Origin of the sequence: Larkinella fluvii, assembly GCF_051857545.1 — a bacterium.
Classification (GTDB): Bacteria; Bacteroidota; Bacteroidia; order Cytophagales; family Spirosomataceae; genus Larkinella.
The window spans coordinates 115,344-230,686 of record NZ_JBPZHB010000007.1 but is presented as its reverse complement, the minus strand read 5'-3'; the positions used below and the strand labels follow the sequence as shown (position 1 = coordinate 230,686).

Sequence of the window (115,343 nt, the reverse complement as noted above, 5' to 3'; positions counted from 1 at the left end):
AACCAGTAACATAATCCAGTGTTGCAGGACGGCGTCAGGCAACTGATGGGGATTCATTTCAAACATAGTGGTAATGCGTTTTTGGTAGCGGAGGACATTAGGGTTTCACAACGATCGAGGCCCGGCGGTTGGCCCGGCGACCGTCTTCAGTTTCATTGGTGCCGACGGGCTGGATTTCGCCTTTGCCCTGAACTTCCACCTGACGGGCTGGAATACCCTCGTTCACCAATTGCATTTTCACGGCGGTGGCCCGCTTCTTGGACAGGGCCAGATTGAGCGCATCGGGACCAACATTATCGGTATGGCCGGTAATGACCAGTTTTTGATCCGGATGTTCTTTCAGGTAGGTCCGGGTTTTTTCCAGAAATTCACGGGTACCGTCGGTTTTGATGTAGTCGATTTTGCCGGTGTTGAAGTACAAGTCCATCGGCTCGAAAATGGATGCAAATTTTTGACTGTCAGCTAATTTTTCCTCGGTCAGTTTGGGTGCTTTGACCAGTACTTCTTCCAGAAACGCAAAGCGAATACCGCCATAGAGCGAATCGCCGGCCGGCGTGAAAGCCAGATCGGCAGTTGATTCGCCTTGTATCGTGAAGAGCGTATCCGCTACACCCAGCGTTTTCAGATAAGCGCGGACGCTGTTGGCGCGGGCCAGCCCCAGATTGGCGTCAGTCGATGGATTTTGCTCATTCGGATCATAGAAACCCGTCAGTTGCACGCGTTTGCCGGGGTTTGCTTTCAGATAGAGTGCCAGGGAATCCAGCAAAGTCTGAACGCCCGCCGGGTTGACTTCGGCCCCGGATTTGGCAAACGCCAGATGACCCGCCGACTGGAAGGATGCGGTGGTTCCATCCGCAAACTGCAAACCGGGAACCGTAAAGGCAGGAGCTGTTTTTGAATCCGCAGAAAGGGATGGCCGGGGAGTATCGTCGTCGGCGCACAATTGTTTGATGTGGCAGACATGCCAATAGGTTGAACCGCCCATCCAGACAAGGAGCAGCACAACCCAGGGAGTTTTATTGGTGAACATGAAATAACGACGGGTTTGAAGTTTATATTCCTTCATTGAGACTCGAAAAGGGCCGTGAAGTCATGCAAACCCGAAATTATTTTTTGAGAAACGCCTTCTGTGGCAGTGCCTTTCTCAAATGCGATGGGATTGTCTGGTAACTAAAAAACCGTGTCGCGGACCTTTCGGGCTGCAACACGGTTTTAGTGTATAAAAAAGACGAGGGGAAGATGAATGTTAGCGGTTCATCGACACCAGAAATTCCTCGTTGTTGCGGGTTCCGCGCATGCGGTCGAGCAGGAAGTCCATCGACTCCATCGCGTTCATATCGGCCATGTGCTTGCGAAGAATCCAGATGCGTTGCAGGGTTTCTTTGTCAAGCAGCAAGTCTTCCCGACGCGTACCGGACGAGAGAACGTCAACCGCCGGATAAACGCGCTTGTTGGACAGTTTCCGGTCGAGCTGGAGTTCCATGTTACCGGTCCCTTTGAATTCCTCGAAGATTACTTCGTCCATTTTCGAACCCGTATCGATCAGCGCTGTGGCAATGATCGTTAACGAGCCGCCAAATTCAACGTTTCGGGCGGCCCCAAAAAAGCGTTTTGGCTTGTGGAGGGCGTTGGCATCGACACCACCCGACAGAATCTTCCCGGACGAAGGCACCACGGTGTTATAGGCCCGCGCCAGACGCGTGATCGAATCGAGCAGAATAACCACATCATGACCGCACTCGACCATCCGTTTCGCTTTTTCCAACACCATCGAGGCTACTTTAACGTGCCGCTCGGCTTGTTCGTCAAACGTGGACGAAATGACTTCGGCGTTCACACTCCGGGCCATGTCCGTCACCTCTTCCGGGCGTTCGTCGATCAGCAGAATGATGAGGTAAACTTCCGGGTGATTTTTGGTGATGGCGTTGGCGATGTCTTTCAGCAACACGGTTTTACCGGTTTTGGGCTGGGCCACGATCATCCCCCGCTGGCCTTTCCCAATCGGTGCGAAAAGGTCCACAATCCGGGTCGAATATTGATCGGAACGGTAGCTTAGGTTCAGTTTTTCTTCCGGGAAAAGCGGAGTCAGGTATTCGAACGGAATCCGGTCGCGGATTTCCTCAGTCGTTTTGCCATTGACCGATGAAACTCGAAGCAGGGCGAAATATTTTTCACCTTCTTTGGGTGGACGGATTTGACCGCGTACGGTGTCCCCGGTTTTCAGACCAAAGAGCTTGATTTGTGACGGTGATACATATATGTCGTCGGGGCTGGCCAGATAATTATAATCGGCCGATCGCAGGAAGCCGTAGCCACCATCGGACATGATTTCCAGAACACCTTCGTTTTCGATAATCCCGTCGAATTCCCGAACGTGCTGGTTATACTGTCGGCGAATGCGGTTGGTATACTCATCCGGGCGCACCACGTCACGCTGCTGGCGTTCGGGTTGTTGTGTCGGGGTTTGACTGGTTGCTTCAGGCTGATCAGCTTGAATCGGGGTTTCCGGCGTGGCGGGGCTAACAACGGTTCCCTCTGATGGCTCGCCATCGGTTTCGGTGGGCGCGGTGTAAAAGTCGTCGGTTTCGGTTTCAATCGACAGATCCAAAGCGGGTTGTTCCAGTTCTCCTTTGCGGTTGCGGAGTTGTTCCGGGCGCTGGGGCTGGTTGGGAAGTCCCTTTTTTTCAATGGATTTCTCCGCAGAAGGCGCTGCTGGAATAATATCTTCGCCAACCTCCTCGTCTTTGCGGATCCGTTGACGCACCCGCCGGGGATCGTGGGAATCGGAATTTTCGTTTCGGGTGGGGCGAATGGAGCCGGTTTGTTCCGGACCACGCCGGTTTTGCGGGCGGGTGCCTGCTGCATCGGCGGGTCGGCCGTTTCGGGCCGTATTGTCACGATTGGGCCGTACGACCGGTATGCGTGGTTCTTCAGTTCGGGCTTCCGGAGTGGGGGTTACCATTTCGGGCTGAACGGGTTCGGGAGCCGAAGCCGGCGTTTCCAGGGCAGCAGGAGCAGGTTGTGCAACGGGAGCCGTCTCGGCTACCGGTGTTGGTTCCGGTCGTGGACGGCGTCCACGGCGCGGGGCTTCGGCGACCACCACGGGGGTGGCTTCCGCGCTTTTGCCGTTTTCAGTGGGAGCCGGAACGGGGTCGGGGAGTAAGGATTGCTGGTCTAAAATTTTGTAAACCAGTTCCTTTTTGTTGAATTTACTGATGTCACGAATACTGAATGATTCAGCAATCGCTTTCAATTCTGATAAGAGTTTCAGATCGAGTTCTTCCTTATTGTACATAAAAAGCCAGAGTAAGCAAAGGGGGCTTTACTTGAAAATGTGTGAGATAATTGTCGCTACGGCAAGCCGTGGATAAATGAATCCAAATGAGGAAAAGTAGTGCTTTAATGGTACGATTGATTACAAGTCAGATATTTGCTTGACCTATGCACTTGCAGCAACTGTTTCAGTGTAATAACACAACTACGCTGGTGCGTGGTGGGGTTCAACAGGGACAGTTTGTTCAGGTGGATTTGGCTTGCGGCCTCAGATTACATGGATAGAGGCAGAACACCTGGGATAGCGGGTCAGAACCTATATGACCACAATGTTAATAGTTAAATCCCGCTTTGTCAACAAGAACGACCAAAAGATGCAAATGTTTTAAAAAGTATTCAAAAGTAGCCAGGAATTATTTTTGATTTTCGAGCGGGAACTCAGCTTCTGACCGAAGATAAACGATTCTTGATGGAAATGCAAACTGTCCGCTATGTTTTTTAACAATGGCTATCAACTGATAGTTCACTTCTTCTTTTATGGCGTTAAACTCCCGGTAGTCGCTGGTCGCCACGTAATACTGAATCAGAATATCGAGCGAGCTTTCGCCAAAGGTATCAAACTGGATAAGGGGAGGAGATTGGTTGGTTTTTGGTTGGTTTTCAAGCCATTGGCGGGTATCGTCAACAACGCCCCGGAGCGTCTCGACCGGCGTATCGAGGGCAAGCCGGAGGTAGAACTTGGCCCGGCGCTGGCTCCGCTGCGTCAGGTTATCGAGGGATTGAGAAATCATCAGACGGTTGGGAACGGCGATGCGGCTGCCGTCATCGGTGCGGAGACGCGTGCTACGGAAACCGATTTTTTCCACGGTGCCGGTAACCTGATTGGGGCCGGTTCCGGCGGTCACGGTATCGCCGGTTACAAACGGACGATCGAGCAGAATGGCAAACGAGGCAAATAAATTTTCGAGTGTTTCGCGGGCCGCCAGCGCAATGGCCAGACCGCCGATGCCCAGACTGGTGACGAGCGCAATGACGTTGACATCGAAAACGACACTCAGAATCGAAAAAAAAGCAATTGCGGAGACGGTAAGAATCATCAGATCGCGAACAAACGGCACCAGTTGGTCATCTAGCTTGGTTTCCGTTTGTTCGGCCCGTTTCTGAAAAATCAGGCCCACGAACTTCACAAACCGGATGGCAATCCAGGCCAGCGTAATCATCAGCGTCGTCTGGTACATCCGGATTACCACCAGGCGGTAGCCGAACTCGGTGCGGGGAACAAATCCCCATTGATCGGGAATAGCCAGTCGGTCGAAGGCCAGGAAAAGCATGATCAGCAAAATAAGGAATTCAATCGGTTGGCGCATCAACCGAAGAAAATCGCTGATCGGAATGGCATTGGATTCGGGCTTGACGAGCCGGTAGAAAAACCGGCTCAGCAGCATCGATAGAATGCGTTTCAGCCACAAACCCAACAGAATAAGGAGAGCGAACAGGACCAGATTGCCGACGGAATTGCCCATCAACTGCTGCTCAAACCACGTTTTTACCGATTCCATGCCGCATTTTAAGCATTTTTAACACATAAGAGTGAGGAATCTGGTCTCTATTTGCAATTTTTGCAGCAATGAACATCGCCATCGACTGGGGGAACAGTGCCATCAAAGCCGGAATTTTCGAGCATGGAAAGTCCATGGAAGTCTATTCGCAGTTATCGGTCGAGAACCTGCAAACCCTGATTCAGAATGCTCCGCCCGATGCGGTCGTCGTTTCGTCGACCAACCGCCCGGCCGACCAATTGCGGGACCAGCTTCCGTTAAAACCGGGAACGTTCTGGCTGGCGGTCGATGGCTATACGCCGGTGCCGATGGAAAAGCGGTATGACACGCCCAACACGCTGGGTACCGACCGAATTGCGTCGGCTGTTGGGGCCAAAGTCCGGTTTCCGGACGATGCCTGTCTGGTGATCGACATGGGGACCTGCGTCACGTATGACTACGTCGATGCGGCTTCGGTCTTTCACGGCGGAATGATTTCTCCCGGCTTCCGTATGCGATTCCGGGCGATGCATTCGTTTACAGAAAGGCTACCTATGGTCGAGCCGGACGAGTTACTGCCCACGCTATTAGGGAAAAATACCCGGCAGGCCATGCAGGCCGGGGTGGTCAATGGATTGCTGGCCGAATTGAACGGTATTATCGACGCGCATCGCCGGGAACACCCCGATGTGAAGGTACTAATCTGTGGGGGAGACGCTCCGTTTTTTGAAAGTAGCCTGAAACCACCCATCTTTGCAGTACCGGAACTGGTACTGATCGGATTGAATCGTATTTTACAACATAATGTCGACCTCTCGTAACGGATGGTATTCCGTCTTATTTACCGGCCTTTTCCTGTTTGGAACGGCTCAATTGACCGCTCAGGCACAAGGTTTAGGCAATTCTCCTTATTCTTCGCTGGGTATTGGTGAAATCTACGGCAACAGCAACGTCACCAACCTGGGCATGGGCGGCATGGGAACCGCGTATGCCAACGGTTTTTTTCTGAATAGTGTCAACCCCGCTTTGCTGGTTCGGAACCGCTACACCCTGTTTGAAGTGGGTTTACTGGGGCAAAGCAAAGGACTTACCGATGGCCGTGGACAAAAACAACAGGATTTTGGGGCCAACCTCAGCTACCTGACGTTTACCTTTCCTGTCACCCGCTATTGGTCGACTGGCATTGGCTTACGGCCTTACAGCTACGTGGACTACCAAACCACGCAATACCAGAAAGTGCCGGGCACCATTTACGAATCCGAGTACATTTACCGGGGACGGGGTGGGCTCAACAAGGCAACGTTTACCAACGGATTTAGCCTGACCAAGAGCCTGTTCTTCGGCTTTGAAGCGGCTTTTCTCTTTGGGAATACCACCAAGGATTCCGATTCCCGCTTGTTGATTGGCGGGGATGATATTACCGTAAAACGTTCGACACAAACGAGTTACAGCGATATTGTCTGGCGACTCGGAGCGGCCTGGCGACCGAAACTGAAAAATGACTGGTTCCTGAACATCGGTGCCACCATCGATCCGATGACAAAATTAGGCGGCAATTCAATCGATACCTATCAGCAAATCGATGCCAGTGGCACACAGATTTCAAACCCGGATACGGTTAGTACCCGAAGTGGCGGTTCGGTTACGCTGCCTACTCAATTTCGGGGCGGTATTGTGCTGGAGAAATCGCAAAAACTAGCCGTTGGGGTTGAATTTGGGTACCAGCCCTGGTCGAAATTTTCGGATCTGGAGGGCAATTCGGGGAGTTTACAAGACAGTTATTCGATTGGCGCCGGGCTGGAATACACCCCCAAAACCCGGTCGACGCGCTACCTGGACCTCATTCCCTACCGGATAGGGTTCAATTATTCCAAGCTGCCATATTCGGTAGGCGGAAAACAACCCAACGACGTGAACGTCAGTTTAGGCGTTTCCCTGCCCGTGGGTCAATATGTAAACTCAGTTTCGATCTCGTTGATCGGTGGTCAGCGGGGGACGGTTACGAACGGTCAGATTCAGGAACGATATTTCAAAATTGGCCTGGGACTGTCGCTCAATCAGCCCTGGTTCCAGCGGCAGAAAATCGATTGACCGATGGTTTCACTGCGTAGCCTTGCCGTTTAGTCAAAGCTGCGAACCAGGGCGCTCAGACTTTCGTTCTAGGGATTGGAATGATTCACACTGAAACCATGATGAGTAAGTATATTTTTCGGGCCATCTTTTTGGGCCTGTTTGGAAGTGCCTTGATGAGTTGTACGGAAGAACCGGCTGCGAAAAAATCAAAACCGTATACCGGCCCGCTGGAAGAAATCAACGACGTCCAGATTCTGTACAGCGAAATGGGGTTGTTGAAGGTCAAGATGAAAACGCCCTTGCAGTACAAGTATCAATCCAACGACCGCGTTTACCCCAAAACCGTCAACATTGAGTTCTACGGCCCTGACCAACAGGTCGAGACCACCTTGCGGGCGGATTCGGGCCGCTACGTGCAAGCCCAGAATTATTACCGTGTTATGGGAAACGTGGTGGTGGTCAACAAGAAAAAGAATCAGGAACTCTACACGCCGGAACTCAACTGGAACCCGACCACCAAGAAGGTTTACACCGAAAAAAAGGTCAAAATTCTGAGCAAAAACTCAAACGAACGACTGGAAGGGGTGGGGTTGGACACGGATCAAACGTTCTCGCACTATTTTATTCGAAAAACATCGGGGGTCTTCCGGATGTCGGGCAGCGGGAATTAAGTCTGAATTACCCGCTTAGCGTTAACGCTGCACCCGACACGTATCCAGCACTTTGCTGGTTTCTTTTACGTCCGTAATCACGGTTTCTCCGCCCCACTTGTTGTAAATGTAGGTCGTGATTTCCGCCACGTCGATGTCGGTTAATTGCGGATTGGCGGGCATCGGCCGGTTGAATCGCCGACCGTTTACGACAATCGGTTCGTTCTGCCCGTACCGAATCAGGCAGATGACTTTTTCCTTGTTTTTCAGGTAATCAGACCCGTTGATGGGCGGATACAGTGCTTCAAGACCCTTGCCGTCGGTTTGGTGGCAATTGGCACAATGTTCGGTGTAAAGCTGGTAGCCCTCCACAAAATATTTCTCCTGCTTTAACTCCTCCTGGCTCTGGCAAGCGGTTTGAAAGAAAAGCGGTACGAGCAACCATTCCAGCGTTCGTCTTCTCATTTCGTTTTATATTCGGCGAGTAAGCGGTCGATGTCTACCATCAGTTTATCTGCACCTTCTTCCGTGGTGCCGTCATACATCCCCCGAACGTGTTTTTCCTTGTCTACCAGCACAAAATGACCACTGTGGAGAAGACCGCCCGGCGCTCCAGCGTCTTCCTGAGCCACCACCATATAACTCTTGCCGGTTTTAAAAATCTCTTCTTTCGGGCCGGTGGCAAATTGCCACTGCGACCCGGTAATTCCCAGACTGGTCGCAAACTCTTTCAGCACCGCCGGGGTGTCGTGTTTCGGATCAATGGTATACGACAGCAACATCACGTCCGGATTGTTCTTAAATTGGTCGTAAACCCGTTTCATCTGGGTTTTCATCTTCGGACATATCGTCGGGCAGGTGATGAAAAAGAAGTCGGCGACATAGATCTTTCCATCAAAGGTTTTATCCGTTACCGGCAGGCTGTCCTGGTTGGTAAACTGGAAACCCGGTATCTGATAATAGGCCGTATCTGTAACGGTTTTACCGTCGACTTCTTTCGTGATGACATCCCGTTCGCCCATAATGGGTAAGCGGGATTCGGTGGATGAGCAAGCCGCTAAAAAAAGGAAGACGGCCAGCGAAATACTGCTTTTTAGCACTGAATACATTCTGAAATTTAGTTTAATGGCAAAAACCCAGACAGCGAAAGGGCATACTCAATCAACAGCCTGCGTCCGGAATTAGTTACCCAGGAATTTCTTCGCCTGTGCAATTCCGCTGTTTATTTTTGCTTTCACCTCACTGATTTTCTTCAATTCCAGATCCAGGTACGCCTTTGCCTGTGTTTCATCCATGCCTTTGACAGTATCGGCGTTGTAATGATTCATCCAGGCAAACATCAGGCTGTCGGTTTCGGTCAGGCTTTTATTGATGGTCAGGCCCTCTTCCTGACGGGCCTTGACGCTGGCTGAAGCGGGTGTGATTTTGGAAAGACTATCAATCTGGTGACTTATCTTTTCCTTCAAATCCATCAGGTCATCGGTGCGGGGCATGATCTCGTCATGAACAACCATAACCTGATCCTGCATTTGTTCAATGCTTTTTTTGTCGTTGGATGACTGACAACCCGCCAGTGCAACAAGGCAAATCACTAGTTTTTTCATGGTATGATGGAGGATATTAAATCGGTGGGTTTTCATTCAGGACGACGCTTTCTGCGATAGCAGTTCTTTTGCATTTTTCAAAACGCTGGCCGACGGATGATTTCCGCCAATCATCTGGGCGATTTCCTGAACCCGTTCGTTAAAACTAAGTTTTTTTACCCGGCTCACGGTGCGATTGCCGGAATTGTCTTTATACACAAAGTAATGGGCTTTGCCCTGCGCGGCAATCTGGTGCAGGTGTGTAATGGCGATGATCTGGTGACTGTTCGCCATGTCGCGCATCATGTTTCCCATTTTGATCGCAATTTCGCCGGAGACGCCCGTATCAATTTCGTCAAAGATAATCGTCGGCAGCGAACGTTTGCTGGCCAGAATGTATTTAATCGCCATCATTAACCGGGAAAATTCTCCTCCCGAAGCAACATTTTTCAATTGCTGGGTCTTGACGCCTTTGTTGGCACTGAACAAAAACGAAACCGTATCGACACCCGTGTCGGTCGGCTTGCCGGCTTCCAGGCTGATTTTCAACGAAGCATTCGGCATGCCCAGGTCGGCCAGCAAGCTGCCCACCCGCTCCTCAATTTCGGGGTTTGCTTCCCGGCGTGACGCAGAAAGGGCATCGGCACTCGTCATGAGTTGCTCAAAAGCCGCTTCGTTTTCGGCTTTGGCCAAGGCCAGTTCGGCATCGGAATTTAGAATTTTACTGACTTTTTTCTCCAGATCTGCCTGAATAACCAGCAGTTCGGCAATGGTTTTTACCGCGTGTTTGGTTTGCAACTGATAAATCAGATTCAGGCGCTCCCGAATCACCTCGACCCGCGCATCATTGGTCTCGATGTTATCTTCTTCGGTATTTATTTCATTGGCGAGGTCACGCAGTTCGATCAGGGCGCTTTGCGCCCGATCCCGAAGCTGGCTGAACCGATCCGTCAGGCGGGTGACGTAGTTCAGATTGTTAACCACATTTTTGAGGTAAACAACGACCGATTGCTCCGCATTATCGAGGTAATCAGACGAGAGCTGAAGCCGCTCTTTGATGTCTTCGGCGTTTTCCAGAATCGTCAGTTCCTGTTCCAGCAACTCCTGTTCGTCGGTTTGCAACTCCAATTTATGAAGTTCTTCGTACAGAAAACTGTTGTAATCGAACTCCTTTTTCATCGTCGCCGTTTCGGATAGCAGGCGCTCGTAGGCTTCCTGTTTGAGTCGAAACATACGGTAATCGATGCGGTATTGGCGCAACAGGGCGTCGTTTTGGGCGTAGGTATCGACAATTTCCAGTTGGTATTCATTCGACCCCAGCAGAATGGAATCATGCTGCGAATGAATATCCATCAAATGGCTCGTCACCCGCCGGAGAATATCGAGCGTTACCGGTGTGTCGTTCACAAAAGCGCGGGACTTTCCACTCGGGCTGATCTCCCGCCGAACCACGCAGGTTGTGTCGTAATCGAGGTCAGCCTCTTCGAACAAATTCTCGATGAGGTAGCCTGATACCTTGAAAAAGCCCTCGATCACGCATTTTTCGTCCGGATTGTAAAGTGCCTTGGTATCGGCCCGATTGCCCATCAGTAAACCAATCGCACCCAGCATGATGGATTTTCCCGCCCCCGTTTCACCCGTAATGGTGTTTAGCGCGGAATCCGGATCCATTTCCAGGTGTTCAATCAGGGCGTAGTTTTTTATCAGTAAATGCGAAAGCATGGTAAAAGTCTAAAAAGGAGCTTTTTCATCCAGGATGACTTCATCAACGGTTTGGATCAGAACCGTATGATTGTGACCAATGTTGTCACGAATCGATAATTCCGACCCACGGATGTCGACCAGCCGACCGTGTAAGGTACGTCCGTCCAGGAAAACCACATTGAGTTCGGCATTTACGAGTCCGGTGGCCGATTCGGATGTCCATTGGTTGAGAAGCTCCGATGCCCGAATGCGAATTAAACGTTTACCCATGAATTATCTGAGTAACTTCCGGTAAACTTCTGTTTTTGCCGGGTCGAGGGTGGATAGAAGCGTGAAAGCTTTTTGCCGTTCATCGCGCGGAGCCTCGTTCATGATGTTAAAGAGTTCTTCGCCCTTGGCGTCAAAAAACGTATTGATTACCACAGAATTGAGTCGCTGCTGACTAACCTGCTGGAGAGTCGACAAAACGCCTAAAACCTGCTGACGCGCCCCCGCAGGGTTGGTGGTGAACGTATCCAGTGCCTGGCGGTGGTAGGTATACAAGGCTTCGTGGTAGGGGATAAACTGCTGACTTTGCAGGTTTTCGATCAGCCAGTACCGGTTGCGGATGTCGCCCTTGGCAGCCCACGCCCCGCCAGCGTCGGCCCGTTGATTCGCCAGGGTCATCACGTTATAGGCCCGTTGAAAAAACGGTTTCCCGCCCTGCTTGCTAAAAGTATTGTAATCGACACCCAACATGATCAGCGCGTGAAAAGCAAGCAAAGACGTTAATTCACTGGAATTGGTATTTTCGTTAAAAAACATTGCATCATTCGGGCGGTAGGGGAAATCAAACGAATTGTCGATGTAACGCAGCGTAACGGTCTCATAATTAGTGCCATACACGGGGCGGGTAACAATGATCTGGGCACGGCCCTGGTAGACATTCTGAGCGGGAACTTTCAGAATGTCAATAATCAGTTTGCAGTTGATGCGTTCTTCCGGATTGAACGCATCGGTCGTCCACCGGCGGGTATTGATAAAATCCGTAATGAAACTCTGAAGCTGGGGGAAAACCTGACGGTCGGTGATCTGCGTCGACTGGGCCTGGTTGAAATTTACCGTTACCTGGCAATTGAGTTCCTGGGCCAGACCGGTTTGGGTCGACAAAACGATGAATACCGCAACACTTCGCAATAAGGATTGAAATTTCATACCATCGATAGCTGTTCCTGAACGAGATTGAGCAAATCTTCGGCCACTTTGTCCTTCGATTTCAGATCAAATTCATACATCCGCTCGTCTTTGTCAATAACGGTAATTTTGTTGGTATCGTGCCCAAAACCGGCACCCGGATCGCGCAAAGAATTCAGAACGATCAGATCGAAATTTTTGGCCCGGAGTTTTCCCAATGCATTGGCTAGTTCATCATTGGTTTCCAGGGCAAAACCGACTGTAATTTGGTCCGGGCGTTTCTGCTGCCCCAGGGTGGCGGCAATATCGACGGTTTTGGTCATTTCCAACCCAAAAACCGTTTCCTTTTTCTTTATTTTCTGGTCGGCGGGTTGCAATGGGGTGTAATCGGCCACGGCGGCCGCCAACACAACCACGTGCGCTTTCGGAAACTCTTCCGCCGTTGCTTCAAACATTTCCCGGGCCGAGCGCACCGCTATGCGCCGGATGGCCGGATCGGGGAGGGGTTGCACCGTGGGGCCGCTGACGAGCGTAACGTCGGCTCCGGCCTGAGCAAAAGCGCGGGCAATGGCATAGCCCATTTTGCCGCTCGAGTGGTTGCTGATAAAGCGAACCGGATCGATGGCCTCCTGCGTGGGGCCAGCGGTAATCAGTATTCGTTTGTGCCTGAAAACCGGGCGGTGGGCAAAATGCCGTTCCAGTTCATTCACAATGTGTTCCGGCTCTGCCAGCCGTCCTTCGCCCACCAGTCCGCTTGCCAGTTCGCCGTGTTCGGCCTGAATGAGGTGATTACCGAAATATTCCAGACGCCGGAGGTTTTCCAGGGTCGTGGGGTGGCGATACATGTCCAGATCCATGGCGGGTGCCAGAAAAACCGGGCATTTCGCTGATAAATAAACCGCCGACAACAAATCGTCACAAAATCCGTGGGCTAATTTCGCCAGCGTGTGTGCCGACACCGGCGCAATAACCAGCAAATCGGCCCAAAGAGCCAGCTCGACGTGGTTGTTCCACTGCCCTTCGCCCTGCCCGCCAGACTGAATGAACTCCGAAAAAACGGGGCGTTTCGACAGCGTAGCCAGCGTCAGGGGCGTGATGAAATCTTTGGCCGCTGGTGTCATGATCACCTGCACTTCGGCTCCCGACTTGATCAAAAGCCGGATCAGCAGGGCTGATTTATACGCAGCGATGCTACCCGTTACGCCCAGCAGAATCTTTTTTCCGGTGAATTTGGACATGATAAGCAGGATAAACACACAAAACGAACCGAAGAAGCACAAAGGACACAGAGAGAGGTCGCCGGTGCGATTTTCTCCGTGGTCTCTGTGCTTCTTCGGTTCGTTTTGTATCTAACGTAAAGATAAAGAATTACAGCGAGCTGCTCGTGTCTTCTTCAACCGTGCGCCATTGCAGTTTGCCTTCCAGGAACTCGTCCGTTGCCACCGTGGTCGGTTTAGGAAGACGCTCGTAGTATTTTGAAATTTCAATCTGCTCCCGGTTTTCGAACACTTCTTCCAGGTTGTCGACGGCCGACGCAAATTCTGAAAGTTTGTTGCTCAGTTCTTCTTTCATTTTGCTCGAAATCTGCCGCGCCCGTTTTGAAATGATCGATACTGATTCGTACAGATTACCCGTTGCTGCCGCAATTTTATCAGTATCGCGGGTGATGATCGAAGGATTATTTGCCATAGTTTTTTGGTTTTCTCTTCTCGGTTTTCGGCCGCCGAACGCTGGTGAATTCGGGCAACCGTTTATTAATTAATTGGCTGTTGTCGCCGTGACTTTGGCCGGTTTTTGTTGCTGATTCAATTTCTCTTTTTCCTGATTGGCGATGGTTTCCAGTTCCTTACGGCTGTCTTCATACATCCGCTCGGCTTTTTTAAGGTCCGGGCTTTTCGGGAATTTGTCTACCAGTGCCAGGTAATAGGTCACCACTTCCTGGTGCCGCTCTTTCAGTTTGTCGGCAAAACTGTTTTTGGCCAGGTTATACTGCGCATCCACGCGCAGGTAGGCCAGTTCTTCATTGTATTTCGAATCCGGGTATTCGCGGAGGAAATTAGTAATGGAAACCACCGAAGACCGGTAATTGGCAATGTTGGCGGCACTGGTCTTGTAGTATTGTTTGGCTTTATCGTAGGCCTTCAGTTCCAGCTTGTCGCGCAGAACGGCGATATACTGGGTACATTCCTGCCGAAAAGGGCTCTGCGGGTGGGCATTGATAAAGTCCTGCAAAGCGGCCATGGCTGTCAGCGTATTGGATTGATCCAAATTGTAGTTCGGCGAATCTTTGTACAGCGAAAGAGCGTAGAAATACATCGCTTCGTGGGCGTAATCGCTTCGGGCAAAGGTTTCGTAAAACTGCTTGAAGTGAAACGACGACAACTGGTAATTCTGCTGTTGATATTCGCAGTGAGCCCGGTAGAACTGGGCCATTTCCGATTCCGTGCTTCCTTTCAAAATGGGAATCAACTCTTCAAACAACAGACCCGCCCGGTAAAATTCCCCCTTTTTAAAATACGTGACGGCCGCCTGATACTTTTGATCATCCGTACCCGTTTTCTGTAATTTCTGAAATGGGCTGCATGATGTAATCATTACCAACAACACAACCGCCAATGTACCTGCTTTCAAACAATGCTGCATAAGGATGCAAAATTAATAAAAATCTCTGTAAGACTAACGATCATTCCCCGTAAATAGTGCTGACGTTGAGGGCGCTGGTAGGCAAAAAAATAAGCAGTAAACAGAAATACTGCCTACTGCCTATCAAACTTCATATCGACAGTCATTGATGACTGACCATTAACTTTTTGGTTGCAATTTTTTGCCCTTCCAGAGACAGTTGATAAAAATACATACCGGAATTCATTTCGCTGGTTGCAATCCGAATTTTTCGCTCGTTCCGATCCAGAACATACTCTTTCACCGGAGCACCTAACACATTGTAAAAGATGAGTTTAGCGTCTTTTACACCACCAAATATCTGGTAATCAATTTCGGCTCTTTCATTGGCTGGATTCGGGTAAATATTAGAAACCGTGATCCGTTCGTTGGCATACATCCAATCCTCAACCTTTCGTGTTTCTTCCGCCGAAACGCGGGCTTCAGGCGTGGGCAGATTGCCGGTATCCGAGCTGGCCGCGCGAATCGGGGTTTTACCCGCCGAGGTTTGCAGAAGCTGATTGCGGTAAAATTGGTTAATGGCGGCATTTTTCTGAGCAGTAACACCACGATCCAGACTGGAAACGCTGGGGTGCTTCAGGAAGGGGAAGTTGCGGGAGTGAATCACACGACTCGTCGGTGCGGGTTTTTGCCCCAACTCCAACCGGCTTTTGGGCTTGCCGCTATCGCTCTGAGCCATCAGGCTCTGCGATACCAGAAGTGCCAATCCGGTTAACCAGGCATATAAACGTACAGGTTGTTTCATATAATTTCATTCAATAATTGGGTGGATATATTACCCCATCACAAACATATTTAAAAAAACGAGAAAGTCAACGACCACTTCCTCAAAAAATTGCAATTCAAATCCTTTTTTGTCAGTTAGAACCGGACATTACCCCAAAGGTTTAAAACAAATTCAAAAATTTATTTACAAACCACTGGACTCCCAATCAGTTACCGGTTTTGCGAACCGGTTTTTTATTGAGTTCCTTTTCCAGATCGCTCTCTTCCACCGGTGTTGGCGTAGTGCGAAGCGCCGGTTTCGTAGTGGTATTTTTCGAGGTTTCCGTCCTCAAACTGTCCACCGGTTGAATTTTTTTCTCCGTAACGGTAGCCGGTTTCACTTTTTCAATATCCTTTTTCGGTTCAACTGTCGGAACGGGTGCCGGTTTGTTCACCGAAATAGCTTCTTTGACGGGCGCGGTTTCGACGGTGTTTCCTGTCGTTTTCCGGATCAACCCTTTCATCTTTGATTCGTTTAACGGAACCTCCCGTTTGGTCGTCGCCGATGCTTCGGGCAAAACGGCTGCTGCCGCTTTTTTGACGGTTTTTGCACTTAAAACCGTTGCCGATGCGGGCGTCGTTGGTTCCGGTAATCCCAGGATTCGGGCTTTGGTTGGCTTTTCGGCCATCCGCCAGTTAAAACCGTCCAGTTGTTTGTCCGCATCCTTTAATTCCTGGGGAGGAACCAGTTTGGAATCCGGCTGGCCGTAAAAGCTAATTTTGTTAACCTTTCGGTCCGCAAACCGGATTGTCATTTTACTGCACAAAACCCGGTTCATACCCACCATTTTGTTATTGTCATCGACGGCGAAATACAGACTCTCCCCATTGCCTTCAACCACCACATGATCGATGTCGGAGCGTTCACTTTTCTTGTCATACGCAAAATAACTGGTCAGCGTCCGGCCTTTTACCTGGTTAAAATTGAGCAGTGTATCTTGTGATATGACGAAAGAATGGCCCCGAAGTAACATTTTATGGATGCGATTATTTTTCATCAATGCCGTTATCGAGTCACCTTCCATCTGATAATTCGTGCTCCAGACAATGGGATCCTTGAAAAAGTAGATGGTCGAGTCTGCGGTTTCATACACGATCGAATCACATTTACTCTGCAAATCATTTTTGAAAACCAGTACATTCCGCTGCCCGATCAACCGCCGGTATGTCGAATCCGTGTTGGTCTTCCCCTTTTTGTATTTCGGATTGGGTAGTTCAAACGACCAGAGGGTATCGGCCCGCATGAACAAGGTATCCGAACTCGAAATGCTTTTGACCAGGGCATGCCCAATCATGCGGGCTACACCGGCTTTTCGGTTGTATCGACCGAAATCGCCCGTCAAAATTGTTTGATCTCCCTTCGCAAAAAGGACGACGTTGCCACGGGCGGTGTAATAATCGTTGGCGTTGTTCCCAAACAACGTATCGCCCGTCAGCGTATATTTCTCCGTTTCAATGGTGGCCCGGCGCTGGAAGTTCGACAGGCGCGAGACGGTATTGTAATCTCCGTCTTTGGCAAGCAGCGTTCCTTCCTTGCTCACAATTTTGGTTGGCCCCTGAAACGTGGCAATTTTGCTCAACGAGTTGTAAAGCAACGAATCAGCGGTCAGCGTATACTGCGGATTGACCAGTTTAACGTTCTCATGAAACGTAAACAGTTTCGTCCGCGTGTTGTAATAGCCTTCCCGGCTCGTCAGAATATTCTCCCGGTCAACAATCCGGCCTTTTACCGGATAATGGGCAATTCCGTTGGCCATGTCGTAATCCAGCCGCCGGGTAGTCAAGGTCATTTTCCGGTCTTTCAACACCACCGTCCGACCCGTTACATTGGCTTGCCGACTGGCCCCATAATAGAATAAGGTATCCCCTTTGACACTCAGCGTATCGCCCTGGATCATCCGTACATTGCCGTAAGCTTCAATGACGTTGGTGGTCAGATTTTGAACCGCCCGGTCGCAAAACATCAGCGTATTTTTGTGCAGAAGCTCGACGTTACCGGTCAGTTTTTTAATCTCTTCGGTTCCCGATTGCAGGCCTTCCAGTTGGTCGGCCCGTTTCAGAATCACAATATCGGTTGCGCCACCCGCTGCCGGATTGCCAGGCTGGGCGTTTGCTGAACCGGCCAGCAAAACCAGAAGCATGACCAGGAGCTTGTGAATCATTCTATTGCTATAGACGCTCGTTTTATTCAAAGGGTTGCGATGCATGGAAAAAAAATCTTCTGAATCATCTGAACTGGGATTACGCGGATTAAATGATTAACTAGGAATCTTTTCTCCTTAACCGACGTAAAGGCATTTCAGACTATTTCGGATACAAAATTATGGCTTTAGCGCGAAACCGGGCGATAGAACACCAGTTTTTAAGCTTTATTAACAGAGAACAACTTTTTGGCCAAACTGATTGCATTCTCCTGACGGTTAGTGGCGGGCTGGATTCGGTGGTGATGGCGGAGTTGTTTCGAATGGCAGGGTTTCAGTACGGGATCGCTCACGTCAATTTTCAGTTGCGCGGAGCTGAGTCCGATGAGGATGAAGCCTTTGTGAGAGCCCTGGCGGAGCAGCATGGCGTACGGTTTCATACCACCCGTTTATCGGCAAAACAGCAGGCCGAAGAGCAGGGGATTTCGACGCAGATGGCGGCCCGGCACCTGCGGTATGCGTGGTTTGAGCAACTGGCGGAGGTGAACGGCTATGCCAGTATTGCGACGGCTCACCACCAGGATGATGTTTTGGAAACCATCCTGATCAACCTGGTTCGGGGTACGGGCCTGACCGGATTGCGGGGCATTCCCATCCGGCAGGGACGCATCATCCGGCCGCTGTGGTTTGCCGATCGTGAAACCATTGGCGACTATGCGCGCGAAAAGGAATTGGTTTGGCGCGAAGACAGTTCCAATACGTCCGGTAAATACCGCCGAAACCGCCTTCGCCAGCAGGTGATTCCTATTTTGAAAGAGATGAATCCCAGCCTGTTGCAAACCCTCCAAACCACCGTTGCGCGCTTGCAATCAGCGGATGAACTGCTTGATGAGGAGATGCGCCGGTCATGGGAAGAGGTGGCCGAAAACCGTCCGGAAGGCGTCTTTCTTTCGATTCAACAACTTCTCAACCAGCGGGAGTGGGCGTTTCGGTTGTCCGAATGGCTGAAACCATACGGTTTTCAGTATGTTCAGATAGACCCGCTTGCTGAAGCTGTTCGGGGAGACGGTTTTGGGCAAAAATTCCAGTCGGCGACCCACCAGGTGCTTCGCGATCGTGACTATTTGGTACTTTCATCATTACAAGCAGTTGACAATCAGGAGATTCGATTGGTTGAGTTGCCGTCTGGCGATCTGTCGGTTTCTGACCACTTTTCTTTGCGGTTCGAAATCATTGAGTCTTTAAACGGTTTTCAGATCCCGTCAAATCACGAGATTGCCTGTCTGGACGCCGACCGGATTCATTGGCCGCTGACCATCCGGCGCTGGCAAACCGGAGATCGCTTCCAGCCGCTCGGCATGAAAGGCAAGCAGTCGATAGGCAATTTTTTGACCAACCAGAAAGTCTCCCTGACCGACCGGCGTTCTGCCTGGGTCTTAGTGGCGGGTGAGGCAATCGCCTGGCTCATCGGATACCGGCCTGACGACCGGTTTCGGGTCACCGATCATACTCGAAAAATTCTGAAAATTGAGCGTCGGCTTGTCGGTCAATAACCCTTTTATTCTTCAAAAATAGTCACCCTTTTAGGTTACCGATTGCCGGGGTACGAGATTTTAGTATCTTTGAATGTGATGTACATGCAAATTTTGGCATTCGTTTTGATGCTTTAAAGGAGTAACCCTTTCAATTCACTATGAAATACGTACGATTGTCCCTGCTGAGTGCCATCCTGAGTGTCGTGGCGTTGGCCGTTCAGGCGCAAAGTGCGCGACTGAAGGCGGCTAACAAACAGTTTGAGAATCTGGCCTACGTAAATGCGGCCCGGGCGTATGAGGATTTTTTGCGGCTCGATAAAAAGAAAGACCCCGCCGAAGTGCAGGAGGCTTACACCAAACTGGGCTATAGTTACCGCGCGTTGCAGGATACTAAAAATGCCGAACGAATCTACGCCGATTTGATCCGGGAATTTCCCGAAACCGACTCCAAAAATTACCTCTACTACGCCCAGGCACTGGCCGCCAATGGCAAATACCGCGATTCGCAAAAACTGTACAGCAAATACGGAGAAAAACAGAATGAAGACTTGCGGGGCCGGAAATTTACGGTTTCCTACATGGACATGAACCGGTTTTTTCAGGATTCCTCTTCCTATAAAGTGGAATTTCTGCCGGTCAACTCCCGTCAGGCCGATTTTAGCCCCATGTATTATCAGAACGGCCTGGCTTTTGTGTCAGCGCGCGACGAAACGGGACCGGTCAAACGGGTTTTTGGCTGGAATCAAACCCCGTTTCTGGACTTGTATTTTTATCCCGATACGGCTGAACTGCAAAATAATGCAGAACTCGCGGCCCGGGCGGCTTCGCTGGGTGGAAGTAATGCGACGGCTGACGCGGTTGAGGTAGCCCCTGTGGAAGAAAAGTCGCTTTCCAAAACCGAATTGTTCAGCCGGACGCTCAACACGAAATATCACGAGGGGCCGATGACTTTTTTCAAAGACCAGAGCCGGATCATTTTCACCCGTAACAACACGGCCAAAGGAAAAGGCGGAAAAAGTAACGATGGCATCCGAAAACTAAAATTATACATCGCTGAGAATGCCAAAGGAAGTTGGCAGAAGGTCGAGGAACTTCCGTTTTGCAGCAATGATTATTCGGTCGGACATCCGGCTTTATCACCGGATGATACCAAACTGTATTTTGTGTCGGATATGCCGGGCGGTTTTGGCGGAACCGATATTTATGTGGTCGAGTTCAAGGACGGGCAGTGGTCGTCGCCGGTGAACATGGGCAAGGAAATCAATACGGAAGGTAACGAGATGTTTCCGTTTGTTGACGAAAACAGTAATCTCTACTTCTCCTCGGACGGCCACGAAGGGTTGGGCGGTCTCGACCTGTTTTATGCTGAACTGCGGGAAGGAATCGCTTTTAAAGGTGTTCAGAATATGGGTTATCCGATTAATTCGGAAAAGGATGATTTTGGCCTGATTACCACCAAAAACCGGACGTCCGGTTATTTCAGCAGCAATCGGAAACGGGGTGTCAGTGACGACAATATTTACAGTTTCCGGCGGACCTGCAAGCAACTGAACATTTTTGTTTACGATGCCAAAACCAGCGAGCCCATCGCCGTGGCCGATGTTCGGGTGATCAAAGCCGGGGTGAATCAGGATTTACGCTTTACCGGGGTCGATGGCAAAACCGGTTTTTGTCTCGATGCCAACGTCGACTATGAATTTAAAGCGATCAAAGAGGGGTATGCAACGAACAGCATCCGGTTTTCAACCATGACGCAATCGGAAAGGCCGGTAATGACGGTGTCGATTTATCTGGAAAAAAGTGAAAATACGCTGGTGAAAGGAACGGTAAAAACCGAAGTAAACCAGCAACCCGCACCGGGCGTGACGGTGACCTTGCGGAATGACAAAGACAAATCGGAACAGCAGGTTGTGACCGGAACGGATGGGAAATATGAATTTGAGATGAAACCGGGGGCGCCCTACACGCTGACAACCCAGAAAAACCGCTATACGGCCAACAGCGAACAAATTCCGAAAATGAAGGCCGGAAAAAACCCAAAACTGATTGAAAAACAGCAGGGAATCTACGGTGAGGGCGATGTATTTGAGCTGAAGAACATCTATTACGACTACAACAAGTTTTTTATCCGCCCGGATGCCGCCCGGGAACTGGATCATTTAGCCGGGCTTCTGAAAAAATACCCGGAAATGAAAATTGAACTTCGGTCGCACACCGACAGCCGCGCCAACGATGCCTACAACCTGCAATTGTCGACCTACCGGGCCAGAGCCACGGTCGATTATCTGGTTAACCATGGGATAGACCCTTCAAGGCTGGATGCTCAGGGGTATGGTGAAACCGAAATCCTGAATGGCTGTACGGATGATGTAGCCTGTCCCGAAAGTAAGCACCAGAAAAACCGGAGAACGGAGTTTAAAATTGTGTCGGTTCAGGGCAATCGTCCTGAAACCGCCGGAAAGTAAAGGTTAATGGTGTAATGCCTGTTTTCGGATATTCGGAGGGGGAACCCGATCGTTCTTCAAATCAACGTTCCGCCATCCGCGTGGAACAGACTGCCTGTACAATACGCCGATGCGTTGGATGCGAGAAATAGGGCCAGTGGGCTGATTTCGTCGGTGGTTCCCATGCGGGCGATGGGCAAACGGTGGGTGAAATGGGCCAGAATCGCTTCGTCCTGCCAGAGCGCCTGACTGAATTTGGTTTTGATCAAACCGGGGCAAATGGCATTGACGCGGATGTGGTCGGCTCCCCATTCTTTTGCCAGGACTTTGGTCAGCATGTTCAAACCCGCTTTGCTAACGCTGTACATGCCCAAACCGGGGTCGGGCGTTTCGCCGGCAATACTACTCATCATAATGATGCTCCCACCGCCCCGGGCTTTCATAATGGGGTAAACCATTTTACTCAACTCAAAAGGAGCCTTGACATTCACTTGCATGATTTTATCGAAAGCGGCCAGATCGCAGTCAATCGTCGGCCCGAAAATGGGATTGGTAGCCGCGTTGTTGACCAGAATGTCGATGCCGCCGTATATCTCCACGGTTTTGTCGACGAGGTGCCGAAGCTGGTCGTGGTCGCCGGCATGGGCGGCAATGCCGTTGGCTTCTCCACCTACTTTCCGGATTTCGGCAACAACGCCGTCGAGACTGCTTTGCCGACGGCTGCTGATGACGACTTTGGCTCCAAACCGGGCAAAGATGCGGGCAATGTCCTCGCCAATTCCTTTACTGGCTCCCGTAATCAGGGCCACTTTGCCGTCCAAACCAAAAACAGATTTCTCTACGTCTTTTCCGGGTAGTTTTGCCATATTTGACCGTATCTTGTGGGGTGATCGAGGAAAGTCTGTCTGCAAACTATCTTTAAAATTGAATAATTCAAAAATAAGGTAGGATAGTTTTAATGATTGGATAGATAAGTTGTATACGAGAGATTTGCCTATTTTCGTTGCCATAAAGAAGAAAGAACCAACCACCGTTCTACAATGACCCAAAACTCTACGGATTTACCTCCCTTCGTGCGTTCCTGGCGCCAGTTATACAGCATTGTCATTGGCAGTTTGCTGCTCGAAATAATCTTGTTTTACGGGTTTATGCGGTATTTTTCATGAGCAGTCTCGATTGGCTCATCCTGGCCGGCACACTGGCAATTATCATTGTTTATGGGGTGGTTCGTAGCCGGGGTAATCGCAACATGGGAGATTACCTGCTGGCCAACCAATCATTGCCGTGGTACCACGTTTGCCTGTCGGTGATGGCCACCCAGGCCAGTGCCATTACTTTTCTCTCCACACCGGGGCAGGCCTTTACGGACGGGATGCGGTTTGTTCAGTTTTATTTTGGACTTCCGCTGGCGATGGTTGTATTGGCTGTTACGTTCGTTCCCATTTTCCACCGGCTGAAAGTTTTCACCGCTTACGAATACCTGGAATCCCGGTTCGATGCACGGGTTCGCGTTTTTACGGCTTTGCTTTTCCTGCTGCAACGCGGGTTATCGACGGGTCTTTCCATCTACGCGCCATCCATCATTCTGTCGACCATTCTGGGGTGGAACATCTTCTGGACCAACATCATCATGGGCGGTATTGTGCTGGTGTATACCGTGACGGGTGGAGCCAAAGCTATTTCCTACACCCACCTCCAGCAAATGCTGATTGTGACGGTGGCCATGTTTATTGCCGGCTGGATGACGGTTCATCTGCTTCCGGCGGATGTCGGTTTTATGGATGCACTGGAAGTAGCCGGAAAAGCCGGTCGGCTCAATACCATTGATCTCAAATTTGACCCCGATAGCCGCTACAACCTCTGGTCGGGACTGATTGGCGGTTTTTTCCTGCAACTATCTTATTTTGGTACCGATCAGTCGCAGGTGGGACGCTATTTAACCGGGCAATCGATTGGCCAAAGCCGACTGGGCCTGCTGGCCAACGGGATGTTGAAGGTTCCGATGCAGTTCTTGATCCTTCTGGTGGGCGTATTGGTATTTGTATTCTACCAGTTCAACCCCTCGCCGGTATTTTTCAATAAAGTAGAAACGGATCAACTGCTGAAAAGTCAATATGCGGATCAATACCGGCAGTTGGAAACGGAACACCAAACCATTGCAGCCCGTCGCCAAAAGGCGGTTTTGACCTTAAATAAGGCACTTTCTGACGGGAACGACGCATCCGTTGAGCAAACCAAGGCGGTGATTCTGAAAACCGATGAGGAAGCCAAAGCGGTGAAAGGGCAGGTGGTCGATCTAATTAAAAAGAACAATCCGGTGGGCGATACGAGTGATGTCAATTATGTTTTTCTCCGTTTCGTTCTCGACTTTCTGCCCCACGGATTGATCGGGTTGCTGATTGCCGTTATTTTCAGTGCGTCGATGGGGTCGATTGCCGCTGCCTACAGTTCGCTCGCTTCCACCACGGTGGTCGATATTTACAAACGGCTTTTTTGCAAAGACTATTCCGATGGGCACTATTTGAAGGCATCCAGGGTGGCGACCATCATTTGGGGCGTATTCTGCATCATTGTGGCCCAATTTGCCAGCAAACTGGGGAGCATGATTGAAGCCGTCAACATCCTGGGGTCACTTTTCTACGGCGTTATTCTGGGGATATTTCTGGTTGCTTTTTACGTCAAATCCATTGGAGGGAAGGCCACCTTCTGGGCCGCCGTGATTACGGAGGGGCTCGTCGTCTGGTGCTGGCTGGCTGAACTGACCGCATTTCTGTGGTTGAATGTGATCGGTTGCGTCCTGTTAATCGGCATTGCCTGGTTACTGGAACAGGTGATGCCTTCGAAGAAAACGGCGACTCCCGCTTGATTTTTAGGGCTAGAGACGCTCCCGAAGATACGCAAGGAGCATGTCGAGTGTCAGTTGCATACGACCTTGTCCGACTTTTAAACTAGCCACATCGGTTTTCAATCCGGCCACATCGGTTTTTATTTCGGCGACATCGGTTTTCAGAACAGCGACGTCGGTTTTCAGAACAGCGACATCGGTTTTCAGAACAGCGACATCGGTTTTCAGTTCTGCCACATCGGTTTTTAAAACAGCGACATCGGTTTTCAGTTCGGCGACGTCACCTTCTATTCTATTGAGCCGGTTGTTTACTTGGGTGAATTCCTGCTTGACCGTGACGGTCAGATTGGCTAAACCCCGGGCCACACTCTCGATGGCTTGTCCCTGCTCAGTGGCGAGATGTTCTAGTTGTTGAATACGGACGCGTTCAGTTGGCATGTCCAAATATACTGAAAACTATTTTTGGGGTGTATAGTTGTATGTAAAAATAAAAAACGCTTTCAATTCCAATGATTGAAAGCGTTTTTATGAGTATTGATTGTCAAAATCTTATGCTTTTTTCTTCTTGCCTTTCAGGACTTTAGTGTCCACCGGAATCAAAGCCTGGTAATCGGAAACTCCTTTTTGGATACCCTCTTTGTAGAATCGGAAAACCGGATCATTGGACGCTTCACCGACCACAAGTGCCTTTTGAGCCAGGGGTAATGCCTCGGCTACCTTGCCCATTTTTGACAAAATCTGAGCCTTAATCCACAGGTTCGAATAGGTTTCTTTCAGCCCGATCGACTTATCGGCCCACGCCAGTGCCTGGTCCAGGTTGCGGTTTTTAGAGAGATTCCAGTTGGCAGCCGCTTGCAGAATACCGGCATCTTCGGGTTTGTCGGCAACGGCTTTTTCGACGTTAGCCTGGGCGTTGGCCATCACATCGACTTTGAGGTTGGCGATAGCCCGGGTATCCGCCCAGTAGAAGTTTAAATTGGCGGTGCTATCGGTCAGGTCGCTGATGTCGATGGTGAATGTTTCGCGGGGGCGGGATACTTTTTCTGCTTTTATTTGCACCCGAACGGCATCTTCTTCTTTTTTGTACCCGTTCGGAATGCCTTCTTCCGCACTGGCGGTCGGGTTTTTATTGAAGATCAGGGTCCATTCGCTCTGGTTCGGGATGGTGAATACTGAGTAGCTTCCGGCGGGCAATTTCTGGCCCTGCACCATCACGTCCGTTGTCGTTTTAAAATTGGTAGCGCCATTGGCACCGGTCCGCCAGAGCTGGCCAAATGGTGCCAGCGGTGTTTGCGCACCCAGGGCAGCCCGTCCTTTTAAACTGGGTCGCGAATACGTTATCGTAAAATCAGTGGTGCCAACCGTCTGGATTACTGTCGCACCCGGACTGGCTTGCGGCAATTTAATCTGGGCGATGGCAAGCTGTGCAACCAGCGTCAGTGTGGCCAGAATGGAAATTTTTTTCATGGTTTCAGTTAATTGTATGTCGTAGTAAAATCGGGACGAAATTGCAGTTTTTTCTCTTCATTGCCAACTTGATTATCAAATATGCACCGCCAACCTTTGTTAACACTGTTACAGTGTCACCAGCCTTTCGATGAAGATGAAAGCACAATGCTGGAGCAAACTATTCAGTTTGTCAGGAACCATCCCGACTGCTTCGAGCGGCATCTGACCATCGGCCATGTAACCGGTTCGGCCTGGATCGTCAGCCCCGACCGCCGACAGGTGGTTCTTCTCCATCATGCCAAACTAGACCGCTGGTTTCAACCCGGCGGACACGCCGACGGTGATCCGGATCTACTCGGGGTGGCACTGCGGGAAGCCGAGGAGGAAACCGGTCTTCAGAATATAAAAGTGGTCAGCCCGGCCATTTTTGATATCGACATCCATACGATCCCGGCAAGAGTATCGGAGCCTGAACATCTTCACTATGACATCCGGTTTTTACTGGAGGCCACAACAGACCAGCCATTTGTGCAGACAGTAGAAACGAAGGGAGTTCGATGGGTAAATGTAGCTGAAGTTGAGAAATTGACGACTGAAAAATCGATTATTCGCATGAATGCAAAGAAAAAATAGAATAACGAAAAGTATAGTTATTGTTTGTGGTGTTATATTGGCAACGAAAACAACTTTATTGTTTTCCCGGTACAACAAAACCACAGCTCCTATGAAGACGATACGAATGACCTGTCTGGGTCTGCTGGCGATAGCTTTGGCTATTCCGGCAACTTCGCAGGATAAAGTGAAGCGAGACCACACGTATTCAACGGCAAATTACAAGCATCCGAATAAAGTTAAAGCTGCCCGCGAGTGGGAACCCGAGTCGGGGATCACTTTCCGGATTCGGAAACGCCAGCCGCAGAATATCGCCAGTTACCGCGAGCAGCAACGCCGGGGCGGCATCGGAGACCCGGCCATTGCGATTCCGGCGAAACCTTCAATGGCCAACCGAAATTATAAGCAGCAGAATTTGATGGTTAGCCCCCCACCGGCCAACAAACCGGAAGTTGCCAACCGGGCTGAAGCCGACGAAAGCGTTGGGAATTAGAATGAACCTTCCAATCCCAGGCCACCTCCGAAACGGGGTGGCTTTTTCTTTAAACCCTGAGCCTGCTCAAGCGGTTATGCTTTGTGACAAGAGAAATCAATGTAGACGTTGTCTCATTTCTCTTGTCTATTCTCTCATTTCTCCCTTTTATGGACGTTCACTCTCAGGAACCTTTCTGGCTGTTGAAAAACGGCTTGTTACACACGTATCCATCTCTACGCCAACCCATTTCCTGCGATGTACTCATTGTGGGGGGCGGCATCACGGGTTCGCTCATGGCCCATTCCCTCGTTCAGGCGGGTTTCGATACCGTCGTGATCGACAAACGAGATGTCGCAACGGGCAGCACATCGGCCAGCACGGCCATGCTGCAGTATGAAATCGACACGGCTTTGCACGAATTGATTCCGATGATTGGCGAGGAGGGAGCCCTCCGGGCCTACGAATCGTGCCGGGATGCCATCGGTAAAATTGACCAATTGGTGAAGAAACTCAAAAGTCGCTCCGGTTTCAAACCGAAGAAAAGTATCTACCTCGCAGCCATCCCGGACGACGAAGAATTTCTGCGGAAAGAATATGAATCCCGCCGGAAACACGGTTTCAAGGTGGAATGGCTCAACCGGGCCAGCCTGCGGAAACGGTTCGGACTGGCGGCTGTAGCGGCCATTTGTTCGTCGGATGCGGCCGAGATCGACGCCTACCATTTTGCCCATGATCTGCTGCGGGCTTCTGTCGCCAAAGGCTTACGGGTTTTTGATCACGTTGAAATCAAGGCCACGGATTATGAACCCAACGGCGTTCGGGTGTTGACCACCGACCTGGCTCTGATCGAAACCCGAAAAGTGGTGTATTGCACCGGATACGAAGCGCAGGAAATGCTGCCGGAAAAAGTGGTCAAATTGAAAAGCACTTTCGCCGTCGTCAGCGAACCACTGGCTGAACTGCCCCCGGAATTGCGGTCGGTCTTGCTCTGGGATACGCAAAGTCCCTACCTCTATTTGCGGACTACCGACGACAACCGGGTATTGGTCGGCGGGGGAGACGAGCCGTTCAAAAATGCATTATTACGCGATAAACTGATTGACAAAAAACGCGAAATGCTGACCGAAAAAGTGCGGCAATTATACCCGGATCTGCCGTTTATTCCGGATCTGGCGTGGGCGGGCACCTTCGGTGAAACCAAAGATGGGTTGCCTTACATTGGCGAACACCCGGCTTTTCCGCACAGTTATTTTGCGCTCGGTTTTGGCGGCAACGGCATCACGTTCAGTGTGACGGCAGCAGAACTGATCCGGGATGTGTTACAGGGCAAAAAAGCCGACGAATTGCAGTGGTACCGGTTTGGACGTTAACCGTTCAGTGCGCTAATTTTTGCTGATAAAGCCGGAAATTGTCGTCATCGAAGCAAACAAACTGAATTTCCCGGATCGACGTTTCCCGTTGCGCAAGAAAATCCCGTACGGTTTTGATGGCAATCGTGCTGGCCAGCTCTTTCGGGAAACCGTAGATTCCGGTGCTGATGTTGGGAAAAGCGATGGAATGCAAACCGTGTTCCGTCGCAATTTCCAGTGATCGGCGGTAACAACTGGCCAGCAACTCCGGTTCGCGGTTATTGCCACCCTGCCAAACCGGACCTACCGTGTGAATGACGTAGCGGGCTGGCAATCGGTAACCTTTCGTCAGTTTCGCATCGCCGGTTTGGCAACCCTTCAGCGTGCGGCATTCGGCCAGAAGTTCCGGCCCTGCCGCCCGGTGAATGGCCCCATCGACACCTCCCCCGCCCAGCAGGCTCGAGTTGGCGGCATTGACGATGGCATCGACGTTACATTTTGTAATATCACCCTGAATAACTTCCATACCTCAGTACTTCATCAACTTCACGGTTCGTTTGGCACTTTCGCTCGAAAGAGTCAGAAAATACAGGCCGGGGGATAGGCTCAGCGACTGCAAGGAAAAGTTTGCCATCCGGTCGGACGAATACGTATGTTGCCACACCACCTGACCCGCCGAATTGGTTACCATCGCATCAATGGTCTGGTTCAGCGGAATTTCATTCCACTGCACTGTCAGCCGGTCGGCGTTAGTGAACGGATTGGGGTAAATCAGCAGTGAATATTCATTGGCAGCAATAGCCGAAGCCCTTTCAAAGTTGGGAATACCGTACCCTAATTCACTATTGGGTTGGCTAAACTGACTGCCCGACTGGCGCAGGCAGGCAATCACCTGTTGGGCAGTCAACCGTGGATTGGCTTGCCAGAAACCGGTCGCCAAAGCTGCCACGAGCGGAGCGGAGTAGGACGTTCCGCTTCCCGTGGATACAACACCGACTGACGAGCCCAAAACCGTGCCGGATCCCAGGGCGACCAAATCCGGCTTGACGCGACCATCGGCGGAGGGACCAAACGAACTGAACGGTGATTTGACGCCATTCCGGTCGACGGAGCCAATGGCCAGAACCGTTGACACATCGGCGGGGGCGCCGATGTAGCGCCAGGTGTCATTGCCCTCGTTGCCGGCCGAATTAACCACCAGCATACCGGTTTCGGCGGCCCATCGTGCGGCCCGGCTGACGAGCGTCGTTTGGCCGTTTAGATCATTGTAGGTATGACTTTGCGTCGGATCGTCGAAGGTGGTGTAGCCCAGGGAGGAGTTGATGACATCGACCCCGGTACTGTCGGCATACTCGGCCCCGAACAGCCAGTTGGCTTCTTCAACCGGCGTTTCGCTGGCAGCATCCTCGGTTCGGAGCAGGAGGTAGGATGCCTGATAGGCCGGGCCTACCAACTGATTGGCCTGATACCCGGCCATGATCGATAACACATTCAGGCCGTGGGAGTCATCCTCGTAAACGCTGGTTTCTTTCCGGACAAAATCGTAGGTGCCGACGATGCGGTTTTCCCGAAAAAGCGGACTCAGAAATGGCACCTGATTCGCATTCCGAAAACCGGCATCGAGAATGGCGACCAACATGCCTTCGCCGTGGTAGCCCTGCGCGTGCATTTTATCGACGCCAATCTGGATCAATTGTTCGCTCGAAATACCGTAGACGCTCGGATCAGCCTGTTCGAGTTTGTTTTTCTGGGGATTTGACGTTAACTGGGCATACCCAACCCGGGCATTGCCGATGGAACGGTTGCTCTCGACGCCCTGCACAAAGGCCAGCGCCCGAATCGTGGCCAGATTGGCCTCGGTCGTTTCGACCAAAACGGCATTGGCCCAGCGCGAACTGAACCAGATTTTAGCCCCGGTTTGCTGAAGGGCGGAGACGTAAGCCGGATTGACGGGCAAATCTTTTTCCTGGACCGAAATGCCCTGTTTGCTCCGTCGCTGAATCGCTCGTTGAGAAAGGAATTGCTCCGGTCGGCTAATCGAGTAAGGCGTGTTGGCTTTATCCTTCAGCAGGATTAGGTATTTGCGGGTTTGGGCCTGAGCCGACAGTCCGCCGGTGATCAGAATAAGCAGGAAAAGTACGGTTTTTTTCATACGTCTAATCAGGATATAATTTCCATCCCGCCTTTTTTCAGGAAGGACAAGCTGCCACTTACTTTAATTCAATAGAGCCCTCGTACGTTTTGGGTTGCGAATACAGGGAGATTCCCAGCAATTTCCACTGTAAAATCGATACTACCGTATACGCGTATTCCTGGCCCGTTGTTGCATGAACCGAAATTGATACTGGTTTCCAATGGTAGCCAGTAATTGAACCCCACCAGACCGAATTGGCTTCAACAGGTACGGGTTGGTTTGACGATTTTTCAACCCCGTACGAAACCGTCAATTCAATTCGGGAAATCCAGGTTTTAGCAATCGTGGCGTGTGCGAATTTTGAACCGTCTGACACCACACTGTCTTTCGGGACGAAGGTCCACTTTTTTACATCCGGATTTTCACGGATACCCACACTTTTTTTGCCTGAATTAGTGGCAAAAGATAAAAGCCCAAACGTGAAAATAACGGCAGCGTACAGTCCAATTCGTTCTTTTAGTAAGCGAGCGGCCTGAAAACACAGGATAATGAAATAAACGCCTAACGCAATATTCAGTAAAGTCCAAATCAGGTACAACATAGGCTGGGTGGATCACGGCAACAGCTTTTCGGCTATCGACATGTTTGGTTTGACGTACAAAGTTGCACGGTTTTTTAATCTCATCCACGCTCAACTGATTTTTCCTCTTTCTTCTGATTAACCAGACTGAATCCATTTTGTTGAAAAAGTACGGACAATCGGACAACCGCCTGATTCAGAACGGCAAAAGAGATCCTGGTATTGCAAGATATAAATGGTTTCAAGGAAAACAAATCAGCCGAAAACAGGAGGGGAGTTTCCGATTTACCAGCACCATAACCGTTAAATAATCCTTTCTGAACGTATATAGGAACGGTATGCTTTCTTGCGGGTATCCTGAAAATCTAAATCCTGCTTCGTACATGAACGTACTGTTCTGTGGCTTGCTTTTATGCAGCCTCCTCGGTTTTGCCAGAAAACCTGAAATTGCCCCCAAAGCACCCTTCACGGGAATGACGACCATCACCTGGATCGGTTTTGATAAGCAAACCAGCACCTCCCCGGTTCCCGTTGGCGTTACCAACCTTGCGATGCCGTCTCTGGTATATCCGAAGAAAATAGAAGGCCAAAATATTTTCTATCAGGAAGTTGTGCTGGTCAACCCAACGTTCAAGCCTGCCAATCCGATTACCAAACCACCCACGCAGGGAAACTGGTTTGTCCGGCGACAGGTTCTCCGGGTCCAAGACGGAAAAACTGACGTGTTGCAAACGACAAACCTGGCGATCAACAAAAATGCTGCCGCCACCAGTCTGGCTGATTTGCCGATTTCGATCAATGCAACCCACGTCGAATACCGGATCGGGCGAACCGAAAAGGTGATTGGCAAGCTCAAACCCGGCGAAAAAACGCCAAAAATAAGCACGACCGAAGTGTATCCACACGATGCGGTCCGGGTCGCGATTCCCATGTCGGCGATTTTGGCAAACACCTGTTCGGTAAAATTTCAGGTCATCAGACCGATTCCGTGCGAGTTTCAAACCGTCAGGTTCCAGATTCTGGGAAAAAATGGAAACGTGCTGTACGAGACCAGCGAAGTTAAAGGCGCACCGATCAAGATTGCCGATCAGGAAGCCAAGAAAACCGTAGGACCCAATGTGTTATTTGACGCCAGATGGATTGTCAAACGAATCCACAAACCGAATTATCCGGTTAAGGATGGCTACCAGGTGATGTGGGGGCAGTCGGGATCTGATTTTAACGCTGAAGTCGATTCGCGACCTCCAATGGTAACGGGTCTGCAACTCGACGAAACCGTGGGCAAGGAATTTACCATTCCGGTTGAACTCATGCGGGCCTCCACAACCGGCGGTTTTGCGGGGAGTATGCGGGAGTTGTTACTGGAAAATGATGTGACGAAAACAAAATTTCCTGTTAAGACGCAGGCCCCGGCCGCTCCCCGGTCCGATTGCTACATTCAACTGAACTGGTAAGATATAAAAACCGGAAAGCCGCTCCTGATCAGGAATGACTTTCCGGTTTTAAGAAGAGAAATGGCTTAGGCAAACAGGGGAAAGCCACCTCCGCCGTTTCCTGATTGGCGTCGGATTGGCGGAAACTTTTCATGATCCAGCCCCCGCCGATGACGTCGTCGCCTTCGTAAAAAACCGCAGCCTGGCCCGGCGCAATGGCCGAAACGCCCTGCTCGAACAGCACCTTGATTTTGTCACCGTCCTGCGAAATAAGCGCCGGGGTGCCGGGGTCTTTATACCGAACTTTGGTAACGGTTTCGAGCGGTTTTTCGATCGAGGTATATTTTTGGAGATTCAACCGGCTGACCATCATGCCGTCGCGGTACAAATCCTTGTCGATTCCGAGAATGACTTCGTTGGTATCTTTCCGAATGTCGGTAACAAAAACCGGGTAGCCGAAGGCAATGCCCAGCCCTTTCCGTTGGCCGATGGTATAAAACGGATAGCCTTCGTGTTTGCCCACCACTTTCCGGGTGCCGGTTGAGGAGTCTTCGAGAATGAAATTGCCACCGGCCACTTCCTGTTCGAGTCCCGGAACGCGCCGTTTCAGGAAGCCCCGGTAATCGTTATCGGGCACGAAACAGATTTCGTAGGATTCGGACTTGGTGACCAGTTCCGTAAAACCGCGTTCGGTCGCCATCGCGTAGATTTCGGATTTCCGGAGGTGGCCCAACGGTAATTTGGTCCGGCTCAGGCTATCCTGCGAAACGCCCCACAGCACGTAGGACTGGTCTTTCAGGGTGTCGATGCCGCGGGAAATGACAAACCGCCCGTTGGCGGAACTATCGTCGTTGATTTGCCGGATGTTGGCGTAATGGCCGGTGGCAATAGACTCACAATCAAGGCGATCGGCCCGGCGCAGCAGCGCATCCCATTTGATGTGGGTGTTGCAGAGAACACACGGATTGGGCGTGCGGCCTTCCAGGTATTCACCCGTAAAGTGGTCGATGACGGAATCGCCGAATTCGGCCCGGATGTCAAGAATGTAATGCGGAAAGCCGAGGTTGACGGCGATGTTGCGGGCGTCGTTGATGGAATCGAGGCTGCAACAGCCGGTTTCTTTTTTACTGCCGCCGGAAGAGGCATAATCCCATGTTTTCATGGTCATGCCGATGACTTCGTAGCCTTCTTCGTGCAGCAGAACCGCTGCCAGGGAGGAGTCGATGCCGCCACTCATGGCGACCAAAATGCGTCCGTGTTTGCTCATGATGTATCTGACAAGGTTCAAAGCCTTGCGATAACTGGTTTTATTGGTTGACTGCAAAGATACAGCTTAACACGGTTTTATTGAAATCCATTCCACTCATTGGAGACGGCCTTACCCGGTTCAGACCACTTTTGCAGGGATCATGCGCAATGAGGCTGTCGTATTGTGTTCCCAACGGTCAATGAATCTGCATCATTTATCGTCCTTCAGTTTTCTGAACAACAGGGGCATGGTTGCCACGTCGATCACGCCCATATCCACCAACTTTAATGATTTTACCATGTTAAGTGTCGCGGTTTTGTACTTTAGGAAGTGTGCTGTTTTCAAGTGTTGCTCGTAGGCGGTTTTGCTGGCATACATTTCCAAAATCCGTACCGATGTGGGATTTTCTTTCTGGTACATCGGAAAGATGGCAATGACTCCCGGCTCCAATTTCACCGATGCCGCCGATTCTTCGGCCAGGATGGTTTTATACGCTTCCAGAAAAGCCGGATCTATTTCAATTTCTGAAATTCGTACCATCTTTTCCGGTTGCTGCGCTAAAGCAGTTTGGTAGCTAACCAAAAGGTACACAATTGCTAAAAAAGAGATGACTGCCTTTGATGCTTCGGCTCTTAAACCGGTTTTTTCCTTGTTCATGGTATTTTCAGGTCTAGTATACAGATTACGGTTTTATCTACCAATATTCCTGATTGGAGCAGGCCAATTGGTGAAGGGTGAAGAATGAAGTAATTTTAGGTAACTAAACCATTCGTGATATGGACACGCTGCGCCGGTTTGAGACCATCAATGACTACAATGTCTTCAATAAGAATGAAACCCGTCATCCGCTGGTGAGCGTGGTTGACTTGTCTAAGGCCGACCCTCGGCAAGGCTCCCGGATGTTTTTTGGCTTCTACACCATCTTCCTGAAAGATGTCAAATGCGGGGATCTGGTATATGGTCGGCATACATATGATTACCAGGAAGGAACGCTGGTTTTTCTGGCACCGGGACAAGTCGCCGGGGTGAACAGCAATGGCGAAACCTATCAACCCAAAGGCTATGCGCTCGTCTTTCACCCCGATCTCATCCACGGCACCGCCCTGGGAAGGCACATTCAGGAGTATACCTTCTTTGGCTACCAATCCTACGAAGCCCTGCATTTATCGAAACGGGAACGGGAAATTGTGCTGGATTGCTTTTCCAAAATCGACTACGAATTGGAGCATGCCATCGACAAACACAGCAAGCGGTTGATTGTATCCAATATTGAGCTGTTTCTGAACTATTGCGTCCGGTTTTACGAACGCCAGTTCATTACCCGGGACTATGCGCACAAAGGCGTTTTCGAACGGTTTGAGAATCTGTTGAACGCGTATTTTCAGACCGATAAACCCCAGACGATTGGCTTGCCTTCGGTCGCCTATTGTGCCAGTGAATTGAATTTGTCGGCCAACTATTTTGGCGACTTAATCAAAAAAGAAACCGGCAAAACCGCGCAGGAATACATCCAGTCGAAGGTGATCGATGTTGCCAAAGAACGCGTCTTTGACCCTACCAAATCCATTAGTCAAATCGCCTATGAACTAGGCTTCAAATATCCCCAGCACTTCAACCGCTTGTTCAAACAGCGTGTTGGTCAATCACCCAACGAATACCGGATGCTCCATTACAATTGATTGCGGTGTGGTGCTACATCCGCTTATCCATCTCATTCTGAAAGGGTTGGTTGTAAAACCGTTTTCCCTTGTTTTTATACAACGCATTTGCCACGGCACCAAACACCGGTGGGAAGGGCGGTTCGCCCAGGCCGGTCGGGTCGAGGTCATTTTCGACAAAGTGAACGTCAATTGATTTCGGCGCTTCGTTATGGCGAATCAGGCGGTAATTGTGGAAATTGCTTTGCTCGGCGGCCCCGTTTTTATGGGTTAAAGCCCCATAAAACGCATTGCCAATCCCGTCGACCACCGCTCCCTGAACCATGTTCGTGGCGGCATCGGGGTTGATGACGATGCCACAGTCCATCGCACTGAAGACCCGCTCGACATACGGCTGGCCATCCCGGGTAACGATGTCAACCACATGGGCCGCGTAGGAATTATGGCAGAAATAAGCGGCCACGCCCCGGTTGTACTTCTCATTTCCCGGCTTGTTCCAGCCCGACTTGTCCCGTACCAACGTGAGCACGCCCGCATACCGGTCGGGGTCATACTCGTTGTTTTTGCCAACCGGATTTTCCTTGGCACGCTTCAAAAGTTCCAGCCTGAACGCAATGGGGTCTTTGCCCATGACCTCAGCCACTTCGTCCAGAAAGGATTGTTCGGCGGCTGCGTTAAAGTTGGAGCGGGGAGCCCGGAAAGCCCCAATGGTGATATTGGACGGAATCTGCCAGCCTTCGGCCAGGTAGTTCTCCACGGCCCCGGCCGGAAACCGGTTGGCATGGATCGCATGTTCCGGGATGCCGCCCCCTTTCACATGAAACGCAATCAGGTTTTTATTGGCATCCAGAGCCGCGCGATACGTTGCCGTGTACATCGGGCGATAGATGCCGTAGGTCATGTCATCCTCGCGGGTGTAGATGAGCTTAACGGGTGCTTTCGCTTTTTTAGAGATCAGGGCCGCTTCGGTCAGGTAATGGCCATACGCCCGGCGACCAAAGCCCCCACCCATGCGCGTCATCTGGATTTCAATCTTGTCGGCAGGCAGATTTAAGATTTTTGAGAGCGTCGGTTCGATCCAGCCGGGAGCCTGCAAGGGGCCTGCCAATACCGCTTTTTCGTCCGTCACATGGGCAAAGAAATTCATCGGCTCCATGCAGTTATGAGCCAGAAAAGGCGCATTGTAGGTACGTTCGATCACCTGAGCCGCATTCTGGAAAGCCGTTTCGGGGTCGCCGTCTTTTCGTAATTGCTGTGCCGGTTTTTTGGCCTGTTCCTGCATTTTTTCAAGCTGGGTGCTGGTGCTTTCCAACCCGCCCGGAACCACAACCTCCCGTTTTCCACCCCGACCACTCATCGTATCTTTGGTGTCGCCCACCGGTTCCCACTGGGCAAGTAACTTTTTGCGGGCATTCATCACCTCCCAGGTCGTTTTGCCCACCACGACCAGCAAATCGTTAAACGTCCGCGTATCAAAACCGCCCTGCTCAAAACCGTCTTCGTATAATTTCAGGCTGAAAACCTCTTTGATGCCCGGCATTTTGAGGGTTTGCGACGCATCGAACGATTTCAGTTTCATGCCGAAGGCCGGCGGATGCTGAATCATGGCAATCAACATTCCGTCGACTCGATAATCCAATCCGAAGAGCGGCTTGCCGGTTATTATTTTTTGGCCCTCAACATTTTTCTTCGATTTTCTGACGATCGCAAAATCCTTCGGGGCCTTCAGTTTCAGGTCTTTCGGCACCTCCAGGGTAGCGGCTTTGCCAGCCATTTCGCCGTAGTTCGCCGATTTTCCGTTCGCATGACTCAACACCCCCGCTTTGGTGGTCACTTCCTCAACCGGCACGTTCCACGTTTGGGCGGCTGCCTGTCGCAATAGGTGTCGGGCGGCTGCCCCGGCCTCCCGGAGCGGTTTCCAGTACATGCGGATCGAATTACTGCCTCCCGTAAACTGGGGACCTAACTTCGTGTTGTCGTGCGGACCCATTTCAACGACCACGTTTTTCCAGTCCACATCCAACTCCTCGGCGACAATCATGGGCAGCGCCGTCATCACATTCTGCCCGAATTCAGGATTGGGGCACAGGAGTTTGACCACGTTGTCGGCAGTAATCTGAATATAGCCATTGAGCATGGCCCATTGCTCCGGCAGGTTCAGGGCCTGTCGTTTGTCCGCGGCCTTGAAGCTGAATAACCAGCTAACACTGAGCATCATGCCGCCACCCGAAAGCAGGGAAGTTTTTAAGAAAGAACGCCGGTTATGGGTTGTTTTGGTTGTGTTCATGGTCAAGGTCTGGTTTACGTGTGGAGAGCAACGGGATTACTTCTTCGCCGTTGATTTGATGGCTTCTTTGATGCGCAGGTAAGTGCCGCAGCGGCAGATGTTTCCGCTCATATACGCATCGATCTCCTCGTCGGTGGGTTTCGGATTGGTTTTTAGCAGGGAAGCCGCACTCATCATTTGCCCGGCCTGACAGTAACCGCACTGGGCCACGTCGTGTTCCAGCCACGCCTTCTGGACGGGATGGTCTCCTTTGGCCGACAAGCCTTCAATCGTGGTGACGGCCTGTTTACCAATCGCCGAAGCAGGCAGTTGACAGGAGCGAACTGCCGTTCCATCCAAATGCACGGTGCAGGCCCCGCACTGGGCGACACCGCAGCCGTATTTGGTTCCGGGCAAGTCCAGGTGATCGCGTAGTACCCAAAGCAGGGGCGTCGAAGGGTCGACGTTCACCTGCCTGATTTTTCCGTTGATTTTTAGGTTATAGGTGGCCACAGTGAATAGGATTTAGGGATGACAGTAAACGCTTAAGCAGGGATCGTATCCCTGCAAAGGTCTCGTTTATGCTGGAAAAGATCGGTATACAAATTACGGATTTTCCTACCATTTTTACTGATTTGTTGCGGTGGCCTCACAAGCCCGTCGACTTTTCCATCTGTTCGGTGTATCGGTTGCCGACCACCTCAATTTGTGCCGAGGCATCCTCGATCTTTTGCAGTTCCTCCGCCGTGAGCTGAATCGCAGCGGCTCCGTTGTTCTCGGCCAGACGGTGTAATTTCGTCGTACCGGGGATCGGCACAATCCAGGGTTTCTGCGCCAGCACCCAGGCCAGGGCAATCTGGGCGGGTGTGGCCCCGCGTTGATCGGCAAACTGATGCAGCAAATCGAGCAGGGTTTTATTGGCAATCCGGGCTTCTTCGGTGTATCTCGGCAGAATATTCCGAATATCCCCTTCGGCAAATTTGGTGTTTTCATCAATTTTGCCAGCCAGAAACCCCTTTCCCAGTGGGCTGAACGCCACCAGACCGATGCCCAATTCTTCGATGGTTGGAATGATTTCGGTTTCGTGCTGCCGGGTCCAGAGCGAATATTCACTCTGCAGGGCGGTGACCGGCTGAACGACGTGCGCCCGGCGGATCGTCTGCGCCCCGGCTTCCGAGAGGCCGAAATGCGTCACCTTGCCTTCCTGAATCAGTTCTTTTACTGTTCCTGCCACGTCTTCGATGGGGACATTCGGGTCAACCCGGTGTTGGTAAAGCAGGTCAATCACCTCCAGTCGCAGGCGTTTCAGCGAGGCTTCGACTACCCGCCGAATGTTCTCCGGGCGGCTGTTGACGCCATTCATTTTGCCCTCCTCGATGTTGAACCCGAATTTGGTGCCGATAACGACTTCGCCCCGAAACGGTTCCAGGGCCTCTCCGACCAGTTCTTCGTTGGTGAAGGGGCCATAGACTTCGGCGGTGTCGAAGAACGTGACGCCCTGTTCGACAGCCGCCCGAATCAGGGTAATCATCTCCTGCTTGTCCCGGGCTGGGCCATAGCCAAAATTCATGCCCATACAGCCCAGCCCGAGGGCTGACACAGTAAGACCACTTTTTCCCAGTTGGCGTTTTTGCATGATTGTGTTCATAATTCCGTGCTTTAATGACAGGATAAAACTACCGAAACGATCGATTGGTAAACAACGAAATTCAACCATTTCGAAACTTCGTCGGCTGCGTTGGTTCCTTAACTGCCCGGTTAAGTGATTGATTTTGAACAGTCCGCATTCGCAGCGAACGATCTAGTGCTTAATGCTGTGCGTATCGCGTACACTGCTGAATGTCAGGGCTAACAGTTTCCAGGCATTCGCTTGTTTCTTATAGACTTCAGTAACAGTAAACTCCGTTTTTACCTCACTGCCCCGAACCATGGCCACCAGCGTAATGCGGCTCCAGCCAATAGCCGTGTCGTCGAAAAGCTCTACTGCCACATCGTGTACATCCGCTTGCTTGTACCAAATGCTTCCGGTTTTAATGATTTGGAGCTCTTCGTCCTTTTTCCAGGTTCCACTCATGTGGACAAATTTTGACTCATCGTGGAACAGAACAGCCAATTTGTCCACATTCTTGTCGGCCATCCATTGCCACTTTTGCTTCGAGAGGTCAATGATTTCCTGCTCAGCCCTTGTGGTCTTTGTTGTTGGAGAAGTGGCTTGACTGGTTTGGGCGTAGGACGACAGGAGGCCAATGCCGCAGAAAAACAGTCCGAGAATTGATGCTTTCATGCTGGTTTTGATCCGTTTGGAGTTGTTCATTGCGTTCATCGTTTTCGTGATTTAACGGGTAAGTCACCCATTCGTCAATCGAACCTCTTGCATTGCTTGCAAGAGGTTGGTTTTGCAAAGGTCTCTGCATTTCTTCTACCGGATGGTATACAGATTACGGTTTTGTCTACCAATATTCCTGATTAGGAGATATCGATTGGTGAAGGATGAAGAATGCCGTAATTTTAGGTAACGAAACCAATCATGAAACGGACACGCAGCGCCGGTTTGCGACCATCGGTGATTATTATTCATTCAACAACAACGAAACCCGTCATCATACATTCAGTGGAAGGTGATCGCTGTGGCTAAAGAACGCGTCTTTGATCCTGCCAGATCCATTCGTCAAATCGTTTATGAATTAGGCTTCAAGTATCCCCCGCACTTCAACCGCTTGTCTAAACAGCAGGTTGGGCAATCACCCCAAGAATACCGGATGCTCCACTCGGATTAATTTCGGTTTACATAAGTGCCACTGTGATTACCAAATAGAATTTTTAACGCCTGTGAGCCCAAGTCTGCAGGAAGTATTTCAGCGGAAAGAAACCAAATTAGGTGTTTAGCGTTACCAGGTTTAATATTGTAGTAAATTACATTCGAACTGAAAGAAGCCTTCGGGCTGAACCAACATGAGCAATCGTTTTATCATGATCCTGACGGGTACTTCACTCGCTTTTTTAGCGGGTGGTCAAAGTGCATCCGCTCAAACCGCGTCGTCTGCACAGGCGCCGGTAGAAACCAAAGAACCCAATTCGGCCTACAAATCGGCTTTTGCCGGACAAACCCGGGTTGCCGGGATCAAGTCCGCTACCCCTTATGAAGGCAAGGTCTTGACGGAAGACCTTAAGAGCCCCTGGGGCATTACCAGCCTGCCCGATGGACGGCTGCTCATCACGGAAAAGAAAGGTACGTTGCGCATCGCCACCGTCGACGGAAAGCTGAGCGAACCGATCACGGGTCTGACAAAGGTAAATTCCGCAGGACAGGGTGGCTTGCTGGGCATTCGGGTCGATCCCGCCTTTGCGACCAACCGCATGATCTACTGGGTGTTTGCCGAACCGTTGGAGGAAGGTAATCTGACAGCGGTTGCCAAGGGGAAACTCTCTGCCGATGAAAAAACAGTGGAAGGAGCGACGGTTATTTACCGCGCTACCCCCGCCTACAAAGGAAATCTGCACTACGGTGGCCGGATTTTGATCGATAAAGCCGGTAATCTGGTGATCAGCACCGGCGAACGGTCGGATCTGGTAACCCGCCCGCAGGCCCAGTCGGTCAATTCGGGATTGGGAAAAGTCATTCGCATCACGAAAGACGGCAAACCCGCTGCCGGCAATCCGTTTGCAAAACAGGCCGATGCCCGGCCCGAATTGTATTCCTACGGACACCGGAACGTGCAGGGGCTGGCTTTCCATCCGGTTACCGGCGATCTGTGGGAGGCTGAATTCGGCCCCAGAGGAGGGGATGAAATCAACCGGATTGAGCCCGGCAAAAACTACGGCTGGCCGACCATCACCTACGGCATTGAGTACAGTGGAAAGCAAGTCGGGGAGGCCATTCAGCAAAAAGACGGCCTGCAACAACCGGTGTATTACTGGGACCCGTCCGTGTCGCCGAGCGGGATGACGTTCTATAGCAGTGATCGCATTCCGGAATGGAAGAACAACCTCTTTGTGGGTTCGCTGAGTGGTATGCACATCGTGCGGCTGAAAATTGAAAAGAACAAAGTAGTAGGCGAAGAACGGCTGCTTTCGGGTGAATCGCAGCGTTTTCGGGATGTAACGCAGGGCCAGGATGGTGCCTTATACGCGATTACCGACCAGGGAAGGCTATACCGGATCGATAAAAAATAAGCTTCCATGCTCTGTTTTTGACCAGAGCGTCCTGCCTTTAAAACGGAGGGAATGGCTTGGCTAAATCCCGGCTTTACGGAAAAAACCGCTTGTAAACCAAGCGGTTTTTTCCGTAAAGCCGGGATTTGTGATTATTTTCCTATATTTCTGGTGATCACCGGTTTAGGCCGTAGTACCACGAAATTCCTCCCAACTCTGACGATGAACCCTTCAACCTCTGTACCCACCCATTCCGCAGCCATTTCGAAACTGTACTCCTTCGTGGTAGGCATCAACGCCTATCAGCAGGTACGCCCGTTGAGCGGAGCCGTGCAGGACGCGGCTACCATCGAGCACTACCTCGAAAGCCTGACCGATGTGGAGCACCATTCGCTCCACCTCAGCGATCGGGAAGCCAGCAAAACCGCCATCGTCGCGGGCTTTCGAACGCATCTGAAACAGGCCGGGCCGAACGATACGGCCTTGTTCTATTTCGCAGGCCACGGGGCGCAGGAAGCCGCCGACCCGACGCTCTGGCCAACCGAAGCAGACGGCAAACTCGAAAGCATTGTCTGTTTCGACGGCGACGCGGCCCATACCTGGGATTATTTACTGACCGATAAGGAGTTAAGGTATCTAATTGCGGAACTGAGCCAGACCGGGGCGCACGTTGTTACGATCTTCGATTGTTGCCATTCCGGGGATAACACCCGGTTTTTTGATCTGCTCGCGGCAACACCCGAAGGGCAGAAAATGCAGGAGCGTCGGTTGTCGCAATCGGCTCCCATGCGGCCGTACGCCGGTTTTATTTTTCAGGAACAGTTTACGGAAGACGATTTTCGGCAGCAGGGACTCGATCAGCTCATTCCGCTGGGAACCCACATCCAGCTGGCGGCCTGCGAATCGGACGAAGCGGCTGTGGAAGACCGGGAGAACAAGGAGGGCGTTTTTACCAAAAATCTGGTAGCGGTTTTGAAAGCGGCCAACTCCGCCATTTCGTACCAGGCCCTGCACAACCGTGTGCGGCAATACATGCGGTTTGCCTACGAACAACGCCCCCGCATTTCGGCAGCGGGGGACGCTTCCGACAAGCTCTTGCTGACCGGTTTTTTAAACCGGCCGATCGACACCCAAACCGCCGTTGCCGAAATTACCTTCAATCCGAACAAACGGCAGTGGCTGCTCGATGTCGGAGCCATTCACGGGGTAGGGCGGACGACGAAATCCATTCAATTACTGGACGATAGCGGAAAACCGGCTTTTTCGGTGACACCGCTGAAAATCGGGGCCGATTACACGCTGCTGAAAATCGGGGCGGAGCAGGAAGCCGGACTCGACCGGGGCAAGGCCTACCGGGCCGAAGTGGAGGGCCTGCTCACCGAACCCATCAAACTCCATTTCATCAACCACAACGGCGATGTGGCCGAACAGGCGCTCTTGTTGAAAACCCTGACCGAAAAAGCCGGGGCGTTTTTCATCCCGGAAGAAGACGAACAAACGGCGGATTACACGCTGCACGTTCGCAACGGTCTGTTGTACTTTTCCCGGCCCGGTGACGAAAACCGTCCGCTTATCCGCACCGTACCGGCAGACAATCTGGAGCGGGCGTATGGGGAGTTGACCCAATATCTGCGGCATCTGGCTGCCTGGCAATACCTGAAGGAACTGCGCAATCCCGAAGCCCTTGAGCCGATTCTGACCATTGCCGTTACGCCCGAAGTCGCACCAACGGTAGTCTTGAAAGGCGCGCAACCGACGCCGGTTACGATCCCGTTGCAGGAGAGTACAACGCCGTCCGGCAAAACCGTCTGGACCAATAAAGTCAGCATCCAATTAATCAATCCAACGGCTCAGATGCTGTATTGCACGGTATTATACCTTTCCCGGGATTTCATAGCGATGAAGAATTTTCTGCCGGTGAACGAGCGTCTTCAGGCGGGAAACTACCGACTCGAACCCGGAAAATCGGAACTGCTGGGATTGCCCAGCCGGAAATCGCTGACAGGGCGGAATGATTTTGTGCGGATGAGCCTGGAAGAAACCGTCCGGCAATACAACTGGCCGGAGGTGACGGAACATTTTAAAGTCATCGTTTCAGTAAACCCTTTGTCCGAATCAACGCTGGCGATGCTGGCACTGGATGTCTTGCCATCGCCCCACACGCTGGATGAGAAATTGGACGCTGACGAGAACCGCGCGTCGGCCTTCGACACCGAAGAAGACGAGGAGGAGTTTCCGGACTGGAGTACGCAACTGGTCACGCTCCGCATTCCGAATCCGGTTTTCAACCGCGTCGATCTGGGCGAACTGAACCGGATGCTGGAACCGGTGCTGGTCGATGGCGTGCCGGTGGCCAATCCGATGTCTGATTTTGCGCTCGGACTGTATTTTCAGCCGGACCCGATCGATTCGGAGCTGGTGCTGCGGGACGATCTGACCGTAACGGGCGAAGAACAGCGCGGGCTGTGGGGCGATGTGAAAACGTTCGTGAGCAACCAGATTGCCTACCAGATCCGAAACCGGCAGTATATGCAAAATCTGATCAAATATCCGGATCGGGTTCGGCTGGTGGCTGGTGGGGATTCTTGGTTTCAATACCCGCTGCTGAGCGATATTGTCGATTATCTGGCGCGGGTCTACTCCGTAAATTGCACCCCGGCGGTTGGGAAATCGCTAAAGAATTACATCGAGAAATCGAAGTTTCTGGAAATCCTTGCGCAGGTCAGTCCGCGTTATTTTTTGCTGAGTGGCGGAGGAACGCATTTTTTTGGCGACGAATTTCCGACCTATATCCGGGATCAAACAGCGGAAAGCCTGCCCGCGCCACAGCGGTATGTAGCCGATGGATTCACGGCTGCGCTGGACGAACTGGAAACGGATTTTCAACGCCTTTTTCGCCTGATCCGGTTGCAAAATGCCAAAGTCCGAGTGCTGGTCCACGGCTACGATTACCTCCTGCCCGACGCCAGCGAAACGCAATCCGGGAAGCCGGGGAATTTGGAGAAGTGTCTGACTGAAAAGGGCATAACAGACGCCGTGGAACGGAAAAACCTGATCCGGTTTATGATCGACGGGTTCAACGAGCGACTGCAACGGGCCGCGTCGGCGTTTGACAACGTGATTTACATCGACTTGCGCGGGAGTATCCGACCGGCCACCAGCCAGTTGAAATACTGGTACGATGAATTTCACCCGAACGACAAAGGGTTTCTGAGCATTGCCACCAAATACGCCCAACTGATCGGAAAAATGGAAAAGGAACGCGTCTGAGTTAGCCCTGAAACCGCTTGAAAAACTCGGCTTCGTAGCTCATGCCGACCGGTATTTCCTCCCCGGCAAGGGTGATCATCCGGTTTCGAACGGTCTCGATCCGGTTGAAAGCCACGATGTAAGAGCGATGAACGCGAATAAACCGCTCGCTTCCCCCGTCGGATTCCCGGAGTTTTTGCAGCATGGTTTTCATCGTCATGCGGGCCACAATCGGGCGGTTGACCTGGTGGATGTGAATCTTGAGGTAGTCGTCCAACCCTTCGATGAACAGAATGTCCGACAAGGCAATTTTGTGCAGCGTATAATCGGCGCGGATGTAGAGGTACGCTTCCATCGCCGGATCGGTTGTCTGCCGGAATTTGTGCTGTGTGTTTGCTTTTTGAACCGCTTGCTGAAACCGCTCGAAGGTAAACGGTTTCAGCAGGTAATCGACGGCATTGAGCGTGAAGCCTTCCACGGCGTATTCGGCATAGGCCGTGGTGAAAATCACCAGCATCTGTTCCGGAATCGCTTTGTGAAATTCAATGCCGGATACCGACGGCATGTTGATGTCGAGAAAAAGCAGATCGGTGGGTACTTCGTGCAGGTGCGAAAGGGCTTCGTCGGGTCGCAAAAACGTCTTTTGCAAGTCGATGGTGTTGAGCTGGCTACAAAAATGGGTCAGTACCCGCAGCGCAGGGGGTTCATCGTCTAACGCAATGGCTCGGATCATGCCAGATTCAGGGTTAGGTCAACGGCAAACCCGGTGGGATCGTCGTTGATGGTCAGGACGTGTTGGTTGGGATACACCAGTTTCAACCGGGCTTTGGTGTTATCGATGCCAATACCGCCCGACGTTTCATCATTGTGATACAACCGCACTTTTTTGTTAAATACGTACAATCGTAAATTGTTCTCTTTCAGTGCTATTGTAATGTGAATGATTGATTTTTCCTCCGGATTGACGCCGTACTTGAACGCGTTTTCAATAAACGAAATCAAAATGAGGGGTGCAATCTGTTTTCCATTAAAAAAGCCGCTGACGGCGTACTCAATCTGAACCGTATCGTCCAGCCGCAATTGCTGCAAAGCGATGTAATCGCTGATGTAGGCCACTTCTTTCGCCAGAGGAACCTCATGGCTTCCGGCATCCCGAATGACGTAACGCATTAACGACGAGAGCTTTACGACGGAATCGGCGGTTTTGTCCGATTTTTCGATGGCCAGCGAATAGATACTGTTGAGCGTGTTGAACAGAAAATGAGGATTAATCTGGGCTTTCAGGTACGACAATTCGGTCGATAGTTTTTCCTGTTCGGTTTGTCGCCAGCGGTTTTTGATCTGGAGATACAGGGAAACGAAAATGCCTACCAGATACAGGAACAGCGCATGACTCAACTCAAACCCAAAAGGCGGTTTTGGATTTGAGCCGCCCGGAACCGGACCGTGGATATGGGGGCGATGGGGTGGAGCCGGTGCAGTAGCGGAAAGCAGGTCCCCGCGATCGACCAGCACAATGGCCCCGATCAGAAGCAAAAAACTGCCCACAAGGCTGGTAACATAAAGGATATACTTTCCTTCTAAATACAATTTTGGAATCAGGTAATAATAGTTGGCGTAAAAGAAAACCAGCATGAAGAGGTACGACAGAAAATTGGTTCGTTCGTGCGGATTACTGGTCAGTTTAGTGAGGCCCGAAAAACCGTCGGGTGCAAAAAGATAAGGAAGGGACAGAAAGGCCAGACCAAGCAGAATATGAATCAGGATAGGCGGAATGGTTCGTTTCATGGAATTGATTTTCATCCTAAACTACAACACACCGTAACCAGGTGAAAATGATTGCGGTAGAAAGCGTGAATGTGCCGGAGAAATTGCAAATGAGTTACTAATATAGTTATTTGTGGTAACGTTAACGTTTGTCCTTCCTCCCGATGAATACTCCTTCCCCTGCTACCTGGACTGATGAATTTCTGTGGAGCAAACGACGGATGGGCGACCCGCTCGCCGACGAAACCATTGCCGCCATTTTGCTGGACAATCAGAAAGGGGAGATCGATCAGATCTTCCAGATGCTGGTGCAAAACCGCAACTTCCCCAATCCGGCTTTCGACGTGTTGCCGGATCGGCTGAAGCAGATTGTGGAAGATTATTTTGTCAAAACCCGCCAGCTTCCCGACTGGGCCGAACCGTTTAAGCTCATGGTGGCGGCCGATGTTTTCAAGCAATATGGCCCCAAAATTCTGCTGCTGCTGCTTTGTAAATCGCTGCCGTTGTGCTACACCTGCTGGCGGGGAGCCAAGGTTTTGTACCGAACCGGTCGGCTGCGCGTTCACGACGGATCGCTCGACTCGTTTACCCGGCGGTTGATGGAAACCGCCCAGTTTGTGGTCAACATTCTGACACTGAACAGTTTTGAACACGATGGCCTGGCCGTTGTTTCCATCCAGAAAGTTCGGCTGATTCACGCCGTGATCCGGTATCACGCCCAGCAACACCGCTGGGACGTTGAGAATTTTGGCATTCCGATCAATCAGCAGGATCTGGTTGGCACCCTGCTGTCGTTTGGCGTCGTGATCATCGACGGGCTGAAGCAGATGGACATCGAACTAACGCCCGAGGAAAGTGAAGCCTATCTGCACCTCTGGAAAGTGGTGGGTTTCATGATCGGGGTCGACGATGACCTGAATTCGGAAAACGAAGACGACTGCCGGCACCTGATGAACGCCATTCTGGAGCAGCAGGCCGGCCGGTCGCCCGATGGCGGTCGGGAAGGTGCCGAACTAACCGATGCCTGTATTGACCTCATGAATTCCCGGCTGTCGTTCGGGCCGCTTAAAAACCTGTCACCCCTGTTTGTACGGTTTTTTATTGGCGATCAGTACGCTGATCTGCTCGAAGTTCCCAAAGACGACGACAAGGATGATTCGCCGGTGATCAACGCCATTCAGTGGCTCGACAAAGGGTTTCGTTCCGTCGGTGACCGTCATTTGCTGATGGGCGCGGTGGGCCGGGCGTTCAGTAACCAGATGATCGATCTGGTGATGTCGTATCACAACGGGGCCAAAAGCGAGCAGTTTTACCTGCCCTCGGCCCTCACCGACACCTGGCAGTCGGAGGCTCCGGACTTCCGGATTCCGCCCGCACAGACCATTGAAGAAGTGATTTTTTACCTGGATAAAGTAGCCCGGCACCTGCGGTCACAGAACAATCCGATCGGGTTGTTTGCTGCCGTTTATAAACTGGTAACGCTGCGCGTGCAGGACGGATTGAAGGCGGGACTATTCGAAAATCCGGTGGAAATGGAGCAGGTTGATGTCGGTTTTGGCAACCGGTATTTTGAGGCTCTCAATCAGTATTTCGATGGCAAACCGGCGTCTGCTCCCTGGCAGTTGTCGTTCGATGCTGCCAAAACGGTGATCACCACCAACCAGTACATTTTTTCGGCGGCTAACGCCCACATTTCCTACGATCTGCCGATTGTGGTGGCGGAAGTTTATAAAGGAAAAGACCTGGAGTTATTTAAGAATGACTTTGATAAAATGAATGGGTTATTTGAAGATATGTACGACCAGATGAACGACGACATTGGCCGGATTTTTCGGCCCTTTGGAACGTTTGTAACCTATTTCTCGGACAAAATTAAAAACGTTGAGAAGGCGGTGATGAAGATGGGGCGCGAACAGGCCTGGGCCAACACCGTCGGATTTCACCAGTCTCAGTCCGAAACCGAATGGAAAGAGCGATTGGCTTTATTAGAAGCCAGTTCGGCTAAAATGGGCAGTCTGGTGGCCCGTCCTCCCTGGCTTTTGCGGCTGCCATTGGCCTACGTAGCCCGAAAAGAATTTGGCACAACGGCCCACAAAGTCGACGTGATGTTGCGGACGGCCCTGCTTCCGACGATTTCATAACCGGTAAACCCCCATTCTATGAACCGACTTGTACTGATTTTGCTGATAAGTCTGTTGGTTGGCGGTCGGGCGGGAGCCGGGCCCATACGCATCAGCGACCTGACCCAGCCCTACGATTTGTATAAGGCCAGTGAACTGCTGGAGGTCAGGGCGGGTCGTATTTCTATCGATGACCTGCTCCGGAATCCGGGCCGATACCGGTTTGTTCCCACCGAAAACCGTCTGATCAAACCCTACGACCACCAGTTTGGCTACTGGTTCCGGTTTCAGATTACGAATGAAACGGATCGCGAGGTGTTTATGCAGTTTATCTACGCCGGAACGGAATTCATCCGGGTGTATGAAACGGTGGATAACCGGATTCTGACCCTTCATAAGCTGGGATCGCTTCAGCCCGAACCGGCTGCTCCCTTTCGCAAGAGCATTCAGTTCTGCCCGATCCAGGCTCGTAATGGCCAGACCCACACCTTCTATGTCTACATGGAAGGGGTTTATACGGGCGTTTTGCCGATTTATGCCCTATCGACCACCCGGCTGATCGAAAGCCAGCACTATTCCGATTTATTTTACGGAATTTATTACGGATTCATTCTGATTATCATCGTTTACAGCCTCGTTCTTTACATTCGTTTGCGCGAACAGGGAAATCTTCGGTATGCGATCTGGGTGTTCTTTATCGGACTCCTGATGGCCCTGTTCCGGGGACATACCAGCGAGTTTTTCTGGCCCGCCAATCCATCCATCGAGCGGTATTCAGCCGCCCTGTCTTCCGTTACCGGCGTTCTGCATATTCTTTTCACGCTGACGTTTCTCCGGCTGCGTTTGCAGGCTCCTCGGTTTTATAAAATCGGTATTGGCATCGTCGTTCTTTACCTGATTAGTTTCGTCCTGAATGTGGCGAATGTCAGTCTGAATTATCAACTGGGTCGTCAGATCGACATTGTGCCGGTGGTGGTTTTGCTGGAAGGAACGTTCAGTATTATGGCCGGCCTTGTTACGCTGCGCAAGGGCTTTCGGCCGGCCTTGTTTTACATTGCCGGTAACCTGTTTTTCTACGTCGGCATCTTCGTTTTTCTGATGTATACCTATGGTCAACTATCGTTCAGTTTCTGGACCTACGAAAGCATTCACCTTGGCGTCGGGGTCGAAATTCTGTTCTTTGCCGTGGCATTAACCTACAAGGTGAATCTGCTGAAAAAACGGCGCCAGGAAGCCGAGCAGGAGCAAATTCGGTTGCTGGTCGAAAACAAGCGGCTGGTGAGCGAGCAAAATGCCATGCTGGAACAAAAAGTGCAGCAGCGCACCGAAGAACTTCAGGTAGCCAAACAGCGGTCGGAGGAACTATTACTCAATATTTTGCCCGCAGAGGTAGTCGAAGAACTGAAACAGACCGGGCGTTCGAAGCCGCGCCGGTTTGAGCGGGTAACCGTGTTATTCACCGACATCGTCAATTTTACGAGCATGGGCGAGCGGCTTTCGCCGGAAGAACTGGTCAACGAGATCGATTATTACTACCGCTCGTTCGATGCGATTTTGAGCCGCTACCGCATCGAAAAAATCAAGACCATCGGGGATGCCTATTTATGCGCCGGGGGATTGCCGGTTATCTACCCCGAAAATCCGGTCGAAGTGGTTCGGGCGGCCCTGGAGATGCGGGCGTTCCTGCTTCGAAACCAGCACGAGCGGCAGGCCAGCGGGCTACAGCATTTCGAGTTTCGGATTGGGGTTCATACCGGGCCGGTGGTGGCCGGCATTGTGGGCGATCGCAAGTTTGCCTATGACATCTGGGGAGACACCGTCAATACCGCGGCCCGAATGGAGCAATACGGGGAAGCGGGGAAAGTCAACATTTCAGAAACGACCTTTCGTCTGGTGAAAGAGCAGATCCGGTGCAGCTATCGCGGCAAAATTGCGGTCAAGAATAAGGAAGCGCTTGATATGTATTACGCTGAAGAACTGGTAGAACAAGGGATACCAGGCGCGGTAGAGCAAACCGGTTAAAAAAGCACTGTGGGAGTACCTAGCAAGATTCAGGCCAAAAAAGTCTGTTTATTCCAGAATCAAAATAATCAGCCTAGCAATCAATTTATACCACAAAAACGCAAACCCCGCAGCAACAGACAGAATTACAAACCACAGGGCAGCTTTCCGTATATTGAGTTTGTAAGGCGTTTTTTTACGGTATTTTGCCATTTTATGAGTACCCGGTATAGCTTCGACTCGGTTTACCCCGATTTGATTAAAGGCTTCGTTAAAAACAGCTTTCGTAATCATAAGATCGTTCTAAGTATAGCGTATACCGTCCTGCGACAGATAGCTATTTAATCTCAAACTTTGTGCCATTTGTTTCCCGGCCTTGTGATTTTAGTAACAATATGTCACCTTCATTTCGTAGATAAAAACGTGAAGCAGGACGTTTTTGTACTTATTTAGCGGTTATTATTACATTTTTCAGGGAATAACTACGGAGCGATGTGGTAAAACAGCGCTTTGATGCCTGTAACAAAAATAAAGGCAATTCTCAAGTTATTGTCACCAATAAATAACAAGCGGTTACCGGTTAGTAAATAGGTGAGTCTCTTGAAAAGGCAGCAGGCGTAAAAAAAGGACAGGATGAAGCCGCCTGCGCCACTTCACCCTGTCCTTTACATTTCGGTCTTTCAAAACCGTTACTCCGTCAGGTTCTTCAGATACGCAATGCTTTTCGGAACCTGCTCACTCCAGATATTGCTTTCGTCTTCGATAAAATAATGCTTGATGCCGACTTTTTTGGCGGTTTTCAGCACCATGGGCATATCAATCTGCCCTGTACCCAGAACCACGTCGTTTTCCTGGGGCGTATTGCCGGTGAAATCGCCTTTGACGCCTTTTTTGAGGTCTTTCAGGTGCATCAGTTTCCAGCGGTTGCCGTATTTGTTCAGCAACTTGACCGGATCAGCCCCGCCGTGGGTAGCCCACAGAATGTCCATCTCGAACGAAACATACCGGGGATCGGTGTTTTTTACCATGTAATCGAACAGCGTTCCGTCTTCATACGGCTGAAATTCAAAACCGTGGTTGTGGTAACAGAACGTCAGGCCGTTTTCTTTGAGCACTTTGCCCACCCGGTTGAAATCTTCTACGGCTTTCTTGGCATTCTCCAGCGTAAAATTGCCTTTCTGATGCGGAATCCAGGCGCACATCACAAACTGAGAACCCAATTCTTTGGCGTTTTTAACCACCGCCATCGGGTCTTTCACCAGTTGTTCATAGCCCGCGCCGGTGCCCGGAATTGAAATGTTTCGCTCCTTCAACATTTTCTTGAATTCTTCGGTGGTCACGCCTTTCGGAGTTCCGCCTTCCATCTCCGTAATGCCCAGCGACTGAATCGTGTCCAGGGTGGCGGCCACACCTTTCGGGAAGCTGTTTCGATAGGTATACGACTGAATACCAATCGGAAAGGTGTAGATTTTCTTTTGGGCAAAACCGCTGCTGAAATCCAGGAGAAGGGCGGTAAGCAAGACAAGGGATAATCGGTTTTTCATCATGGGTTCAGTTAAAAAGTGAATTAATGGAGTTTATCGTGTAACAGTTTAATGAAATAACCACCCACCACGGAACGGGCCTGAAAACCGACCTGTTTGCCGTTGGTGGTTTCGTGCCAGTCACCCAGCGGCACCCGGCTGGGGGTCTGGTCGGCATACTTGAAAACCGGCAGCACCAGTTGCTGGAAATCCTGCGGTTTGTCGGCGATGGTGGCCGTCCAGATGATCCAGTCGGATTTGGTGTAGGTTTTGCGGCTGTCCAGCGGCAGACCAAAAGGCTGCTGTTTGGTCAGGTAATACCGGATTTCTTTTTCGGCCACGTCCTTCGGGAAGATGTTCAGATCCAGGAGTTTATCCCATACCAGGTTGTATTTCTGACTCCAGCTTCCCTGCGGCTTATCGAATGTCAGGGCGTAATGATCGCCATCCTGTGCCATTTGAACCCATTTTTGCGCCAGCTCGCGGGCCAGCTTCAGGTGTTGTTCGCCGACTTCCGACTGTCCCAGTTGCTTCGCCAGATGCCCGTAGGACGCAATGCCCATGATGGCTTTGATGCTCAGGTTGGCGTTGCGGGCGAGGTGTCCGGCAAAATCGTCAGTACAAAGCTGGTTGGCGGGATCGAAACCGTCTTTTTTCAGGTAATCGACCCAGGTGGTCAGCGTTTGCCAGTGTTGCTTGGCATAGTCGGCATTTTTTTCGGCTGCGGCAATGGCGGCCGTCAGAATCAGCATGTTGCCACTTTCTTCCACCGGCATGTCTTCGCCGTAGGTTTGGCCGTTGGCGAGCGGATACGTTCCTACATCGTGGGCTGCAAAGGGCTTGGTCCATTTCCCGCTTTCCGAATACTGAAAAATCGGTTCCATCATGCCTTTCAGCAAGGTTGGATTATAAATCAGGAAAAGCGGAGCCGACGGATACGTTACGTCCACCGTTCCAATGGAGCCATTGCTGAAATTTTCTTTGGACAAAAACAGCACTTCGCCTTTCGGACCTGCCACGGTTTTATGGGCCGCAATCGCCTGACGGTAGGCCAACTGGCACAGATCGGCATACGGTTTTCCGCCCGATTTTTCGGCCTCGGCGTGTAGTTTCTGGTCAAACTGGCGGCATTTTTCGGTGAGTTGGGCATAATTCTTTTCCACCGCAGCCAACATTTTTTCGGCCGTCATCGACTCGTCACGTCGCCACCACGCCCGCAGGTTTTTGCCAAAATACTGAACGGAGTAAATGTCATCGTATCCCAGAATCACGTGAGCGGTTTTTGGCGTTTGCGTCACGGTTCCCAGCGATTGCGAAACCGCCAGCGACCGGTTGTCGGCCGCGGTCGGCTGGTTGGCTTCATCGACCACTTTTCCGGTACTGACAAAATTGCGAAACAGAGCTGCCGGTTGCCCGATGCCAGTCTGCGTGGTCGACGCCGTTGGAGCCGCCAGGAGCGCATAGCCCCAGTCGATCCGGACATCGTCGCCTTTCCGCCCCAGAATGTTCTGCTCCGTCGTGCCGATCGACAAAACCGTCAGCCCTTCGGCCGATGAACGTTTGCCAACCACTTCCTGATTGGGCTGGTTCACACTCAACAGACCCGAAGCCGCTGTATAGACTTCGACGGTATGCGGTTTTCCATCGGTCGATTGGGCGGTGTAGGTCAGGTACGAAGCCGGGCGGGTGGCCACATCCAGGTCGTCCAGTAACAAGGGTGTTGTAAAATTGACGGTAAGGCTGACGGGCCCGGCGGCAAACCGGTATTCCGTTTGGGTGGCCTGAACCTTCACACTCTGTTGCTGGGCGAGCACCACCGGCGCACCCAGATTCACTCTCCGCTGATCTACCAAACCCACATCGACATACCCACCGCCAACGGGGTTGATGCAACTCACCGCCAGCAAGTTGGTTCCTTTTTTCAACGCTGTTTTGGCCGCCGGAGACAAGGCGAATGTCTTGTAATCACCGATGTAACCGGGGCCACTTTCAAACGCTTTGACGCCGTTGATGTAAACGACCACATCGTTGTCATGACTCAAATACAGAACCAGGTTTTCGAAGTTCAGATCCGAAATGGTCACGGTGCGACGGTACCAGACTTCTTTGGTTTTCCAGAGCGTGGCGGGTTTGACGGGGTTGCTAGAAGCTCCATCGCCGATGGGTGCCTGACCGGTTTTCCAGTCGCCGGAGGGTTTGAAACCCGGCTTTTCCCAGCCGTCACCCGGTTTTTGAAAAGTATACTGCAATTCGTAGCCCGTGGTGAGGGCTGTTGGAATCACCGGTTTGAGCGTAGTCATTTCGGCACCCATAAACCGGTAGGCCCGGCCATCGACGCGAACCAGGCCGTCGAGCGGCTGGTTTTTGCCCGTCCAGTGGCGGGTCGGCGATTCGTTGAGTTTGTCGGTAAACGCCCAGATACTCGTATATGGATCGATGGTGACCAGCGGGTAGGCAGGAGGCCGTTGAGCCAGCACCGAATGTTTGGCAATGAAAAGAAACAGGCTGAGAAAAAAAAGAGCGGTAAATCGAATCTTCATCAGAGTGAATGGTTGGTTGAGTGCTATTCCGGCGTAAAAACGTTCAAAACTGCGGGGACGCACGAATGTATTAAAAATCATTGGATGGTCTTTTTCTACTTGGTTGGGAAATGATTGAAAAGAGAAGTCCTATCTTCGCGGCCATAATTCAAACGGAAACAAAATGGACGTAAAAGACAGCAATGGAACAACGCTTGCCGAAGGCGATTCGGTGAAGTTGATCAAAGATCTCAAAGTAAAGGGCAGTTCAACGACGCTAAAACGAGGAACGGTTGTGAAAAATATCCGGCTTACGGATGATGCGGAGGAAATCGAAGGGAAGGTGGATCGGACGGTGATGGTATTGAAAACGCAGTTTTTGCAGAAGGTGTGAGGAAAGGTTAATTTCATTTTCTCTACCTGCGTTGCGGATCGCAAATCCGCAACAGAGTGGGTCGAGATTGCAAATCTCGACCAGCGGTCCGTAACCTTTGCCTAAAAACCACGTCTAAAATGAACACAAAATAGTAAGTGATCGTTTTATTCATTGACAACCAAGGTTATAAGCGTGCATCAACAAAGATTCTTTTTTTCAATTACCCTGATTAGTCTCTTCAGCCTCACGGTGGCAACGACGGTTTTTGCCCAACGGTCTTCCCGCAAAATGGCTCGTAAATTGCCCGCCCGGTCGGTTTCTGTACCCAAACCGATGGGCGTAAACTTTTGCGGGGAGCCGGTTCCGGTGGAAAGCGGAGCCGTAGCGCACAACCTGTCGATGGCGCTGATGCGGAATGTGGCGTCGCAAAACCACCTGATCAATTTTCGCCGTCGGGCCATTGCCCAGTATTTCCCGATCATCGAGCCGATTCTGAAAAAACACCGCATTCCCGACGATTTCAAATACCTGGCCGTGGTGGAAAGTGGCCTCAAAGCCGATGCGGTTTCCCACAAGGGCGCGACGGGCTACTGGCAACTCATGCCCGAAACCGCCGATGAACTGGGTTTGAAACGGAACGACAAGGTGGATGAACGCAAAGACCTGCTCAAATCGACCGACGCGGCTTGTCGCTATTTGCGGATTCTGTACCGAAATCTGGGCTCGTGGACGATGGTGGCGGCTGCCTACAACGGCGGAATTGGCCGGATGCAATCGCACATGAAAAAACAGCAGGAAAGCAATTACTACTTCCTGTCGATGAACGCCGAGACGAGTGATTACCTCTACAAAATCGTGGCCGTCAAGGAGTTTTTTCAGTTTCCGGGTCAATACCTGACCAATAATCTGATGGCATCCGCGGGAAATTCCTATGAACGGGAACGAGCCGAAGCCATCGCAAAAGGGTTGATTCCGGCCGAAGAACCGGAACCGATTGGGCTGGCCATCGAGCCAAAGGAAAGCCTGGAATTGCGGTTTGAAACCGCTTCGGTCGATAGCCTGCTGGGAACCTTGTCGAAGTTAAAAGCGTCGAATGCGGTTTTGTTCAAGGGCGAAGTTGAAGCCGAACTGATCAAACCCGGTAAGGTGGCTGTCGGGCAAACGTGGGAATTCAAACTGACAAAGGAAGTGGTAATCGGTGATCAGAAACTGGGCAAGAACGATGTGCTCTATGCGACGGTGGATGATGTGGACCGCCAGTCAGGCCAGATTTTCCTGCGCTCGACCAAACTGGTGGCCGATGCCGACAAAAAAGCGTACAAACTCACGCTAATCTGCCTTAATCCGCAAACCGGGCTGGCTGGCGTGCCGTTGCCGAAAGCGGATCAGCTCAAACCGGGTGGCCGTACCTGGACGGTGGGTTGGAAAGTCCTGTAATCTCTACCAGCCGCTGGGCTCGGTCACAGGGGTAAGCCAGCCGTAGGTCTGGCGGCAATCGCCCTGCGGAATCAGTATAGAATTGATATACCCGTAAATCGCCGTGCCGTAGGTTGCATCCCCGCGCTCCCGAAATCGCTTCCGAACCACCGCCGAAGCGCCAAAATAACCCAGCGCCTTCTCGTCAGATTGGCTGGCATTGGATATGTTCCCGATCACCGAAGCCGGTAGCGGATCGAAAATGGTTCCGGTTCGGGATTGCTGTTCCTTGAAGAGTTTCCAGAACTGAAAAGCCGCCGGCGTCAGGCTGAATTGCTGCACTTCGACCAGCGTGGGGCCGGGCGTATAGATCGGTGAGCGCATGATGAGTTGCTGCCGAAGCTGGTTTCCATTGATACCGTTGTCCGACAGAATGTTGACATCCTGACTAAAATACTGCACCCAGCAGCGATCAAAACAAATGGCCGTACAGCCCAGGCAACACGACACCCCGGTTGAACGCCGGGCGGTGTAGGCGTATGCCGTCCAGCGGTAAAAATTTTGCTGTGCGGAGGGGTCCGTCGCGTCGAGGTAAAAATAATACTGGTAGGGTAAGGTGATGCTTTCGGTGGGTGTAAACCGGGCGTAAACGCTGTCGATACCGGGAACGGCGGGCATTTGTTCGGGTGTCGAAACGAAGGTTTTTCCGTTAGCCAAACGAATCGTCAGGGTGTAACTGCGGCCCGGTTGTCCAACAAACGCAGTGTCAGTCGTCCGATAAAAACCCGCATTCAATGCATCGTGCGCCATTGACGTCGAATGCCCCGCGTCATCGTTCAGCGTCACGACTGCATCCGTTACCTTTTGATCCTGCGGATTTTCCTGATCGAATGTAAAGCTGCCTGAATACGAAAGCCGGACACTGTAAGGCGGTTTTTCATTGGTAATCAGCCCATCGACCACCAGTTGCGGAGCTTCATTGCGGATGGGCAACGAAACCTGATCGATGCAGGACCACAACCCGCTCAAAATCACCAACACAAAGGCCAACTGCTTCATCAGAAATTGAAATTATAGGTAATCGACGGAATCAGGGTGCCAAACACGGCCAGCCGATACGCGTCCGTCCGGGAATTGGAACGGTTGAAATACACCGAATACGGATTTTTGCGGGCGTACACGTTGTAAATCCCGATGGTCCAGATGCTGTACCGGGTTTGGCGATTGCTCAACCGGGTGTCTTTCGAGAAGGCAACATCCAGCCGGTGGTAATCCTGAATCCGGTCGGCGTTGCGTTTGGAGTAGTTGAGTGTCGGCTGGTTGGCAAACACGTATTGTCCGTCGGGGTAGGTCGCCGGAACGCCGGTGCTGTAAACGAAATTGGTCGTAAACGTCCAGTTGTAACGCATTGCCAGCCGGGTTTGTACGTTCAGGTTGTGCGGTTTATCAAAATTCGACGGATAGTAGCTGCCCTCATTGACCTGCAATTCGCTGAACGCTGTCTGAACCGCTACGAGTGACCGGGCGTAGGAATAGTTGAACTGGCCCGTCAGTTTTCCCTTGTTTTTGGCAATGCTTACCTCTACACCATACGCCTTACCCCGGGCCTGCAGCAGATCGGTTTCCAGCCGTTCGTTCAGCAGGAGGGTAGCCCCGTTGCGGTATTCCACTAGGTTGTCGATGGTTTTGTAATAGCCTTCCAGGGCGAGTTCGATGGCGTCGTCATTCAGATTTTTAAATAAGCCAATGGCCAGTTGGTCGGCGACCTGGGCGGGTACGTATGAATCACTGACTTTCCAGAAATCCGAGGGTGTGATGGCGGTGGTATTCGAAATCAGGTGGATGTACTGGCGGTTTCGGCTGTAGTTAAGCTTCAGAGACATGCTGGACGAAAGTTGCACCCGCAAACCCAGACGGGGTTCAAAACCCCCGTAGGTCTGAATGGGCTTTCCATCGGCAAAAACCGTCGAATCGACCACGGTTTCGGGCGTTCGGGGAGCCTGTTCGGCATAGCGATACACCGTTTGTGGACCCAATTGGCTGAACGATGAATATCGTAAACCGGCCTGGAGCGTGATCGCCGGGGTCAGAATCCATTCTGTGTTGGCATAGACACCCAGTTCGCGGGCATTTTCGGGTTCCAGCGTTTTCGGGTTAATGCTCGAAGTAGTGCCGGTCGGCTCCAGGTCGCCTTTTTGAATCCGGTACAGAATCCCGTTCGCGCCTACCTGCAACTTGTGTTTATCGAAGAGGGTGTAAAACAGATCGGCTTTGGCTTCACGGTGCTGGATGTAGGACGTCAGCCGAAAGGTGTAGCCCTCGGTTTCGCCGTCAACATGGTACTGGTAACCGCTGTATAAGGCATTGACGTTCAGTTGCAGATTTCGGTGCAGCAAACTACTCCAGCGACCCGACACCACGTTCGACTGCCAGCCGTAGGTGGTGTCGCCCGGAAATTTGAAGCGATCCGCACTGCGGTAGGCCGACAATGAAACCGTATTGGCGGCATTGGGTGCGTAGTTGAGTTTCAGGTTGCCATCGTAAAAAAAAGCCCGGCTTTCTTTGGCTGCACTGCGTTCCGGAAATGATTGCAGAATCCAGTTGGGATAGGCCACGCGCCCGGCGGCCATCAGCGTCAGTCCTTTGGCAATCGGCCCGTCGATCACCACGCGTCCGCTGATGGGACTGATGCCGCCCGAAAGCCGCCAGCGTTCGCTGTTGCCGGCTCTGGTGTTGACGAGGAGCAGGGACGAAATCCGTCCGCCGTACTGCGATGAAAAACTGCCTTTGTAGAGATTCACGTCCTGCACTACATCCGAACTGACGTTGGCGTAAAAACCGAGCAAATGGGAAGTGTTGTACATCGGCGCACCGTCGAGCAGCACCAGATTCTGATCGGTTCGACCCCCGCGAACGTTGAAACCGCCCGCGCCTTCGCCCGCCGTTGAAACACCGGCTTGCAGGGTAAGGGCTTTCAGAATGTCCGGTTCGCCCAGCACCACCGGCATTTTCTTCAATTGCCGGACATCCAGTTGAATCTGGCTCATGCGGACGTCTTTTACGTTCTGATCGGCGCGCCGGTCGCGAACTTCCACTTCATCGAGTTCAAACGTTTGGGAAATCAGCCGGAAAACCGCCGTCCGGTTCGCATTGACGACGATGAACGGACGATCCGATTTAAAACCGACGGCGGAAAGGCTGATGTGGTAGGAACCGGGTCGCAACGAAACCGAAAAACGGCCTTGCTCATCCGTGGTCGTACCTGCACCGGATTCGGTCACGAACACACTGGCTCCCACAATGGGCAGCGCCGTATCGGCCCGCATGACGGTGGCATTGAGCAACACCCGCTGAGCAATAAGTTCCTGAAAAACAAGTAGAAAGAACGCGAAACTGAAAAGAAAACGGTTCGGCATGCACAGCAAAAAGTTGTAGTCGTATAGACACCAAAACCACGTATTAGGTTGTAATCATCCAAGATACAATTTTATGAATGCAATTTTTGCGCTATTTCGCAGCCGCCAACCCCTTTTTATAGCTTTCAATGGCCCGGTTTCGCGCCATCGTGTGCTCCACCATCGGCTCGACATAATCCAGTGAATCGAATTCGGGCACCCACCGGCGGATATATTCGCCTTTCGGGTCGAACTTCTGGGCCTGGAGTGTGGGATTGAAAACCCGGAAATACGGCGCGGCATCCGTTCCCGATCCGGCGGCCCATTGCCAGCCGCCGTTGTTGGCCGACAGGTCGTAATCCCGCAGTTTTTTGGCAAAATACGCTTCGCCCCACCGCCAGTCGATTAGCAGGTGTTTACACAGAAAACTGGCCGTAATCATCCGGACGCGGTTGTGCATCCAGCCAATTTCGTTCAATTGCCGCATTCCGGCATCCACAATCGGGTAGCCCGTTCGGCCCTCGCACCACCGTTGAAATTCGTCTTCATGATTACGCCACGGAATACGGTCATATTCCCGGCGAAACGAGTATTTTTCGACGTGTGGAAAATGGTCGAGCACCTGAAAATAGAAATCCCGCCAGACCAGTTCGTTCAAAAACGTGAAGTTGTGTTCTTTCGCTTTCCGGGCCAGTTCGCGGATGCTGATGGTGCCAAACCGGAGGTGAATGCTCAACTCGCTGGTTCCCTTTAGGGCCGGAAAATCGCGGGTTTCCTTGTAATTGTCCAGTAATGATGACCGGACGTTTTTTCCAGGAAACGGTTCGTTCACCGGTTTGAAACCCAGTTCTTCCAGTGTCGGAATGGGCAGCGTAGCGGTTTTCAGGAAGTTGGCGTAGTATTGTTTAGTGGGGTACGACTTCAGGTAAAAGTCGGTCAGTTTGTGGTGCCAGTTGCGGCTGTAGGGCGTAAAAACCGTGTAGGGCGACCCGCTGCCGGTTAGTATCTCGTCGCGGTCGAAGATGGTCTGGTCCTTATAGGCATGGAACTCCGCCCCGTTTTCAGAGAGCAGATCGGTCACGGCTTTGTCGCGGTCCTTCGCGTAGACTTCGTAATCATAGTTGGTATACACCGCCTGAATGTTAAATTCTTTCAGCAAATCGCGGTAGATGTCCAGCGGTTTTCCGTACCGAACCAGCAGTGACGTCCCGATTTCGCGAAACTCCTGCTGCATTTCCAGAACAGTATTGTGAATGAATTCAAGTCGGCGATCGTGCTTGTCGTCGAGCGCGTCCAGAATGGTTTGGTCGAAAATGAAAACGGGCAAAACCGGAAAACCGCTGCGGAGGGCGTGATAAAGGCCGGCATTGTCGTTCAGGCGCAAATCCCGGCGGTACCAGAACAGGGCGACGGGTTCAGAAGAAGGTTTTGACATACGATGGTTTTTTTTGGCAACGGTCGGTTGAACGGAAATGTTTACCGGAGCCGCGGAATTTAGCCGGGAATAATAACCCAGTCATGCCTATATTTGAAAATTAATACGGTTTTCCGACTTCAAACGGAGTAATCTTTAATGCTCAGGATTCAAACACGGACTTTAGTCCGTGGGTACATATGCTCGCTCTTCCAATATTTTTAGTCATTGCGGTTAGTTTTGTGGTCGTTGGGGTTTACCTCGAACGGAAAGTCTCGGCGTTTATTCAGGACCGGCTGGGGCCGATGGAAGTGGGGAAATTCGGCTTGCTGCAACTGATTGCCGATCTGCTGAAATTGCTTCAGAAAGAAGATATTGTGCCGAAAGCCGCCGACCGCAAGCTGTTTCTGCTGGCTCCGCTGATCATTTTTGCATCGGTTTTTGCGGGCTATGCCGTGATGCCGCTGACCCCCGATCTGCAAGGCTCGGCGACGGAAGTGGGCGTATTTTACCTGATGGCAATTGTTTCGGTCGATGTGATCGGTATTATGATGGCGGGTTGGGGGTCCAACAACAAGTATTCGCTGTTTGGGGCCATGCGCTCGGTGGCGCAGATTGTTTCCTACGAAATACCGCTCGGTCTGACCATTCTTTGCGCGGTGATGATTTGTCAGACGCTGAATCTGCAGACCATCAGTTTTCAGCAGGGCATCTACACCGAAGAAACCAATTACCTGTTTGGACTGAAGGCATTGGGAGTGGACGTGACGAACTGGGGCGGTATTTTTAGCTGGAACATTCTCCGCAACCCGTTTCTGCTGATTGCCTACATCGTCTTTTTTATCACGACGCTTGCCGAGAGCAACCGCGCGCCCTTCGACTTGCCCGAAGGCGAATCCGAGTTAGTCGGTGGCTACAATACCGAATACAGCGGGATGCGGTTTGCGCTCCTGATGCTTTCCGAATATGCCATGATGCTGTTGGTTTCTTTTCTGGGAGCCATTTTATTTCTGGGAAGCTGGAATACGCCCTTGCCCAATCTTGGCCCTCTGCGCCTGGCCGACTGGACGAGTGGCCTGCCGGGAACCGCCTGGGGCAACATCACCGGCGTGTTCTGGCTGTTCTCAAAAGCGATGTTGGCGGTGCTCGTGCAGATGTGGGTGCGCTGGACATTTCCCCGCGTGCGGGTCGATCAGATGATGTTTCTGTGCTGGAAAGTGTTGACGCCTATCGGCCTGATTCTGCTGCTGATTTCGGGTGTTTGGCGGTTGTTGATGGTGTAATGGCACTTTATTTGTCCTGGCAGGGTTGTACAGGTACAAGTATTAAATTCAACACATGTCTTTTACCAAATTAGCGCTCATTGAGCCCATTCTGAAGGCCCTGAGCGCCGAAGGATATACGACCCCCACCCCCATACAGGAACAGGCCATTCCTATTTTGCTGGAACGCCGGGATTTACTAGGCTGCGCCCAGACCGGTACCGGAAAAACGGCCGCTTTTGCCATTCCCATCCTGCAAATTCTGGAAGCTCAAAAGGGACCGGAACGCGGTCCCCGCCCGATTAAAGCCCTTATTCTGACGCCTACCCGCGAATTAGCGATCCAGATCGGAGAGAGTTTTGCTGCCTACGGAAAATATTTGAACCTGCGTCATACGGTTATTTTCGGAGGAGTTCCGCAACATTCGCAGACGCTTGCCCTGAAAGCTGGCGTCGACATCATGATTGCCACGCCGGGCCGTTTACTGGATCTGATGAATCAGCGGTTCGTTCATTTGCAACATATCGAACTGTTCGTTCTCGACGAAGCCGACCGGATGCTCGACATGGGCTTTATCCACGATGTCAAAAAGGTGATTGCCAAACTGCCCGCCCAACGCCAGTCACTGTTTTTCTCCGCCACCATGCCGCCGGACGTTTCCAAACTAGCCGATACGATTCTGCGGAAACCGGTCAGGGTGGAAGTAACGCCGGTTTCTTCAACGGCTGAGAAAGTGAAACAGGCGGTTTATTTTGTGGACAAAACCGACAAAAAACGTCTGCTCATTCACCTGCTCAACGACAAAGCCATTGAGTCGGCCCTGGTGTTTGCCCGCACCAAACACGGTGCTGATAAAGTGGCCAAAGATCTGCTGAAAGCCGGTATTCAGGCGGAAGCCATTCACGGCAATAAGTCGCAGAACGCCCGTCAGCGCGCCCTGACAAACTTTAAGAACCGGCAAACGCGGGTATTGGTAGCCACGGACATTGCTGCGCGGGGCATCGACGTCGATGAACTGTCGCACGTGATCAACTACGAACTGCCCAACGTCCCGGAGACGTACGTTCACCGGATTGGCCGGACGGGCCGGGCGGGTCACGATGGCATTGCGCTGTCATTTTGCGATGCGGAAGAAAAAGAATACTTGCGCGACATTAACAAGTTGATTACCAAGTCTATACCGGTAGTCGACAACCATCCGTACCCGATGGAAACCGCTGCGGCTTCTTCCGGAACAGGGCAGTCATCGCGGACGCAATCGGGTAGCAGTGCCAACGGAAGCCGGAGCGAAAGTGCCGGCAGTGATTTCCGGGGTGGTAGCCGCCGACGGTTTGGCAGGCGTTAAATACTAACGATTGTATTTTTTTTCTTCATAGTCAGTTCGGCGGGCAAGTGGGTAACTATTTCCTGCTTCAAGGCATCGATCAGCTTCCGCTTCAGAAAGCTGCGGTGCATCACCAGACTGACTTCCCGCACCGGCTGTGGAGCCTCGAAAGGCCGGGTGCGGGCCTTCCGGACTGCGTCCATGTCAAGGGTCGCCAGATAGGGGAGTAGCGTAAAACCATCCTGTTTATCAATCAGTTTGATCAGCGTTTCGAGCGAACCCGTTTCGTAGCGCAATGGTTGGCTGCCGTTCAGTCGTTTGTCGTTTCCGCACAGGCTAACGACTTGGTTTCGAAAGCAATGCCCTTCGGTCAACAGCCACAAACCATCGGTTTTTAAATCCATCGCCGAAATAGCGGTTTTTTGAAAAAGCGGATGGGAGTCGGAGGCATAAACGACAAAAGGCTCGTAGAACAGCGGAATTTCCAGCAGACCGTTTTCATCCAGTGGCGTTACCACGATCCCAACATCGATTAGTCCGTTTTTAAGTCGCTCCAGCACCTGCTCCGTCATCATCTCCTGAATGTGAACCGTCACGGCCGGATAGTGGTCGATGAACTGGCCAATGAAGTAGGGCAGCAGATAGGGTGCCAGCGTCGGAATGATGCCCAACCGAAGCTCGCCACTAAAATCCTCTTTCGACTCTTTCACAATTTCCGGAATCCGCCGGGCGGTTCTCAATACATCACGCGCCTGATTCAGAATGAGTTGGCCGGTTTCCGTTGGCACCACCGGTTGCTTCGACCGGTCGAAAAGCAATACACCCAGCTCGTCCTCCAGCTTTTGAATTTGCATACTCAATGTGGGCTGGGTAACGTGGCAATGATCGGCGGCAGTGGCAAAATGGCGGTGGGTATCAACGGCAACAATGTATTCTAACTGCGAAAGGGTCATGAATGGTTGTGATGGCTTGAATGGTTGAGATGGTTAAAAATGGTTGTAATGACTTTGGCGGTTTGACAACCAGTGTCCCTTAACCATTTTAAACCATCCGGCCATTTCTAGCCCTCTATTAATTATAAATAATTTCGATACAAAAATAAAAGATAGTGATTGAGTTGATACCAATTCCGTTGTAATTTTGATTTGTCAATCAAGTTATTCGCTATGGAAGTACCCGGTCAGGACCTACCTGTTTTGCAGCAATCAATACCCGTTCAGAAACAGCCCGGTAAAACCGGCGTTCTGATTGTCAACCTGGGCACGCCCGACAGCCCGTCGGTGCCGGATGTCCGAAAATACCTCCGCGAGTTTTTGATGGACGGTCGGGTGATCGACATTCCGGTGGTGTCCCGCACGTTTCTGGTCAATGGGATCATTGCGCCGTTTCGCGCTCCCAAATCTGCGAAGGTCTATGGGGAGGTATGGACCGCAAATGGCTCTCCCTTAAAGTATTACGGTGAAGTGGTGGAGCGGGAGCTGCAAAAGGCATTGGGTGACGATTACGTGGTAAAACTGGCGATGCGGTATCAGAATCCGAGCATCGATGCCGGTCTTTCGGCGTTTCAGCAACTGGGTTTGACCGAGATCATTGTCATTCCCTTTTTTCCGCAGTATGCCTCGGCCAGTACAGGTTCGGTGTACGAGAAAGTGATGGAAATCGTCGGCAAGTGGCAGGTGATTCCACAGATTCGCTTCACCAACCGGTTTTCCGATCACCCCAAATTTATTGAAGGATTTGTCCGTCTGGGTCGAAAATACATGGCACAGGAAGACTACGACCACGTTATTTTCAGCTACCACGGTTTGCCCGAACGCCAGATTTTGAAAGGCGACGTGACAGGCAAGGTGTGTAAACTGGGCGATTGCTGCGATTCACTGCACGCTATGAACCAGTATTGTTACCGGGCGCAGTGTTTCGATACCACCCGGCGCCTGGTGAAGGAGCTCGGTATTCCCGAAGGGAAATACACCACCTGTTTTCAGTCCAGACTGGGAAAAAATCCCTGGATTCAGCCGTATACGGATGATGTGATCCCGCAACTGGCCAAACAAGGCGTCAAGAGTGTGCTGGCTTTCTCCCCGGCGTTTGTGGCCGACTGTCTGGAAACCATCATTGAGGTGGGCGTAGAATACAAGGAACTGTTCGAGAAGTTCGGCGGAGAACGCTGGCAGTTGGTCGAAAGCCTGAACGACAGCCCCATCTGGATCGAAACCCTGGTCGACCTGGTGAAGCGGACGGCCTAATGTCAGATTTTCAGTATATTAGGGTCTTCAGAATCAGGATGTAAAATGGGACAGGCAGTTAACAAAAATTACTACACCGTTGGAGAGTATGTTGCGCTGGAGCAGGAGTCAAATGTTAAACACGAGTACATTGACGGCGTAATTTATAACATGTCGGGCGGAACTCCGGCGCATAGTCTTATTGCCAACAATATTGGATCTGAACTTCGCCGTGCCATGCGCAACAAACCGTGCCGCGCTTATAATTCTGACTTAGCTCTGGCAATCTCTGAAAGTCAGTATGTTTACCCCGACGCCAGCGTCATTTGTGGACCGTTGCTGAGCTATCTACCCAATACAAATGCTGCCAGTAATCCTTTGGTTATCGTTGAAGTTTTCTCTCCATCAACCAAGGGATACGACAAACGCAAAAAATTTAGTTTGTACCGTCAGATACCTTCATTCCGGGAATATGTTCAAATCAGTCCAGACGGTGCTCTAGTCGAGGTTTTTACCAAGGTAGAAAATGATCTCTGGCGGATTGCGTCGTATTGGAAACTAACGGATGTGGTTCGGCTGGAGTCCGTCGACGCGGAGATTCCCATGAGCGAAATTTACCTGGGCGTCGATGTTCAGGAAGACCCGGAATAACGAAGGCCCGCAGAGCAGCGGGCCTTCGCTTGTTTAAAACCTCGGGACATTCTCGCCGGTTGGCCATGTTGGTTGACCCCTGATCATTGTGGTACATCTACTCACTGTATTGATTTTCCTTCAATTACCAGGCTGATTGTTCGTTAGTTAAGGCCATAAATCCTCGTCGATTTCATCCCAGGAAATATCGGAGGGGTCATGGTCATGGTCGCAGAAATCGTAACGGGAAAAACCGGACCAAATCAGAGCGCCTACGACCAGGAGCAGGGAAATAAAAATCGAGTTCATATGTTGTTGCTGAATACTGATTTTGGTGGATAGAGCCGGTATGAAAACCGTCGGACGGTACAAAAGTCCGCAATCCGATCGCAAAAAAAATCACCGAATTCTGTGATTTAGCGTCACGGAATTCGGTGATTTTAACGGTTTGACAGCTCGTTTAGGCTTTCAAATACCCGCGCTTCAGCAGGTATTTCATCAAACCCAGGGAGGTCGTTACACCCAGTTTCTGATAAATCCGCTTGCGATGCGTTTCTACGGTATTGAATGAAATGAACAACCGGCTGGCAATTTCCATGCTGGAGTGTTCATCCAGAATCAAACCGGCGATTTCGGTTTCCCGGTCGGTCAACGGATTGCTGACGGGTGGGTTCAACACGGTTTCATTCACCGAAAAAACCCGGCTGTCGATGTACCGGCGACCGGCGGCAACGGCCAGCATGGCATCGAAAAGCTCGGCTTTGTCGGCGGTTTTTGTGATGTAACCATTGGCACCCGCCTGCATCGCCTGCTGTACCAGAACCGGATCATACGAGCCGGATAATACCAGAACGGCCAGGTTCGGATACCGGGATTTTACCATCGGAATCAGTTCGGTTCCGTTTCCGGTCGGCATCAGCAAATCGGTGATCAGCACATCGGTTGGCTCCTGCTCCAGAATGTTAAACAGAGAGGCTGGATCGAAAGCCGTTCCGATCACCCGAAAGCGGTCAAAAGTTGCGAGTAAATTCGCGAAACTTTCAAGCACCACCCGATGGTCATCCAGAAGAGCGATGTTGTAAGTCATGGGAAAAGAAGGGTTTAACCCTGCAATACTCGGCTTTTCTCCGGAAAAGACAACCACCTATTTGAGTAAACGGCAACTGAACAGATGCGGCTTACCGACTCGCAACTTCTTTCCCCTTCGGTGTGAACCGCACGACAGCGTTCTTCACCGGTGGAACCGTTTTGAGGTACGTAAAGATGGCTCCTAAATCCTGCTCGCTCATGCCGGCATACATCATCCAGGGCATGATGGTGTTGAATCCTTCAAATTCACCGGTAGAGGGGTGTTTAAAATCCTTTTCGGCGGCTTTGAAGCGGGCAATGAAAGCCTGCTTTGTCCACGAACCCAGTCCCGTTTCTGCATCAGGCGTCAGGTTCATCGCGCGAACGGTTCCCACGGGCATCGGAAATTGCCGACCCCCGGCAAAGGCCATTCCCGGAAGCGGTTGACCCTTGTCGTCTACGGGCGTGTGGCAGTCACCACAACTGGCAAACGTTGTCAGGTATTTTCCGTAGGCAACAGAATCGGCCGGATCCGGACGCTTGCCGCCCTCGGTTTTGGTTGGAATGGTGTTGATGATCAAACTCATTGGAAAGTCCGACTCAGGCGCCGGAATGGACTTGTTTTCAATCGGTTTTAAGGTCCGTACGTAGGCAATGATGGCTTTGATGTCTTCCGGATCGGCCTGACCGAAATTGCCGTAGGGCATAACCGGAAACAACGGGCTTCCGTCTTTGCTGACACCCGCCGTAATGGCGCGGTAAATTTCCCCATCGCTCCAGCCGCTCAGGTGGGCCGGGGTGATGTTTCGGGCGTAATAAACACCCGGAAAGCCCATTTCGCGGGTGAATGCTTCACCACCCTTGCCTTCGGTTCCCGGAATAACCGGGCCGCTCACGATGTTCCAATCCCGTTCGGAGTGGCAATCGACACAAACCGCCACGTGGTTGGCCAGATAGCGGCCCCGGGCAATTTGCACCGAGTCGGCCTGAATCGTTAGCTCCGGCGCCGGGCCGACATCGGGCAGGGCCAGTTTCACATAGGCGAAACCGCCAATACCGATCAGTACAATGACGCCAACGGCGATTAACAAAATTCGTAGTAACTTTTTCATGTTATCTTGTTAGAGGAGGGAGTAGGTATTTTTGACAGGTAAACTTATTTAAAATGTGCGGGAAGTGGTTACATAAAGAGCTTGTTTTATTATTTGGCAAAAAAAAACCTGCGAGACTTTTAAAGTCCCGCAGGTTGGTCGATGAAGTGTAGGTAATGCGTTACAAAATGGTAATCAATCCTTTTACAACCGATCCCAGCCGGATGGCGTCAAATACCCGGGCCTCCGTGGCACCGTGTTTCAAGACGCTTTCTTCGTGCGAACGAACGCACAATTCACACCCGTTGACGGCTGAAACAACGAGGCTAACCAACTCGAAAAATTCTTTTCCCAACACCGGATTCATCATGATGCTCATCCGAATACCGGGTTGGGTCTGTTGGTAGTAATCTTTTCCGGTGAAGTGACGGAATCTGTAAAAAACGTTGTTGGTGCTCAACAGCGATGTACAGGCGAGTGTTTCGGCGATTTCGGCGTCGGTGGCACCTTCCTGACGGGCAATGGCTGAAAAGCTGTCGATCAACGGCTGGTATTTTTCGTTTGCAGCAACCGACAACGCCAGCAGGTACGCGTGTTTCTTCGACAGATGCTGGCTGCTGTTCAGAACATTGCCAACGTTGATTTTCAGATCGCGCAAATACCGGTGGTCAACCTGTCCCAGCGTTTCGAGCGCCGGATAGGAGGCCGCGGTATCCAATCCCAGATTGGTCAGCAGCGACAGTATGGTTTCGTTTTGAATGGACGTGGTCATCTTTTGAATGATAGAATGAGTGAATGATAGAATGGGTGAATAGCTTCGCAGGGAGTTTCATTTGGCGGAGCTATTCACTCATTCTATCATTCACTCATTCAAAATTAAAATTAAGCCGTTAGCGTTTCTTCGCCTTTTACCCAGTTGCAGGGGCAAAGCTCGTCGGTTTGCAGGGCATCCAGAACGCGGATGACTTCGTTCACATTCCGGCCAACAGACAGGTCATTTACCGAAACCCAACGAATAATGCCTTGAGGATCAACGATATAGGTGACGCGGTAGGCAATTTTTTCGTTGGCTTCCAGAATGCCCAGCTCTTCGGCCAGTGATTTTGACGTATCGGCCAGCATTGGGAATTTCAGGCCACGCAGGTCGTCATGGTTTTTGCGCCACGCCAGGTGAACGAATTCACTATCGGTCGAAGCGCCAATTACGATCGTATCCCGGTCGGCGAAATCTTCGAACTTGTTGTTGAACTCGGCGATTTCGGTGGGGCATACGAACGTAAAGTCTTTCGGCCACCAGAACATCACCAGCCATTTGCCGGCGTTCTTGTGATCGTCCGATGAAATTTCGTAAAACTCGTTGCCTTTGTCCAGCGATACAACGGCCAGTTTCTTGAAATCCGGAAATGTTGATCCGACGGAAACAATTTGATTTTTCATGGTTTGCAAGTATTTATACAGGTTGTATAATCTAAATTCTGTACAAAAATGCAAAAAAAGTAGGTAGGATGTAAATTCGATTTATTGATGCCGTATAGATAAAATCAATGCGGTTTTTAACTCCTTCGTTTTCAGTATAGCTTGCTTCGGAATATGGATAATATATAAAAAATTATATAATTTGCAATACTAGTGAAATAGGGTTATTTGGTTTTAATTTTATATTATATAAAAAATAAAAACGCGAAACTGAGCTGGGAAATGATCAGATCATTTCACCACGACTCAACTTCGCGTCTATAGAATGTATGGATTTGGGTGCTACTTGGCGGCTAAATAAGCCATAACCGATTCATACGTAGGGAACGTAAGCCGTTCCGTATCGTGCCCCGGATCTTTGTAGTCTACCTGAAATGCTTCGGTGTATTGAATGACAACGTCAAACGAAGGGGGTGTTAAATCTTTTTCTCTTTTAAAATGCAACCGATAGGTGGTTGGCCCACTGTGGGCGTTAGACCGGTAAAAGTTTGTGATGACATAACCACCGACGGTGGGTGTGCCAAATTCCTGCATTTTTTGGAGCTTGGTGGCTAATTCGTTCATTTTGTAAAATAAAAAATCATTGCATTCGTCCGAACTTTCGGAGCAAATGGCCCGATAGACTGGTCACTTCAATGAAGACCTGCTTACCGAAATCGTTTTCAACACACGGTCGGTCGATTAGCGAATATCTTCCAGAAGATACTGCTTTGGTTTCTGTGGTTGAAAAGTGGGTTTATTCGTTTCGACGGGAATCAATTGATAACTTTTAGCCGGAGCCTGATCGAATCCAAACATGCCGTTTCCCACTGAATCGTAAATGGATTGTGATGGGCCAATAACCGGCCGGAAAACCCGATGAAGCAGGTTGTTCCATTGTGTTACTCCGATCGTTTTAATTTTTTCTTTCAGCAAATGAATCGCATGTACCATTTTCTCTATGTTGTTTAATAGTGAAAGAGCGGCCAACAAACCGTTGATAAAGGTATCAGGCGGTCGTTTTACCATGATCAGACCAACTCGATAATCATGATATCTACTCTGAAATACAGTGCTTTACAAAAAAGAAGAGTGGCGGCCTATCGATGTGTGTCAACCAGGAAGCCAAAATCGATGATGGAGAAGTTGCACCATATACTGGATATAACGCTAGATAGGCTTTATTAGTTACGAAAACAAATTATTTCTTTTAAGTAAATGAAAGCGTTATTCCCGAATCGGCTCTTGCGATTCGGGAATAATCCGGGAATGGAGAAACAGAGGTGGCTAATCGGCATAACACCGGACTTCCAGCAAAGCCGCCGGAACCGGTCCGTTCATGGCTTTGAGGTGAATGGTCAGGCTGCGGGTTTCAATGGGCTGCTCAAACCGGATCGTGTTGCGGGTCTGGTGGTTGTCACTTTCCTGAAAAATACGCTCGTTGCGATCATTACAGAGGATGTATTGACGAACACAAAACGGGACTTCCGTCTCCGGATGCGTCATAATCACGGTTTCGAGCGGATGGTCGAAGTCGCCGTCGAAGAACAGTTCCACTCGGCCGATGCGCTGGGGCGAAGGCCAACTTAAGGTAACCGTTGGATTCGGATCGTTGGGGGCCGCTACGTAGGCATTGGGTTGGTACGTCGGCCGCTGAATCCCGTTGCGGAGGTTTTCGACGCCAAACAGCGCAATGCCGGAATCGATTTTCAAGGCAATATTCTGGCCTTTGGGCCGACGCTCGGGGGTCCAGAATTCGAACGCTTCCACCCCGATGTCCTCCGTTGGTTCCTGTTTACCAAAATTGGAAACAGCCGCGTTGATTTTGTTGAAAACTGATAGGACGCCCGTCACCCGCAACGCACTGTATTGCAGCCGGATGTGTTCATTTTTCAAAAAGGTTATGAACACATACCCGGGTTCTTTCAGGACGGTTTCAAAATTCAGATCCAGTTTCTGTTTGCCTTTTGGCAGCGAAAGGGTCAGGGTTTGAAGGGTCACGTCCGGTGTGTGATTGTCGGGTTTGCTGCTGCGACGCAGTTCAACCGTTAGGGTTGTGGCCTGGTCGGCACTGACCCAAACCGTCATACCGGGAACCGGCCCGGCGGGCAACGGCAGCATCTGAGCGGCTGAGGCCGTCAGCGGAACCAGAGGTCCGTCGGCTGGCAACTCGTTCAAAATCAGTTCGCTGGAAGCCGATAGGGTGGCTTTTTGGGTTAAATCGTTGTCGTCATGGAGTACTAAACCCGGAATATGCTGACCGGTTTTCAGCAGTTCCTGTTGAAGTTTCCGCATTCGAACCGGTTCGGTCAGGTCGCGGGGCAGCAGACCGTCGCGGGTACACAGCGCTGCGGCCATCCCAACGGCCTGTCCGCCGTGCGCACTCGTTCCCATCACCCGCGAGGAAGCAAACGCAACGTGCGATGCGCTTATGATCCGTCCGGCAATGAACAGGTTTTTGATGTTCCGGCTGTAGAACGAACGGTACGGAAGCTGGTAAAGCCCCTTGCTGTGCCACTGGTTGCAACCCGGTTTTTCGGAAAAAACGCCATCGGCGGGGTGCAAATCCAGCGACCAGCCACCGAATGCCACGGCGTCGGGATGCGTTCGCTGTTCGACCACATCCTGTTGTTTCAGCATGTAATCCCCTTCAAACCGGCGGCTTTCGCGCTTGCCGGGAATCTGTCCGACCCACTCGAGGGTCATCGTTTCGGCTTCGGGAAACTGCCCGGAATTCTTGATGTGATTCCAGACGCCGTAGACCACTTTCCAGAGTTCCCACTTGATGGTTTCGGTTTCGTGAACCGTGTCGAGCCGTCCGCCGTATTCGATCCACCACAACTGACAACCGAATTCTTTGGTATTGAAGCGTCGGTAGCGCGGAATCTGGGTGATGTCCTGCAATGCGTAGGAAGGCGGCACGAACCGAACCGGTTTGCCGGTGTCTTTCGAGTAGAAATAAAGTGAATGCCCCAACAGTTCGCCATACTCGGCGGTGGGCGCAAACTTCTCCCCAAACTCCTCCCGCGACTCGGCGCCCATTCGGAACGCGGCCCCGGCCTGAAACGCCACGACGCCATCGCCCGAAGCATCGCAGAAAAGTGGAGCCACTAACTCATAGGCCGTGCTGTTCTGGCTGCAAAAAGCCTTCAGTCCCGTAATGGTTTCGGCATCAGACTTCTCCACTTCGTAGACCGCCGTGTTCAGCAGGAGCTTGATATTCGGCTCGTTGACGACCTTTTCGAGGAGGATTGTGTCAAAAATCAGCGGGTTCCCTTCCGGATTCCGGTACAGGTTTTCGAGCAGAAGCTCGTCAATAAAACCGCCTTCGCGCGCCCAGCGGTTGTTATTGCCCATGTGCGAGGTGGCTCCCAGAACCCAGAGCCGGACTTCGCTGGAAGAGTTGCCGCCCAATACGGGCCGGTCTTGCACCAGCACCACCTGGATGCCCGCCCTGGCCGCCGTAATGGCACAACAGGTACCGGAAAGTCCTCCGCCTACCACCATCAAATCAGCCTCGTACCGGACGGTTTTCGGACTTCGTTTATCGGTTGCTTGTTCGCGTATCATTTGTCAGATCAATCGTTTGCGTAAGAATTGAAAAGCCCGTCGGTTTCATAACCTCAACGGTCATTGTTTTATCGAAACCGGTTACCGGAATTAAAATATCAGTGGTTTGGCCCGGTTGTAAATCGGGAATCAGTTGGGTTGCTGCACCGGTTTTCAGGCGGTATTGTTTCAGGGCATACGCCGGAAAATCGGGCCGGGCCGTTAGCCGGATCGTGAGGGCATGGGTGCCTTCCGGGCCGGGTTTCCAGCTTAATTTTTCAATCGTCAACGGAGCCATGCCGGTCTGGTGGGTAACATACAACGGCCGTTTCGAGCGGTCGTGCCGGACGAGTCCCCAGGGCCGGGTGCCGTCGGGGTTGGTGCCGTCGTGGCGGCTGAGGTAATCGTTGAACGACCACCAGGAGGCACCGATCACGTAGGGCAGTGGCCGGACATCACTCAGGAACTTTTCAAGGTGAGTAACCTGCCCTGCTTCGCCGGTGTTGCCATCGGCCCGGGTGCCGTATTCACTGATAAAAATCGGTTTGTCGGGATACAGCGAGTGGATGTGTTTCAGGATGTTGGCATGGTTGCCGTACGTATTGGTCGAGATGAAATCGCAGTACTGGCTGGCTTCGTCTTCCGGTTTTTTAGGCAGAATGTTCAGCCGCATCGACGCGAAGGTGTACAGCCGGGTTGGATCGAGTTCGCGGGCGTAGGCAATCATGTCTTTGGTCCAGCGCTGCCCGGCGGGTTGCTCCGACAGGTATTCATTTCCCACGCTGTAGGCGATGACACTGGGGTGATTCCAGTCGCGCTCGGCCATCTCACGAAACTGCTGCCGGAACTTGGTACGGATGGTATCGTTGTCCATCAAGCGGGGCGTAATCTGCCAGTTGCCGGCTTCGGTGATGATCAGCATCCCGTTGCGGTCGGCCCAGTCGTAGACGGTTTCGGAGGGCGTGTAGTGCGTCAGGCGGTGGAGTTCCATGCCCGCTTCCTTCATCAGCCGCAGGTCTTTTTCAATGAGCCAATCCGGTTCCAATGACCCCAAAGCCGGGTAATCGACCACGCGGTTTCCGCCCGCTACTTTGATCGGCTGGCCGTTCAGCAGCAGTTGGGCATTGCGAACCTCTACTTTACGAATGCCAAAGTGCGTTCGGACGGTGTCGGTTCCGGCGATGACCTGAACGTCGTATAAGGTCGGCTGGTCGATGCTCCAGAGTTTGACGTCGGCGGTTTTGAGCGCCGTTTCGGCCTCCAGCACCAGGGTTTGATTCGCAGCAGAACCGGTTTGCTGTTTCCAGTTGAGCGGGATCACTTTCCCGGCCTGCTCGACCCGGAATGCCAGTTTGGGCGCATTCGTTTGGCCGGTGGTGTTGCGAATCCGGGTTTTGATCTTCAGCGTGGCGGTTCCTTTCGCGAGGTCAGGCATCGCTTCGATTTTTACATTTTCGACGTAAACGGCCGGTTCGACGGTCAGGTACACCGGGCGAATCAAGCCGCCGTAGTTGACCCAGCCCGGAAACGGGTCGTTCGGTTCGTTGTTGTCTTTCGAACCGGGAATGGTGCCGACCTTCCAGGTGTTGTTATCGACTGAAACTGCAATGGTGTTAACACCCGCTTTCAGGAAATCCGTTACATCGAAGTGAAACGGCGTGTACCCGCCTTCGTGCGTGCCGACTTTCTGCCCGTTGAGCCAGACGACGGTTTCGTAATACGCGGCATCGAAGTGGAGCAACACGCGTTTGCCAGTGGTTGGTTGCCACGGAAACGTCCGGCGATACCAGGCCGTACCCGTGTAAAACTGGTAGCGTGGATCGACCGAAAAACAATGCGGCACCGTCACCTTATTCCAGCGGTTGAGCGGGGCGTCTTCGCGGTACCATTTCCCGGTTTCGCCGACGTCGTTCGGGTCCATCGCAAACACCCACTCGCCGTGCAGCGGAATGGCTTTCGGGTCGCGGATGCTGTACTGGGCGAACGAAACCGTGGCGAACTGGAGTACTAAAAATAGAATGATCAGAGGGTATCGCATGAGAGGAATCAATGGGTTTTGATGATTTTCTCCGATTGTGGCAGACTTGAAGAGATTTGAACCCGTCTCGACGCCAGCCATGGAATGAAAGAACCGGTCAGAACGACCCCGGAAATAACCGCCGTGATGCCAGCCCCCTGCGTGGTCAGGAAACTCAGGCCGAACAGCATGACGGCGGTGAAAACCAGCGATACGGCAATCACCCGCAATCCAAAGCGGTTTTGTTTCTTCACTTCAATCGCTTCTTCTTCACTGACGGCTTCGGCGGCATCGATCCGTTTTTGTTTGTCAGCCGTGCGATAGGTCAGGTACTCGTCGGCCACTTTTTCGCGGGATCTTGCCCAGAGTTCATAGGCCAGTAAAAGCAGCAGCGGCAAGCCGACGCCGATGATGGTTTCGGCTCCGCGCGTCAGTTTGAAATCCAGCAGCCAGGGCGAAACCGCTTTGAAAAACAGGTTGACAGTCAGGCCAATACCGGTCACCCAAAGCGTCGCTTTTCCGGTCAGGCGTTTGGAAAACAGCGCCCAGAGGGGAGGAGCCAGCAGCGGACCGCCCGAAATGGACGAAATGCTCAGGACCACTTCCACAATGCCGCCAGCGGCCGGAACCATCAGTGCAATGATGATCATACCGATACCGAAAAACCATGATGACCCGCGAGCCACCCGCATCAGTTGTTGATCCGACGCTTTCGGATTGATCAACCCTTTGTAAATATCATTGGTGAAAACCGCCGAAACCACGTTCAAGGCCGTGTTCGCACTCGCTGAGGTCGAAAAGTACATGCCCGTCAGCATCAACCCCAAAAGACCCGGCGGCAACACGAGCTTGCAGATCATCAGGTACGCATTTTCGGTATCCAGACCGGTCAGCGAGGGGTTGATGGCTTTGTAAATCATCGGCGGCAACATCCAGATTACCGGACTGACGAGGTACAGTCCCGCAAACAGAAACGCCACTTTCCGGGCCGATTTCGGACTGTCGACGCTGGTATACCGCTGCACGAACGTCCAGTTGCCACCGATGTAGCAGATGTGGTAAATCACAAAAGCCGCCACGAATCCGAAGGTGTATTCGCCGTTCAGGAGGTTGAAAAAATCGTCGGGAACGGCACTTGTAAAACCGTCAAAACCGCCGACTTTATCAAGCGAAAGCGGGAGCAGAATGAAGACAGCCGCTGACAACACCACAAACTGCAAGATATCGGTCACCATCACCGCCCAGAGTCCGCCGACGGCGGTGTAGGCGATCATAAAAATTCCCAGCCCGATGGTGCAGGGAACGAGCGGCAGGTTCAGCGACGAACTGACCAGTTTGGCCACCGGATACAGCACCGATCCTTTGATAAAAACCGATACGAGGGTGAAAATGAAAATGTACACTTTCTGGACCGTCAGCCCCAGCCGTTCACGGATGAACTCGGCGGCTGTCAACGCCCCGGCGGCTTTCCAGCGGGGCGCGAGGTACAAACCGGTGATCAAAGCCCCGATGCACATGGTCCACTGAATCGTGATGGCGACCCAGCCGTGTTTGTAGGCGATGGAACCCCAGGCGACGAACGTTCCGGCGGAGAAAAAGCTCATGAACAGCGACAGGCCGCCAATGAACCACGGCACGGCTTCTCCGCCAGCGAAAAACGATTTCAGATTGCGTCCGGTTCGGGCAAACAGCATCCCGATGCCCAGCACAAAAGCTGAGAAAACGAGGATGACGGCGGTATCAATGGTTGTATTCAAGATTATTAGCGTTTGTGTGTAATGGGAACACGGATGAAACGGATTGAAAGGATTTTCGCTGATTAAAATCCGTTTTGATCCGTCCAATCCGTTTCATCCGTGTTCCCATCCAACTTTTGATCAGTTAATTCTCAATCATCACCACTTCCAGCCCAAAAGGCGGCAACTTTTTCGCGACGGTTTTCTGACTTCCCGCCGTGAATTGAAAATCGGAAGGCTGGGCGCTGTTGTTCAGCAAAACCACAAATACCTTGTCGTTTTTCTCTGCTTTCGCCAGAATATAATCCACCGACGCGTTATCGATCTTCACCAGCTCTTCGTCGATCAGCAGGCTGGCCTTCTCGCCATTGACCATCCCCGGCGCAAAACCGTAGGTCTGGTGCGGCCCCACTTTGGGCGTCACAAAACCGCGTGGAAAAACCACTTTCCCTCCTGAACGCAGTTCGGCTTCGGCCAGCAAATAATCCGTCAGCCAGCCTACCTGCCACCAGGCGTGGTGTGGATACGGCCCCGCGCCCCGGTTCATGGCCTGCCAGTAGTACGAAGCGACACTCGTTTTGGGGTCGACAAACGCATCGCGGCCAATGGCTGCGGCCCGCGCCATGTCGGCAAAAATCGGTTCCTTCGTCAGTCCATACATCCGGATAAACATCCCGGCGTGGCTGGCGAGTTGAATCGGGCCGAGCCGCGTGGCCGAGCCGAAAATACCGCCGTGTTCAAAACTCAGACCCGCCTGGCTGATTTCCCAATCTTCTTTTTGCGCGCCATTCACGGTTTTCATTTTGTGGCTGGCAATCGGGTGTGTATAAATCGAGGTGGTGTACAGCTTGGCAGACGTGATGGCGGCTGCTTTGTAGCGTTCGTCCTTCGTCAGATCATACAAATCCAGAAACGCCTGGGCCGACTGGCCGGTAGCAAAATCCGGCGCGTAGCGGGCATCCCCGCAAACGCCGAGAAAACGCCCGGTTTCGACGGCATTTTTGATCAGCCAGTCGGCTCCTTTCCGGGCTGCCGCGAGGTACTTGGGGTCTTTCAGGATGCGGTGGGCGACAATCATTCCGTAAAACGTCGGTCGAACATCCTGCACGTCCTTGAAAATTTCCTGCTCCGTTTTCTTGTCGTAGGCCACCGCCCAACTGCCATCCGGTTTTTGCCAGGTCAGCAAGCGCTCGGCACCAAACCGCAGCCGCTCCTTCAACTCCTGATCCTCCGGTTCAAACAGCATCATGTTCCCAATGTCGAGCAAGGTGTAATACGTCAGCGCAATCGGTTCAACCACCGCGCCCCACTCTTCGACAAACTTCTTGGATTTCGCCAGGTAATACTGACCCTCAACGGCTCCCTTGAAAAAACCGTTGTTGGTTTCCTGCTGCACCAGCTTGAAGTTTTCGGCGTAGGGCAGCACATTTTTCGTCAGCAACGAGTCGCCGGTGGCCGTTGCCAGCATCCACATCGCGCCGTAATCGGAGTTTTTCATGGCGTCTTTGTTCGAGCCAACCACGCCCCCCAGATACGACTGCGCCCCGATTTTTTTGCCTTCAAATTCCTCCACATTCCAGAGCGACGTTTTCGGGTCGGTCAGGTAGTGGTGCATCTTCTGGATGCGGTCGGTCAGCGATTGTTTGCTTTGCCGCAACGCCAGCGATTCTTTGAACTGATAAATATCGTACACCGTATGATTCAGCGCCTTGAACCAGTCGCCGTCGGTCAGGCTGTAGCGGAACGTGTAGCTGATACTTTCTCCCGACTTCAAAGCCGACTTGGGTTCGCCCAGCACCGGAAAATACAGCGTCGGCGAAAGCTGGGCTTTGCGGTTCATGTGTGACAGGCCGATGTTCCAGTCGATTTGCGTGATTTTGTCGTTCGCCCACGGATCGCGGGCCAGACCAGGTTCCGGAATGACCGAGAGCGTCAAGCCGTTTTTGGTGCTGATCATCGGACTGAGCGTACTGGCACAACGTTCGCGGTAGATGACGGGCAGACTCGGAATGCCGTGTCCGTAGGCGTAGGCCAGCACAAAATTCGGCTGCATGGTATTCCCCTGAAAATACCCAGGCACAGTCGCCCACGCCAGTGTTTGTTCAGAAACCGTGGCAATCGAAGGACTCGCCAGCGAAAAATACCCGCCCTTTTTAGCGACCAGCGTTTGCTTAACCACAATGTCCTGCGGGAATTTCGGGTCCAGACTCCATTCGGTGCTGATCGTGGCCGTTTCGGTTTCCTGTCGGAAAGTCAGGCTGTTTTTACCGGCCTGTTTGCCTTCTTTCGGGAAAAAATGGGTGGCCTGTCCGGCGGTATTTAGCGAAACCGGGTTCGTGCTTTCGGCCCATTGTTTCGTCTGGTAATGGTAATGTTCACCCGGAAACTCTTCGCCCGTGATGGTTTTGAAGGTTTGCTGGGGCAGTTCCGACGGTTTTTCGGCGGCATACAACACCGTGTTTTCGCCGGACGCCTGAGCGAAGGTCTGCCATTGTTTCCCTTTCTGAGCGGCTACTTTCTGCAACCGCCAGCCCGCAGCCGTCGATTCCCACACCAACTGAACTTTTCCGTTCGACAGGCTGAGTTGCTTCGACGTCTGGGCAAAACCGGTCAGACTGAGGAATCCAAGTACAATACTAAGGCTGTATTTCATGATACTATAGAAATTCGTTTAAGACTGAGCCTGCGGGTAAGAGCAAGCGGCCTACGATTAAAAGCCCACGGTTTGAACCGTGGGACAACCGGCCCGAAATCTCATCCCCGGAAACCGTTTTAACGGTTTTGAAATCCGTGAACAAAACCGTTGAAACGGTTTGAAATCCGGGTTGCGATTTTCATTCATTCCCACGATTGAAATCGTGGGCTGGTTTCCAAATTATTTCATATCCAATTCATTCCCTATTTCACACGTAAAACGGCTTCTTTTTTAAACGCGCCCAATCCGTACGAAACCCGCAGAACCTCGTTTTTGCCAACCGAAACCGGACCGCCCGCCAGATCGATCACCTGTTGAAAAGCTACGCCGTTCGGACCCTGCTCGTCCAGCGTAAACCGTGTTTGCTTTCCTTTTCCATCGGTCAACACAACCACTGCCTGTTCGGCTTTCTGACTGTCCAGGTTGAGCGGTGCCGTCAACCGAACGCCGACTTTCTGGCCCGGTTTGACTTCCTGAATCCGGTTTGTGAAGGTCGCGTCATAGAACTCGACGTTCGTTACATCAGCGGCCAGATACGCCAGTCCGGCAATCCAGGCGGTATTGAACGTCACCCAACCTTCCGTATGGCCGGGGTCGCCGGAATACGGATCGTACGGATAAACGCCTTCTTTGGGTGAACCATCCAACACACCGCGAACCGTCTGGAGCAGAGCGGCTCCGCCTTCCAGTTCCTTGAACCAGCCCAAATCGGCCCCTTTGAAATCGGTCAGGGCATCGTAGCAGAAATGCCGCCCGGTCGGGTTGCGACCGTAGACGTTGTCCATCTGTGACGTGGCCAGTTCGCGTAATCGTTTCCTGGTTTTTGCATCCGTCAACACCGACGCAGCGGCCAGGGCTGGAGCCGGAAAACCGGCGATGTTCCCGGGTTCGTTGAAACTTCCGGTCGGGTTATAGGTGGGGTCGGAGGTGGCTTTGATGTCGGCAATCACCCATTTGTTGTAGGCGTATTTGCGGTAATCCCACAGGTTATCCGACCGTGAAATGATGACGTTCGCCCATGCCTGAATTTTTTCGGACAGGCCTTTTGGGGCTTTTTGGGGATATTTTTTCAGAAAATAGGCCAGGGCATCCATCGTGACGTACTCGTTCATCCGCTGGCCTTTGGTCGAAGTAGGGTCCTGCCAGTCGAGGTTTTTGATGAGCCAGTCGGTTTGCTGGAAGGCGGCTTTGAAATACGCGTCGGCATCCTTCCGGCCTTCGCGTCTGGCAACTTCATACAGCATCAGATTCGGCACAATCGAATGCCCCGGCGGAAACTGCCCCTTGCCGGTTCCGATCAGCGTATAGGTCTGAAACAGGTTGGCCGAATGCTCGAGGTCATACCAATGCCAGCGGTCTTTGTTTTCATTCCCCCAGATTTTGAAGAGGTAATCTCGGGCTTCGGCATACACTTTTTGCGGAATGTACGGACTCAGATCGGGGTAGGCATAGACAAAATACGCCAGTTGTTCTTTCAGCAGCGTGTGATTGACCTGACCCCTAAGATACACATCGACGGCCCAGTAAATCAGCCGGACAATCTCGGGCGTATTTTCAGGGAGTTTTTCACGTACTCCCGTATAAATTCCCTCGACGGGCATCCGCTCGGTCGAAAACGCTTCGGGATTCGCGGAATACAGCGCGATCAGCGCCGGAAGTTCAAACGAAAACTGGTGGCTGTCGCGCCAGGCCACGCCCAGCGACGGGCAGTCCGCACTTTTATCCGTCGGTGAATACCCATCCGAATTTCCGTACCAGCAACGGTCGTCGATCATAAACGCCAGCGCGGGGCCATACGAAGCCTGTTCGATGACATAGGGTGCAATGTCGAACGGAAACGAGGTGCCTTTTTTCTCACCATCCACCACAATCGTGTAGGGGCCGGAGTTCGTCGGTTGAAACGCCGTAAAATCGCCGATGTGCCCTTTGATGGTTCCGAAGAACGGTTTTTTACCGTCCGAATCCACGACGGAAAACGCCGTGCCATCCACCGCCAGTGGTGCCGTAAACCGTTTAGGAGCTTTCAAATTATAGCCGATCTGATTCACAAAAACAGGCTGCGGATCATAGGCATAGACTTCAAATTCAGGAAAACCGGTGGCTTGTTTGGCAGTATATTCTACCCGGATTTGATCCGTCGTCACCGGCTCAAAAGCAATCAGGGCTTTGTCGGGTTGGGGATTGTTGAACACCTCTTTCCAGGCTCCGCCGGTCGAGACCCGAATCCGCACCTTGTCTTTGCCGCGAAACCCGCGCAGCAACACCCGGTCGATGGCATACGGTTTTCCCAGATTCACTTCAAAATGATTGACCGGAGCCGCTGGTGAGGTGTACCAAACCGTCGCGTCATTCCCATCGACCAGATGCTGAAAAGGGTTGTCGGCAATCACCGGATACCCCGAAACCGCTTTTCCTTTGGCCAGATTGACCAACTGGGCATGGACTGCATCGCGATGGAAAAGCAGCACCGCTGTCAGGGTGATCATGCGCAGGCAAACCGGGATGTTGGGGAACGTTGAAGGCATGTTGAAAAAAGTATAAGGTTTGACGTTTAAGGTTTAACCCGGGAAAGGGGCACATCTCGAATTTAAAGACATGCATCAAACCTTAAACGTCAGACTTCAAACGACAAAAAGTTAAGGTTTGGCCGCCGTGGGTTCGTCCTTGATAATCGCCATGAATTCCGGCAGGTGTTCCTGATAGACGCCACGCGGTGTCGTGTTGTATTTCTTGGCCACATAAGCCGCAAAACCAACGACTTCGCCCATCATGCCGCAGGTCCGCATCACGCGGGTGCTGCCAAATGCTACGTGCGTCGTGCTGATGTTACGTCCGGCCATGAACAGGTTCGTAATGTTTTTGGAATACAGACAGCGGTACGGAATCGTGTAGGGAGCTACTTTGATGTGCTTCGTTCCGGCAAAAAACTCCTGACCTTCAAAGTATTTGCTGTTTTTGGCGTCCGGGAAATGCAAATCGATCGTCCAGGTGGCGGTGACGGTGCCATCCGGGTGTTGTTTGCCGTCCTGAATGTCCATCTGGGTCAGAATGTGGTCGCCCAGCAGTCGCCGGGATTCGCGTTTGCCGCCGATGTAGGCGACCCAGGCCAGTTCGCGTTTGCCGTATTTGGCTTTTTTGTTGTTCTTCAGATACGACCAGTTGCCGTAAACCGCCCGCAGGTTGTGGTCGCGGATTTTCTCGGCGTCGGTGATGGTGTTGAGATTCCCGAAACCGGTTTCCCACTGCCAGTCGGCCCGGGCTTCGTCGATGTGGTATTCGTCCGAAAAAGGGAGCGCCCAGGGTGTTTCGGGGAACGACGAAACCGTGTCCCGCTCCAGCGATGCCCACAAATTCGAGGTGCCGAGCGTAAAATTATCCGCTTTTTCAGCCGCCAGCGACTCGCCGGTTTCGGCTTTGCTTTCCCGGCCAAACCGGTAGTCGGCTCCGGCCAGATAGCCCAGCGTGCCATCGCCGGTGCAGTCGGAAAAGTAGGTCCCCGTAAACCGAACTTCTTTATTGGTGGCAATGTCCCGCCCGATCACGGCGGCAACGGCATTGCCTTTTTTCTCAATTTTATAAACGTGGGTATTCAGATACAAGGTGATGTTTCGTTCGGCTTTGATGATGTCCGTTTTCCGGGCATCGCCGTATTCCAGCCCGTCGGGGTGTCCGTTCCCCGGATCGCCATTGTCCATTTCCCGGACAATCCGGCCCAGTTTGGGATAATGGTTTTTATCGACATCGCCCCGCAAATGCACCCGAACTTCGGAGCTGTTGTTGCCGCCCAAAACCGGACGATCCTGAATCAGTGCCACCTTCAATCCCATCCGCGACGCCGAAATGGCCGCGCAGGTTCCGGCAATGCCACCGCCCACGACGACTAAATCGAAATTTCCGGCTTCGGTGGGTTTGCCGGTCAGGTTCAGTAATTTATTCCGAAAAGCGGTCAGCTCTTCCGGTTTGTCAGACGGCGTAAACTTGGGGGCATTGGTGAACAGAATGGCGTCGCAGCGTCCGTTGAAACCGGTCAGGTCGTGGATTGCCAGTTTTACCTGATCGCTTTTGACATCAATTTCGCCACCGGAATACCATTTCCAGGCATCCGAGCCACTTTCGCCAAAGACGGTTTTCAGCGGTTTTCCATCCACGACGACCTGAAATTTTCCCGGCCCTTTCGGAAAGGGTGCCCAGTCTTTGGTGCGAACCCAAACCTGGTATTTGCCTTTTTTGGGGAAATTGACGTTTGTCACGGCATCCTTCACGGGCCGACCCATACCGTGGGCCATGAGGTAGGAGGAGCCCATGACCACAAATGACTGCTGGTCGATGACCCAGCCGCCTTTGTTGTCAAACGATTCCGTTTCAACGAAGACGTGATCCTGCGCAACGAGTTGCAGAGAGGCCAGGAGGAAGAGAAATGTTCGGAAAAGGGTTTTCATAAGGTTATTGGTTGTGTTTGCTTGAAGCCCCTCAATCCCCTAAAAGGAACGTGGACACAGCATCCTCCGGATGCAAAAAGTCCCCTTTAGGGGATTGAGGGGCGTTTTGTTTTATAGGCAGTCATCTTTGCAAGAACATCCCGGTTTTTGGGATGAAAAGCCGTCAGGACGCGGTAAATTTCGGTTGCATAATCGGGATTCGGATTTGTCAAATGAGCGGCCAGATTTTGCATCGCTTTTTCCGGCAATTTCGGTTGGTCGGCCAGCAATTTCAACAGCAAAGCAAACTGCTCGGAATTGGTTTTGACCAAATCCTTCGCCGTCATTTCGGCCAATGGCGCGCGGAACGGGATTTTGGTCAGTTTTTTCAGAATTACGAGCTGCAAAGGATAAGGTGCCGTTCGATACGTTTCCCACAACCAAACCTGTCGGCTCGGGTCGAAAAAATACGGATCACCGATCTTCTGCAACGCAAATCGCGCCGTGAACACGTTCTTCCCGCGAATGATCTTCAGAACATCCGTGCTGAACGGTTCAGCCAGCTTTCCGGTTTTGTCGATCACCCGCTCCATTGCCCAATACTGGTAAAAATGGTTGGTGCCGGTCAGAAACCGGTGGAGCAACGGCTCACTTTTGTAGCTTTCCGTAATTTTCAGCATTTCATCGACCACCGAACCGTGGGCGATGTGCCAGAGGGTATAGCAGGTATAAACCGCCCCGTCGATCACTTCGTTTTTGACGGTTTTCAGGGTCGCTCCGGCTTTGGCATCCACCGAATCAGCCAAGTTTTCGGTGCCTTTTCCGACCAGATCTTCCATCGCAATATCCTTGAGCAGCGAGTTCGGGCGACTCAGAATGTCCTGCAACTTGTCGTAGTCTTCCTGTTTAAATTCCCGGTGGTCCATCTTGGTCAGCACCTCGCCGGGTGGAAAATCGAAGCGGGTGTAGTTACCCAGCAGATCCCAGTAAAAATTGATATACACCGGTTTGCACTCGCCCGTGAGGCAAACCGGTGTGAAAATATTCCGGAAGAAATACGACGGTTGGTCGTTTTCGTCCAACGCCAGTTTCAGCGTGTACGTCGTGGTGTCGTTTTCGGTGATGGTAAATTCCCGCACGTTTTCCGGCTTCGTTTCCGCAGCCGCAGCCACTTCCGAAAACCGAAAAAGCAGCAGAAAGACCACTACTCCGAAAAACAAGCCACCCAATCTTTTCATGTTTAACGTTGTGTTTTTTTGTGATATTCGGTTTTCGGTATACGGTTTACGCCGTGCCGTCGTTACGGTGGACTGACGTAAACCGTATACCGAAAACCGTAAACCGATCCACTATTTCCAATCCGGATTTTGCTCCAGTTTCGGATTAGCGTTCAGTTCATCCTGCGGAATCGGGAAGTATTTGTTCTTTGCCGTGACGTTCCGAACGGGATACACCGGGTTGACCGCTTTCGGAATAACCGTCAGGAATTTACCGGTGCGGGTGAGGTCATACCAGCGGTCGCCTTCGGCAAAAAACTCCCACGCCCGTTCCTGCAAAACCGCTTCGATGAACGCATCCTTGCTCAAACCTGTCGCCAGATCGGCCAGCCCCGCGCGTTTCCGGACGGCGTTGATGTAGCCATAGGCAGCAGGCGTTGCGCCGTTCAGCCGGGCTTCGGCTTCGGCAGCAATCAGGTACATGTCGGCCAGCCGGAAAATGGGAATGTTTGGAATCAAACCCTGGGTCGAAATGGGGTCCTGGTATTTCTTGATCAGAACGCCTTCGGTCGTAATCGGCGTAATGCTTCTCTGTGGGACGGTTTTGCCGGTTTTATCCACGTATGTCGTGTCCAATAACTGCCGACGTTTGTCCTGTGCCGAAAATGATTTGTAAAAAGACATATAGGCGAACATCGATCCGAACGTCGTCCGGCCATATTCCGGTCCGCCACTAGCGGCCGGGCCACACAGCCCCACCATCTGGTGCGACCGGCCCGGGGAAATTGGATCGACTTCGTAGGCCCACATGTTTTCGATGCGGGCAGCATCTTCCTGATCATATTTGTAAACGTTGCGCACATCCGGTATCAGGGAATATTTTCCCGACGTGATGACGGCCTGCGCTTTTTCGAGGGCTTTGGCCCATTCTTCGTTATACAAAGCCGCCTTGGCGTAAAGTGCATTGACCACTTCCTTGGCCGGGCGACCTTTGTCTACGGCTGGATAGGAGGGCAAGCCGGCGGCAAAGGCCAGGTCCAGATCGGCATAAATCTGCTTGTAAACCTCGGCTTTCGGACTTTTGCCAACAATGGCGTCGGCTTCCGAATAACTGGGCGTGGTTTTGATGGGGACGTCGCCGAAGTTTTTGGTCAGCATCCAGAGGTAGAACGCCCGCAGGAAATAAGCCTCGCCAATGATTTGTTTTTTGCGGGTTTCGTCCATTACCGCATCCGGCACCTTGGCAATGATCCAGTTGGCTTTTTCAATGCCGTCGTAGCCGGATATCCAGATTTGTTGGGGTGATTCGTTGGTTCGTGAATTGCTTTTCTGGGTGGTGTAATTGACGTCGTAGGTGAAGAGGGTCAGCGTGTTCCGGCCCACCACACCCCGTGGATACGTCTGGTCATCGCTGAAATCCGCAATCAGGGTTCCGGCTGGGCCGCTGTACATATCCGCGAAGGGATCATATGCTGCCACCAGACCTTTCTCAGCGTCGGCAGCGGTTTTGTAAAACGCTTCGGTATAGATGGACGAATAAATCGTTTCGTCCAGTTCGCAGCCCGTCAAACAGAGGGCGGCTAGTATCGGGATGACTATCTTTTTCATAGTTTCATTTAGTGATTGAGTGGATGAGTGATTGAGTGCAGGCGGGTAAACCGCTCAATTACTCATCCACTAATTAAAACGTGACCTGTAAACCGCCGAGGAATGACCTGGCTTGTGGATACACCAGATTGTCGATGCCAATGGCGGTATTTGAACCGGCATACGTATTCACTTCCGGATCGAAACCACTGTAGTTGGTGAGTGTGAACAGGTTGTTGGCGCTCACATACACCCGGATTTGCTGAATTCCCTTGATGCGGGGAACGGTATAGCCGAGCGTCAAATTCTTGCAGCGCAGGTACGAACCATCTTCAATCACCTGGCTGGTGACCGGCAAACGACCTGCCTGCGCACCACTCACATAGGTATTGCTCGGATTGGTGGCCGACCAGCGGTTGGCAAGACCCGCGAATTGATTCCGTTGTCCCAGCGGCATCTCGAACGATAGACGGGCCGCGTTGTAGATGTCATTGCCCTGTGAACCCGACAGGAACATGCTCAGATCAAAGCCTTTGAAGGATGCGTTGGTGGAAAAACCGTAGATAAAATCCGGGTTCGGATTGCCGGTAATCATCTGATCGGCGGCCGAAATAGCACCGTCGCCATTGATGTCTTTCACTTTCAGACCCCCCAGACGGCCATCGTAGCCGGGCAGAATGGTTTCGCCGGTCTGGTTGATGCCGTCATACACATAGGTTTTGAATAGACCGAGGGGTTGACCGACTTTCAACACGGAATAGGCCGTAATGAACCGTTCCTGCGTGGTGCCACCGTCCAGATCCACCACCTTGTTGCGGTTGAACGTCATGTTACCGGATACACTCCACTTCAGCGGGCCGTCCAGAATGCGGGCGTTCACCGCCAACTCCAGTCCTTTGTTTTCGAGCGAAGCGAAGTTGCCGGTAATCGTGCTGTAGCCCGAACTCAGCGGTAGCGCTTTCACGTACAGCAAGTCTTTCGTGGTTTTCTGGTACGCATCGACGATGAAACTGATCCGGTTGTTGAGCAGGCTGATGTCGAGGCCAATGTCGGCCTGGGCCGAACGTTCCCAGCGTAGATCGGGGTTGGCAATCCCCGACGGGTTGATCCCGGTGACGAAAAGGTGATTCAGGTTATAGTCGCTGCCTGAAGCTGCCACCGTCGCCAGCGATTGGTAGGGGCTGATCCCGGCCGCATTCCCGGTAATCCCGTAGCTACCCCGCAGTTTCAGATCCGAAAGCCAGGAAAGGTCTTTGGCAAACGGTTCCTCGATGATCCGCCAGGCCGCCGAAACCGCCGGGAACAAACCATATTTGTGGTTGGCTCCAAACTTGCTCGACCCATCGACCCGCGCCGTCAAATCCAGAAAGAACTTGTCCTTGTAACCATAATTGACCCGGGCCAGGTAGGAATCCAGGCGCTGCCGGTCCCGGCTGCTCGTTACCGTCCGGTTCAGTGCCAGTTGCAGGGCTTCATTTTGGGTGGCATCGTTCGGAAAACCGTTGGCGTTGATCTGGTTGGAATTGTATTGTTCCGATTGCGACGCGACCACCGCCGTGGCTTTAAAGGTGTGGTTGGTGGCGAAACTCGTGCTGTACGTTAGAATACTTTCGTGTAGCAGTGCCAGACCATTGCCGTTGACTTTAAACCCGGAGCCGGAATTGTCGTTCAGGTCCGACCGGTTGACGATGGAGCGGGGGGTGTAGCCGTCGCGCAAATTGCTTTGAATGTCAGCGTTGAAAGAAGCCCGGTAGTTCAGGCCTTTCAGGATGTTGAAATCGGCGTAAAAATTGACCAGCGTTCGTTTGATGGCGTTCCGGTTCAGGACGCTGGCAAAGTTGAGCGGATTGGTGACTTCCCGGTATTGACCACCGGCCTGCTCACCAAACGGAAACAAGGTGCCGTCGGTCCGGTAAGGCACCAGCGTTGGCGGTGCACCAATGGCCGCGCCCAGGATGGAAGCCGTTACGACACCCGCATCGCCGATGGTTTGTGAACCCGTCGTGATGCCCGAGTTGATGGCGTAACTGCCTAAGATACTGGTACCAATCTTGACGCGGTCGCTCACTTTGTGGTCCACATTCAGCCGGTACGAATAGCGTTTGAAGGCGGAATTGATGATAATCCCGTCCTGATCGAAGTAATTGGCCGACAGCGCCAACTGCGTTTTCTCGGTTCCCCCGTTGATCGACAACTGGTGGTTCTGGATGGGTGCTTCGCGGAAAATCAGGTTCTGCCAGTTGGTGCCTTCACCGAGCGAAGCCGGGTTTGGGTAATAGTTGTTTTTGAAAACCTCGTTTTCCAGTTGGGCAAACTGTGACGCATTCAAAACCGGCAAGGTTTTATTTACTTTCTGAACACCGTAGTAACTGTCGACGGTAACCCGGGTGGCCCCGGTTTTTCCGCGTTTGGTCGTGATCAGCACGACGCCATTGGCCGCCCGTGAACCGTAAATGGCCGACGCCGAGGCATCTTTCAGGATTTCTACCGACTCGATGTCGTTGGGATTGATGGTCGAAAGCGGGCTGACGTCGTTGATGCCGCCACTGTTGGAAATCTGAATGCCGTCGACGACATACAGCGGTTCGGAGTTGCCATTGATCGAGTTCGTTCCCCGAATCCGGACGCTGATGTTACCACCCGGCGCGCCGGTATTCTGGTTGACCTGCACCCCGGCCACCCGGGCTTGCAACCCCTGCGCCACGTTGGCGACCGGCGTCTGGACCAGATCGGCGGCTTTCACCGAAGCAATAGCCCCGGTGGTTTCGACTTTGCGCTGGGTTCCGTAGCCAACGACCACGACTTCGCTCAACGCCCGGTCGTCCGACACGAGGGATACGTCGATGGTGGTGCGGTTCCCGACTTTCACTTCCTGCGAAGCGTAGCCGATGTAGGAAAAGGTGAGCGTGGCCGATTCGGCAGTTCCGTCGGGCAGGGTCAGCGAATACTGGCCATTGACATCGGTGGTCGTGCCTTGTTGAGTGCCTTTCAAAATGACGTTGACACCCGGCAACGCTTCCGTACCGGACGTAACCCGGCCACGGATGGCGGCACCACGGCCAGCCTGAGCAAAAGATGAGAAAGAGAGGGGCAGCAAGAGGAGACAGAGTAGTCCGCTTGCCAGCCAGTTAGGTTTAAGAGGCCGCATACGTAAATCTGGACATTGTCCTTATGGTTAAAGGTTGGTATTGAAAATTTACAATTTAAGAAAAAGGGTCAGCCAGTTTAGTTCGATAAGACGGTTTGACCGTTGAATAAGTCTTTTACCGGGTTAAAACCAACTAAATCTGGTTTTTTTGCTTTTCCTGATTGATATTACGATCAAATAGTAATTTTGAAAAGAAAAAATAGAATTATATTTTTGGGAATGTTCCCAAAATCATGGGAACATTCCCAAAAATAAGACGCAATTGCCGGGAATCGGGTTATATTATTGGCCTGAAAAGGTGTTATTTATTAAAATAATACTATTTATGAAGAACCACCAAATTACGATCATCGACATTGCCAACACGCTCAACCTGTCGAAGTCAACGGTTTCGCGGGCGTTGACGGGGCATCCGAACGTGAAAGTGAAAACCCGGGAGCGGGTGCTGGAACTGGCGGCCGAACTCGATTACCAGCGCAACCAACTGGCGATTTCATTGCTGACCAACCGGACGCAGACCATCGGCATCATGGTGCCGGAGTTTCTGAGTTCTTTTTTTCCGAAGGTGATCATTGGGGCGCAGGATGTCCTGGCCAAAGCGGGCTACAACGTCGTGATTTGCCACTCGAATGAGTCCTACGAAACGGAGATTGTTAACACCAAGCTGCTGTTAGCCAGTCGGGTAGACGGAATTCTGGTTTCGCACACGAAGGAGACGCGGAACTTCGAGCACTTTAAGATATTCGACCGGAAAGGGATTCCGGTGGTGTTTTTCAACCGGATTGTCGATGAGATGAGCGTGTCGAAAGTGGCCGTCGACGATTATGAAGGTGCTTATCAGGCCGTCGAGCACCTGATCAAAACCGGCAAACGGCGGATTGCCCACCTTTCCGGGCCGGATTCGCTGCAAAACAGCCGCTCCCGCCTGAACGGCTACCGGGATGCGCTGACGAACCACCAGATTCCGATCGATCCGGCGCTGATTATTTCCTACGATCTGACGCTCGACAAGGCCAATATTTACGTCAACCATTTATTGAATCTGCCCCAGCCGCCCGACGCCCTGTTTGCGATCAATGACCCCACGGCCATCGAAGCGTTGAAAGTCATTAAAAGCCGGGGGCTGCGCATTCCGGAAGATATTGCCATTGTCGGTTTCAGCGACGACCCGATTTCGGCCCTCATCGAACCTGGCTTGACGACGGTTTCCCAACCGGTCGACGAAATTGGCCGGGAAGCCGCCCGGCTGTTGCTCAATCAGTTGGCCGCCGACGACGAACGCCCGGAACCGGAGCTGGTCGTGCTGCCGACGCGGTTGATTATTCGGGGGTCGACGGTAACCGGCGAAATTCCGATCGGTTTTGGCGATCAGACCAGTTTGCCTTCTTTCTGAAATTCCAGCCGGATGCCTTCCACCACATCGGCGGTTGCCAGAACGTCGGTTTTTCGGCTGAGCGCGCGGAGGGCGCAAAACTGGATAATGTTGAGAATGGCCGCGCCCGAAAGTTCGTAGCGCCCGGCCAGTTGCTCCATCGGAAGCTCGAGGGCCAGCCGGGCGGAGGGCGGCAGGCATTTCTGCCACAGCAGCAAACGTTCGGCCGCGTTGGGCAGCGGAAAATGAATCATGGCCTGAAACCGCCTTGCAAAAGCCGGATCGATGTTGCTCTTCAGGTTGGACGCCAGGATGACCAGACCGTCGAATTCTTCAATTTTCTGCAACAGAAACGCCACCTCCTGATTGGCATAGCGGTCGTGGGCATCGCGGGTTTCGGTGCGTTTGCCGAAGAGGGCGTCGGCTTCGTCGAAAAACAGAATCCAGTTTTTGGCGTGGGCTTTATCGAACAGATTGGCGAGGTTTTTCTCCGTTTCGCCGATGTATTTGGAAACCACCAGTGACAGATCAACCCGGTAAACCTCCCGGTTCGTGTATTTGCCCAACAAGGTCGCCGTCAGGGTTTTACCCGTACCGGGAGGGCCGTAAAACAACACCCGGTAGCCGGGTTTCAGCCGTTGCCCCATCTGCCAGTCCGTTCGCAGCGTGTCGTAATGCTGAATCCAGTGTTCGATGTCGCGAATCTGCGTGAAGGTTGGCGCGGGCAGCACGAGATCGTCCCATTCCATGTCGGTACGGATGCGTTGCGCCGGGAAATTCATGCTCAGGGCCGGTGCCGACACCCGCCCGGTGGTAAACAATTCCACATAGTCAGGATCAAGAATCAGCCGACCACTCAGGCGCGGTTCGCCGGGTTTAACGTCTTCAAGATACAGAATCCGATCGCGGGCAAAAAAATGATCGGGGCTGAAAAGGTTATACAGTGCCAGTCGTTTTTCGAGATCGTTCCCCGCCAGCACAAACAGGGCGGTTTCGCCGGTGGGCAGTAGCCCCCGGTGGTTGGAACCGCGCACTCCACCGAATTCCGGGAAATCCCCGCCATCGGGCAGGTGTTCGCGGATGAGGGTGTCGAAAAAACCGGGCTGAAAGTGGGGAGCGAGGGCGAGGAGGAGAATGGTGCTTTCATCCTCCGTAGCAGATTCAAGTAAATAATGGCGGGGTGGGGGAACGGTTGCCGGATTTTCGATTGATGAACCATTTTTCGGACTTAACTTAAGCCTGATTTTATCCGCCAGCCAGTGTACTAATTCGTTATAGATAGGAAGGCTCACATTCATACCGTTACTATGGCAACTGCTAACTTTCAAATTAAAGCGATTAGCAAAGTGGAAAAAGTCGTTCGCGTCAGAATTTGGATCATCAATCCCGATGTCCAGTATTTCCCGGAACGGGTCGGTTTCGGGTTACAACTCCTTTGGGATGCTCTGGAAGATACCCAATTTACGCCGTATCCACTAGCCGAAGCCGTCAATGAACGGGAAATTACCGATGTCAACTGGTTAGCCCGTGAGGCCGAAAACTATGTCGATCAGTTTACGTATGTTTCATTTGAGCGGTTTCCAGTTCCAGAATCGATTGAAAATCTGAGAGATAAGGATTACAACGACTTTTGGGACGACCTCGGCAAAGTTCCTGGTGCTACGGCTGACATCCTACTGACGGATTCAAAATGGGCCCGGCATATTCAGGAGAACAAGGTCTGGAAATCTTATGCTTTCGATGCTTAGTAGGTGATGGTTGGTTTTGCGTTAGTAAAGATTCTCAGATAGTTATCACGCCGGGCGATTTCACTGGCATATTGGGTCGTAATGAAATTCTCTAACTCGGTGTGGTTGGTAATGGGCGCGGTTGAACGGGTAATGGCAGCAATCAGATTTTCAGGTAGATTATTACTGCTGGCCACACTTCGGTAGTCGGCACGAATGGCCGGTGTTCCCCGTAAACTGGTTACACTTTTGGACGAAGGCGGCAGCGCCGACGGCATGTCGATGGTTCCGCTGTCAAAACGCCCAATTTGCTGCCCTTTTATCCAACCCGTTCCGTTTTCATTCTTTCGCATCCGTCCGCCCAAAACGGAATATTGGCTAATAAACCGTTTGTCGCTATGTCCTCGGGTAACCGAAATGTCAAGCCAGAACACTTTTTTAGCAACCGTATCGCCATATTCAGTTTTTAAAGCGTCATCAACGCCGGTCTCCTGTTGCCGGTTGAGGGCCGATGGAATCGGAACCAGGTTGGAATCGACGGCCTTTCCGCCTAGTTCCCGGTTGAGCAAATGGCCGCGTATCCAACGCCCCCCCCTCGCTAACCCCAGGGTTTCCAGATGAGGAAAAGCGCCCATCAGGGTCATACTGGTCCGGGTAGGTGTACCCCGCTCGTGGTTGTTGTGATCATTAAATAAATACCGAACCTGCATTTCCCCTTCGGTACGATACCCATCCGCAAAACCGGGACTCACCACCATTCGGGGAACTGGCGGACTGCCCTGTACCCCAACAGCACCAATATTTGTCGTCAATTCACGGATGATTACCGCCACATCCCGTGGAGCGGGTGCTCCTGCAATCGGGTAAGTAATGCCGCGAAGTTCGGTAACCAGTTGCTCGATGGTTCGCAGCGCACTGCGTTTCGCATCCGTCATCTGGCCCGTATTGGTGAGATCGTCCCGCCGATTGCGAATCCAGCCGCCAATGTGGGTGGGGTTACTGGCCAGAATGAGCTGGGCTCCGGTGCCTTCGCCTTCGAAATAAACCGTATGGGTTTCGTCATTGACGTCACGAAACTGGCTCCGGTTGCGCCACCACTGGGCCACCCGCTGACCAACGCCTACGACCGCCCCCACCAGCCGCCGTCCCTGCGCCACGACCCAATCCACGACCCGGTCCAACGCCCGGTCGACCGGCTGACGGATGCGGGCGATGGTGGTTCGGATCGTGTTGGATATGCCGCCCAGCCCCATCAGCCGCGCCAGAAAACTGATTATGACCGGCACCATTCGCCCCATCGTGGTTTCCACCCGGTTGGCGGCTGCGGCAATGTTGCCGGCGGCAATGGCGGCCATCGAATCGACGTACGACTCCACCACGGCGGCAATCTGGTTGATGCGTTCAACGAAAAACATCACCGTGTTGTAGGTCGCCATAATGGCCTGAATCACCGCCCCGGCCGGGTTCAGCATGGAGGCAATGCGGATAATGGCCTGACCGATAACCGTTTGCCGAACCCAGGCGATAACACCGTCAAGCACCATGTTGCGCAGGTTGCCGAGGTATTCCACAATCTTTTGCCAGGCCGCTGCCGGTCCCTGGGTGATCAGAATCCGCAGAAAATCGAACACCTGCTCCATCCGGCTGACGAATTGTTCACTCGTCGCCCGCACCAGCTTGGCGCGGATATTCTGGTAGGTAAGGCCCAGAATCTGCAGAACCAGTGAAAGAATGCCCTGCAAATCAAAGGTTTGCGGAAGCGTGAGTCCGGCCCCTTCCAGCGCCCCCAGCAGCCAGCCCACCAGCCCGCGCTGAAGGTGCGTAAGGGCATTTTGCATGAACTGCCGGAATCCCTGCACCCCCGCCCGCACCAGATTGCCGACAAACCGCACCGGATCGCGGATGATGATCAGGAACGTAGCCCGTGCCCGTTTCAGAATGGCCAGCACCCGCGCTCCCCCCGCACCCATGACGGCTTCAAAAATAAACTCCAGCATTTGCAGCAGGGCGGCTCCCGCAAAACCGGCGATGTCGGCAGCCAGACCAAAAAACAGACCCGCAATCCGGCTGATGATTTCCAGCGGATGCAGCACGGCTTCGGGCGTGAGTGCATTCCAGACGGCGGTAAAAATTCCCTTGATGCGCTCCCAGGTCAGGTTTCGGCGGGTGGTTTCGACATTGAACCAGGTAAAAGCCCGTTGCAAGGCGCCCGATTGCTTCATCTGCTGGAACCGCTCGTCGCCGTTTTCCATCAGACTCATAAAACCGCGCACGAGGTTGGTCGGGCTGCGTTCCACCACCTCATCGGTGAACGGATCTTTGCCAATAATGACCGTCAGCAGCGTGAAACCGCGCATTTGTCGGGCCCGGGTGCTCAGTGGCCGAACAATCGTTTCTTTGATGAACACGACAACCTGGTTGATCACCCGTCCGACAAATGCCGTAATCCGGTTAAAGGGTGGGGCAAACACCCGGCGAATAATGTCCAGGTTGCCGCTGATGCCGAGCGTAATGCCCATATCATCCCAGGCCTGACTAAACAGACCCCGGATGTAGGCATATGAAATACCCAGTGCGGCTACCTGCGTATCGATCCAGTCGGCCATCCGGCCAATGATACCTTCCGTGCGAAGCTTGTTGAAAAGCAATAACCCGATGGGGCCGCCCAGGGTCAGAAATCCTTCAATGAGGTTGGTTGTCGAGCGGGGAACTTCACGCTGGAGCACCGGATTGTAGCCAGCCAGAACCGTCAGCAGACGCCAGCCGGGCAAGTTGGCCAGCCAGCCGTCGATGGTGCCGGCCACATCAAGCCCGAACAGTCGCTGGACCGCAGGCGTTGCAGACGAAATGAGCGGTTTTCGCTGAACGGCTGCGCCTTGTTGCACGACGTGGGTAAGCTCGTGTGCCAGTAAATGTTGCCCTGAACGCGTGCCGGGGCTGTATTTTCCTTCGTTGAAATAAACGTGATTCTGGTAGGCAAAAGCTTGTGCACCAATGGACTGGCTCATCTGAACGGCGGGTGCGTCAGTATGCACGCGAACGCCCGAAAAGTCGGCACCGAAGCGGGGTTCCATAAACTGCCGGGTGTCGGCACTCAGCGGCTGTCCGCCCGACTGGCTAGCCGAAAGCTGCGATTCAAAACCGCCAGTGACAGCCGGGGGGGCGGAGTCGCCTTTTTTCCGGATTTTCTTTTTGTCCTCCTCATCGGTTTTCAACTGAATCACCGGCATGTCGGTATCCGCTTCTTTGCGCAGAACGTCTTTCTTTTCTTTTTCGTCGGATTTCGGTTGGAGTAACCCGGAAGCGGGAAAAAACGGCCGGTTGGAGGGATGGGGAGCAGGCATCCGCATCACGCGGTCGGCGGTGGCGTCGGCTTCGCGCTCGAACCGGTCGTCGGAGCGACCTACCGTCAGTTTGGTCTGAACGAGCGATTTGAAAAACGGTTCCGGCTGACTTTGCGATGGTGTGCCGGTTTTGGCAAAAAAAGGCTGGGACGTCGTTGCGTGATTCGAAGACGAGCTGGTCGTTTTCGGCTGAAGGAGGGGCTGGTGTTGGCGTGTCGCTTTCATGATGCCCAGTTGACCGTCAGTTGTTTTTTCATCCAGGGGAGCAAAACCGTGCCGACACCCCAACCGACCGGCAAACGATCCAGAAGAATATCCTGCGCCTTTGACTCAACCGTCAGCTCCCAAAGCCCATTCGGCAGGAGCGTCAGTTTTCCATCCCGCTGCAGAAAACCTTCCCGAAAACCGTCAGGCGATGTATTTTTCAAAACCGCCCAATGCCCGATGGCCGCATTCAGCAAACCGATGCCCTCTTCCTGTTCGGCACCGGTCAGGCTGATTTTTCCGGAAACGGGCGAATTCCAGGGCATTTCGCAGAGTAGTTTAGGCAGCAACAGGTCATATTCGGCCGCTGTAGGTTCGCCGGTTGCCAGAAAATGCAACATGGTCAGGGCTTTTTCCTGACCATCCGCATCTCTGAAAACCGCATCCTGCGTCCAGCCACAGGCTTCGAAACAAAACCGCAAAAAGGGATGCAGCAACACAACGCCCGCATTTCGAACGTAAAAAACCGCATCGGCGGGAACCTCAGTCGGTGATTCCCGCCGGGTTTTGCCCAGAGTATCTGAAGAAGCCCTGTTGGACGTGCTTTTTGCAATTTCGGGATAGTTTTCGGATACCTGACTTCCTACGTCCTGGCGGTTCGGTAGGGAATTGCCCGACTTGATATCCGATTGTTGAAACGCAGGAAGAAGGAGTTCGAGAGCCAGATTGAACGTCGGGTCGGATGGTTTGATGTGGACCCAACGGTTTTCGAGGGCTTGTAAAACCGCTTCCGGGTCCTGAACGGTTTTTTCGGTCAATGCCGTCAGCAGCGCCCGGTAGTGATTTGCCGGGAGCCTGTCGCGCCAGGCCTGCAAATGCTTCAACAACCGCAGACTCACGGATTCATGACCGGAACCCAATGCCCGGAAAACCGCAGCCAGCACGTCCTCCGAAAACTGGTTTACCAACCGAAACCGGGTTGCGGGATGAACCAAAACCGCCCGTAGCGTTTCTTTTTGCGGGGTGTTCAGGCTAGACAGGACGGACCGAATCTGCTGTTCAAAGGCCGGATTCGATTCGGGCCAGAGCGTGGTGGGTGGGAGTAACCCCATCTCCAGAAAATAGAGGAACGTTTCAAAGACCACCTCCCCGGTTTTTCGAACAGCGGTACCCTGGTGAAAACGGGCTTTCGGGATCAGGTCAGCCAATTGCCGACGGAGCAAATCCGGCAAGTTCCGGGCGATCTGTTCCTCAAAACCGGCTGCTGACAGCACACCCAAATCCACCTCAACCCGTTCCAGTTCAATCCATTCATCCGCCGAACCGTAGGCGGACAGCACCGCATCGAGAGCGGTCAACAGATCCGTTTGCCGGAGGATTTGGCTCGCCCGTTCCTGCACAGCCCAGCTATCCGTCTGCTCGCGAAGGTGCAACCGGACGGTTTGGCGCTGGATGATATGGGAAACGGATAGGGCCACGGGGTGGGAAGTCGATGGGTTACTTATCCATTTAATAACACGGTTTTCAGGTCACAGACCGGATTTTGTTTGACCAGTATCTGTAAGGTCATCTGACGGCCACCCCGCCCGACCCGCCCGAATTTGAAGCGGGTCATGTTGGTGCGATCGGGCGATTTTTCACTGGGTTCGATTGGTCGTTCATCCAGTTTCCATTGGTAGGTGACGCCCTCTGGTGGACTGAGAATGACGACGTCGAAGGTAACTGACACGTTCGCAACCGGTCTGCTGATGTTTTCAATGGCAAACGTTTCCGGTAAAACGAAGAATTTGACATCTTCGGCCCGATTGCCCAGCGTGTACTGAACAGTGTGCGGCCCTTCGACATTGGGGACGAACGAGCCCGATCGGGCACTGATTTCCAGGGTATCGGAAGTGAATTTACCCCCCGCCGGTTTACCCGTAACTTTCAGTTTAATGTCTTTGCTAAAACAGACAAATTCTTCGGCTTTGAGTTCAATCGGTTCTGGCGGAGTCGGTTCAAAAATGACGCGGTTTGTAACTGGTTCGGTGGTTTCGCAGCGTCCGTTGGTCGCTGTCAGCGTGACGACAAATTCCCCGGAACCGTCTTCTTTCAGCAAAAACTTGCGATTCACCCGGCCTTCACCGCTCCCGTTCACCGCTATTTTTTCCGGTTCCAAACCGTCGCCATAGTCAAATGTCAGGATTTTTGCGTCGGTGTAGCGGTAGACAAATACGACCTCGTTCTCAGCCAATTTGTCCGAATCGAAACCGACGGTGGGAAGGGCCAGTACCCGCACCTCAACGAAAACCGGTATCCGGTTAAGAACGGTGTACGTCAGTTTGTGCGTACCCACCTCCTTTGGATTGAAGAAGAAAGTCCCGTCTTCTTTCGTGACCAGCGGGCTGTCGAACGAGCCGGTATCGGGCGAGACGTCGATTTTCTCTTTTGGCGAATTCAGACAGAGTGAATCCCGCATTTCGACGGTCGGGGGTGGTTCGGGCAGAATGAAATGCACGCCGTTGCCGGAGCCGCAGCAGCGGTAGGGCAGGTAAAAATCGGCCACCACGATGGACTCACCGCCTTTGCGCAGCCGGAGGTCTTTTCTGGAAATCGCCGGATCTTTATACACCAGCACAAACGTGCCGCCGGGCGGAACGCCCGCGCCGTGTTCCAGACCCGGATGTTGGAGTAAAAACGGCCCAAACGTCAGGTTGGCTTCAAAAGCGGCTTTGCGTTTTTCGTAGGTTTCCTTCAGGTTCCGCAGCAAGGGCAGTTTGGTCAGAATACACTTGATCGGTCGTTGACCTTGCAGACGTCTGATTTTTAGTTCATACGTCGTCAGGCGTTTGGTGAATTCTGCCGGTGTCATCTTGAGGGCAAGTTCCAGCGAAGCGGTTCTTCCGTCAACTTCTTCTTCGTGGCAATGAATCTGACTCAGAATACCCTCAAAATCAATGGCTAAGTCGGTAAAACTGAAGGGCTCATTTTGTGTCACGAGCGTTTGTTCCGCATCCAGCCGCAGGGCCAGCACATCGAACGCCAGGTTGTGGGTGCGTCGCTGGGATAAAATTTCGCTCAGCGTGGTCAAAACGCCCGCCCCAACAAACCCTTCGATGCGGTAAAACGGGTAGGTTTCGAGGGCGTAGGCAAAGGGATTCTGGATTTCGGGCAGTGCCGGCTGAGGTCGGTGATAGGAGTGAATGAACCCGGTCCGGCCGTGTTTGTGCTGCTCGTAACTCCAGAACGCCCGCATGGCCGGTTGGTAATAAAACGGCATCGCCCGCTGGTCGATCGGCGATTTCCTGTACGGGTCGGGCGTGATTTTCAGGGAGATAAGCGTGGTGACGGTGCCCCGGCCTTTGATGGAAAACCGGTCGAAACGGGTCTCGGGGATATCGAACAACTCGATCATTTTAAGGATTCGCTGATACAGCCAGAAAGCTTTCCGGCGCGAATCCGCTGCGGGAGCAACGGCTTGCGACCGGATCCATTCGTGCCGGAATTGCGGTTGGCCAAGACCCGGTTCGGTGACCAGTTCGCCAGTCAGCAAATGCTTCGGAAACGAGTCATTCAGGGGCATACACGCCACCAGCCAGTGGCAGGTCGCTTCGCGAAACTCCGCGTAGGCGTCGTGCAAATCCTTCAGCCAGTCGTACACATACTGGCTGTTGTAATTGGCACTGACCTTGCGCGTCAATGCCAGCAAGGTGTTCGCCGGAGCGGTCATGGCCGTGAGGTTGGCCGGATCAACCGCCCGGATCAGTTCATGGGCATCGCGCAAACCGTCCGCGAGTCGAACGGCGGTTCTGCGAAGAAACACCTGAAACCGTTGCAGTGACGGTGTATAAGGCCGGTCGTCGAGCCGCACCCGCGTCATGGTCAAAACCGGTAGCCGGGTGCAGGCAGCCGCTGCCTGACGGAGACTGGTCGAAATCAACGCGTTGGCGTCGGACTTCCGAACGAGCATCACCCGAAGCTGATTCAGAAACACTTTTCCCTTCGCATCGCAGGCTACACCGGTGCATTTGTCGTCAACTTTCGCTTCGCTTTCCAGGTACAAAACGACCACTTTATCCGACAAATCAAGGTCTGTCAGAGGCCGGATCGTTTGGGTGTTGTTCGTGTAATTCGCCGGAAAGAGTTCCCAGAGATTCAAACCCGGAATGTCGTCAAAGGGCTTGTAATCCGGATGGTCGGTCAGGACGTAATCGACTGCCTTCGTGTAAATCGTCGTTTCCAGGCTCAGCAAATCGCCGTCGGTGGTGACGCCGTACCCCGCCGAAACCGTGATGGTGTTGTCCGGATTCAGGCTGGGTTTCAGTCCGCACACCACGCCGACACCCAGCAGCCGGGTGCGGGTCAGTTGTTCCTGATTGAGCAAAAAGCCAAACAACAAATTTAACTGTTCGGCAGTCAGGATAGAATCCGGCCGAAAAATGGTCAGTCCGTACCTGCTGAAATCGAAGTGTTGGGTGCCCGTTGCCGGATATACCTCGTCAAAATAAGGATTCGCCATGGTGTTAGGAGTCGGGGGTTGGAGGGTCTTCCGGTTTGGACAGGGGCAGCGTACCCAGGGCCGTACGGTTCAGAATGATTGGAATTTCTTCGTTGTCGCAATCGTGAAGCACGCCTGTTTCATAAATAGTATGGAAGTCAGGGTGTTCCAGTCGGTCAATCAGCGCTTTTGCTTGGTCGTTGGCCAGGGTTGGGTCAGCGCAGGTTGCCGCTTGGGCGTCGAGCCACAGTTGATAGGCCTGCTCAAACAGCCTGAGTTGATCCCGGCTCACCCAGCAGATTCGGGCCAGCACGTGGGCGGGGAGTTCCGAGCGAATCAGGTTTTCGATATACCGGCGGTAGTCGATGTTGCGGAACCGCATGGTGTAACCGGGCAAAACGAGACTCACCCGGTAACTATACGGATCGAGCGGTTCGCAGTGGTCACAACCGGGCTCCACGCAAACCGGCATCCACGCATCCGACGGCTCTGTTTTCGGTCGGAGCAGGCTGTGTTCAACCAGAAACAGGGCTTCTCCGCTGTAAATCAGGGTTTCAAGGGCGGCTTCAAGATCCTGATCGGCCTCTTTTCGCGTCGAAAACGTTCGCGGACACCGGGCAATCGGCTGGTTTACCGGATCGAGCAAGGCGTAGGTAAAGCGGTTTTCGACGGCTTCCAGCCTGAAACGGCCTTTGGCGGGTACTTTCTGAAAGGCGGTTTTCATCGCCTTTTCGGCTCGTTCCACGCTGTTAAATTCGTGCGTCGACACCAGATATTGGAGGTCGTTTTCCGGTGACTTCAGTTGAAATTGGAACAAAGCGGGGTTCTCAACCGAAGGAAAAGCGGTCATCAAGGTCACCGCGGAGGCTGCGTATGTCTGGTAATTGTTCCCGCGAATACCGGTCAGCCGGGCGAGTCGGCGCGTAATGCCCGCGACGTTCGCGGTTTCCCAGGCCGATTCACAATAATTGTAGGCTTTCGAGCGGAAGATTTCGCCGTATTCCCGGATAAAATGAACCTTGTCCTCCAGGATTTCTTCGCTTCCCCGCTCACCGAACAGGGAATGCATCAGGAGCGCGTAATCGTTGAAATTTTCGGCAAACCGGGCAAGCAGGTGATCCAGAAAGCGGTTTTTCCGAACGGGATTGTCCTCAAAATCTTCCAGTTTCGCCAGCACGGTATCGATGGTGTCGGATACTCCCGCCGGGTCGACATAGAGTTCGTCAATCCCAGCCAGTTCCGTAACCGCTTGTCCGAAATAGGTCCGGGCATCCTGGTCGGCGCTGAAAAACGATTTCAGATTGGCGAGCTGTGCCTGGTAATTGGCCAGCATCTGATCGAAAAAAAGCAGGTAGGCTTTCAGTTGCCGGGTCTGCGCCCGGCGTTCGGCCGAAGCGGAGGCCGGTAGTCCAAACCGCCCGACGCCGTAGTTTTGCGGGAGGTCATTGGTGATGGACGAGTAGGCTTTCAGGTCATACAGTTCACCAGTTGGCACCGGCAGATCGTCCACGGTTTTGCGGTTTTCCCGGTACGCTTTTTCCTGCAATGCCTGAAATCGACTCAATGCCGCCGTTTTATCCCGCAGACTGCCAACCGGAATGATGTCCTTAAAAAAAGACAGGGCAACGTTTTCGGCACAAAGCTGCGGCTGATGGAGCGGATCGATGTGCAGACACCAGCGTTGTTCGCCGTTGGCAAGGGGAGGGCCGCTCAGACAGCTATCGCCCGCTTTCCACTTGTTCATCAGCACTTTCCGGACGTCTTTCACGCCCTGGACGCCCATCATGAGGTTAATCAGGTCGGAAGCATACACCCGGCTGCGTCGTTCCGAATGCTCCAGTTCGTCGTCGTCAATGAATCCGTTTGCCAGCCGGGGGCCGTCAAAAATCTGGTCGGTGGTCAGCCGGTTTCCGTCCGCGTCGGTATGGTTCTGCCGTTCCTCCAGCGAATACCGCCGGACCGGCGGAGCCAGGTAGTCCTGAACGCGAAACAGTATTTCGGCGTAAACTTCGCTGACGCTGGCTTCATTGTCCAACCCGATGTCGGCGCAGAACATGACGTATTGCACCGGCACCGCACCGATCGTCATCACGTCTTCACAGAGATTTCGGTTGGCGAGGTAGGTTTCCCGCACCTGCTTTAAAACCGCCTGACGGCCAGTGTCTTCATCCGCAAACTCCCCGGCCCGCACCTGCTGCTGAATGAAAAAAGTATCGAAATCCACCTGAATGTCGTAGAGCCCTTTCAGTGCAAACGAGGTCTGGTTGTTGGGCAAAACGCCCGGAAAAGGGTGGTAAGCAAGCTGGGCTTCCCCGCTTTTAGCCTGACAATTCACAAAAACGGTTTTCGGAGCCGGTTCGAGCCAGGCATTCCGGACGCCGTCGATGTCGATAAAAAGTTTGCGGTAATCCAGGTCCGAAATTGGGCTGGTCGGCAGGGCTTTTCCGGCCGTTACGAAACTCGCCTGCATCGCTTCCCCGCTGCCGAACGACGACACCAGGAGGTCTTTCAGGTCCAGCGAGGTTCGGAGGCTCAGGTCGGTAATCGCGTAGCACAGCAGTTCCAGCAGCGTAATGCCGGGATCGTGGCTGTTGTAGTCCGTCCAGTTCGCGCTCGCGTAGCGTTCGATGTAGGCCAATCCGGCTTCGCGCAGGGCCGCATAATCGGAGGCCGGTTGCAGGGGAGGAGCGGGCGATATCGTGATGGAAGCGGTGGTCATCGGTTGGAGGTGGGCCTCAACAGCCCGTAAAGTCGTTTATTTCATGTTCGCTGAAAGAGGTCAAAACCGCCCGGGCGTCCGATGCCGAAATGACTTCCTGGTCTTCCCCGGTGCTGGTGTCGCCCACGAAATGCTGCATTTTCAGTTCCGTGACAAACGCCACGTAATCTCTTCGTTCCATAAAGGAGAGGAGGGTGCTTTTGTAAACCGTTCCTCCGAAGGCGATTTCGGCCTGTGTATCGAACGCCCAGGGCGTCAGGTAAGCAATCAGATCCTGCTGGAGCACTTTTTTGTAAACCGCAGGTTCAAAACCGGGTCGGAAAGCCACCTGAAAACGAAGTTTCACCCGTTCGTAGCGGGGGTTGGTGACCTGAATCGTGACCGGTTTGCCCGCCCGGTGTTGCAGGAATTGGGCGATCACGCTCAGCGTATTCAGATCAACCCGGGGTTCAAACCGATTTACGTCTTTCAAATTCCGCAAATCCGGCACGACTACGAGGGTGACATGACCGGGGGCGAGTTCCGTCAAGGTCTGGCCGTCGGTATTTACTTTGGTGTGATTCAGGCATTTGGCTTTATACACGTTGGGGAACGTCTGCAAAACCAGGTGTTCGTAGTCCCAGATGCTGACGGCCCGCTGTTTGTGTCGCAACCGTTCGCTGACGCGGGTGTAATAGGCTGCGTCCGATTCCTGCGGTTGACCGCCAAACGACGCATACGGTTGTTTGAGGGCCTTCACAGCGGCCAGGCTCCGGCGCAACTTTTGGATGGTTTCGGCCGCCAGCGGTAAATCATAATGCGCCGGATCGTTGTTCTGGTCGGTAAAATTGGCCAAAACCGCCTGGGGGTGCAGGCCCACAAAATTGCACACGCTGTCGATTGGCGCGGCCCCCGAACCGATTTTCAGTTCGGCGCGCAGCCAGACAAAACCGGCTTCCAATAGCGTATTGTCGGTGGTTGTTTCTTTCGGAAGGAGAAATTGAATAATGCCGGACGTCAGCAGGTGGTTGGTGGTGTCGGAAAGAATCTCATCCCGCGTCAGCAAACGCCATTGATTCCGGACCAGCACGCTCCATTCCACCGTCGGCACCTGGTTTTCCGGATTGGCACTTCCTTCCTCCACCTGAAACAGAATGGCGACAGCTTCCTGCGGACCGACATCCTGTAAACCCATAAAAAAGGTTCCGTGGCGGTTGTACTGCGGTAGCAAATAAACGGTTTGAGTCTTATTTAAATAACCGTGCTCTTCGGCCTGCCCGAAAGCCGCGAGATGAAACCATTGCAGGGGGCGGCTGGCAAACGACGCCCCGTCATGGCCGGTTTCGGGCCCCAGGAGTAAAACCCGCCCCGTCGTTGCGGTGTAATCGACCGTCAGACTTTTCAAAACCGGCGTATACGGCGGATTCGGAATTTTCTGCGGACCGGGTGTCCGTTTGGCCTGATCGATCACGCCCTGGGTTAGCTTCTGCGGATAAACCGCATGACCAAAATCGGATTCCAAGGTGATTTTCAGGAGGTTGTCAGGGTTGTTTTCTGTCGGCGAAGTGCTTGGTAAAGAGGTGGTTAGTCTGAATTCTGCGTTTGCTGCCTGGAAGAGGGGCAGTCCTTTTTTGGGAACGGCCAAAATGTCTCCGGTTACCGTGAAAGCGTTTGGGGTTGTATACGGTGTTCCGTAGGCTTCGTAATAGGTGCTCAAATTTGCGGGCAATCCAACCCAATCCGTCAGGTGAACGGTGACGGTTTCCGGCGATTTGGCAAGAATTTCGTCGCAACGTACCGCAAGGGTGGAGCCTACAGCGGGTGTGGGGCCGAAGGGCATGAACGGTTTTTCGGAACTGACCGGACCGAGGTCATTTTCCAGCACCAGCGTTTTTTTTAAGCCATCGACCTTAACGTCAATTCGTACGGAACGGATTCTCAGTTGTTTCCAGTCGTCATACGATTCGTCGTCTGCCAGCCAGCAGCGCATAACCGGCGCATCGGTGGCATAACCGCCGTCAAGTTTCGCCGGGTCGAAAGCTACAATGGCTTCTTTTACGGTGGCCGATACCTTCACCACCAGCGTGATGACCGCTTCGTCTACCTCTGTGGTTACCGCACTGGCGTCGAGCCACGCTTGGGGGCCGCTGAGCTGAACGCGGAGGTGCAACGCCTTTTTCTTAAGTTTAAAGTCCGTCGGCGGAAAAATTTGCACCGTAATTTCCCGGGAACCTTCCGCCAGGAGCAGAACCGGCGACGCCAGCGCGAACCCCAGCCGTGCCTCGGGAAACCGGTTTTTGCTGGCACCGCCCTTGGGGCCAAATCCGTTCCAGCCCGGATTTTCGGGCGTGAGGGTTTCGGCGACGCCGTCGGCCGTATTGGCAACCGGCGCACAATAGACTTTCGAAGCGGACCGAAAAACCGTCCGGAGATGGCTGATTTTCGCCCGGTTGGCGGTCAGGTTGTGAGCGGTTTGGTAGATCAGCGGCTGTTTCTGACCATCTTTCCCCGCGTCCAGTTCGGTTTTTGCCGCAATGATCTGCTCTGTTGCGTTTTTGGCCAACTCGAACAAAATGTGGACGCGGTCGGGAACCGGGGCCTGCGGACTCAGTTGCAATACGTCCCGGTAGTAAAAATCGAGGTGTCGTTTGGTTAAGGTATTCTGGTGGGCCTGGAGCTTTTCAAACAGGTGCAGAAAGCTGAGAATCAGTGCAAAATGGGGTTCAATGTCGCTGCGGGTCTTTAGCTCATCCAGCGAAAAATACCGCTCATAATTCATCAGGTCGGCCCAGAGGGCACCGTTGTCGGGCGTATTGGTGGCGTCGAAAAACCGGATTCGGGCTTCCTGGGCGTATAGAGCCAGAAACCGCAGCAAGTCTTCCGGCTTGCGCTCATCGAGGAGCGTGTTTTCCGGTTGCAACGCGGGGAGTCGGCGCTGGGGCTGACTGAGTCCATCGCGTTGGAGCGGATTTTTGTCGGGACACGGCTGCGACATGGGTGTGGTTTGTTAACGGCTAAAGGAAGGCAGGCTGGAAGGGTCGGCTGAATTCGAAATTTCGGTTCCTTCGTTCTTGTAAAACGGATACACAAAATTGTACCGGGTGTTGGTGCTGCGAACGCGGTAGTTGACCGTAATCAGCAGCAAGCCAGGCTGTTCGGGCGGTTCTTCAATGGTGACATCAAGCGGATCGATCCGGGGTTCGAAATACAGAATGGCCGTTTCGACGCGGTCTTTTACCCGCGCCTGCAAAGCCGTACTGATCGGTTCAAAGAGCATATCCTGCAGGTCGCAACCGAAATCGGGCACCATCAGCCGTTCGCCGGGCTGGGTAGTCAGCAGGATGTGCAAACTGCGCTCGATGTCGGCCAGCCCCGCCGTCATCGCCACGCTTTTGGGCGAAGACTGCGGGTTGAATGCCGGTGGAAAGCTCCAGCCCCGGCCTAAAAAATCGTTTTCCGATACCATCGTTTCGTTAATTGATCTGTACGATTGACCCTTTCAAAACCGCCGTGGCGGAACTGCTCATTTCCACACCCGCCGAACCGGTTGCTTTAAATTGGGCGGATGCTTTGGCTTCCACGCCAACGCCTTCGATTTTGACGTTACCGGCGGCTTTCAGCGTCAGGTCTTTGCTGCTTTCCAGTTGAATACCCTGGTCGTTTAGAATCAGTTTGTTACCATTCTGATCCTGTAGCGTAATGCTTTTGGCGTCCTCGTCCAGTTTGAACAGATTTCCGGCCGGGGTTTCGATGGTCAAAATTTTCTTCTCGTCATCAAAAACCAGTTTCAGTTTGCTGCGCGAAACGTAGCCTTTCTGGTGGTTGTCGTCGGTGGTAGTAAAGGGTTCCGGCAGGTTTTTCTGGCTGCTGTGCAAACCGCCCAGCACCACGGCCTCGCGCGGGTCGTTGTTCAGAAAACCGACCACCACCTCATCGCCGATTTCGGGCCGGAAGAAGAAGCCCCGTTCCTGGCCGGCATCCAGGCTGGCGACGCGGGCGCGGGTGCCTTCGGCCGCCGGATCGATCACCGGCAGTCGTACCAGAATCCGCTCCTCGCCCGTTGCATCGCCTTCCAGACCGGTCACCACGCCAATCTGCAAACCGCCCATAGCGGGCAACAACCCGGCGGCTGGCGTCTGGCCGACGTTCATTTCCGACACAAACCACTGTGGACTCAGCCCAAACTGCACGTTCGTTTCCCAACTGCCTTCCGCCAACTGGTGACTGACGCCCGTTACGAACACCTTGCCATTGTAGCGGTCACCCAGCCCGCCGAGGCTGATCATCAGACCCGGCTTGACGTCGGCATGGCCGTAAAACCGCACCCGACCCCGGATTTTGGCCATCCGGCGTTTGAGCAGCGCGGCATCGGCCCAGATTTGCAACTCCTCCGTTTCGAGTTTTCCGCCGTGCTGAAGAACCGCTTCGGCGGTCAACGCTTCGGCCAGATCCTGCGCCGAGAGGTTTCCCGATTCGATTCCGGTCGGTTCGGCGGCTTCGGCTTCGGCCAGTTCCTGGTCGGCATAATTCCAGGTGGTGGTTTTCAGCGTCGTGACCTGATCGCGAGCGTCCATTTCGGCGTCGAAATCCAGCATGGTGGCCCCAAATTGCAATTCGACCACCGGTTCCTGATCAAAATCCGGTTTTTGAATCGTCAGCTTTCCATCGTCGGTCAGGCACAATTTGCCGTTGACTTCGGCCCGCATCACGAGGTAATCCCAGTCCGTGGCGTCATACTGAATCAGTTCTTCGTGCTGAAAACCGGTGTCTTCGGCGTCGATTTCCAGCCCACGATACGTCTGCGCGATTTCTTCGGCGGCTTCCGAATCCTTCTTTTCGGTGAAATACCGGCATTTCGGCGCGAGCGTCGTTTTCACCCAGACGTCTTTGGCGAGCAGGTTCAGCCGGGTGGTTCCGGTCGACCGGGCTTCGATTCCCTGCCGAACCAGGATGCCTTTGAAAATCGTTTTCTCCGTTTGGTGATACCCCGCCTTGATTTCCAGCTTTTTTCCGGGAACAAACCGGCTGTCGTTGCTGGCCGGAAAATTTCCAGATGCCGGATTGCCGTCTTTCAGCGTGAGGTAGGCGGTTGGAATCCGGTTGACCTCCTTCTGAACCCGGATCGACAACACCTGAAACGTCGTTTCCAGCGCCTGCTCTTCCAGAAAGAGGGTGTAGGTGGGCAGGTCGCGGGGGGCGGGGGTTTCGAGTATGCGCGGATTCTCGGGCATGGGGACGGTGTATCGTTTACGGTTTACGGTTTACGGTTTGCTGTTTGTCGATAGGCGGGAAGAAAAGCCGTTGCCCGGCTACCAGTTTTCTGAAATTCACCAGTTTATTCACGCGGGCTACTTCCCGGTAGAGCGTCGAATCGCCGTAGATCCGGTGGCACATCAGCGGCAGCGTGTCGCCTTCCTGAACGGTGCGGAGGTGGGTCAGATCCGGCGACGCAGTTTTTTCTTTTTTGGTGCGAAGCTCGTCGTTGACGACCTCCACAAAACTGACCTTGGCGATGGCGCGGACGGGCGTTCCGTCGGGTTTGAACAGCTTGTAGGTAATGTTGATTTTCTCGGTTTTGCACTTGAAAATCAACTTGCCCCACGCCAGTTCAACGTACGGCGGCTGGTGGGTTTCACCGATGAAATCGAACGACGTTTTCTTCAACTGCTCCACCTGCTCCCAAACGCCCTGGCTGGTGCCGACCGACCGGGGAGGGGCGGCTCCCGTCGGCGTCAGGGCACCCGTGGAATCGAACAGAAATTCAAACTCCAGCTTGCGCGGAGCGATTTTGTTGAACGTCGATTGGTTCGCGCTTGTGCCGCCCGCACTTTCCTGATTCGCCTGAATTTCGTAGTTCAGCGTGTAGGTTTCGGGGTTGACCACCGCCGTGTATTCCTCACCCGTTCGTTCTTTAAAACCAACATCGTGATAACCCGTCAGCTTCATTTTAACCAGTTCACCCAGCATAGTTAAGCCGTTTATGGTTTACGGTTTACGGTTTTCAGTTTACGGTGGCTGACGCATCCTGAGTATGCGTCAGCCACCGTAAGCCGTAAACCGTAAACTGAAAACCGTCTTACCGTTCGTTTTTCTCCCTTAAAATAGCCAGCACCTGCTCGACACACTGGCGGACGAGTTGCTTCTGCGCGTCGGCGGGCGGGGTGGCGGCTGAGGTGACCTGTCGGGCGGCATTGCCGTCGACCGTGGCCGTGATGACCAGTTCACGAATAATAATGGGCATGGTTCAGATTCGGATGGTGGTGTAATAGCGGTACGTGAGCGTCAGCGTTTCGATGGCAATGGTGTTCTGTTCGGCATTGAAAGCGGAGATGTCCCACTTTTTCGGCAACGCATGCACCACATGCCACGAAACCAGCGGAGCGTGTTGATCGTTGAGCAGCGTTACCAACAGGTTAACGGGTTGAAACTGAAAGTTTTCGAACGCGTCTTTCGCCCATCGGTACACGTCTGACCCCACGAAAAGGCCCCGTTTCAGCACCAGATCGCTGTATTTGGTGCGAACCGGCAACTGGTGTTCAAAGCGGTTTTCGCCCCCTTCCCGGATGCTTTCCATCTGCATTTCGACGTTCAGCCCCGTGACTTCCTGAAACCGGGTGTCCTGGTCCGTCTTTGGAAAGAGTTCAAATTCCACCACAAAATGAAAGCCGACCGGTGGATAGACTAGCCCCGCCATACCTTATTCGTTCTGGATGGTCAACCCTTCGTGCACCAGCTCGATGCTCTCGATCAGCACCTCGTTGGCGTCGGCTTTCAAATCGCCCGACATCACTTTCGACGGCCAGGCCTGCTTGACTTTCCAGACCACCACCGGCTCGTGATTTTCGTTGAGCAGGCTGATAATCAGGTTGCGACGTTCGATGGTGTTCAGGGCCACGGTATTCCACCAGTTGAAAAATTCGTTGTCGGCTTTGAACGTCCCGCGTTTCAGGGTGATGTTGGGGAACTTCTGCAAACCGGGCATTTTGATTTTGTGATACTCGGGCGATGCGCCCTCGCGGTATTCGATCACGTCGGTTTCGACGTTCAGACCGGTCACTTCCGAGAATCCCAGGCGGACTCCGCCCCACTCAACCTGAAAATGAAATTTGGGTAATGGATAGACTGCTGCCATGATCGGTTATGCGTTAAGATTCCTGCATTTTGTGGGAGAAGCGTAAGACAATGAATTCGGCCGGACGAACCACCGCCATGCCGATTTCGACGATCAGAAAACCGTTCAGGATGTCCTGGGAGGTCATGGTTTGGCCCAAGCCAACGCGGACGTAGAATGCGTGCTCCGGTTTGACCCCTGCCAGCGCCCCGGCCCGCCATTGCAGCGTCAGGAAATTCTCGATCATGGCTCGCACTTTCACCCACGTATTGGCGTCGTTGGGTTCGAAGACAAACTGGCCGGAGGCTTTCTTGACCGACTCTTCCACCATGATGAAAAACCGCCGAACCGATACGTAGCGCCATTCGTTGTCGTTGCCCGCCAGTGTTCGCGCACCCCAGACGAGCGTTCCCTTGCCCGTAAAATACCGGATGGCGTTGATGGATTTGCCGCCTTCGACATCGACATTCAGGCTTTCCTGATCGGAATCGGTAATCAAAACCGTTGGCCCGACGACGTTGGAGATGCCCACGTTGGCCGGTGCTTTCCAGACGCCCCGGTTTTCGTCGACGCTGGCGTACACCCCGGCCACGGCACCACTGGGCGGCAGAATGATGCCCTGCGCTTCGGTGGCCGCAACGATGGCGGCATACACCGGAATTTTCGACTTCATTTCCAGTTCCAGCGATTTCAGACGCGCGGTCAGGAGCGCCTGAAATTCGGCGATGTAACCGGTCACTTCCGCAAACTTGTCGTCGTAAGCCGACGCATTGGAACCCGACAGGGCCGTTGCACTGGCCAGAAGATCGGTCAGTTTTTTCCCGGCGGCCGAAGGTGTGGCCTGGTCCGTATAGTCCTGGTAGCTCAGCCGAACATCGGTATTCGTAAACGCCAGTGCAGCGGGGGAACCGTTAAACGCATTGAGCGCCTTCAGCAACTCCGTTTTTTTGGTGGCCGTTGTACCGGCCGCTTCATAGGCCGCCTTACTGCTTTCCACCAGGTCATTGACGATCATTTGATCGGCGACGAGGGTTTCGGCTTTGCGAACCAGCGCAAACAGCGGAATTTTCTGCTGGATTTCGAGCTGTTTGGCCGTCAGCAAAGCCGGCAGGGCGGTTTTTGCCTCGGTTTTGAATCGCGTGATGTAGGCAACCAGCCGGTTAAAAACCGCGTCGATGGCGGCATCCGTTGAATGGGTGCCCGGATCACCCGTAACCACCAGCGCCGTGTTATCGCTCTGGATCGCCAGCCATTCGGCATTTCCCGCATCGGTAAAGGCTTTCAGCACATCCTGAACGGGTTTGTTTTTGAAAACCGTGTCCGGGTCAATTCCATCAAAAGCGGTAATGGCGGCCGAGATGAACGTCTTTTTGGCTTCTTTATCCGCCGAAGCCTGGTAGTCCACGACCGCCGGAACGGCCACATTCTGAATGGCTTTTGCGTCGGCAAACCCATCGGTCGCCAGCGTGTCCGCTTCGGTCAGCAGGGCGTTGTTGGGGGCACCCGGGTCCAGAAGCGCACCCAGCGTGGTTGGATTTCCGCCTTTGGTGATCGTCAGACCGGCGAAGCTCATGTCAAACGGCAGGGAGGTTTTGAGCCAGGGATAGTAGGCCGCTCCGTATTTCAGAAAGTTGGAAACGCTGCCCCGGAAAGCAGTAATGTCGGCATCATCGACGGTGGTTTTGGTCAGATCGCTCACCTTGACATCCAGAATGGCGAAGCGATCCTGCAATTTGTTGCAATGGTCGATGGCCGCCTGCTGCACGGCGGCAATGTGAGCCGGGTTGGTCAGCAGCATCAGGTCGGGCATCACGAGCAGGGTGGGCTCGTCGTGTTTTTTCAGTTCGTCGATGGCGTCCGTAAAATGGGTCTGGGAAACGGAATTGGTGTCGTATCCGCCCACCGAAAGGATGTAGCATTTCTCCCCGCCATTGGCAAAAAACAGCATCAGGCTGTCGTGCAGGTACCAGGCTGGTTGCATGTCGACCGTTTTTACGGCGTTGGTTGGACCCAGACTGACCGTGATTTCCCGATCCGGTCCACCGCCGAAATACGTCCGGTAATCGACCATTGACTTGATTTTCAATGCTTTTCCGGTAATGTCCTTGCCATCTTTTTCGGCAAACCGGGTGTAGCCGATAAAGGCCGGAATGGCGGTTTCGACCTGGGCCACGGATGGCGGGAACAGCGACACCTCGTCGATGTAGACGCCCGGAGTTTTCAGCGTCGCTAAATTGAGTGTACTTGCCATGAGCAGAGGAGGTTTGACTGGGGTTTAGTAAATCGTGGAATAAAAGTGTCCGTCGTTTTCGAAGGTGGTGGTCGCGGGTGTCGGATTGACGAGTTTGGTCGTGCCGTTCACCACGGGAATCAGTCCGTTTTTTACCAGTTGGTGTTCGCCCGCAAAGTCACCGGGCGCATCGTTTTTCAGCCGCCAGCGGGTCGTGCGGTTTTGCAGCGTCAGCGTGTAGGTCAGCGTGGGCTGAAACGCATCCTCCGCCGTCAGCAGGCTGCGGGTCGGGGGGGCGTGTTCAATTTCGATGAAGCCCAGGGGCCGCTCCAGCCGTCCGGTCACCGCGTGTTCAGGTGGCTGGTCTTCCAGATCGGCCATCCGAATCGTTTCACCGGTATTCAATTGATTTTCCAACGGGTTTTCCGATGAGTTGCGGTTTTTAAGCCGGAAACCGCGCATCGGTCGTTTCAACTCGTTCATGACTTCGGGCGTCAGGTTCGTATAGAGCATAAAAAACGGATCGGTCGGATACACCGCGAAGACGAACTTCAGACCTGCAGCAAGGGGCAGGAAGGGCGTTGGACTGCGGGGATTTTCGGTAGCCGCCAGCACCACGAAACCGTCAGCCTGTTTTTTGAAGAGCATGCGCTGGTTTTTCAGGCGTTGCTGGGTCGGGGCATCGGGCAGAAACGCCAGGAATTGGGCGACGTCATACCCCCGCCGGATCAATTCTATTTTTTTTCGTGCTTCAGCCGATGGCGCTTCCGTATCGAAGGGCGTGGTGCCAAAATCCAGGAAATACCGGTGGAGCACCCGAACGGTGAACAGAACCTGGTAGCTGATGCCAAACGATTCGGGAAGAAGCGGTTTCATCGGAAAATATTGTGAAGGGGTGAGGACGTAAAGGCGTCAGGATGGGAAGGACGTTCAATCCGAAGAAATCGGGATCGGTTTTCGAACGCCTTCAATCGACAGAATCTGGGTTCCGGCGCCGAGTTGCCCTTCGGCCTGTTCTTCCACGACCCGGACCTTATACACGACCGATGGCACCTGCTTGCCGCCGAGGGTTCCCCAGAGCTGATTCAGTTTCTCGAACGAGAGGCTGTACAACTCGACGGTCATGCGCAGCATCAGGGCCTGCGCGTCGTCGAAGATCTTATCCGTGAGGGTATTGGCAATCGTAAACTGATTTTTTTGCTGAAAACACTGAAC

Annotated in this window: 91 protein-coding genes (2 of these 91 cut by a window edge); 25 read left to right on the top strand and 66 right to left on the bottom strand. The window is 52.6% G+C overall.

Annotated elements, in window-relative coordinates; all coding sequences use genetic code 11:
* From ACS5NO_RS19855 to ACS5NO_RS19840, 4 genes are all read right to left on the bottom strand, one after another.
* A protein-coding gene (locus ACS5NO_RS19855) for a helix-hairpin-helix domain-containing protein (RefSeq protein ID WP_439416757.1) crosses the window boundary here: on the bottom strand, positions 1-66 show its beginning. 420 nt of this gene lie to the left of the window's left edge; 66 of the gene's 486 nt are visible here — the first part of the coding sequence; it begins with the start codon at positions 64-66; its stop codon lies beyond the left edge, outside the window.
* Between the two features lie 31 nt (positions 67-97).
* Positions 98-1,030, bottom strand: a complete 933-nt coding sequence (locus ACS5NO_RS19850; RefSeq protein WP_439416756.1) for an OmpA family protein — start codon at positions 1,028-1,030, stop codon at positions 98-100.
* 216 nt (positions 1,031-1,246) lie between these two features.
* Positions 1,247-3,295 carry a transcription termination factor Rho gene (rho, locus tag ACS5NO_RS19845; protein WP_439416755.1) on the bottom strand — a complete coding sequence of 683 codons (2,049 nt, stop codon included), beginning with the start codon at positions 3,293-3,295 and terminating at the stop codon, positions 1,247-1,249.
* 391 nt (positions 3,296-3,686) lie between these two features.
* Positions 3,687-4,832, bottom strand: coding sequence for a mechanosensitive ion channel family protein (locus ACS5NO_RS19840; protein ID WP_439416754.1), 1,146 nt, complete (start codon positions 4,830-4,832; stop codon positions 3,687-3,689).
* A 68-nt stretch (positions 4,833-4,900) separates the two neighbouring features.
* On the opposite strand from ACS5NO_RS19840, the gene ACS5NO_RS19835 reads away from it, so the two are divergent.
* The 3 genes from ACS5NO_RS19835 to lptC all read left to right on the top strand — a co-directional run bounded on the left by ACS5NO_RS19835 (position 4,901) and on the right by lptC (position 7,555).
* Entirely contained in the window at positions 4,901-5,632 is a 732-nt protein-coding gene (locus tag ACS5NO_RS19835; RefSeq protein WP_439416753.1) for a type III pantothenate kinase, read from the top strand.
* Entirely contained in the window at positions 5,616-6,902 is a 1,287-nt protein-coding gene (bamG, locus tag ACS5NO_RS19830; protein WP_439416752.1) for a BamG family beta-barrel-assembly machinery protein, read from the top strand. The genes ACS5NO_RS19835 and bamG overlap by 17 nt, the downstream gene beginning before the upstream one ends.
* A 101-nt stretch (positions 6,903-7,003) precedes the next feature.
* The gene (lptC, locus tag ACS5NO_RS19825; protein WP_439416751.1) at positions 7,004-7,555 is read left to right on the top strand and encodes an LPS export ABC transporter periplasmic protein LptC; all 552 of its coding nucleotides are present in this window, start codon (positions 7,004-7,006) and stop codon (positions 7,553-7,555) included.
* Between the two features lie 21 nt (positions 7,556-7,576).
* On the opposite strand, the gene ACS5NO_RS19820 is transcribed toward lptC, so the two are convergent.
* The 11 genes from ACS5NO_RS19820 to ACS5NO_RS19770 form a co-directional block, all read right to left on the bottom strand.
* Positions 7,577-7,999 (bottom strand): c-type cytochrome, encoded by a 423-nt coding sequence (locus tag ACS5NO_RS19820; RefSeq protein ID WP_439416750.1) that lies wholly within the window; start codon positions 7,997-7,999, stop codon positions 7,577-7,579.
* Positions 7,996-8,643 carry an SCO family protein gene (locus ACS5NO_RS19815; protein WP_439416749.1) on the bottom strand — a complete coding sequence of 216 codons (648 nt, stop codon included), beginning with the start codon at positions 8,641-8,643 and terminating at the stop codon, positions 7,996-7,998. The genes ACS5NO_RS19820 and ACS5NO_RS19815 overlap by 4 nt, the downstream gene beginning before the upstream one ends.
* Positions 8,644-8,715: 72 nt before the next feature.
* The gene (locus ACS5NO_RS19810; RefSeq protein WP_439416748.1) at positions 8,716-9,138 is read right to left on the bottom strand and encodes a hypothetical protein; all 423 of its coding nucleotides are present in this window, start codon (positions 9,136-9,138) and stop codon (positions 8,716-8,718) included.
* 36 nt (positions 9,139-9,174) lie between these two features.
* Complete coding sequence (recN, locus tag ACS5NO_RS19805) at positions 9,175-10,839, bottom strand: DNA repair protein RecN (protein WP_439416747.1); 1,665 nt, start codon at positions 10,837-10,839, stop codon at positions 9,175-9,177.
* Between the two features lie 9 nt (positions 10,840-10,848).
* Positions 10,849-11,091 (bottom strand): hypothetical protein, encoded by a 243-nt coding sequence (locus ACS5NO_RS19800; RefSeq protein WP_439416746.1) that lies wholly within the window; start codon positions 11,089-11,091, stop codon positions 10,849-10,851.
* A 3-nt stretch (positions 11,092-11,094) separates the two neighbouring features.
* Positions 11,095-12,015: a type IX secretion system protein PorD gene (gene porD / locus ACS5NO_RS19795; protein ID WP_439416745.1), complete on the bottom strand. Its 921-nt coding sequence runs from the start codon at positions 12,013-12,015 to the stop codon at positions 11,095-11,097.
* Complete coding sequence (coaBC, locus tag ACS5NO_RS19790; RefSeq protein ID WP_439416744.1) at positions 12,012-13,232, bottom strand: bifunctional phosphopantothenoylcysteine decarboxylase/phosphopantothenate--cysteine ligase CoaBC; 1,221 nt, start codon at positions 13,230-13,232, stop codon at positions 12,012-12,014. Before coaBC ends, porD begins: the two co-directional genes overlap by 4 nt.
* A gap of 130 nt (positions 13,233-13,362) precedes the next feature.
* Positions 13,363-13,683, bottom strand: coding sequence for a DNA-directed RNA polymerase subunit omega (locus ACS5NO_RS19785; protein ID WP_114406225.1), 321 nt, complete (start codon positions 13,681-13,683; stop codon positions 13,363-13,365).
* Between the two features lie 69 nt (positions 13,684-13,752).
* The gene (locus tag ACS5NO_RS19780) at positions 13,753-14,637 is read right to left on the bottom strand and encodes an outer membrane protein assembly factor BamD (protein WP_114406224.1); all 885 of its coding nucleotides are present in this window, start codon (positions 14,635-14,637) and stop codon (positions 13,753-13,755) included.
* A 142-nt stretch (positions 14,638-14,779) separates the two neighbouring features.
* The gene (locus tag ACS5NO_RS19775; RefSeq protein ID WP_439416743.1) at positions 14,780-15,421 is read right to left on the bottom strand and encodes a T9SS type A sorting domain-containing protein; all 642 of its coding nucleotides are present in this window, start codon (positions 15,419-15,421) and stop codon (positions 14,780-14,782) included.
* 187 nt (positions 15,422-15,608) lie between these two features.
* Positions 15,609-17,603, bottom strand: a complete 1,995-nt coding sequence (locus ACS5NO_RS19770; RefSeq protein ID WP_439416742.1) for an OstA-like protein — start codon at positions 17,601-17,603, stop codon at positions 15,609-15,611.
* A 161-nt stretch (positions 17,604-17,764) separates the two neighbouring features.
* On the opposite strand from ACS5NO_RS19770, the gene tilS reads away from it, so the two are divergent.
* Positions 17,765-19,135, top strand: coding sequence for a tRNA lysidine(34) synthetase TilS (tilS, locus tag ACS5NO_RS19765; protein ID WP_439416741.1), 1,371 nt, complete (start codon positions 17,765-17,767; stop codon positions 19,133-19,135).
* A 140-nt stretch (positions 19,136-19,275) separates the two neighbouring features.
* Positions 19,276-21,582: an OmpA family protein gene (locus tag ACS5NO_RS19760; protein ID WP_439416740.1), complete on the top strand. Its 2,307-nt coding sequence runs from the start codon at positions 19,276-19,278 to the stop codon at positions 21,580-21,582.
* 56 nt (positions 21,583-21,638) lie between these two features.
* Here the strand turns inward: ACS5NO_RS19760 and ACS5NO_RS19755 are convergent, their stop codons facing one another.
* A complete protein-coding gene (locus tag ACS5NO_RS19755; protein ID WP_439416739.1) occupies positions 21,639-22,427 on the bottom strand; it encodes an SDR family NAD(P)-dependent oxidoreductase in 789 nt (262 codons plus the stop codon).
* A 174-nt stretch (positions 22,428-22,601) separates the two neighbouring features.
* Between ACS5NO_RS19755 and ACS5NO_RS19750 the strand changes: the two genes are divergently transcribed.
* Positions 22,602-22,727 carry a hypothetical protein gene (locus ACS5NO_RS19750; protein ID WP_262510987.1) on the top strand — a complete coding sequence of 42 codons (126 nt, stop codon included), beginning with the start codon at positions 22,602-22,604 and terminating at the stop codon, positions 22,725-22,727.
* The gene (locus ACS5NO_RS19745; protein WP_439416738.1) at positions 22,724-24,427 is read left to right on the top strand and encodes a sodium:solute symporter family protein; all 1,704 of its coding nucleotides are present in this window, start codon (positions 22,724-22,726) and stop codon (positions 24,425-24,427) included. The genes ACS5NO_RS19750 and ACS5NO_RS19745 overlap by 4 nt, the downstream gene beginning before the upstream one ends.
* Positions 24,428-24,436: 9 nt before the next feature.
* Here ACS5NO_RS19745 and ACS5NO_RS19740 read toward each other — a convergent pair whose 3' ends face one another.
* Together ACS5NO_RS19740 and ACS5NO_RS19735 are read right to left on the bottom strand one after the other, a co-directional pair.
* On the bottom strand, positions 24,437-24,844 hold the full coding sequence (locus tag ACS5NO_RS19740) for a hypothetical protein (protein ID WP_439416737.1): 408 nt from the start codon (positions 24,842-24,844) through the stop codon (positions 24,437-24,439).
* A gap of 111 nt (positions 24,845-24,955) precedes the next feature.
* A complete protein-coding gene (locus ACS5NO_RS19735; RefSeq protein WP_439416736.1) occupies positions 24,956-25,873 on the bottom strand; it encodes a DUF2911 domain-containing protein in 918 nt (305 codons plus the stop codon).
* Between the two features lie 96 nt (positions 25,874-25,969).
* On the opposite strand from ACS5NO_RS19735, the gene ACS5NO_RS19730 reads away from it, so the two are divergent.
* From ACS5NO_RS19730 to ACS5NO_RS19720, 3 genes are all read left to right on the top strand, one after another.
* A complete protein-coding gene (locus ACS5NO_RS19730) occupies positions 25,970-26,488 on the top strand; it encodes an NUDIX hydrolase (protein ID WP_439416735.1) in 519 nt (172 codons plus the stop codon).
* Between the two features lie 91 nt (positions 26,489-26,579).
* Positions 26,580-26,960 (top strand): hypothetical protein, encoded by a 381-nt coding sequence (locus ACS5NO_RS19725; RefSeq protein ID WP_138992146.1) that lies wholly within the window; start codon positions 26,580-26,582, stop codon positions 26,958-26,960.
* 149 nt (positions 26,961-27,109) lie between these two features.
* Complete coding sequence (locus ACS5NO_RS19720; protein WP_439416734.1) at positions 27,110-28,312, top strand: NAD(P)/FAD-dependent oxidoreductase; 1,203 nt, start codon at positions 27,110-27,112, stop codon at positions 28,310-28,312.
* 4 nt (positions 28,313-28,316) lie between these two features.
* Here the strand turns inward: ACS5NO_RS19720 and ACS5NO_RS19715 are convergent, their stop codons facing one another.
* From ACS5NO_RS19715 to ACS5NO_RS19705, 3 genes are read right to left on the bottom strand one after another with little or no spacing between them, the layout of a single operon-like run.
* Positions 28,317-28,817 (bottom strand): O-acetyl-ADP-ribose deacetylase, encoded by a 501-nt coding sequence (locus ACS5NO_RS19715; RefSeq protein ID WP_439416733.1) that lies wholly within the window; start codon positions 28,815-28,817, stop codon positions 28,317-28,319.
* A 3-nt stretch (positions 28,818-28,820) separates the two neighbouring features.
* Complete coding sequence (locus tag ACS5NO_RS19710; RefSeq protein ID WP_439416732.1) at positions 28,821-30,443, bottom strand: S8 family serine peptidase; 1,623 nt, start codon at positions 30,441-30,443, stop codon at positions 28,821-28,823.
* 58 nt (positions 30,444-30,501) lie between these two features.
* Positions 30,502-31,026, bottom strand: coding sequence for a hypothetical protein (locus ACS5NO_RS19705; RefSeq protein WP_439416731.1), 525 nt, complete (start codon positions 31,024-31,026; stop codon positions 30,502-30,504).
* Between the two features lie 362 nt (positions 31,027-31,388).
* Here ACS5NO_RS19705 and ACS5NO_RS19700 point away from each other — a divergent pair, with 362 nt between their 5' ends.
* Positions 31,389-32,459 carry a hypothetical protein gene (locus ACS5NO_RS19700; RefSeq protein ID WP_439416730.1) on the top strand — a complete coding sequence of 357 codons (1,071 nt, stop codon included), beginning with the start codon at positions 31,389-31,391 and terminating at the stop codon, positions 32,457-32,459.
* A gap of 28 nt (positions 32,460-32,487) precedes the next feature.
* On the opposite strand, the gene mnmA is transcribed toward ACS5NO_RS19700, so the two are convergent.
* Both mnmA and ACS5NO_RS19690 read right to left on the bottom strand, forming a co-directional pair.
* On the bottom strand, positions 32,488-33,705 hold the full coding sequence (gene mnmA / locus ACS5NO_RS19695) for a tRNA 2-thiouridine(34) synthase MnmA (protein ID WP_439416729.1): 1,218 nt from the start codon (positions 33,703-33,705) through the stop codon (positions 32,488-32,490).
* A 192-nt stretch (positions 33,706-33,897) separates the two neighbouring features.
* The gene (locus ACS5NO_RS19690) at positions 33,898-34,344 is read right to left on the bottom strand and encodes a putative quinol monooxygenase (RefSeq protein ID WP_439416728.1); all 447 of its coding nucleotides are present in this window, start codon (positions 34,342-34,344) and stop codon (positions 33,898-33,900) included.
* A 119-nt stretch (positions 34,345-34,463) separates the two neighbouring features.
* Between ACS5NO_RS19690 and ACS5NO_RS19685 the strand changes: the two genes are divergently transcribed.
* Positions 34,464-35,366, top strand: a complete 903-nt coding sequence (locus tag ACS5NO_RS19685) for a helix-turn-helix domain-containing protein (RefSeq protein WP_439416727.1) — start codon at positions 34,464-34,466, stop codon at positions 35,364-35,366.
* Positions 35,367-35,379: 13 nt separating this feature from the next.
* On the opposite strand, the gene ACS5NO_RS19680 is transcribed toward ACS5NO_RS19685, so the two are convergent.
* The 4 genes from ACS5NO_RS19680 to ACS5NO_RS19665 all read right to left on the bottom strand — a co-directional run bounded on the left by ACS5NO_RS19680 (position 35,380) and on the right by ACS5NO_RS19665 (position 39,895).
* Positions 35,380-37,632 carry a xanthine dehydrogenase family protein molybdopterin-binding subunit gene (locus tag ACS5NO_RS19680; RefSeq protein WP_439416726.1) on the bottom strand — a complete coding sequence of 751 codons (2,253 nt, stop codon included), beginning with the start codon at positions 37,630-37,632 and terminating at the stop codon, positions 35,380-35,382.
* A 36-nt stretch (positions 37,633-37,668) separates the two neighbouring features.
* On the bottom strand, positions 37,669-38,124 hold the full coding sequence (locus tag ACS5NO_RS19675) for a (2Fe-2S)-binding protein (RefSeq protein ID WP_150880435.1): 456 nt from the start codon (positions 38,122-38,124) through the stop codon (positions 37,669-37,671).
* Positions 38,125-38,260: 136 nt separating this feature from the next.
* On the bottom strand, positions 38,261-39,247 hold the full coding sequence (locus ACS5NO_RS19670; protein WP_439416725.1) for an aldo/keto reductase: 987 nt from the start codon (positions 39,245-39,247) through the stop codon (positions 38,261-38,263).
* A 165-nt stretch (positions 39,248-39,412) separates the two neighbouring features.
* Positions 39,413-39,895 (bottom strand): nuclear transport factor 2 family protein, encoded by a 483-nt coding sequence (locus tag ACS5NO_RS19665; protein ID WP_439417004.1) that lies wholly within the window; start codon positions 39,893-39,895, stop codon positions 39,413-39,415.
* A 292-nt stretch (positions 39,896-40,187) separates the two neighbouring features.
* Here ACS5NO_RS19665 and ACS5NO_RS19660 point away from each other — a divergent pair, with 292 nt between their 5' ends.
* The 3 genes from ACS5NO_RS19660 (at position 40,188) to ACS5NO_RS19650 (ending at position 45,033) form a co-directional block, all read left to right on the top strand.
* Entirely contained in the window at positions 40,188-40,388 is a 201-nt protein-coding gene (locus ACS5NO_RS19660) for a helix-turn-helix domain-containing protein (RefSeq protein WP_439417003.1), read from the top strand.
* Between the two features lie 175 nt (positions 40,389-40,563).
* Entirely contained in the window at positions 40,564-41,784 is a 1,221-nt protein-coding gene (locus ACS5NO_RS19655) for a PQQ-dependent sugar dehydrogenase (RefSeq protein WP_439416724.1), read from the top strand.
* 201 nt (positions 41,785-41,985) lie between these two features.
* Positions 41,986-45,033 carry a caspase family protein gene (locus ACS5NO_RS19650; RefSeq protein ID WP_439416723.1) on the top strand — a complete coding sequence of 1,016 codons (3,048 nt, stop codon included), beginning with the start codon at positions 41,986-41,988 and terminating at the stop codon, positions 45,031-45,033.
* Position 45,034: 1 nt separating this feature from the next.
* Here ACS5NO_RS19650 and ACS5NO_RS19645 read toward each other — a convergent pair whose 3' ends face one another.
* Both ACS5NO_RS19645 and ACS5NO_RS19640 read right to left on the bottom strand, forming a co-directional pair.
* A complete protein-coding gene (locus tag ACS5NO_RS19645) occupies positions 45,035-45,745 on the bottom strand; it encodes a LytR/AlgR family response regulator transcription factor (RefSeq protein ID WP_439416722.1) in 711 nt (236 codons plus the stop codon).
* Complete coding sequence (locus ACS5NO_RS19640) at positions 45,742-46,800, bottom strand: sensor histidine kinase (protein ID WP_439416721.1); 1,059 nt, start codon at positions 46,798-46,800, stop codon at positions 45,742-45,744. Before ACS5NO_RS19640 ends, ACS5NO_RS19645 begins: the two co-directional genes overlap by 4 nt.
* Before the next feature lie 143 nt (positions 46,801-46,943).
* Between ACS5NO_RS19640 and ACS5NO_RS19635 the strand changes: the two genes are divergently transcribed.
* The gene (locus ACS5NO_RS19635; protein WP_439416720.1) at positions 46,944-48,920 is read left to right on the top strand and encodes a DUF5995 family protein; all 1,977 of its coding nucleotides are present in this window, start codon (positions 46,944-46,946) and stop codon (positions 48,918-48,920) included.
* A gap of 18 nt (positions 48,921-48,938) precedes the next feature.
* On the top strand, positions 48,939-50,921 hold the full coding sequence (locus ACS5NO_RS19630) for an adenylate/guanylate cyclase domain-containing protein (protein WP_439416719.1): 1,983 nt from the start codon (positions 48,939-48,941) through the stop codon (positions 50,919-50,921).
* A 48-nt stretch (positions 50,922-50,969) separates the two neighbouring features.
* On the opposite strand, the gene ACS5NO_RS19625 is transcribed toward ACS5NO_RS19630, so the two are convergent.
* The 3 genes from ACS5NO_RS19625 to ACS5NO_RS19615 all read right to left on the bottom strand — a co-directional run bounded on the left by ACS5NO_RS19625 (position 50,970) and on the right by ACS5NO_RS19615 (position 54,963).
* On the bottom strand, positions 50,970-51,194 hold the full coding sequence (locus tag ACS5NO_RS19625; RefSeq protein WP_439416718.1) for a hypothetical protein: 225 nt from the start codon (positions 51,192-51,194) through the stop codon (positions 50,970-50,972).
* A 395-nt stretch (positions 51,195-51,589) separates the two neighbouring features.
* Positions 51,590-52,444 (bottom strand): sugar phosphate isomerase/epimerase family protein, encoded by an 855-nt coding sequence (locus ACS5NO_RS19620; protein WP_439416717.1) that lies wholly within the window; start codon positions 52,442-52,444, stop codon positions 51,590-51,592.
* A 23-nt stretch (positions 52,445-52,467) separates the two neighbouring features.
* Positions 52,468-54,963, bottom strand: a complete 2,496-nt coding sequence (locus tag ACS5NO_RS19615) for a glutaminase family protein (protein WP_439416716.1) — start codon at positions 54,961-54,963, stop codon at positions 52,468-52,470.
* Positions 54,964-55,126: 163 nt separating this feature from the next.
* Here ACS5NO_RS19615 and ACS5NO_RS19610 point away from each other — a divergent pair, with 163 nt between their 5' ends.
* Positions 55,127-55,336: an alkylphosphonate utilization protein gene (locus ACS5NO_RS19610; RefSeq protein WP_138992127.1), complete on the top strand. Its 210-nt coding sequence runs from the start codon at positions 55,127-55,129 to the stop codon at positions 55,334-55,336.
* Positions 55,337-55,510: 174 nt separating this feature from the next.
* A complete protein-coding gene (locus ACS5NO_RS19605) occupies positions 55,511-56,755 on the top strand; it encodes a lytic transglycosylase domain-containing protein (RefSeq protein WP_439416715.1) in 1,245 nt (414 codons plus the stop codon).
* Between the two features lie 3 nt (positions 56,756-56,758).
* Here the strand turns inward: ACS5NO_RS19605 and ACS5NO_RS19600 are convergent, their stop codons facing one another.
* The 3 genes from ACS5NO_RS19600 to ACS5NO_RS19590 form a co-directional block, all read right to left on the bottom strand.
* On the bottom strand, positions 56,759-57,793 hold the full coding sequence (locus ACS5NO_RS19600) for a DUF4249 domain-containing protein (RefSeq protein WP_439416714.1): 1,035 nt from the start codon (positions 57,791-57,793) through the stop codon (positions 56,759-56,761).
* Positions 57,793-60,150 (bottom strand): TonB-dependent receptor, encoded by a 2,358-nt coding sequence (locus ACS5NO_RS19595; RefSeq protein WP_439416713.1) that lies wholly within the window; start codon positions 60,148-60,150, stop codon positions 57,793-57,795. Before ACS5NO_RS19595 ends, ACS5NO_RS19600 begins: the two co-directional genes overlap by 1 nt.
* Before the next feature lie 91 nt (positions 60,151-60,241).
* Positions 60,242-61,564 (bottom strand): cryptochrome/photolyase family protein, encoded by a 1,323-nt coding sequence (locus ACS5NO_RS19590; protein WP_439416712.1) that lies wholly within the window; start codon positions 61,562-61,564, stop codon positions 60,242-60,244.
* Between the two features lie 179 nt (positions 61,565-61,743).
* On the opposite strand from ACS5NO_RS19590, the gene ACS5NO_RS19585 reads away from it, so the two are divergent.
* Both ACS5NO_RS19585 and ACS5NO_RS19580 read left to right on the top strand, forming a co-directional pair.
* The gene (locus ACS5NO_RS19585) at positions 61,744-62,826 is read left to right on the top strand and encodes a complex I subunit 1/NuoH family protein (RefSeq protein ID WP_138992124.1); all 1,083 of its coding nucleotides are present in this window, start codon (positions 61,744-61,746) and stop codon (positions 62,824-62,826) included.
* A gap of 55 nt (positions 62,827-62,881) precedes the next feature.
* The gene (locus tag ACS5NO_RS19580) at positions 62,882-64,150 is read left to right on the top strand and encodes a DEAD/DEAH box helicase (protein WP_439416711.1); all 1,269 of its coding nucleotides are present in this window, start codon (positions 62,882-62,884) and stop codon (positions 64,148-64,150) included.
* Here the strand turns inward: ACS5NO_RS19580 and ACS5NO_RS19575 are convergent.
* A complete protein-coding gene (locus tag ACS5NO_RS19575) occupies positions 64,147-65,082 on the bottom strand; it encodes a hydrogen peroxide-inducible genes activator (protein WP_439416710.1) in 936 nt (311 codons plus the stop codon). The two genes, ACS5NO_RS19580 and ACS5NO_RS19575, sit on opposite strands and share 4 nt — an antisense overlap.
* A 213-nt stretch (positions 65,083-65,295) precedes the next feature.
* Between ACS5NO_RS19575 and hemH the strand changes: the two genes are divergently transcribed.
* Positions 65,296-66,375, top strand: coding sequence for a ferrochelatase (hemH, locus tag ACS5NO_RS19570; RefSeq protein ID WP_439416709.1), 1,080 nt, complete (start codon positions 65,296-65,298; stop codon positions 66,373-66,375).
* Positions 66,376-66,420: 45 nt separating this feature from the next.
* A complete protein-coding gene (locus ACS5NO_RS19565) occupies positions 66,421-67,005 on the top strand; it encodes a Uma2 family endonuclease (protein ID WP_439416708.1) in 585 nt (194 codons plus the stop codon).
* A 439-nt stretch (positions 67,006-67,444) separates the two neighbouring features.
* On the opposite strand, the gene ACS5NO_RS19560 is transcribed toward ACS5NO_RS19565, so the two are convergent.
* From ACS5NO_RS19560 to ACS5NO_RS19490, 15 genes are all read right to left on the bottom strand, one after another.
* Entirely contained in the window at positions 67,445-68,071 is a 627-nt protein-coding gene (locus ACS5NO_RS19560; protein ID WP_439416707.1) for a response regulator, read from the bottom strand.
* Between the two features lie 91 nt (positions 68,072-68,162).
* The gene (locus ACS5NO_RS19555) at positions 68,163-69,164 is read right to left on the bottom strand and encodes a c-type cytochrome (protein WP_439416706.1); all 1,002 of its coding nucleotides are present in this window, start codon (positions 69,162-69,164) and stop codon (positions 68,163-68,165) included.
* A gap of 160 nt (positions 69,165-69,324) precedes the next feature.
* On the bottom strand, positions 69,325-69,915 hold the full coding sequence (locus ACS5NO_RS19550; protein ID WP_439416705.1) for a carboxymuconolactone decarboxylase family protein: 591 nt from the start codon (positions 69,913-69,915) through the stop codon (positions 69,325-69,327).
* 110 nt (positions 69,916-70,025) lie between these two features.
* On the bottom strand, positions 70,026-70,580 hold the full coding sequence (locus ACS5NO_RS19545; RefSeq protein WP_114406186.1) for a peroxiredoxin: 555 nt from the start codon (positions 70,578-70,580) through the stop codon (positions 70,026-70,028).
* A 321-nt stretch (positions 70,581-70,901) separates the two neighbouring features.
* Positions 70,902-71,183, bottom strand: a complete 282-nt coding sequence (locus tag ACS5NO_RS19540; RefSeq protein ID WP_114406185.1) for a hypothetical protein — start codon at positions 71,181-71,183, stop codon at positions 70,902-70,904.
* A gap of 117 nt (positions 71,184-71,300) precedes the next feature.
* On the bottom strand, positions 71,301-71,552 hold the full coding sequence (locus ACS5NO_RS19535) for a hypothetical protein (protein WP_439416704.1): 252 nt from the start codon (positions 71,550-71,552) through the stop codon (positions 71,301-71,303).
* Positions 71,553-71,885: 333 nt separating this feature from the next.
* On the bottom strand, positions 71,886-74,168 hold the full coding sequence (locus tag ACS5NO_RS19530; RefSeq protein ID WP_439416703.1) for an FAD-dependent oxidoreductase: 2,283 nt from the start codon (positions 74,166-74,168) through the stop codon (positions 71,886-71,888).
* Positions 74,143-76,185, bottom strand: a complete 2,043-nt coding sequence (locus ACS5NO_RS19525) for a glycoside hydrolase family 2 protein (protein WP_439416702.1) — start codon at positions 76,183-76,185, stop codon at positions 74,143-74,145. Before ACS5NO_RS19525 ends, ACS5NO_RS19530 begins: the two co-directional genes overlap by 26 nt.
* A gap of 8 nt (positions 76,186-76,193) precedes the next feature.
* Positions 76,194-77,921 (bottom strand): sodium:solute symporter family protein, encoded by a 1,728-nt coding sequence (locus tag ACS5NO_RS19520; protein WP_439416701.1) that lies wholly within the window; start codon positions 77,919-77,921, stop codon positions 76,194-76,196.
* 124 nt (positions 77,922-78,045) lie between these two features.
* Entirely contained in the window at positions 78,046-80,553 is a 2,508-nt protein-coding gene (locus tag ACS5NO_RS19515; protein ID WP_439416700.1) for a glycoside hydrolase family protein, read from the bottom strand.
* A 245-nt stretch (positions 80,554-80,798) separates the two neighbouring features.
* Positions 80,799-83,120 carry a discoidin domain-containing protein gene (locus tag ACS5NO_RS19510; RefSeq protein ID WP_439416699.1) on the bottom strand — a complete coding sequence of 774 codons (2,322 nt, stop codon included), beginning with the start codon at positions 83,118-83,120 and terminating at the stop codon, positions 80,799-80,801.
* A gap of 111 nt (positions 83,121-83,231) precedes the next feature.
* Positions 83,232-85,034 carry an FAD-dependent oxidoreductase gene (locus tag ACS5NO_RS19505; RefSeq protein ID WP_439416698.1) on the bottom strand — a complete coding sequence of 601 codons (1,803 nt, stop codon included), beginning with the start codon at positions 85,032-85,034 and terminating at the stop codon, positions 83,232-83,234.
* A gap of 86 nt (positions 85,035-85,120) precedes the next feature.
* Positions 85,121-86,251, bottom strand: a complete 1,131-nt coding sequence (locus tag ACS5NO_RS19500; RefSeq protein WP_439416697.1) for a hypothetical protein — start codon at positions 86,249-86,251, stop codon at positions 85,121-85,123.
* Between the two features lie 111 nt (positions 86,252-86,362).
* Entirely contained in the window at positions 86,363-87,838 is a 1,476-nt protein-coding gene (locus tag ACS5NO_RS19495; RefSeq protein WP_439416696.1) for a RagB/SusD family nutrient uptake outer membrane protein, read from the bottom strand.
* 73 nt (positions 87,839-87,911) lie between these two features.
* Positions 87,912-90,965, bottom strand: a complete 3,054-nt coding sequence (locus ACS5NO_RS19490; protein ID WP_439416695.1) for a SusC/RagA family TonB-linked outer membrane protein — start codon at positions 90,963-90,965, stop codon at positions 87,912-87,914.
* Between the two features lie 325 nt (positions 90,966-91,290).
* Here ACS5NO_RS19490 and ACS5NO_RS19485 point away from each other — a divergent pair, with 325 nt between their 5' ends.
* Positions 91,291-92,358 (top strand): LacI family DNA-binding transcriptional regulator, encoded by a 1,068-nt coding sequence (locus tag ACS5NO_RS19485; RefSeq protein WP_439416694.1) that lies wholly within the window; start codon positions 91,291-91,293, stop codon positions 92,356-92,358.
* On the opposite strand, the gene ACS5NO_RS19480 is transcribed toward ACS5NO_RS19485, so the two are convergent.
* On the bottom strand, positions 92,334-93,635 hold the full coding sequence (locus ACS5NO_RS19480; protein WP_439416693.1) for an ATP-binding protein: 1,302 nt from the start codon (positions 93,633-93,635) through the stop codon (positions 92,334-92,336). The two genes, ACS5NO_RS19485 and ACS5NO_RS19480, sit on opposite strands and share 25 nt — an antisense overlap.
* Before the next feature lie 9 nt (positions 93,636-93,644).
* On the opposite strand from ACS5NO_RS19480, the gene ACS5NO_RS19475 reads away from it, so the two are divergent.
* A complete protein-coding gene (locus ACS5NO_RS19475) occupies positions 93,645-94,085 on the top strand; it encodes a hypothetical protein (protein WP_439416692.1) in 441 nt (146 codons plus the stop codon).
* On the opposite strand, the gene ACS5NO_RS19470 is transcribed toward ACS5NO_RS19475, so the two are convergent.
* The 14 genes from ACS5NO_RS19470 to ACS5NO_RS19405 all read right to left on the bottom strand — a co-directional run.
* Positions 94,082-97,633 carry an eCIS core domain-containing protein gene (locus tag ACS5NO_RS19470; protein ID WP_439416691.1) on the bottom strand — a complete coding sequence of 1,184 codons (3,552 nt, stop codon included), beginning with the start codon at positions 97,631-97,633 and terminating at the stop codon, positions 94,082-94,084. The genes ACS5NO_RS19475 and ACS5NO_RS19470 overlap by 4 nt on opposite strands.
* Positions 97,630-99,090 (bottom strand): contractile injection system tape measure protein, encoded by a 1,461-nt coding sequence (locus ACS5NO_RS19465; protein WP_439416690.1) that lies wholly within the window; start codon positions 99,088-99,090, stop codon positions 97,630-97,632. The genes ACS5NO_RS19470 and ACS5NO_RS19465 overlap by 4 nt, the downstream gene beginning before the upstream one ends.
* A 23-nt stretch (positions 99,091-99,113) precedes the next feature.
* Positions 99,114-102,110 (bottom strand): hypothetical protein, encoded by a 2,997-nt coding sequence (locus ACS5NO_RS19460; RefSeq protein ID WP_439416689.1) that lies wholly within the window; start codon positions 102,108-102,110, stop codon positions 99,114-99,116.
* Positions 102,111-102,114: 4 nt separating this feature from the next.
* Positions 102,115-104,808: a baseplate wedge protein gene (locus tag ACS5NO_RS19455; RefSeq protein ID WP_439416688.1), complete on the bottom strand. Its 2,694-nt coding sequence runs from the start codon at positions 104,806-104,808 to the stop codon at positions 102,115-102,117.
* 16 nt (positions 104,809-104,824) lie between these two features.
* Complete coding sequence (locus ACS5NO_RS19450) at positions 104,825-107,782, bottom strand: baseplate J/gp47 family protein (RefSeq protein WP_439416687.1); 2,958 nt, start codon at positions 107,780-107,782, stop codon at positions 104,825-104,827.
* A 12-nt stretch (positions 107,783-107,794) separates the two neighbouring features.
* Complete coding sequence (locus tag ACS5NO_RS19445; RefSeq protein ID WP_439416686.1) at positions 107,795-108,253, bottom strand: GPW/gp25 family protein; 459 nt, start codon at positions 108,251-108,253, stop codon at positions 107,795-107,797.
* Positions 108,254-108,260: 7 nt separating this feature from the next.
* Complete coding sequence (gene vgrG, locus ACS5NO_RS19440) at positions 108,261-110,018, bottom strand: type VI secretion system tip protein VgrG (protein WP_439416685.1); 1,758 nt, start codon at positions 110,016-110,018, stop codon at positions 108,261-108,263.
* Positions 110,019-110,034: 16 nt separating this feature from the next.
* Entirely contained in the window at positions 110,035-110,754 is a 720-nt protein-coding gene (locus ACS5NO_RS19435) for a CIS tube protein (RefSeq protein WP_439416684.1), read from the bottom strand.
* Between the two features lie 109 nt (positions 110,755-110,863).
* A complete protein-coding gene (locus tag ACS5NO_RS19430) occupies positions 110,864-111,028 on the bottom strand; it encodes a DUF5908 family protein (RefSeq protein ID WP_439416683.1) in 165 nt (54 codons plus the stop codon).
* Positions 111,029-111,031: 3 nt separating this feature from the next.
* Positions 111,032-111,481, bottom strand: coding sequence for a phage tail protein (locus tag ACS5NO_RS19425; protein WP_439416682.1), 450 nt, complete (start codon positions 111,479-111,481; stop codon positions 111,032-111,034).
* A gap of 3 nt (positions 111,482-111,484) precedes the next feature.
* A complete protein-coding gene (locus ACS5NO_RS19420) occupies positions 111,485-111,919 on the bottom strand; it encodes a phage tail protein (RefSeq protein WP_138992092.1) in 435 nt (144 codons plus the stop codon).
* Between the two features lie 13 nt (positions 111,920-111,932).
* Complete coding sequence (locus tag ACS5NO_RS19415; RefSeq protein WP_439416681.1) at positions 111,933-114,149, bottom strand: phage tail sheath family protein; 2,217 nt, start codon at positions 114,147-114,149, stop codon at positions 111,933-111,935.
* Positions 114,150-114,173: 24 nt separating this feature from the next.
* On the bottom strand, positions 114,174-115,004 hold the full coding sequence (locus ACS5NO_RS19410) for a hypothetical protein (protein ID WP_439416680.1): 831 nt from the start codon (positions 115,002-115,004) through the stop codon (positions 114,174-114,176).
* 54 nt (positions 115,005-115,058) lie between these two features.
* On the bottom strand, positions 115,059-115,343 hold the 3' end of the coding sequence (locus ACS5NO_RS19405; RefSeq protein ID WP_439416679.1) for a Pvc16 family protein. Its footprint extends 315 nt past the window's final position; the window shows 285 of its 600 coding nt (coding positions 316-600); its start codon lies off the right edge, out of view — the gene reads right to left on this strand; its stop codon occupies positions 115,059-115,061.

Excerpts from the sequence above, each read along its gene's own strand:
- ACS5NO_RS19850 (WP_439416756.1), bottom strand. The coding sequence starts at position 1,030 with ATGTTCACCAATAAAACTCCCTGGGTTGTGCTGCTCCTTGTCTGGATG.
- rho (WP_439416755.1), bottom strand. The coding sequence starts at position 3,295 with ATGTACAATAAGGAAGAACTCGATCTGAAACTCTTATCAGAATTGAAA.
- ACS5NO_RS19840 (WP_439416754.1), bottom strand. The coding sequence starts at position 4,832 with ATGGAATCGGTAAAAACGTGGTTTGAGCAGCAGTTGATGGGCAATTCC.
- ACS5NO_RS19835 (WP_439416753.1), top strand. The coding sequence starts at position 4,901 with ATGAACATCGCCATCGACTGGGGGAACAGTGCCATCAAAGCCGGAATT.
- bamG (WP_439416752.1), top strand. The coding sequence starts at position 5,616 with ATGTCGACCTCTCGTAACGGATGGTATTCCGTCTTATTTACCGGCCTT.
- lptC (WP_439416751.1), top strand. The coding sequence starts at position 7,004 with ATGAGTAAGTATATTTTTCGGGCCATCTTTTTGGGCCTGTTTGGAAGT.
- ACS5NO_RS19820 (WP_439416750.1), bottom strand. The coding sequence starts at position 7,999 with ATGAGAAGACGAACGCTGGAATGGTTGCTCGTACCGCTTTTCTTTCAA.
- ACS5NO_RS19815 (WP_439416749.1), bottom strand. The coding sequence starts at position 8,643 with ATGTATTCAGTGCTAAAAAGCAGTATTTCGCTGGCCGTCTTCCTTTTT.
- ACS5NO_RS19810 (WP_439416748.1), bottom strand. The coding sequence starts at position 9,138 with ATGAAAAAACTAGTGATTTGCCTTGTTGCACTGGCGGGTTGTCAGTCA.
- recN (WP_439416747.1), bottom strand. The coding sequence starts at position 10,839 with ATGCTTTCGCATTTACTGATAAAAAACTACGCCCTGATTGAACACCTG.
- ACS5NO_RS19800 (WP_439416746.1), bottom strand. The coding sequence starts at position 11,091 with ATGGGTAAACGTTTAATTCGCATTCGGGCATCGGAGCTTCTCAACCAA.
- porD (WP_439416745.1), bottom strand. The coding sequence starts at position 12,015 with ATGAAATTTCAATCCTTATTGCGAAGTGTTGCGGTATTCATCGTTTTG.
- coaBC (WP_439416744.1), bottom strand. The coding sequence starts at position 13,232 with ATGTCCAAATTCACCGGAAAAAAGATTCTGCTGGGCGTAACGGGTAGC.
- ACS5NO_RS19785 (WP_114406225.1), bottom strand. The coding sequence starts at position 13,683 with ATGGCAAATAATCCTTCGATCATCACCCGCGATACTGATAAAATTGCG.
- ACS5NO_RS19780 (WP_114406224.1), bottom strand. The coding sequence starts at position 14,637 with ATGCAGCATTGTTTGAAAGCAGGTACATTGGCGGTTGTGTTGTTGGTA.
- ACS5NO_RS19775 (WP_439416743.1), bottom strand. The coding sequence starts at position 15,421 with ATGAAACAACCTGTACGTTTATATGCCTGGTTAACCGGATTGGCACTT.
- ACS5NO_RS19770 (WP_439416742.1), bottom strand. The coding sequence starts at position 17,603 with ATGATTCACAAGCTCCTGGTCATGCTTCTGGTTTTGCTGGCCGGTTCA.
- tilS (WP_439416741.1), top strand. The coding sequence starts at position 17,765 with ATGGCTTTAGCGCGAAACCGGGCGATAGAACACCAGTTTTTAAGCTTT.
- ACS5NO_RS19760 (WP_439416740.1), top strand. The coding sequence starts at position 19,276 with ATGAAATACGTACGATTGTCCCTGCTGAGTGCCATCCTGAGTGTCGTG.
- ACS5NO_RS19755 (WP_439416739.1), bottom strand. The coding sequence starts at position 22,427 with ATGGCAAAACTACCCGGAAAAGACGTAGAGAAATCTGTTTTTGGTTTG.
- ACS5NO_RS19750 (WP_262510987.1), top strand. The coding sequence starts at position 22,602 with ATGACCCAAAACTCTACGGATTTACCTCCCTTCGTGCGTTCCTGGCGC.
- ACS5NO_RS19745 (WP_439416738.1), top strand. The coding sequence starts at position 22,724 with ATGAGCAGTCTCGATTGGCTCATCCTGGCCGGCACACTGGCAATTATC.
- ACS5NO_RS19740 (WP_439416737.1), bottom strand. The coding sequence starts at position 24,844 with ATGCCAACTGAACGCGTCCGTATTCAACAACTAGAACATCTCGCCACT.
- ACS5NO_RS19735 (WP_439416736.1), bottom strand. The coding sequence starts at position 25,873 with ATGAAAAAAATTTCCATTCTGGCCACACTGACGCTGGTTGCACAGCTT.
- ACS5NO_RS19725 (WP_138992146.1), top strand. The coding sequence starts at position 26,580 with ATGAAGACGATACGAATGACCTGTCTGGGTCTGCTGGCGATAGCTTTG.
- ACS5NO_RS19720 (WP_439416734.1), top strand. The coding sequence starts at position 27,110 with ATGGACGTTCACTCTCAGGAACCTTTCTGGCTGTTGAAAAACGGCTTG.
- ACS5NO_RS19715 (WP_439416733.1), bottom strand. The coding sequence starts at position 28,817 with ATGGAAGTTATTCAGGGTGATATTACAAAATGTAACGTCGATGCCATC.
- ACS5NO_RS19710 (WP_439416732.1), bottom strand. The coding sequence starts at position 30,443 with ATGAAAAAAACCGTACTTTTCCTGCTTATTCTGATCACCGGCGGACTG.
- ACS5NO_RS19705 (WP_439416731.1), bottom strand. The coding sequence starts at position 31,026 with ATGTTGTACCTGATTTGGACTTTACTGAATATTGCGTTAGGCGTTTAT.
- ACS5NO_RS19700 (WP_439416730.1), top strand. The coding sequence starts at position 31,389 with ATGAACGTACTGTTCTGTGGCTTGCTTTTATGCAGCCTCCTCGGTTTT.
- mnmA (WP_439416729.1), bottom strand. The coding sequence starts at position 33,705 with ATGAGCAAACACGGACGCATTTTGGTCGCCATGAGTGGCGGCATCGAC.
- ACS5NO_RS19690 (WP_439416728.1), bottom strand. The coding sequence starts at position 34,344 with ATGAACAAGGAAAAAACCGGTTTAAGAGCCGAAGCATCAAAGGCAGTC.
- ACS5NO_RS19685 (WP_439416727.1), top strand. The coding sequence starts at position 34,464 with ATGGACACGCTGCGCCGGTTTGAGACCATCAATGACTACAATGTCTTC.
- ACS5NO_RS19680 (WP_439416726.1), bottom strand. The coding sequence starts at position 37,632 with ATGAACACAACCAAAACAACCCATAACCGGCGTTCTTTCTTAAAAACT.
- ACS5NO_RS19670 (WP_439416725.1), bottom strand. The coding sequence starts at position 39,247 with ATGCAAAAACGCCAACTGGGAAAAAGTGGTCTTACTGTGTCAGCCCTC.
- ACS5NO_RS19665 (WP_439417004.1), bottom strand. The coding sequence starts at position 39,895 with ATGAAAGCATCAATTCTCGGACTGTTTTTCTGCGGCATTGGCCTCCTG.
- ACS5NO_RS19655 (WP_439416724.1), top strand. The coding sequence starts at position 40,564 with ATGAGCAATCGTTTTATCATGATCCTGACGGGTACTTCACTCGCTTTT.
- ACS5NO_RS19650 (WP_439416723.1), top strand. The coding sequence starts at position 41,986 with ATGAACCCTTCAACCTCTGTACCCACCCATTCCGCAGCCATTTCGAAA.
- ACS5NO_RS19645 (WP_439416722.1), bottom strand. The coding sequence starts at position 45,745 with ATGATCCGAGCCATTGCGTTAGACGATGAACCCCCTGCGCTGCGGGTA.
- ACS5NO_RS19640 (WP_439416721.1), bottom strand. The coding sequence starts at position 46,800 with ATGAAACGAACCATTCCGCCTATCCTGATTCATATTCTGCTTGGTCTG.
- ACS5NO_RS19635 (WP_439416720.1), top strand. The coding sequence starts at position 46,944 with ATGAATACTCCTTCCCCTGCTACCTGGACTGATGAATTTCTGTGGAGC.
- ACS5NO_RS19630 (WP_439416719.1), top strand. The coding sequence starts at position 48,939 with ATGAACCGACTTGTACTGATTTTGCTGATAAGTCTGTTGGTTGGCGGT.
- ACS5NO_RS19625 (WP_439416718.1), bottom strand. The coding sequence starts at position 51,194 with ATGATTACGAAAGCTGTTTTTAACGAAGCCTTTAATCAAATCGGGGTA.
- ACS5NO_RS19620 (WP_439416717.1), bottom strand. The coding sequence starts at position 52,444 with ATGAAAAACCGATTATCCCTTGTCTTGCTTACCGCCCTTCTCCTGGAT.
- ACS5NO_RS19615 (WP_439416716.1), bottom strand. The coding sequence starts at position 54,963 with ATGAAGATTCGATTTACCGCTCTTTTTTTTCTCAGCCTGTTTCTTTTC.
- ACS5NO_RS19610 (WP_138992127.1), top strand. The coding sequence starts at position 55,127 with ATGGACGTAAAAGACAGCAATGGAACAACGCTTGCCGAAGGCGATTCG.
- ACS5NO_RS19600 (WP_439416714.1), bottom strand. The coding sequence starts at position 57,793 with ATGAAGCAGTTGGCCTTTGTGTTGGTGATTTTGAGCGGGTTGTGGTCC.
- ACS5NO_RS19595 (WP_439416713.1), bottom strand. The coding sequence starts at position 60,150 with ATGCCGAACCGTTTTCTTTTCAGTTTCGCGTTCTTTCTACTTGTTTTT.
- ACS5NO_RS19590 (WP_439416712.1), bottom strand. The coding sequence starts at position 61,564 with ATGTCAAAACCTTCTTCTGAACCCGTCGCCCTGTTCTGGTACCGCCGG.
- ACS5NO_RS19585 (WP_138992124.1), top strand. The coding sequence starts at position 61,744 with ATGCTCGCTCTTCCAATATTTTTAGTCATTGCGGTTAGTTTTGTGGTC.
- ACS5NO_RS19580 (WP_439416711.1), top strand. The coding sequence starts at position 62,882 with ATGTCTTTTACCAAATTAGCGCTCATTGAGCCCATTCTGAAGGCCCTG.
- ACS5NO_RS19575 (WP_439416710.1), bottom strand. The coding sequence starts at position 65,082 with ATGACCCTTTCGCAGTTAGAATACATTGTTGCCGTTGATACCCACCGC.
- hemH (WP_439416709.1), top strand. The coding sequence starts at position 65,296 with ATGGAAGTACCCGGTCAGGACCTACCTGTTTTGCAGCAATCAATACCC.
- ACS5NO_RS19565 (WP_439416708.1), top strand. The coding sequence starts at position 66,421 with ATGGGACAGGCAGTTAACAAAAATTACTACACCGTTGGAGAGTATGTT.
- ACS5NO_RS19560 (WP_439416707.1), bottom strand. The coding sequence starts at position 68,071 with ATGACTTACAACATCGCTCTTCTGGATGACCATCGGGTGGTGCTTGAA.
- ACS5NO_RS19555 (WP_439416706.1), bottom strand. The coding sequence starts at position 69,164 with ATGAAAAAGTTACTACGAATTTTGTTAATCGCCGTTGGCGTCATTGTA.
- ACS5NO_RS19550 (WP_439416705.1), bottom strand. The coding sequence starts at position 69,915 with ATGACCACGTCCATTCAAAACGAAACCATACTGTCGCTGCTGACCAAT.
- ACS5NO_RS19545 (WP_114406186.1), bottom strand. The coding sequence starts at position 70,580 with ATGAAAAATCAAATTGTTTCCGTCGGATCAACATTTCCGGATTTCAAG.
- ACS5NO_RS19540 (WP_114406185.1), bottom strand. The coding sequence starts at position 71,183 with ATGAACGAATTAGCCACCAAGCTCCAAAAAATGCAGGAATTTGGCACA.
- ACS5NO_RS19535 (WP_439416704.1), bottom strand. The coding sequence starts at position 71,552 with ATGGTACATGCGATTCATTTGCTGAAAGAAAAAATTAAAACGATCGGA.
- ACS5NO_RS19530 (WP_439416703.1), bottom strand. The coding sequence starts at position 74,168 with ATGATACGCGAACAAGCAACCGATAAACGAAGTCCGAAAACCGTCCGG.
- ACS5NO_RS19525 (WP_439416702.1), bottom strand. The coding sequence starts at position 76,185 with ATGCGATACCCTCTGATCATTCTATTTTTAGTACTCCAGTTCGCCACG.
- ACS5NO_RS19515 (WP_439416700.1), bottom strand. The coding sequence starts at position 80,553 with ATGAAATACAGCCTTAGTATTGTACTTGGATTCCTCAGTCTGACCGGT.
- ACS5NO_RS19510 (WP_439416699.1), bottom strand. The coding sequence starts at position 83,120 with ATGCCTTCAACGTTCCCCAACATCCCGGTTTGCCTGCGCATGATCACC.
- ACS5NO_RS19505 (WP_439416698.1), bottom strand. The coding sequence starts at position 85,034 with ATGAAAACCCTTTTCCGAACATTTCTCTTCCTCCTGGCCTCTCTGCAA.
- ACS5NO_RS19500 (WP_439416697.1), bottom strand. The coding sequence starts at position 86,251 with ATGAAAAGATTGGGTGGCTTGTTTTTCGGAGTAGTGGTCTTTCTGCTG.
- ACS5NO_RS19495 (WP_439416696.1), bottom strand. The coding sequence starts at position 87,838 with ATGAAAAAGATAGTCATCCCGATACTAGCCGCCCTCTGTTTGACGGGC.
- ACS5NO_RS19490 (WP_439416695.1), bottom strand. The coding sequence starts at position 90,965 with ATGCGGCCTCTTAAACCTAACTGGCTGGCAAGCGGACTACTCTGTCTC.
- ACS5NO_RS19485 (WP_439416694.1), top strand. The coding sequence starts at position 91,291 with ATGAAGAACCACCAAATTACGATCATCGACATTGCCAACACGCTCAAC.
- ACS5NO_RS19480 (WP_439416693.1), bottom strand. The coding sequence starts at position 93,635 with ATGAATGTGAGCCTTCCTATCTATAACGAATTAGTACACTGGCTGGCG.
- ACS5NO_RS19475 (WP_439416692.1), top strand. The coding sequence starts at position 93,645 with ATGGCAACTGCTAACTTTCAAATTAAAGCGATTAGCAAAGTGGAAAAA.
- ACS5NO_RS19470 (WP_439416691.1), bottom strand. The coding sequence starts at position 97,633 with ATGAAAGCGACACGCCAACACCAGCCCCTCCTTCAGCCGAAAACGACC.
- ACS5NO_RS19460 (WP_439416689.1), bottom strand. The coding sequence starts at position 102,110 with ATGGCGAATCCTTATTTTGACGAGGTATATCCGGCAACGGGCACCCAA.
- ACS5NO_RS19455 (WP_439416688.1), bottom strand. The coding sequence starts at position 104,808 with ATGACCACCGCTTCCATCACGATATCGCCCGCTCCTCCCCTGCAACCG.
- ACS5NO_RS19450 (WP_439416687.1), bottom strand. The coding sequence starts at position 107,782 with ATGTCGCAGCCGTGTCCCGACAAAAATCCGCTCCAACGCGATGGACTC.
- ACS5NO_RS19445 (WP_439416686.1), bottom strand. The coding sequence starts at position 108,253 with ATGGTATCGGAAAACGATTTTTTAGGCCGGGGCTGGAGCTTTCCACCG.
- vgrG (WP_439416685.1), bottom strand. The coding sequence starts at position 110,018 with ATGCCCGAGAATCCGCGCATACTCGAAACCCCCGCCCCCCGCGACCTG.
- ACS5NO_RS19435 (WP_439416684.1), bottom strand. The coding sequence starts at position 110,754 with ATGCTGGGTGAACTGGTTAAAATGAAGCTGACGGGTTATCACGATGTT.
- ACS5NO_RS19430 (WP_439416683.1), bottom strand. The coding sequence starts at position 111,028 with ATGCCCATTATTATTCGTGAACTGGTCATCACGGCCACGGTCGACGGC.
- ACS5NO_RS19425 (WP_439416682.1), bottom strand. The coding sequence starts at position 111,481 with ATGGCGGGGCTAGTCTATCCACCGGTCGGCTTTCATTTTGTGGTGGAA.
- ACS5NO_RS19420 (WP_138992092.1), bottom strand. The coding sequence starts at position 111,919 with ATGGCAGCAGTCTATCCATTACCCAAATTTCATTTTCAGGTTGAGTGG.
- ACS5NO_RS19415 (WP_439416681.1), bottom strand. The coding sequence starts at position 114,149 with ATGGCAAGTACACTCAATTTAGCGACGCTGAAAACTCCGGGCGTCTAC.
- ACS5NO_RS19410 (WP_439416680.1), bottom strand. The coding sequence starts at position 115,004 with ATGAAACCGCTTCTTCCCGAATCGTTTGGCATCAGCTACCAGGTTCTG.